This window comes from Agarivorans gilvus (assembly GCF_001420915.1).
Classification (GTDB): Bacteria; Pseudomonadota; Gammaproteobacteria; order Enterobacterales; family Celerinatantimonadaceae; genus Agarivorans; species Agarivorans gilvus.
On the sequence record NZ_CP013021.1, the window covers coordinates 2072672 to 2188014 of the forward strand.

Sequence of the window (115343 nt, forward strand, 5' to 3'; positions counted from 1 at the left end):
CACCTTTTTCTAGAATTAAGTCTGCCCTGCCACGAGTAGGAAGGATATTTTCTATTAAGTTAACATAATTAATTGATGACCAAATTTGCCGAGCAATGTCCACTGCCTTAGTCTCTTCAATTTGGGCATAGTGATGGAAGTAGTTATTGGGATGAGTGAAGGCACTCGAACGCAACTTTAAAAAACGTTCAATATACCAAGTCTCTAATAAATTCGGCTGCGCATCGACAAAAATAGAAAAGTCTAAATAGTCCGAGACAAATACCTGCCTAGATTGATTCGGGTAGTCTCTCGCTGACTGCAGTACGTTCAAACCCTCCAAAATCACAATATCCGGCTGTTCTACCTTTATCTGCCGATCCTGCACAATGTCATAAGATAAGTGCGAGTACATCGGAGCCGTCACCACCGGTTCGCCGCTCTTTAAGCTGGATACAAAATCAACCAAGGCCTTCTGGTCATAGCTTTCCGGAAAACCTTTACGTTGCATCAGCCCTTTTTCTTCCAATACTTTGTTCGGAAATAAAAAGCCATCGGTGGTGACGATGTCGACTTTGGGATGCTCGGGCCAACGCTGGAGCAAGGCCTGTAATATTCGCGAAGTGGTACTCTTACCACCCGCCACACTGCCAGATACCCCAATAATATAAGGAACGTGTTTACGGCTACCGAGGAAATTGGCCAGCACTTCGCGGCGATCTTGGCGGGCTTTCACATATAAGTTGAGTAAACGAGATAAGGGCAGATAAATATCGCAAACTTCAGGTAAGGAGAGTTTTTCGTTTATACCACGAATACGTTCTAAATCATCTTCAGCTAAGGTTAACGGAACTGATTGGCGGAGTGTTGACCAAGCTTCACGTTCAAAGTCTAAATATTTAAACACATGCTGCTTGGCTAATTGAGTTGCTGGCATGGACCCTTCCTATATAATGCGCCCCAACCATATACCAAAAGCTGCAAACTCGCCAGACAAAGCCTAGATTTAGCCTTGTTTCCGGTAGCTATCTTCGTGGAAAGGCACAACTACCGAACTGCGCTCTAATAGATGCACAGCCGGCAAATCATAGTCGTAGGCGCGGCGGTTACGAGCCACCTTATTAAAGACTACGCCAGAAATGTCTAACTCAAAACGGGCTAATTTGGCTAACGCCGTTTCAATAGATTTACCATCAGTACGTTCTGCTTCTACCACCAATAAAGCGGCATCAACAAAAGGCGCGACCATCACGGCATCACTCACTTGAGTTAATGGGCCTGTTTCTATGATGATACGGTCGTAGTGCTGACGCAGCCCCTGCAATAGCAGCTTAAATTTCTTTGAAGCCAAAAGAGACGTCGAGTGGCGGTCAATTAAGCCTGCCGTTAGCACGTCAAAACCTAGCTGATTATCACGGTGAATACACTGCGATACGCTATGGGTTCTAGACAATAGATGAGTTAAACCAGGCTGAGACAAGGAATAATTTAAGTAACTTGATACTGAGGCTCGTCGCAGATCGGCATCAATCAACAAGACCTTTTCCACGTCACAACAAGCTGAAGCAGTTTGTATACTTAAACTGGTTTTGCCTTCACCAGCCAGCGCGGAGGTATACATCACCACTTGGCCATGACTTGGCAGCATTTGTAAGCGAGCACGCAAAGAGCGCAGCGGCTCACCTAACCAAGGGTGTACGCCTTGACGCAACCACTTATGATTACGCACTTTAACCCTAGGGATCTCGGCGACCACTTCTATATCCAAACTCTGTTCCAACTCCTCCACACAAGAAAAAGTGCGTGACATGGCCTGTTTTAGTAATACCAATAGCGTGCTCACCATTGCGGCAAATAAGCCAGCCAACGTCACCATCATCGGCTTTTGAGGTTTACTGGGTTTGTCTGGCAGTTTGGCAGGGTCAACCAATTGAGTGTAACCGCGGTTATAGCCTTCTAAGGCTTCAAGCGCTCGAAACTTTTCTAAAAAGGTATTATACAATCGAGCATTACTCTCTAACTCACGATTGAGCCGCTTGAATTGCTCATCTTGCTCAGTTAAAGCTTGATAGGCTTGTTGAGCTAAACGCAAACGTTTTGACAAGGCCTGCTCTTGTGCTACTGCTAGTTGATATTTATTTTCTAACTCGAGCAGCCAGCTATTGCTACTTGACTGTAAGGCTGACTCTAGCCGAATAATTTCTTCAGCCATGGCTAGACGCCGAGTATCACTAGGCGCTAAGCGCTCTGATATTTCTGCTTGCTGACGCTTCAAAGCAGTTAAACGTAAACCCAGCTCACTCAGCTCTTTTGGCACCGTAATGCCCACTAAAGTAGCGACTTGCTCAGGTTGCTGTTGCAGCGTAGATTTAACCAGCATCAAGGTCGAGCGCGCTTCAGCCTCATCGCGCTGAGCCATCAACTGGGCAGAAATAAGCTGCTGTAAGTCGCTAAGTATGGTGTTGGCACTACCCTCTGCATCGGCTTGCAGGTGTTGTTGTAAGTAGCTTTGTAGCGCTAACTCTGAAGACTGTAAGGCCGATTCCAAGCCTTGTAATTCGTGTAATAGCCAAGCCACAGACTGGCCTGTAGCACGCTCGCTGGTGTGCTGCTGATAATCAATGTAGGCCTCGGCTATCGCCACTGACACTTGCTGAGCTAACAACCTATCCCAGCTTTGAAATCTAATATCCACCAAATGGCTATTAGCTAGCGGAGAGATAGTTAAACGCCGCTTAAATTCCCGTAATAATTGCGTATCGGAGAGTGGTGGCTTAACTTTAAATTGACTGCTGTAACCCAAGTTTAGGGTCTGCCACCAATACTCCCAGGGCTTAAGCGCTTGGCGCAAAAATTCCGGATGATGCTGTAGGTCAAGCTTATTTATCACCGCCTCAGCAATTCGCTCCGAACGCAGTATTTCAATCTCAGTATTAAAATAGCGTTCAGCCTGGGTGCCTGCGGGGGGTTGGCTTGGTGAGAACCTAACTTGGCGGGGCTGTAGGTAATCATCAACCTAGAGGAGGCTTGATAGACCGAAGGAAGTGCAGTGACATACAACATGCTCAACACTAAGGTAAGCATCACCAGCAAGACAATATTTAGTTTCGCTTGCCACAAGCTGATAAAGAGTCGTCGCAAAACGAGCTCTTTGTTTTCTTTGCTACGTACTTGTTGCTGTCCTTGCATGAACCTAGCTGATCATTCCCAACCATTAATACTTGCTTAAGCAAACGATACTGCCAGCTCACTCGGTGACTTGCAATTAGGAAATATAGGAACTGAGCAAAACTACAACAATTTATACTGCCAATCGGTCTAATAATATAATTATTACTAGATATCATAACGAAAAAAGGCCCCTATAAAGGAGCCTTTTTCATCGTTTTTAAAGCTTAGGCTTTAACTACAACGTCTACCAAGGTCCAAGACTTAGTCTTAGAGATTGGAGCACATTCTCTGATGGTTACGATATCGCCTTCAGCGGCAACATTCGCTTCATCATGAGCGTGTAGTTTAGTAGTGCGTTTGGTGTATTTCCCGTAGATAGGGTGTTTAACCTGGCGCTCAACAGCAACAACAATAGACTTGTCCATTTTGTCGCTAACTACTTTACCTTGCAATGTACGGATATCGCTCATTACGCACCTGCCTTCTGATTCAGAATTGTTTTCACACGCGCGATATCGCGACGTACGTTTTTAAGCAAGTGAGTTTGGGCTAATTGACCAGTACTTGCTTGCATACGCAAGTTGAATTGCTCACGAAGCAGGTTTAGTAGCTCAGCTTTAAGCTCTTCAACACTTTTTTCTTTAAGTTCGTTCGCTGTCATTACATCACCGTCCGAGTTACAAAAGTGGTGCTAATAGGTAACTTACGCGCAGCAAGCTCGAAAGCTTCGCGAGCAAGACCTTCTGAAACGCCGTCCATTTCATACAGAACTTTGCCTGGCTGAATTTGGGCTACCCAGTATTCCACGTTACCTTTACCTTTACCCATACGCACTTCAAGAGGCTTTTGAGTAATAGGTTTGTCTGGGAATACACGGATCCAGATTTTACCTTGACGTTTGATGTGACGAGTCATCGCACGACGTGCTGCTTCGATTTGACGAGCAGTAAGACGGCCACGACCAGTCGCTTTCAATCCGAAGTCACCAAAAGACACATTTTGTCCTTTGCCTAAACCACGGTTACGACCAGTGTGTTGCTTACGGAATTTAGTACGTTTTGGTTGTAACATTCCCGGTTCTCCTATTTAGCGTTGCGCTTGTTACCGCGCTTCGGCTTAGCAGGAGCTTCAGGAGCTGCAGCCACTGGCATACCGCCAAGTACTTCGCCTTTAAAGATCCAAACTTTAACGCCGATGATACCGTAAGTAGTCAACGCTTCTGAAGTTGAGTAATCGATATCAGCACGTAAAGTGTGTAGAGGTACACGACCTTCACGGTACCATTCAGCACGGGCAATTTCTGCACCGCCTAAACGACCACTAACTTGAACCTTGATACCTTTAGCGCCTAGACGCATTGCGTTTTGTACTGCGCGCTTCATAGCACGACGGAACATAACACGACGTTCTAGTTGGCTAGAGATAGAGTCTGCTACTAATTGAGCGTCTAACTCAGGCTTACGAACTTCTGAGATGTTAATTTGCGCAGGTACGCCAGCTAGTTTAGCGACGTTCTTACGTAGTTTTTCAACATCTTCACCTTTTTTACCAATAACAACACCTGGACGAGCAGTGTGAATAGTTACACGAATGCTCTTAGCAGGACGCTCAATAGTAATGCGAGATACAGAAGCGCTTTTCAATTCTTTAGTTAAGAATTGACGCACTTTGTGGTCGCTGAAAAGGTTGTCTGCGTATTCACCTTTATCGGCATACCAGGTTGAATTCCATGGTTTTACGATACCTAGGCGAATACCATTAGGATGTACTTTCTGACCCATTGCTTATCTCCTAGTTATCAGATACAACCACAGTAATGTGGCTGGTACGCTTGATAATACGGTCGGCTCGGCCTTTAGCACGAGGACGAATACGCTTTAGAGTTGGACCATCATCAACAAAGATTTTGGCTACTTTCAACTCATCAATATCAGCACCTTCGTTGTGCTCAGCGTTAGCAATGGCAGATTCTAGAACTTTCTTAACAAGTCCTGCTGCTTTTTTGCTGCTGAATTGCAACGTAACAAGCGCTTTTTCAACTGGTAGACCACGTACTTGATCTGCAACCAGGCGAGCCTTCTGCGCAGAACCACGAGCAAAACGATGTTTAGCTAAAGCTTCCATTATTTAGACTCCTACTTCTTCTTCGCTTTCTTATCAGCAGCATGGCCGCGATAAGTACGAGTTGGCGCGAATTCACCCAGTTTATGACCGATCATTTCATCGGTAACAAATACTGGAACGTGCTGACGACCATTATGGACAGCGATGGTCAAACCGATCATTTGTGGAATGATCATTGAGCGACGAGACCAAGTTTTCAATGGTTTCTTGTCCCCGCTTTCCACCGCTTTCTCTACCTTCTTCAACAAGTGTAGGTCAATGAATGGACCCTTCTTGAGAGAACGTGGCATGGCGATTCCCCTTATTTCTTAGAACGACGGCGTACGATATATTGATCCGTACTCTTATTTTTACGAGTTTTGTAACCTTTGGTTGGCACACCCCATGGTGTAACAGGATGACGGCCACCAGATGTACGACCTTCACCACCACCGTGTGGGTGATCAACTGGGTTCATTACCACACCGCGAACGGTAGGACGAACACCACGCCAGCGCGTTGCACCAGCTTTACCAAGTTTACGTAGCATATGTTCAGCATTACCTACTTCGCCCAAAGTTGCGCGACAATCAGATAATACTTTACGCATTTCACCACTACGTAGACGTAAAGTTACGTAAGCACCATCACGCGCAACGATTTGAGCGTAAGCGCCAGCAGAACGTGCCATTTGAGCACCTTTACCAGGCTTCATTTCAATCGCGTGCACAGTAGAACCTACTGGCATGTTGCGCATTGGTAGACAGTTACCCGCTTCGATAGGTGCATCAACACCAGACATTAGCGGAGTACCTGCTTTAACACCCTTAGGTGCTAGGATGTAGCGACGCTCACCATCAGCAAACAATACCAAAGCAATGTTTGCGCTGCGGTTTGGATCGTATTCAATACGCTCTACTTTTGCAGGGATGCCGTCTTTGTCGTTACGTTTGAAGTCGATCAAACGGTAGTGTTGCTTGTGACCACCACCGATGTGACGAACGGTAATAACACCGCGGTTATTACGACCGCCAGACTTAGACTTACTTTCCAATAAAGGAGCGTAAGGCTTGCCTTTGTGCAGGTCAGGGTTAACCACTTTAACAACGTGGCGACGACCAGCAGATGTAGGCTTACATTTTGCAATAGCCATTTAAGATAACTCCTCTTACTCTGCGGCGCCGGTGAAGTCGATGTCTGCACCTTCAGCTAAGGTTACATACGCCTTCTTCACGTCGTTACGGCGACCGAAACGTGCTCCATGACGCTTGGTTTTACCTTTTTGATTCAAGGTAGTAACACCAGTCACTTCAACTTCGAATAGTTTTTCAACTGCAGCTTTGATTTCTGCTTTAGTTGCATCTTTCACAACTTTGAAAACGATAGTGTTATCGGCTTCAGCAGACATAGTGCTCTTCTCAGAGATATGTGGAGCTACTAGAACTTTCAACAAACGTTCTTCGCTGATCATGCTAACCACTCCTCAATTTGTTTAACTGCATCAGCAGTTACCAACACTTTGTCAAAGGCAATCAAGCTAACTGGGTCAATACCAGCTACGTCACGTACATCTACTTTATATAGGTTACGTGCGGCCAAGAATAAGTTTTCGTCAACTTCAGGAGTTACGATTAATACGTCACTCAAATCGAAGTCTTTCAACTTAGCTACTAATTCTTTAGTTTTTGGCGCTTCAACAGCGAATTTTTCAACCACAATCAAACGGTCCTGACGAACCAATTCAGACAAGATGCTGCGGATAGCACCGCGGTACATTTTCTTGTTAACTTTTTGGCTGTGATCTTGAGGCTTAGCAGCAAACGTTACGCCACCGCTACGCCAAATTGGGCTACGAATTGTACCGGCACGAGCACGGCCTGTACCTTTCTGACGCCATGGTTTCTTACCACCACCTGATACTTCAGAACGTGTTTTTTGAGCGCGAGTTCCCTGGCGAGAAGCTGCAGCGTATGCAGTTACCACCTGGTGAATCAAGGCTTCGTTAAAGTCACGTCCGAAGGTAGTTTCGGAAACTTCAAGAGCGCTTTGCGCGTCTTTCAATACCAATTCCATTACTATCTCCTAACGTTACGCTTTAACAGCAGGTTTAATGATCACGTCGCCATTGGTAGCGCCAGGTACGGCACCTTTAACCAAAATTAGGTTACGCTCAACATCAACACGTACAACATCTAGGTTTTGCGTAGTTACACGCTCAGCACCCATATGTCCGGCCATCTTCTTGCCTTTGAATACTTTACCTGGGCTTTGGTTTTGACCAATAGAACCAGGAGCACGGTGGCTCAAAGAGTTACCGTGAGTAAAATCTTGGGTAGCGAAGTTCCAGCGTTTAACACCGCCTTGGAAACCTTTACCTTTAGAAGTACCAGTAACGTCTACTTTTTTAACTTCATTGAACAAGTCAACTTTTAGCTCATCAGCTACGCTAACTTCTTCACCTTCACCGTCTGCTAGACGGAATTCCCACAGGCCGCGACCCGCGTCAACACCAGCTTTAGCGAATTGACCCGCTTCTGGTTTGTTAACACGACTTGCTTTTTTAGTGCCAGTGGTCACTTGTAGAGCACGGTAACCGTCGCTTTCCTCAGTGATTACACGAGTAACGCGGTTTGGCTCACATTCGATTACGGTAACTGGAATTGATACACCATCTTCAGTGAAGATGCGGGTCATTCCAACTTTACGACCGATTAGACCAATCATTGTAAAAACCTCTTATTCAGTCAGACTCAGGCTTAGCCCAAGCTGATTTGCACATCTACACCAGCAGCAAGGTCAAGGCGCATCAAAGCGTCAACTGTTTTATCAGTTGGCTCTACGATGTCTACTAGACGTTTGTGGGTGCGAATTTCATACTGGTCACGCGCGTCTTTGTTAACGTGCGGAGATACTAGTACGGTGTAACGCTCTTTACGAGTAGGAAGTGGAATTGGACCACGAACCTGAGCGCCAGTGCGTTTGGCAGTTTCTACGATTTCCGCAGTAGATTGATCGATCAGACGGTGATCGAATGCTTTCAAGCGGATTCGAATTCTTTGGTTCTGCATTGACAGAGCTCCAAATAAAAAATAAAAGAACCTAACACACACCAACGACATCCGATTCCAATATCTGGGGATGGTAGTGCATGCGACGAGTAACGTTTGCTTCCAAATCGGAAGCACTGTTAGTTCTTAACTACCGAGGTAGTTAAGCAATATAAGCTGCCGAAACAACTTAGCCACTTTATTCAGTGAGCGGCGGTATTATACTTAAGCAATGCTAAAAAACAAGCGATTATACAAAATTTGTTTATTTGCTAAGCAGCCCCGCGAACCTTTAACCAGCTCGCAAAACCTATCTCTAGGTAAGCTTATAATATTTATCGATAAGTGCTAGGCAAGATAGCTATGAATAACCAATCCAGCTTGTTAGTTCTCAGTCGTAAACAATGGGCCCATTCGCTGCAGGATCACCGTTATCCTTGGCAATTGTGTCTGGCCGAGACTATTCCTGCCAAGTCAATTCGCCAACAACACTATTACGCGATGATTATCGTTGAGCTGTCTTGGTTTGCACAGCCGCAGTTTAGAGAAGACTTCCAAGCGCTATTGCAAGATAGCGGTGAGGCAGCAAAGGTCATGTTCTACGCGGATCAAGCAGTGAGTAGTGCTGAGCTGATAGAATTAGTAAACCAATTTTCGCCCATTCACATTCTCAAAGTCGATGACACAGGGCCAACACTCGGTCAACAAATCCAACGCTACTGGCCTACCCAAACTCAGTCTCACCAACAATGGTTAGAACAACAACTCGCCGCCACGGTAGCCCAGTTTAGAGCGCATTTTTTTGACTATACTGCGCTTAGCGACCAGCAGCTTTCCGAGAAAGTGATTTCCGCGCTGTATAGCTTTTTTCAAGATAACGATGAAGACCACCTTTGCCGCACTTACAGTGCCAACCACATTCTCACTCAAGAAGGGCAAGCCAATCGCTTTTTATGGTTTATTGCTAAAGGCGAAGTGGTTCTGCGCAAGCAGCAGGACCAACAAAGTCTTGAAGTTGCGCGGATGAAAGCCGGTTCACTGGTAGGAGGAATGTCTTTTGTCACCGGCGAGTTAGCCTTTACCAGTGCAATTACCACCATGAAAACCGCAGTCATCAAGCTAGATAAAGCGACCTTTGCCAAAGTTTTAGACTCGAGTAATCAATTACTGCCTTTATTTACCAACTTGTTGCTACGCCACTTTAATCGACGCTTGCAAAAAAGCATACAAACTAAACTGACCCTGCAAACTACACTCAGCTCGCTAGATTCCGCCCACCAGCAACTCATCGAGAAAGAAAAAATGGCGGTACTAGGGCAGCTTATTGCAGGCGTGGCCCATGAACTTAATAATCCAGTGGCAGCCATTATTCGTGGCAGCGATACCATCGCCAAGCAGCTTCCACAAGTTCTTAAACATCAACTGAGCGCACCGCAAGAGCAACTCGGCCAACAATTACTTGAAGCCGCATTTACTCTAACACCGATGTCTACCAGCGAAATTCGTCAGCGTAGTAAACAAGCCTGCCAATTATTTGGTAACCCTATCGCCGCCAGAAAGGCGGTGAGCATTGGCTTAGATAGGCCAGACTTACGTCAGCAATATTTGGACTGTTGTGATGATGAGCAAGATCCGCTAATCGATGCCCTCTCCCGCTACCACCAGATTGGCAATTTTTTACGTAATATCCAAGTTTGTGCCAGCCGTATTGCCGAGTTAGTGAAGGGCTTAAAACATTATGCCGGACAAGATCCCGAGCAACCGGTCTTGGCGGACATCAACGACGGCATAGCCGAAACTCTAGTGATACTTGAAAACCGGCTCCGCGGCTTCGATGTGGAATGTCACTATGGAATACTCCCCGTCTATCGCTGCCATCCCATCGCCTTACAACAGGTGTGGACCAATTTAATCGCCAACGCGCTAGACGCCATGGGTACACGCGGCAAGCTGAGTATCACCAGCCGCTATGTTGAGGCCTCGCCCAGTTACATTTCAGTAGAAATCGAAGATAACGGGCCTGGCATTAGCCCCAAGTTAATCAAAAAAATCTTTGAATTAAATTTTACGACTAAGCGAGAAGGTAATTTTGGCTTAGGCATTGGCCTCACTGTGTGCCAACAAATAGTGGCGCAACATTTAGGTAGAATTGAGGTGGAATCAGAGCTAGGACACTATACTCGTTTCACCATTACTTTACCCTTGAACCAACAATAGGACTTAAAGGAGCCTGGTCATGGAGCAATTACTGATTTTGTGTGTGGATGATGAGCGTGAGGTACTCGATAGCGTACTTAGCGATATCGCCTCTTTGAGTCCTCCTTTCACCATCGATGGTGCAGAAAGCGTCGCTGAAGCGCGAGAGGTTATCAGTGAATTTGAAGCGCAGGGCGGTAAACTCGCCTTGATTCTCGCCGACCACATTATGCCCGATGAATTAGGCATCGATTTTCTCATCGACCTCAACCACAGCAGTAACAACGAAGCGGCTCAGAAGATTCTATTAACCGGCCAAGCCGGACTGCACGATACCATCGAAGCGATCAACCGCGGCGGCCTAAACTACTACTTGGCTAAACCCTGGTCGGCCGAGGAGTTGCTAAGCATTATTAAGGAAAAACTTACCGATTACGTACTTAACTACTGTGATAATCCAATGCCTTTTGCTCAGGTATTAGATGGCGAGCGAATTTTTAATCACATGGCTCAACACCGCTTAGAAATGCCCAATACCTAGCTCTGGCAAGAGGGTTTAACAACGCGCCGATACGGCTGTCACACTTAGTCAAGGGCTGGTCTGACAGCCTTAATAGAACAGCTACATGTTTATGGCGTCGCCGCGTTGTCCGCCAAGTGCTTGAGCAATTCAGCGATAATCATCGGCCTACCGAGGTAATAACCTTGCGCCTGTCGACAGCCTATTTTCCTGAGCACCTTTAACTGACTTTCAGTTTCGACCCCTTCGGCAACGATGTTAATTCGAAAGCTATTTGCCATAGCAATCACCGCACAGACAATAGTTTTTGAACGCGCGTCATGTTCCAGCTCCGCCACAAAACTGCGGTCGATTTTAATTTCATCCACGGTCAAATCTTTAAGCATGGCCAAAGAAGTATAGCCAGTACCAAAATCATCAATCGATAAGGTCAAGCCGCGCGCTTGTAGCTGGGATATAACCTCGACACTTTTACGCATATCGGTAAGCGTGGCAGTTTCGGTGATTTCTAAACGGACGTATTGGGCAAAGTCACGATAGCTTTCGATAAAGCTACTTAATGAGTTCATCTCATCGGTACTGTTAAACTCGGTGGCCGAAACATTCACGGCAACATGCTGGAGTACACTCCCCAACAAACCAGAGTCTTGCAGCTCTTCAGCCGCCTTAGCTATCACTAACTTGGAAATAGCAGAACTTAAACCATTATCTTCGGCCAAGGGAATAAATACATCTGGAGCAATAAAACCATGTTGCGGGTGTTTCCAACGCACCAACACTTCTACGCCAATGCAGCTCAACTCTGCTAACTCATATTTGGGTTGATACACCACATATAAATTCTGCTCGGCTATAGCCTCGCGTAAATCCAACACTAACTGGCGGCGCAGCATGGCCTTTTCGCTTAAGGTTTTATCATGATAGATAATCGAATTACGTTGCTGCTTGGCCACGTTCAGCGCTTGCGACGCTGAAATCATCATCTCTTTGGCGTTGCTACCGTCGCTAGGAAACAAGGCCACCCCCACCGAACAGCTTACATCTATGCCAAAACGCTGGCCGCGCAAGGCACATAGACGCTGAACTTCACGCATGCGCGTCTCCACCTCGGAGATATCGTCAAAAGTGGTAAAACAAGCAAATTGATCGGCATGCAAGCGAGAGATAAACGAACCGGGCAAAGCCGACTTAAGCAAAGCCTTGGCAATATCTTGCAAAAATGAATCTGCCCTCTCAAAACCTAAACCTTCATTTACCTGCTTGAAATCGTCTATATCAAGATAAGCAACAAATAGGTGCTCATTGCTATTTAACTTGGAAAGGGTGGCATTGAGAGTGCGAATAAACAAATTTAAGCTATGTAAACCGGTGAGACTGTCCATATCATCGGCCTTTTCTAGAGCTCGGTTATCTCTTAGCACCAAAATGAGCAACAATACAGCGGTAATAACAACGAAGGCTAGGCCTTTATAGGTTTGAGCCAAGGCTCGCAACTGCGCACTATGAAACAGCCATTCAACGGCCATATCTGAAAACAATATCCACAGTGCAGAAAAACTAGCGTACACCAGTGTCACTTTAACGGCGGAAGTTACAGCCCTATTCATCGATAATAGGATCCTCTATAAAGACCAAATAAAATGCGTAATAACTAACTAAACAGTAGCAAACACTGTCTACTTAGCGAATATTGCCAGCGCTCTTTTTAGTTTCGCAGCAGCGCCTGTACCGATTTACTCATACTTGAAACAACTAAGTTATAGGAATTATCGATCAAGCCAAAGACTTGTTGCTCAGCATCACTACCATCAAAATAGAGACTCAGCCAATGGCGTTTATTCATGTGGTAAGCCCGATGAATAGCAGGAAAAATATCCGTCAACGCATCAACTTGCTCTGGCTGACACTTAAGATTGATGAACATTTGCCCTTCTCGCCATCCGACTAAAGCAAACATCTTTCCTCTTACTTTAAACACCGGAACGTCGGGTGCAAAAGGATACTCCAATTTAGCTTCAGTCTTGGCCAATAGGTAAGCTTCTAATTGAGAATAATCCATGCTCTACCCTGATAAATAACAAAGCCAGTGGCTACTGCTACTGGCTTTGTTGTTGTCCATCAAGCGTTGCGCGCTAAAGTTTAAGCCACGCTTTGCTTATGGATCAAATTACTATTGTCCAGAATGAACTCTAAAGCTACCTCATCACAGGCATGCTGGCGCGGACAAATATCACAATCTTTCATTACTTTCTCAGGCAGTAAGCTTTTCGAGGTTGGACTAAAGCCTAGTTTCATGAAGAACTCCGGTACTCGTGTTAATACAAACACTTTCTCGATCTCCATTTTCTTCGCCTTTTTCATGAGATGCTGCACCATGGCGCGCCCTTGACCTAAACGTTGAGAGCCAGGGTAAACACCTAAAGAACGAATTTCCGCCAAACCAGTGTCGTATAAATAGAGCGACGCACAACCGGTCACCTTGCCTGCTTGCTCACTAACGGTAAAGTCACCGATGGCTTGCACTAGCTCAGGACGAGGACGCGGTAAGTTCTCTCCAGCTTGAGACCAGTAATTCACCATTTCTTCAATATTGTCTAAATCAGTCATACGTGCAGAGCGCACATACAGGCCTTTAACATTGCGTTTAGATAAACGCACCTCTGCCTCAGTTAAGGCATGCTCTACTTGTTCTGGCGCTACGCCACCTAAAGCTTGACGCTTAGCCAAGGTAGACTCAAGAGATAGGTTCGGATAAACATCATCTTCAATCTCTGGTGCCAACTCTTTAAACTCGGCCAAACTTAGTTCTTCCAGAGGTACGCCTTTCTCTATCGCTTTGACTACGGCAATACCCACAATGTGGTGAGCTTCGCGGAAAGGAATGCCCTTAGCTACCAAATAATCGGCCAACTCGGTGGCATTAGAGTAACCACCTTTAGCCGCTTCGATGGTTGTCTCTTCATGCACTTGCATATCATCAAGCACTAACTCGGCCATGGCTAAACAATCCCCCAAGTATCCAAAGCGTCAAAGAGACCTTCTTTGTCTTCTTGCATGTCTTTGTTATAGGCCAAAGGGAGTGCTTTAAGGGTCATCATTATGCCCGATAAAGAGCCATATACTCGCCCAGCCTTACCACGGATTAACTCCAAGGCATCGGGGTTTTTCTTTTGCGGCATCAGTGACGAACCAGAAGTCACTTGATCAGATAAATCGAGGAAGGCCGATTCACCCGAATTATAAAAAATTAAATCTTCAGCCATGCGGCTTAGATGGATCATGCTAATCGAGGCGGTAGAAATCAGCTCAACCACATGGTCACGGTCTGACACAGAGTCTAAGCTGTTGCGGGTGGCACGGCGAAAGCCTAGGTCTTTGGCGATTTTCTGACGATCCATGGGGTACGCGGTACCGGCTAAAGCACCACAGCCTAGAGGACACACATCTAAACGGCTTAGCGCATCTTGCAGGCGTGAATAATCCCGTTCAAACATTTCAACATAAGCCATTGCCCAATGAGAAAAAGTGACCGGTTGAGCACGCTGTAAGTGAGTATAACCGGGGAGTACGGTATGTTGCTGCTGACGAGCAAACTTCACTAGCTTTTGCTGTAGCTTGTCTAGGTGCTCTAATAACTCTACACCCTGACCTTTACACCACAGTTTTAAGTCGGTGGCCACTTGGTCATTACGGCTACGGCCGGTGTGTAGCTTTTTACCAAGATCACCCACACGTTGAATTAATTGGGTTTCCACCCATGAGTGAATATCTTCGGCATCGCTGCCAAGAATTTGCTGGGGGTTTTCGGCAACTTGCTTGCCCAGATCTAATAGTGCTTCTTCTAATTTGCTTTGTTCATCTTGATTAAGCACGCCAACACTTAATAAGGCCTTAGACCAAGCAATAGAGCCAGTGATGTCCTGTTCCGCTAAGCGGTAATCAAAACGTAAAGAATCGTTGAACTGCTTAAATCTGGTATCTGCAGCTTGGCTAAAACGCCCACCCCACAATGCCATTTCTCTCTCCATTTATTATTGCAAAGACCTCAGCGCAATTTGCAGCTGAGGCCCTAGTATTTCTTACTTAATTACGTCAGCTAATCTTATTTACTGTTTAGCGCGCGGATCCGACTGGCTAGAGAGTATAAACGAATAAAGCCTTCAGCGTGTTTTTGATCGTAAACCTGATCTTCACCAAAGGTAGCAAACTCTTCAGAGTACAAGCTATTTGGAGAGCGTTTTTGTACCGCCACCGCTTGACCTTTATAAAGTTTAACCACAACTTCACCATTTGCATCGGCAGCCAAAGCTTCAGAAGAGGCTAACAATGACTTACATAGAGGCGTGAACCAACGACCGTCGTACACCAAATGCGCCATCTCTTGGCCTAGTTTTTCACGCCAAATACGTGAAGTTTTATCCAATACCAATTCTTCAATAGCACGCAATGCAGCAACAATAACGGTGCCCCCTGGAGTTTCATAACAACCACGAGACTTCATACCAACGGTACGGTTTTCAGTAATATCGATACGCCCTACACCGTGCGCCGCAGCAATTTCATTTAGCTTCATTACCACTTGGTAAGGGCTAAGCGCTTCATCATTCACCGCCACTACGCGACCTTGTTCAACTTTAAGGCTAACGTATTCTGGTTCATTTGGCGCGTCAACTGGGTCAACGGTTAAAGTCCAAACGCCTTTACTTGGCTCGTTCCAAGGGTCTTCTAGTTCACCGCCTTCATGAGAAATGTGCCAAGCATTAGCATCGCGGCTGTAAATTTTAGTCGCAGAAGCGGTGGTTGGAATATTGCGCTCGGCTAGGTAATCCAATAGATCTTCACGGCTCTCCATATCCCATTCACGCCATGGAGCGATAACGGTAAGCTCTGGTGCTAGCGCGGCAAAGCAGCTTTCAAAACGAATTTGGTCATTACCTTTACCAGTACAACCATGACACACGGCATCGGCGCCCACTTTACGGGCCACTTCTACTTGCGCTTTAGCAATAATTGGACGCGCCATAGAAGTACCTAATAGATAAGTACCTTCGTACACAGCACCGGTTGCAATAGTAGGGTAGATGTAATCCGCAACAAACTCTTCTTTTAGGTCAACAATGTGACACTCAGAAGCACCCGAAGCTAAGGCTTTTTCTTCTAAGCCCACTAGTTCTTCTGCGCCTTGGCCCACATCGGCACAAAAAGCCACAATTTCACAGTTGTTGTAGGTTTCTTTCAACCAAGGGATGATGGCCGAGGTATCTAGGCCGCCGGAGTATGCTAATACAACTTTTTTGATATCTGACATCGTAAAATTCCTTGTTTAACTCAACAAATAGCTGAGCTGCTTTTAACTTAATAAACTAACTAAAACGGCGTTTTGGGCGTGCATGCGGTTTTCAGCTTGATCAAAAATCAGCGACTGCGGACCATCCATCACTTCCGAGGTTATTTCCAACTCGCGGTGCGCAGGTTGGCAATGCAACACATGGTTGATACCACATTGCTGCATTAAATCTTGGTTAATTTGATAAGCGATAAACTTATCTTTCACAGATTGCAAAGGAGTGTCATCCCCCATTGAAACCCAAGTATCTCCATACACTACATCGTAGCCTTTAATATCTTCGATTTTATCGCTAACCACAATCTTGCCGCCATGAATTTTGGCCAGCGCTTGGGCTTTTTGTACTACTTGCGCATCCGGACTTGAGCCTAGTGGGCAGATCGCCGCCACTTCCATACCTAAAATGGCGCCACCAAGCATTAATGAATGGGTAACATTATTGCCATCGCCTACATAGGCCAATTTTACCTTACTCAAATCAGAGTAGTGTTCACTGATGGTTTGAAAATCGGCCAAGCCCTGACACGGGTGGTATAGGTCACACAGTGAATTAATAATCGGCACCGATGAGTGCTCACGCAGGGTTAATAAGGTTTTATGAGAAAACACTCGCGCCACAATGGCATCGGCCCAACGAGTGATGTTGGAAGCGAAGTCTTTAACACTTTCACGCTCGCCCATGGCACCGTTTTGTTGATCTAGGTACACCGCGTGGCCGCCCAAACGATTAATCCCGATATCAAAGGTCACGCGAGTTCGTAATGAGGGTTTTTCAAAAAGGGTCACAACACTTTTTCCAGCCAGTGTTTGACCATAATCTGCGGGCGATGTTTTTATCTTGGCCGCTAATTCTAGCAGGCCCAAAATTTGTTCTTGAGTTAGTTCCTGTAGACTAAGCAGGTGCTTAAAATCACTCATTACTTTTCCTTAAACGCTTACTTGAGTCCCAACCGACTCGCCATTATATGTTTGACCAGCGAGTAAGCTGGCTAATTTTGCTGGGTCTTTCCAAGACGCCAATGCCACCGCACTGTTGAGAAACGCTGCCGCTTCCAGCGCCGCTTTCACCTTAACGCTCATGCCATCGGTAATTACGCCGTCGGCAATCAGTTGCTCGGCCAGAGCACTGTCTAATTGAGCGATTAACTGTTTGTTTTGATCCAATACGCCAGCTACGTCGGATAACAGTACCAACTGCCCTTGCAACAACTTACAAATCGCTAATGCCGCTTGATCGGCGTTCACATTGTACAGCTCGCCATCGTCACCAATACCAATAGAGCTTATCACTGGCACATGGCCCTGCTCAATTAAACTAGTCAATAATGCTGGGTTGCCTTCAGTGGCCTCACCCACATGCCCCAAACGCGGATCCATGGCGCTCACCTTACAGCTGCCCGCATCACTTAAGCACAGGCCCACCGCCGATAGGCCCGACTTTAAGGCTTGCGCTAGCAGCAACTTATTGCTGGTACCCGCCAAAGCGCCTACAACATAGGGAATTTGCTCTTTAGGGGTAACCCGTAAACCATCAAGCTTCTCTGAAACAAAGCCCATCTTGCTGAGAACATCTTCAACTACCACGCCACCACCATGCACTAATACGATGGCCTGTTTAACTTGCTGCAAGGCGACAAATAAATTATTTAAGGCCTCGGCATTATTTAATACCGCCCCGCCTAACTTAATCACTAATGGTTTCATATTCAGCCTTAAATTAGTGCTTCAGTAACGGCAAAACCGTTACGAATGTTGACACATTGAATCGCCTGACTGGCCGCCCCTTTGAGTAAGTTGTCTTCAGCCGATACCACGATTAAATCATCGCCTTGCTGTTGCCACGCCAAATCGATAAATGGAGTATGTTCCACCTTACTGATGGCCGGCCATTGCCCTTCTAGAATGCGCACAATATTTTGATCCGCATAGGCTTGCTGATATGCCTGATTAACTTGCTGCTCGGTGGTGCCGGCTTTTAAGCAAATATTCATGGTCGCCAAGATGCCTCGTTTAAAATTACCCAAGTGCGGAGTAAAAATAACAGGGTGGCCAAGATGGGCCTCAATTTCAGGGTGATGGCGGTGAGTAAATACGCCGTAAGGTGCTAAACTCACTTCATAAAAAGAAGTAGTAAGAGAAGCCTTACGCCCAGCCCCACTAACGCCACTGGTGGCGTTAATCACAACCTTGCTGGCGGAGTCTATTAGCCCAGCTTCCACTAAGGGTTTTAGAGCCGTTAAAGCGGCAGTGGGGTAACAGCCTGCCACCGCCACTAAATCCGTTTGTTTAATTTGCTCGGCATTCCATTCAGCCAAGCCGTATACCGCCTGCGCTAACAGCTCGGGGAATTGGTGAGTAAAACCATAGAACTGTTGATAAAACTCGGCACTATTCACGCGGAACGCACCTGATAAATCAAACACCTGACAACCTGCCTGTAAAAAACTAGCCGCTAAGTCGTGGCTTACTTCATGAGCTGTGGCTAACAGCACCACATCAACATCAGCAAACTGCTGGGCAATATCAGCTACAACTAGCGGTTGTACTGGTAAGTCAACCACACCACGTAACTTACCGTGTAAGCTAGATAGAGGCTTGCCGGCATCTAAACTATTTTCAGATACATATAAACCCGCCAATTGTAAGTGTGAATGACGGCTAACATAACCGGCCAACTCTGCTCCTGTGTAGCCACTTGCGCCAACAATCGCTGTTTTTAACATGCTGTATATTCCTCGATTCCTGCTCTTCGCATGCCGCATATCCCTCGCCTGATATGAATAAAATTGTTGATTTATTCAGCGTTAAAATATGCCACATCTTCACTATATGCGGAGCATAACATAGGTATTAATTTATGCAATAAAAATGAATTTTTATTTAACATTGCTCAAATCTATCATTACAATAGATAAGTTATAAGTAACTAGCGGTTCTATTAGCCGGTTTTAAGACTTATAGTTAAAGGCTGAACTGAAGCAGATATACCTCTTAAAATGTAATTAAATTACATTTTTTGACTATGAGAGCAGTTTTAGGTATGTTTTTGCATCAGAAAAAGGGTGATTTAGTAAAAAAATTTCAAAATCGCTAGCAAACGCAAACAGTGAAGGAAAAACGATGAGCCAGAATATGCCTCAGGAAATCAACGCGTCGTTACGAGGAAACGTTAATTTACTCGGACAGCTGCTTGGCAATACCATTAAAAGCCACATGGGAGAAGCGTTTCTAGAGAAAGTGGAAACCATTCGCCAATTGGCGAAAGCTTCGCGCAATGATGATGATCAAGCCCGTGAACAACTACTCGAGTTGCTACGCAACTTAAGTGACGATGAACTCTTACCGGTAACCCGTGCATTTAGCCAGTTCCTAAACTTGGCTAACATCGCCGAGCAATTCCACACCATTTCACGTAATTGCGAAGGCAGCACCTGTGCTCAAGACCCTATTGATCAAGTATTCAACAAGCTAAAAAGTGAAAAACTCAGTGAGGCTGAAATCCACCATGCAGTGGCCCAGCTCAACATCGAGCTGGTATTAACCGCTCACCCCACCGAAGTGACTCGCCGTACCTTGATTAATAAGCACGTTGCCATAAACAACTGCTTAGACTGGTTAGAGCTTGATTTGCCAGAACAAGAACGCAATCAACTATTGGGCCGCTTAGAACAGCTAATTAACCAAGCCTGGCACACTGATGAAATTCGTAAGCAGCGCCCAACGCCGGTAGACGAAGCCAAGTGGGGTTTTGCGGTTATTGAAAATTCACTCTGGCAGGCGGTTCCCGAATTTGTTCGCCAACTAGATAAAAAGCTCGGCCAGCACTTCGATATGCGTTTAGCACTAGACGCAGCACCAGTGGTGTTCTCATCATGGATGGGCGGCGACCGTGACGGTAACCCCTTCGTGACCGCCAAAGTGACCGAAGAAGTATTACTCTCTAGCCGCTGGGTGGCGGTGGATCTTTACCTAAAAGAAATCCAGACCCTAGTGAGTGAGCTGTCGATGAGTGATGCCAACGAGGCCTTACTCGAACAAACCGGCGAGCAGCGTGAACCTTACCGCGCCTTGTTAAAAATACTGCGCAGCGAGCTACAAGAAACTCACGACTACTTAACCGCCAAGTTAAAAGGCCAATACACCGAAGCACGCGATATTATTACTAATACCGAGCAGCTACGTGAGCCTTTAGAACTTTGTTATTACTCACTACAAGACTGTGGCATGGGCATTATTGCCGATGGCACCTTACTTGATTTGCTACGTCGTATTGCCTGTTTCGGCATTAATCTGCTGCGTTTAGATATTCGCCAAGATAGCGGCCGTCATGAAGAAGTGTTCTCAGAAATTACCCGCTACCTAGGCATGGGTGATTACGCTCACTGGAATGAAACCGATAAACAGCACTTCTTATTGCAAGAGCTAAACTCAAAACGCCCGCTATTCCCACGCGATTGGGAACCTAGTGACGCGGTACAAGAAGTGCTCGATACCTGTGCCATTATTGCCAAACAAGAGCGCGAAGCCTTGGGTATTTACATTATATCCATGGCCAGTGAACCTTCAGACGTATTAGCAGTGCAACTGTTGTTGCAAGAAGCGGGCTGCCCGTTCCGTTTGCCGGTAGCGCCGTTGTTTGAAACCTTAGATGACTTAAATAACGCCCCAGCCACCATGAGCAAATTGCTATCGGTTGACTGGTATCGCGGTTACATTTCGGGTCAACAGCACGTGATGATCGGTTACTCCGATTCTGCTAAAGATGCCGGCGTATTAGCCGCATCATGGGCTCAATACCGCGCCCAAGAGGCCTTGGTAGCGATCTGTGAAAGCCACCAAATTAGCCTGACTCTGTTCCACGGCCGTGGCGGCACAATTGGTCGCGGTGGTGCACCCGCCCATGCTGCGCTACTTTCGCAGCCTCCGGGTTCACTAAAAGGTGGCCTACGGGTAACCGAGCAAGGGGAAATGATCCGCTTTAAGTTCGGTCTACCAAAAGTCGCTCTAGACAGTTTGAACCTTTACGCCAGTGCGGTGCTTGAAGCCAACTTAATTCCGCCCATGGAACCTAAAGACGAGTGGCGTGAGGTGATGGACCAAATAGCAGAAGTCTCGTGTGATGCTTATCGCGGTGTGGTGTGGGGCGAAGAGGACTTCGTGCCCTACTTCCGCGCCGCAACACCAGAACGTGAACTGGCTAAATTACCTTTGGGCAGCCGACCAGCAAAACGTCGTCAAGACGGTGGGGTTGAAAGCTTACGCGCCATTCCTTGGATTTTCTCTTGGAGCCAAAACCGCCTACTACTGCCAGCTTGGTTAGGTAGTGGCGCGGCCTTTGAAGCTCAGCTAGAACAAGGCAAAGAACAACTACTTGCAGAAATGCGGGCTTGGCCGTTCTTTGACAATCGCCTAGCAATGTTGGAAATGGTGTTTTTGAAAGCCGACACTTGGTTATCAAAAATCTATGATGACCGTTTGGTTGAGCCAGAGCTTAGAGCCTTAGGTGAAAAACTACGTAACCAATTGGAACGCGGTAAAGAAGCCTTGATGTCGCTCTCACCAGAGCACCGTTTACTGGCTAATCAAGCTTGGGTGGTTGAGTCGATTAATCTACGTAATCCCTATATCGACCCACTGCATGTACTTCAGGTAGAGTTGCTTAACCGTTCTCGTACCAACGAAGAACTTTGCCCCAACGTCGACCAAGCCTTGATGGTTAGTATTGCCGGTATCGCCGCAGGTATGCGCAACACCGGTTAAACCCTAGCACTAACAACCCCGCATTCTGCGGGGTTGTTGCTTTAAGCGAGTCAGCCGCGACTGCTTGCTGAAACTTGACGGCATGCCCACTCCCATTCTTTATCTTCGACTAGGACGCGACGATGCAGAACTATAAAGGTTGGTTGTTTTTAGCTTCCTTGCTGTTATATCTGCTATTTGCCTTTGGCTTGATTGGCCTTACCCTTCCCACTTTATTTGCTTGGGGAGCTGCACTGCTGCACTGGCCGCAGCTGGGCGCCACCATCAAGCTCCAAGCGGGCAGTTTATTTGGTTTAGGTTTATTGTTACTAGGACTGGCTGCTAGCCAAGATAGCTGGTTGGGGCTAGAGCAAATTATGTCAATTAACTTGCCACTGCTGGCGATGTTTAGTGCGGTGTCATTCCTAGCCTTAACCAATTCAGACAAACCCGACGAACCGCTACCCTTAGGTAAAAGGAGCATTGCTAGTACCGCACTGGGGGTTAACCTGCTGGGTGCCATCATCAATTTATCGGTGATCTTTATCATGGGCGATCGCCTCGCTCAGCGTCGGCCATTAACTAATACTCAGCAGATCATCCTCACGCGCTGCTTTTGTGCCGCGGCCTGGTGGTCGCCCTTCTTTATTGCCACCGCGGTATCCCTTACCTATGCACCCGGTATGCAATGGTTGGATGTATTATTTCCCGGCCTATTAATGACTGGATTAGCGCTGTTACTCAGTAGTGTAGAAGTGATGATAAAAGATAAGGGGGAATTTGCTGGTTATCCAATTAAAGCCGAAAGCTTACGTATTCCACTATTACTGGCTTGTAGCGTTATGGCCCTGCATTTTGCCTATCCGGCTATCAGCATCATCTTAATAATTACCTGTTTAGCGCCTATCGCGGCACTCGGTTTCGCTAAAGGACCGTCCAAATTGGTAATAGCCAGAAATTTTATTCGCCATCGTCTACCTAACGTAGGCAGCCAATTTGTATTGTTTCTGGCTGCGGGAGTCTTCTCTGCGGGCATAAAATCACTGCTTAGCGCTTACCCTGATTTATTAAACTTACAAGACTTAGGCTTTTCCGCGTTGAGCTTTGCTCTGATCCTAGCCATGATGATTATCGCAGGTATGTTAGGTGTGCATCCGGTGGTAAGCATTGCCGTGGCCAGCCCCTTGTTACTCCCCCTTGAACCAGACCCCAGCCAACTCGGCTTCTTATTTCTTAGCTCTTGGGCGATATCAGCAGGCAGTAGTCCACTATCTGGCGTAGGCCTAACCATGATGTCGCGCTACCAATTCTCCAGCCGCCAACTGCTGAAAAACAATTGGCACTACGCGGTACTGATGTGGCTGATATGCTCTGGGATGAACGCGCTGTTTATGTAGCAGGTGCAAGGCACTAAAGTGAGTTTGTTTAAACAAAATCTAAACCTGCTCATTTCAAATTACCCGCTTTAGAGAAACGACCTTGCAATCTTTGCACTCTATTTATAATTTTATTAATATATCGAAGTTTTTTGATAGTAATGGATTTACAATGCCAACGATTCAATTTGCAAACTTATGGAAGAACCACCCTTACCCTAAAAGCCCCTGCAATACTTCTCTATTTGAAAATCAATGTGCAATTAGAATGGGAGTTGCTCTTGAAAAATCAGGTATAGATACAAGTGGTTTTGACAAGAAATTCCCTCAACGCCGATGCTATCCAGGGTTAAAGCATTCTCCAAGACACATTCTAGCAGCTCAAGAACTGGCCAGTTGGTTGGACAGTCCTCCTTACTTCTTTGGCACAAAAGAAATAATAAAAACCAATAGAGCAGCAAAGCTAAAGCATCGTAAAGGGATTATATTTGTCCAAAATGGCTGGGGCAGTACTGACCACATTGATGTTTGGAATGGTACAGATATGAAAGGTGGTGCTCCAGACTGGATTGATTACGGCGATGCTATTTGGTTTTGGGAAATGAAATCATGAAAAAATTCTTTGTCTGCGTAATGCTGTTAACTTCTTATACCAACGCGAATGAACCCATGCTGCCAGATTTATCAGGCGACGATACATGCGTTATCACCTCCATGAAAAAAGTTATTAACACTCCTTTAAAACCCGATTGCACTTGGTCTATTAATATCGACGGTACCCTTAAAACAAAAACGATAAACGGCGCCGAAATAGCAGTGTTAATAGGAAAAGCAATATCTAAAAATGAGCAAGCAGAATGGAATGTTGAAAACTTAAGCCACTGCTCATTGCAGTCTATAGGAGTTAAGCTTGACAAGAATGGCAGTCCCGAGTCCGTCGGTAAACCATTAAATGGTTTACTAATTTGTAGCGAGCTACACATTGATACCAAGGTTTACTTGAGCTACTGGAAGTAAGGTATGTTTCATACAAATTGTTGTTTGTAGCTACATAAAAGCCTAGCATTGCTAGGCTTTTTATCACTTCGCAGCATTAGCAGCTAAGCAGGTACAGCCGCTTCTGGACGCACGCCAAGAGTATGGCAAATGGCATAGGAAAGCTCGGAGCGATTTAAGGTATAGAAATGGAAGTCTTGCACACCTTCACGCGATAATACTTTAACCATCTCTATCGCCACACTGGCCCCGACTAAATTACGGGTGGTTTGATCATTTTCCAAACCAGCAAATTGGCTATGCAGCCACTTAGGCACTTTAACGTTGGCGAAGGAAGCAAATTTCTTCAGGGTATTATAATTCGATACCGGCAAGATACCGGGAACAATTTCACCTTCAATGCCAATGGCCGCACAACGGTCACGAAAACGCAGGTAGCTTTCTACATCAAAAAAGAACTGGGTAATGGCACGATTGGCTCCGGCATCCATTTTACGCTTTAGCGCCAACAGATCCGCTTGAGCACTTTTCGCTTCGGGATGCACCTCCGGATAGGCGGCGACCGAGATGTCAAAATCAGCCTCTTCTTTTAATAAGGCAACTAAGTCGTTGGCATACATTTGCGGTTTTGCCGCACCTTGAGGCAAATCACCACGTAACGCCACAATGTGTTTAATACCACTTTGCCAGTAATCTCGGGCAATTTGGCGCAACTCATCGGGAGTAGAATCAATACAAGTTAAATGCGGTGCAGCTGCCAATCCGGTACGCTCTTTTATCGCCTTAATCACCTTATGGGTGCGGTCACGCGTGCCCGAGTTAGCTCCGTAAGTCACCGAAACAAACTTAGGTTTAAGGGTTTGCAAACGCTCAATCGAGGCCCACAGAGTTTGCTCCATCGTCTCGGTAGTAGGTGGAAAAAACTCAAACGAGACATTAATAGCTCGATTCAGTTCACTGAGACTTTGGTTTAGTGTTTCGATATGTTGTGCGTGCTGGAATCCCATGACCTTCTCCATAAAAGACATTTAGACGTCTATACCGCTAGATAATAAAGAGAAGTTCATCTTAGTCAATCTTGTTCAGCTTCAACTTAGCTTTAGATGAATTTTTTTCAACATCAGATAATTCATCCTTCTCAGCTAAACAAAACCATTAGCTAATCCTCGAACGGCTGGTATTGGATAACATTAACCCACCACTCTTTGACTCCCGAGGGCGTCTTAACCAATACCTCGTCATCCACCTGCTTACCAATTAAGGCGCGCGCCATCGGTGAATCAATAGTGATATATCCTAGCTTGGGGTCAATTTCGTCGGTACCGACGATGCGATAACGGACAATATCGCCAGCTTCGTTTTCCAACTCTACCCAAGCACCAAAAAATACTTTGCCATTTTGCTGGGGGTGATGGTCAACAATCTCCAGTGCATCTAAACGCTTAGTTAAAAAGCGTAAGCGCGAATCTATACGGCGCAGTTCTCGCTTGCCTTCTTTATACTCGGCATTCTCCGAACGGTCGCCCAGAGCAGCCGCTTCCGATACCGCTTGGGTTACTTCAGGACGCTTAACCTTCCAAAGGTATTTGAGTTCTTGGTCAAGTTTATGCCAGCCGGCACGAGTAATAAGATTGGATTTCATGGTGCTCATAGAAAAAGGCCTGAATCGTCAATTATAAACGACTCAGGCCCAACAATAACCAGCTTAATTAACCCACCCTAGCTTGAGTGGTTTCGCGTTTAACCAGCTCAATAGGAGGAATACGGAAGTTATGAGCTTCGCCGCCATTTAACATGTCTAAAATGGTTAATGCCGCCGCATAGCCTGTATCAAAAATTGGCTGACGCACGGTAGTTAGCGGCGGAATAAAGAAAGCCGAGCTGGGAATATCATCAAAGCCAATTACCGACACCCGCTCTGGCACCGCTCGCTTCGCTTGATATAAAGCCTGCATAGCTCCATAAGCAGTTAAATCATTTGCCGCAAAAATAGCAGTAAATGGACGCTTACTGGCTAACAAACGCTGCACTGCGTCGAAGCCCCCCTGTTCGGTAAAGTCCCCTTGCTCAACTAGCTGTAATTTCACTGGCAAGCCTGCATGCTCCATAGCTTGGCAGTAGCCCTCGTAACGCTGCTGAGTATCGGGGTGACCTTTGGCCCCTTTAATGTGCACAATATCTTGATGGCCAAGTTGAATCAGGTGGTTAGTGGCCATGTAAGCGCCCACCGAGTTTTCGATTTTAATCGAACGCAAACGCGGCGATTCTAAAGCCCGCCCTAAGGCAACTATCGGCCGTTTTTTTGAAAATTCAAGCAGTTGTTCATCACTTAACCCACCGGTGACGATGATGATGCCATCCACCGAGCGCGACAAGAGCAACTGCATCGACTCCATCTCTTCTTCACTATTCCAGTGGCCAGTAACAATGATATGAGAATAGCCCTGAGCGAGTAACACCTCTTCGATGCCGTTTAGGATAGATGAATAGAAAGGGCTGTCGGGATCTTGCACCAATACACCAATGGTCATAGTTCGGCTGCTGGAACTTACTCCCGTTTGCTGCCCTGGTTTATAGCCTAACTCGGCCATCGCAGCTTGAATTTGCTTGCGCTTAGCATCTGATACATAGGTAGTCTGGTTCATAAACCGAGATACTGTACTAGGTGATACTCCGGCTAAGGCTGCGACATCGTATACGGTTGAACGCTGTCCTACTTTATTTTTATCTTTCACGTTTATTCTCTGACAACTAACTCGAGTCCGCATTTTATCTCTCTTTTTTTTACATGCCTATAACAGTCGGTAACAGAAGAGATAAAACTTCCTACGACCACTATATACGTGAAATGCTTAAAGCACTTGTTTCAAATAAAATTGAGCGATAGAACACAGTAACAGATCACATTCTTACGCTCTTATTTTTACAACATCTATGATTAAAACTCAAAAAAACAAGCAAGAAAGGCCAGCAATAAGCTGGCCCATATTATTAACTTTTTTCTTAGTAACTACTTCAAACGATGCTCATCTAATACCGTTGTAACCCACACTAAGGGAGCATTCCAGTTAATGGTAATTTCATTTAGCGACCATGCACCAATCTCATCGGCCCAACAGGTTTGACCAATACAATTACCTTTTAAACCTGCCGCAATCGGGTCACTAAAGGACATCGAGTTAGGTCCACCTGATAGAGCACCCGGAGCCGGTTTTGGCGATTTAGCATCGGCTTGATGCGCCCAAAAACGGTGATGAGGATTCTTCAATGGATTGCTACCATAACCAGAGATATAAGACTGGTCGAGTGGGTTGCGTCCTAACAGGTAATCCATAGCATGTACTAAGGTTTGCATGTACTTGCTATCACCGCTGAAGTCACTAGCGTAGGTAAGGAAAATACCACGCTTAGCCAAGTTTGAGTTAGAGCCCCAAGGGTATTGCTCAGCGGTATAAGGAATATGGTAACCCTCATTCGCCAACTGTTTATAATAACCTTCGGCAGCGGCAACAATGTTAGCTCGCACTTTCTCTCTACTCGCCTCATCAAGCGGGCTAGGCACTACGGCCAAGCTTAGGTTACCTGCGGGGCTTAGACCTGCCCACCACAAATCACCATCGGCAGTTTCATTACCAGCAGGAGCCGTTAAGAAGTAAGGTGAAGCTTTGATGTAATCAAAGTATTCAGCTTGCTCGGTAGTAATAAACAGTTCCGCTGCAGCCCAATAAAACTCATCGCTTACATCGACATCATCATAAGGGCCTGAACCGGTAAAGTTATCATAAGCATATACCTCAGGATGCTGATTAGCCGCTTTCCAAGCTCGCTCCGCGGCGCTTAAACATTGTGCAGAAAAGTCGGCATCAATGTCTTTCCAAATCCGCGCACATTGAGCAGCAGTAGCCGCCAAGTTTAAGGTAGCCGCAGTACTAGGCTGCCCTACATAACGTTTCATTGGATCTTTATGTGGAGGCATCGGCATGCCAGTCCAGTTTTCATCCGCCACTTTATGGAAGACCATACCAGAGGCATCAATTTCGCTTAACTTAAGATCACTCAGGTTCTCTCGCTGATTACCCACAGGTACAGAGACTTTGCTTCCGTCTGGAATTTGCATAGCCAACATAAATTCCATGTTCCAGCGTGCTTCGTCGAGTAAGTCGTTCACTCCATTGCCGGCTTCTGGAATGGCTTGGCTACCATCAGGGAAAGGTTCTGTCGCTCCTTCAATAAATTGTGAGCGTTCGAATAGATTCATTAGAGTCCAAGTACTGATGCCACCATTCACCACATACTTACCGTGGTCACCAGCATCGTACCAGCCGCCTGTCACATCCATGGTTAAATCACAACCAGGCCATTTGTTACCTTTGGCATCGGTCTTATCAAAACAACTCACCACGTCAGGAACATGTCCAGCAGGACGTGCCAAATCTGGGCGGCGCACGTAGTCGGCTTTAATCTCTATACCGCTACGGTTGTTATAAAAGTAAGCCAGTGCGTCATGTTTCAACTCGCTGTATATATCGTCTGCAATTCTAAATGGGTGACTAGTTTTGCCATCCACTTCTAACACCAAGTTTTGGTGCTTGCTGGTTAAGGCTGAAAAATCTGCCTGATGAACCAACTCGCCAGAAGCAGCATTTAGGCCAAATACCTTGGTTTTTCCCGCTAATAGATAATTGCCTTGCTCATCTTTAACTCGCCAAACTCGCGGTTGTTTACTGTCATTTTGAATAACCGCTATTTTTTCAGACTTAGGGAAAAAGCCGATTTGGTTTAAGCGAATAGTCGGAATTTTGTTAACAACAACAAAAGACTTACCCTTCAACGAAATGTCGCTAAAGCAAAGCACGGCTGGCTTTTGCGCCCCTAATTGAAACTGAAACTCAGTTTTGGGGTCGCTGGCCATTTCTTGAGTAAATTTGAAACTAAAAGCTTTAGGCTCAGTTCCAATCTTTAACTGCTTATTGAAAAACTGGGTGTAAGGTGCTCCATTGTGCTGAATAAGAGCCGTAAAAGCCGTGTTTTTATCAGCACGGGCGACAAAGTCAATGCTGTAATCTTGGCCTTTCTCTAAACCAAAGCCACGTTGACCCATAATAACGTCCCACGGATTACTTCCGGCACGTTTAATATCCATGCAGGCTTCGCCGTCTTTCACCGTTAATTCAGCACCACTTGACCACCAGCCAGTGGTTCCGTTACTAAAATCAGTGTTGCTGAGCATTTCAGGGGAAGCGACCGCCACCGCAGAGGCGCTCACCAAACTCATCAAAGCAATGCTTTGACTAATGCGGTTTAAACTAAATCGAATAATAGGTGTGCGATTAACGCCCATTTCGGTCTCCTTGAACTGAGGCATTGAAAACTACGTAGCACTCTAAAGCAACGCAGTTGATTTGGGCGAAATTTAGCTCACATATCCATGACTAAACACCTGAAACAGAACAAATCTATGAAGCGCTTATGAAAAAAATTTCATTTCGTGAAACGCTTTTCACAGAATAATATTTGCAGCTAGTGATTTTTCTACTTGATGCCATTTAAGAAGCCTCTAAGATAGGAGCATTTGCTGCCACAACAACTGACTCATCATTAGCAAACCTATGCAAAGTTTAGAACAACAAATCGCCTCAGATATTAATGCGCAAGCCCAACAAGTAAGCGCGGCCATAAAGCTACTCGATGAAGGCGCTACTGTGCCTTTTATTGCCCGCTATCGAAAAGAAGCCACCGGTGGCTTAGATGATGGACAACTTCGCCTGTTAGAACAACGTCTGGTTTACCTGCGTGAGATGCAGCAACGTCGCCTCAGCATACTAAAATCGATTCGTGAGCAAGACCAATTAAGTCCCGAGCTAGAACGCGCGATCAATGCAGCCAGCAGTAAAACCGAGTTAGAAGATCTCTACCTTCCTTACAAACCCAAACGCCGCACTAAAGGACAAATAGCCATTGAAGCGGGCTTAGAGCCGCTAGCCGAATTATTGTTAAGCCAACCAGAACAAGCCCCTGAAACTTTGGCTGAAGCTTATATCAACCAAGAAGCAGGGTTTGCTGATAGCAAAGCGGTACTAGACGGCGCAAAATTCATCTTAATGGAACGTTTTGCCATTCAAGCACCTTTATTGGCGCAATTACGGGCATTTCTGCAAGAGCAGGCCTTAGTTAGCACCACCGTGATTGACGGCCAACAGCAAACCGGCCAAAAGTTTCAAGACTACTTTGACTATCAAGAAGCCTTGAGCAAAATCCCTTCACACCGAACCCTAGCAATATTGCGCGGGCGCAATGAAGGTATATTGAACCTATCGCTAGACGTAGAACAGGCTGATGATGCACTGAGCCATCCGGCCGAACAGATGATCCGCGACTACTTCGACTTGCACCCTAAAGGACTGCCCTGCGATAAATGGCTTAATACTGTAGTGCAGTGGACTTGGCGGGTAAAACTAAAACTACAACTGGAAACAGAGCTACTCAACCAGTTACGCGAAAAAGCCGAAGATGAAGCGATTAGCGTGTTCTCGCGTAACCTAAACGATCTGTTAATGGCTGCGCCTGCTGGCGCCAAACCGACCTTAGGCTTAGACCCAGGCCTGCGTACCGGGGTGAAAGTAGCGGTAGTCGACGCCACCGGTAAGCTAGTGGCTTTCGACACCATTTATCCCCATGCCCCGCGTAATCAATGGCAGCAGTCACTCAATACGCTAGCGTCTTTGGTGCAGCAACATCAGGTAAAACTACTTAGTATCGGTAATGGTACCGCCTCACGAGAAACCGACCAACTCGCCGCCGACTTAATAAGCAAGCTACCTGAGCAAGGTTTACAAAAAGTCATGGTGAGCGAAGCGGGTGCATCAGTCTATTCCGCATCGGGACTCGCCGCCCAAGAATTCCCCGAACTAGATGTATCGATTCGCGGAGCGGTGTCGATAGCTCGCCGCTTACAAGATCCGCTGGCAGAGCTGGTAAAAATTGAAGCTAAAGCCATCGGAGTTGGCCAGTACCAGCACGATGTCAGCCAAAGTAAGTTGTCGCAGCAACTCGATAGCGTTGTAGAAGACTGTGTAAACGCTGTAGGCGTTGACGTTAATATGGCCTCAGCCCCCTTGCTAAGTTTTGTGGCCGGCTTAAATAACACCATCGCGCAAAACATCGTTGCTCACCGTGACCAACATGGCGCGTTTCAGTCTCGAGCGGCGATCAAAAAAGTCGCCCGTTTAGGCCCTAAAGCCTTTGAGCAGGCCGCCGGATTCTTGCGCATACCTCAAGCTAAAAATGCCTTGGATGGCTCAGCGGTTCACCCCGAAGCCTATCCGGTGGTAGAAGCCATAGCCAAACATAGCCAATGTGATGTTAGCCAACTCATTGCCAATAACGAACGGCTAAGTAAACTCGACCCTAAGCAGTTCACCAATGAAAAATTCGGTCTTCCCACCGTAAATGACATCATTAGCGAACTTAAAAAACCAGGGCGAGATCCACGCCCAGAATTTGCCACCGCAAAGTTTAAAGAAGGGGTGAATACCCTTGCCGACTTAAAACCAGCAATGCAACTGGAAGGGGTTGTGACCAATGTCACCAACTTTGGTGCCTTTGTTGATGTAGGTGTTCATCAGGATGGTTTGGTGCATATTTCTTGTTTGGCCAATCACTTTGTTAAAGACCCCCACCAGGTGGTAAAAGCCGGTGATATCGTCAAAGTGAAAGTGATGGAAGTGGATGTGGCGCGCAAGCGGATCGGCTTGAGTATGCGCTTAGACGATGACATCACTAGTGTTTCAACAAGCAAAGACAGCCCTAAAAAAGCCAAAGCGCAACACTCACATCGCCCAGTGAAACAACAAGCGAAACCACTCAATAACGCCTTTGCCGAAGCCTTCGCTAAGGCCAAGCGCTAATGAGCAGCGTGAACTAAGAACTTGGTTGCCCATCTGCCCACTCATCACTTGCTTGAGTGGGCAAGCCGATCAAGCTTGTTAGACCTTAAAGCTATCTACTTGCTGACTCAGAGATAAATACAGTTCGGATATATGTTGGGATTGCTGACGTACCTGCTCTGCCACCAAGTTAACGTTATCGCTTTGCTCCTTCAAGCCCACCAAATTTTCGTTGATATGATTCGCCACCGTAGACTGTTCTTGAGTGGCCTGAGCGGTTTGCGCAGTCATTTCTTGGACTTGCTCAAAAGAATGATTGAGCTCGACAAAGATCCGTTTTACTTCTTCAAAACTACTCACCGTACTATCTACATTGTTACGGCTGCTATGAATCGCCTGATTAGACTCATCAACGCTTTGTTTTAAGCGGCTGATCATGGTTTCAATTTCATTGGTACTATCTTGGGTACGAGTAGCCAAGGTGCGCACTTCATCTGCCACTACCGCAAAGCCTCGCCCTTGCTCGCCAGCTCGAGCCGCCTCAATCGCGGCATTTAAGGCCAGTAAGTTAGTCTGCTCGGCAATTTTTCTGATCACATCCAGTACCGAGGTAATGGCTTGCGAGCTTTGTTCTAATTGTTCCGCGCGACTGAGAGCGGTATCAATATCTCTCACTAAGCCGGCTACCACCACGCTAGAGCTTTCCACCACCGAAACCCCTTGCTGCGTCAGCTTACTGGACTGTAGCGATACTTCTGCCGTGCCTTGAGCAGTATCAGCAACCTGTTGATTCGCCATATTCATTTCACTACTAGCACTAACAATTGATTCCGTGGCTTGTACTAAACCATCGGTAATATCACCGGCCTGTTCAGACACTTGGTTTAGCTCTGTAGTGGTTCCACCTAGCCGACCAGACTGCTGTTGAATGTTTTGAATAATTCCGCGCAAATGCTCCACAAAACTATCAAACTCGTTCGCCAACTTACCCAACTCATCTTTAGATTGCGAATGAATACGCTGGGTTAAATCGCCATCGCCGTCGGCGATTTCTCGAATACGCTGACCAATGTGGTTAACTTGCTGAGTTAAACGCCTAGGCACGATGTACCCCACCAACAAGGCCACCGCGAACGCTAAGGCAATCACCAACTTGGCAATATCTTGGTAGTTAGCAATAGTTTGTTTTGCCTCAGCTTCCATTGCCCGAGCGTGTGCTCGAGTTTGCTCACCTGCTTCATCGAGTATTGTGCGCACCTGAGAAAAAGCCAGATCCATTTCAACAAAGTCTTTATCGGTAGGGTTAGATGCATGACTAGACTGCTCCAACATAGCTTCACAAGCCTGAAACCAACTATTAAACAAAATGTCAAAGCGTTCATAGGCGCTCAATAATTGCGGCTCTCTAATTAAATAAACCCGGTAATTATTAAAACGTCGTAACACTTGCTGAGCATTTTCCTCAAAAAAAGCTTTATTGTTAGCGAAATCGCCCACCCCATGTAATAAACGTTTTAACGCTAAATTAGCCTGGTAGATATCACGATCTGCGTTCATCACTTCCGCCATCGCTTCTACATACTGAGAAACATCGGCATTTTTAGTTTGCTTCACATCAGCAGTATGCGACCGTAATTGTTCTCCAGCCTGGTCTAACATCTGACGAATTGCCTGAAACTGCTGCTCTAGCTCTACTGCTCGCGGGTCTTGTTTTGTTGCTTCCTTTCCTTCACGAACCATTAATTGCTTGCTCACCGCAATCCAAGTATTAAGTCGTTCGTCGAAATGTGAAAATGCCTGTAGTAACTCAGGCTCCTCTGCCAAGTACTCTCGATAGCGCTCAAAGCGGTCCCGAACTTGTTCGGCATTCTCATAAAAATCTTGACGATTCTGCTCTGCTCTACCATCACCATTGAGCAGTCGCTCTAAAGCAATTCGCGCCTGATAGATATCGCGGTCCGCATTAAGAACCACCGTAATGGCTTCAAAATAGGTATCAGTCTGGCGACGTATCGCCTGACTTTGCAAACTATTCATCACTAACATGAATACAACTAAGCCTGCCAAAATGATGCCTAAAAATGCCACTGGCAAAATTAACTGAACTCGAAGTGAATGAATATTAAGCATAATCGACACATCCTCTAAGCAAGATTGCTTTGATTATAGACAACATTATAAACTTAATAGTTAATTACAGGATAAAGCTGTGACAATCAGCCAAGCAGAACCCAATTGGTAAACATCACTAGTGGAAAATTTAGGCTTGTAAACTAAATTGGGATTGCGGGCGAAATGCCGCTGCACTGGCATAACGCTGTTGAATAGAGGCGTTTCTGAGCGCCATTTCTTGAGCTATATCAGGGTAGCGCTGTTGCAGAGCCTGCGCATTTTGCTGCTGCCGAGCTTGCTCGCTTGGGGCTTCTGGTGAAGCAGTTTCACTATTTATCGCAAAAGCAGAAGGCTGTTCATCTGATGCCAACAAGCCCGACACTTGACTATGATTAAGCTCCTGCTGAGCGGCAGCCATTTTTTGTTGCGCACGCGCTGCCACTTGACGATCTTGCGCGGAAGGTTCGGCAGGCGCCAGCGCCGCCCGCTGTACTTGTTGCATTTTAGCAATGGTCGCTTGCGGATCATTAGCCACTTCACTCACATCAATCGACACTTCACCACCGACCGCATAACGCTTGCCGTCGGGACCGCGTTCAAATTCAAAGCTGGCCGCTCGCGCATATTGGCCCCCACGGCTTGGTGCTGCATCTCATGGGTTCTAACTTCTTGATCGCGAGCCGTTAATTCATCAACCTTTTGCTGTTCGCTGTCAGTTAAGTCCTGTTGGCCTTTCTGTCTCGCGCTGGATTGCTCAGAGCCGCGCTGTTGTTCCCCGCTTTCCTGCTGTTGTCCTTGCTGATGTTGTTGCTGATTATCCTGTTGCTGCTGAGCATCACGCTCATTAACTTTAGCTTGATGCTGTTCTTGAACGTGGGGGTACTGAGCACTGACCTGGGGCTTAGCGCGGTCTTTTTCTGTTCCCACCTCTGGCTCTTTTGCAAAGCTAGCAACTTCTTTAGGTTGAGCGATCACCGGACGCAGTTGGTTATCCCTGCGCGCAGCCTCTGTAGGCGGGTGCAAGGTATTGGGAAAAACGTTGGGCAAGCTAACATTAATGTTCATCTTAGGCCTTTACGTCCAACAGCGTACCTAGCATTTTAGATTCTGTGTTGATCACCTTAACCCCAGCCTTAGCATACAACTCGGCTTGGTTAAGGCTAACCATGGCGTTCACCACTTGGTTTTGTTGTGGCTCTCTCTTGCTTGCCACTTCAGCAAGAGTTTGCGCGCTTTGGCTGGCCTGCTGATTGGCATTAGCAATAATTTGAAAACCACTACTGGCAGCTCCCACTTGCATATGACCTCCGCTTAGCGCTGTTACAAGAGACTTATCAATATTGGCAATTTTAGCAAATTGCTCACTTTTAAACCACTATAGCCCGCGCAAAATCGAGCACTTTCTCTGCAAATAGCTGTTTCTCAGAAATAAACGGAGCATGGGAAGACTGATTAAACTGGAATTGCTCGGCCTCGCTATGTAACAACGCATGCTGTTGCATCGCGGCCTTGGGGACTAAGGCATCACTGCGCCCATATAGCTGTAACCAAGGCATAGTAATTTGCGCTAACTCTGCCCGTAAATCCTGATTTTGCAATAAAACCAAACCTTGCTCCAAAGCCGCAAGATTAGGCAGTGGACGGGTGGCTAATAGCTCTCTAAGTTGTCTAATATCTTGTTTTGCCTGCTCGCTCCCCATCGCTTGAATCGCCAAAAACTGCTGCAAAGTTTTTTTAAAGTCTTGCTGTAAACCTTCCGCAAAGCCCTGCAAAACCTGAGGCTGAATTCCCGGCCAATCGGTTTTAGCCATGAAATGAGCCGAACTGGCGACCGTTATCAAACCCGCGACTCGCTGGGGATGATGAATAGCAGCATACTTCGCCACCAACCCGCCTAAAGACCAGCCCAACCAGACAGCACGCTGTACAGGTAGAGTTAATATTGCTTCAACCATACTGGCTAGACTCAACTCTGGCTGCACCGGTGACTGACCAAAACCCGGTAAGTCCACTTGATAAACACAAAAGTGCTCTACCAATAGCTCACTAACCGGGCGCCAAACCGCACCATTTAAGCCCCAGCCATGAACTAAAATTAGGGCCGGCCCTTGGCCATGCGCTTCATAATACAACTTACTCATCTACACTTAAGTACTCGAACAACAAAGGAAACTCATGTTAACCAGTTTTAAGTCCGCTTTAAACTCGGCTTTGGCTTTATCCACTCAGTGCGCTTTTTGCTTGCAGGCCAAGGCCTGTGACGAGATATGTTGTAGCACTTGCCAAGATATGATACTTAGTCCGAGAAAATGCCGTTGTGAACGCTGTTATTTGCCACTGGCCGAACCCGGTATTTGTGGCGAGTGCCAACAAACGCCGCCTCATTTCGACAACATTTATTGTTTAAACGACTATCTCTGGCCTACCGATGCGCTGCTAAAAAATTACAAGTATGCCAAACAGCGCCACCTAGCGCGCCCTCTCAGCCAGCTACTTTGGCAGCATTTACAGCAACTACAAGCGCCTCTACCAGAGGCCTACTGTAGCGTGCCATTGCATTGGCGAAAACGCTGGCAACGCGGCTTTAATCAAAGCGAATTACTCGCCCAAGTGCTAACCAAGCAAAGCCAAATACCGACGCTTAATGTTGTTAGACGGCTTCATTATGGTAGCAGTCAGGCCAGTTTAACGCGTCGCCAGCGGCAACGAGCACTCAATCATAGCTTTCACTGCGATACTTCGTTAGCGTTTAAACACTGGGTAGTGGTGGATGACGTAGTCACCACCGCTAGCACCGCCAACGTGATTGCTGATAAACTGAAGCGAGCAGGGGCAACTCGAGTGGATATCTGGGCAATTGCTCGAACTCCCAAAGCCTAATCCAAAATTCACTTACGGCAACACTAGCAGAGCTTGGCAAAAAGCCGTACAATAAAACCTAGTATTTTAGTCAGGTATCGAGGAAGCAGATGGTATCGATCTCAGAAACGGCTCAACAACATTTTGTTAAGTTGCTAGAACAACAGCCTGAAGGCACCAATATTCGTGTATTTGTGGTCAACCCTGGTACACCTAGCGCCGAATGCGGAGTGTCTTACTGCCCGCCAGAATCCGTTGAAGAAGATGATATTCAGCTTTCTTTTAACGGTTTTAAAGCCATGGTAGATACCGCCAGCGCCCCCTTCTTAGAAGAAGCCGAAATCGACTTTGTTACCGATAAAGTCGGCTCTCAACTTACGCTTAAAGCGCCCAACGCTAAGATGCGCAAGGTAGATGATGATGCACCTCTCATAGAGCGAGTTGAATACGTTATTGAAAGTCAGGTTAATCCAAACCTAGCTTCTCATGGCGGTAAAGTCAGCATTGTTGAACTCACCGACGAAGGTGTGGTGGTACTGCAATTTGGTGGCGGCTGTAATGGCTGCAGCATGGTAGATGTAACCCTTAAGGAAGGCATTGAGAAGCAATTGCTAGAAACCTTCCCAGGCGAACTCACTGGCGTTAAGGATGTGACCGAACACCAAGCAGGTGAACATTCGTACTATTAGTCTGCTAATTTGCTGATACAAAAAAGCCTATCATTCGATAGGCTTTTTAGTCTGTGCGTTAATAAGCTCACTCTTCACGCTGGTCTCGGGCTAACAAATCAATGGCGGCCTGCTTAGGTGATTTGCCTTGATATAACACTTGATACACCTGCTCGACAATCGGCATTTCAACCGCCACTCTTTGCGCCAGCAGATAGACTTCCTTGGTATTACGATAGCCTTCTACTACCTGACCGATTTCCCGCTCAGCTTGTTCAAAAGACTTACCTGCTCCCAAAGCTAAACCAAAACGACGATTGCGGCTTTGATTATCGGTACAAGTTAATACCAAATCACCTAAACCGGCCATGCCTTTAAAGGTCTCAGGATCAGCGCCTAAAGCCTTACCTAAACGGGCCATCTCGCGTAAACCACGAGTAATTAAAGCGGTACGAGCGTTGGCTCCAAAACCTAAGCCATCCGCCAAACCGGCACCAATAGCGATAACATTTTTAACCGCCCCACCCAACTGCACACCAACGATATCGTTGTTAGTGTAGACGCGAAAACTACGTTCGCAGTGCATCACCTGTGCTAAGTAGCGAACAAATTCAGCATCTGAAGAGGACGCTGAAATCGCCGTTGGCAAACCAGCGGCCAGTTCTTTAGCAAAGGTAGGACCGGAGATCACCGCTAAAGAGCGTTGCTCTCCTAGCACCTCAACAGCCACTTCTGACAACAAGTGTCCGGTATCGGCTTCTAAGCCTTTGGTAGCCCATGCGATCCGAGTTGTATCGCTCAACATAGGTTTAATTTGGCGCATCACATCAGCAAAAGCGAAGCTAGGCACCACCACCAATAAGTTATCGCTTTGAGCGACCGCACTAGCTAAATCAGCTTCTAACTCGAGGCTTTCAGGAAACGCAATGCCCGGTAGAAAGTCTTTATTTTCTCGGTCTTTAGCCAGTGCTGCCACATGCTCGGGTTCATGTCCCCATAGCACTGTGCGCTGACCATTACGCGCAATGGCAATGGCCAAAGCAGTACCGTATGAGCCTGCGCCCAATACCGTCATTGTTGCCTTAGATTTGCTCATTAAGCGTCTGCTTGGGCCGCTTTTTGTTGCTCAGCTTGCTGTTGAACATAGTTAGCAAACAAAGCGTCAAAGTTAACTGGCGCTAGGTTGATTTGAGGGAAAGAACCACGGTTGACTAGATTAGATACTGTCTCACGAGCATAAGGGAACAAAATGTTTGGACAGTATGCGTTAATAGCATGAGCTAGTTGAGGCTCTGGCATGTTGCCTAGAGTAAAGATGCCGCCTTGGTGAACTTCACACAAAAATGCAGTTTTATCGGCAACTTTTGCAGTTACGGTTAGCGTTAGCACCACTTCAAAAACATTATCAGCCAGTTTGTTGCTGCTAGTATCTAAGTCAACTTTAACTTCAGGTTTCCACTCTTGTTGAAAAACTTGTGGTGAGTTAGGTGTCTCAAAAGAGATATCTTTGGTGTAGATACGTTGAATAGCAAATTCTACTTGTGGTGCTTCTGTGCTAGCTGCTTCAGCCATGATAATTACCTTAATACAGTGTTTGAAAATTTGTCTCAGTGCCACCTAATGGCACTGTAAACTCGATCTTACTTCTTTTTTGTGACCGGTAGGTTAGCTGATTTCCATTCGGTCATGCCGCCGCGTAAATTGTACACTTTCTCAAAACCTCCTTTTACCAGCGCGTTAGCCGCTGAGCCAGAACGCATCCCTGTTTCACATACAACGATAATGGGGCTGCCCTTTAAATTTTCAATGGGCTTGAAGTTATTCGCCTGTATTTGAGTGAGAGGAATGTGACGTGCGCCCGCAATATAACCTTTTTTGTACTCATCATTAGTTCGTACATCCACCACTACGGCATCTTCTTTATTGATCAACAAAGTAGCTTCATGATTACCTACCGCTTTCACTTTTGAGAACATCGGTTGAATAAAGGTGTACACTACGGCACCTAATAGACCCACCCAAGCCAGTGAAAGAACAGGATTATTTCCGACAAATTCGACAACTTGCTGCATAGTATGACAATTCCAGTTAAGCAAATAGTTAGTGATATTGGGGCGAGAGTATACACCCGAGCGAAAAGAATAGCAGCTCCATCACCTCGCGAAGCTCGCAATTTGCTCTAAGATTTACTTGGCAAGTAAAAAACCAGTTTAAAACGACTAATCTTGCTTGATTTGCGCTCAATCAGGTGACTCACAGCAAAAATGTAGTAATATTTCACTAATTCGTATTTAAACTTACATTTACCGATCGAGGAAATTGCAAATGTCTGCAACTAAAAAGCCTTTAGCGTTAGTCATTATGGATGGATGGGGCTACCGCCAAGATAGTGCAAACAACGCCGTAGCAAATGCCAACACTCCGGTTCTAGACAAACTTTGGGAAACCTCAGCTAGCACTCTAATTTCAGGCTCAGGTTTAGACGTGGGCCTACCCGATGGCCAAATGGGTAACTCAGAAGTAGGCCACACCAACATCGGCGCTGGCCGTATCGTATATCAAGAATTAACTCGCGTGGGTAAATCTATCGACGACGGTGACTTCTTCACTAATGAAGTTTTAGTGGGTGCGGTAGACAAAGCAGTGGCTGCAGGTAAAGCGGTACACATCATGGGTCTACTGTCTCCAGGTGGTGTACACAGCCACGAAGATCACATGTTAGCGGCTGTTGAGTTAGCAGCAAAACAAGGCGCTAAAGAAATTTACCTACACGCTTTCTTAGATGGCCGTGATACTCCACCACGCAGCGCCCAAGGCTCTATCGACAAATTTGATGCTAAATTTGCCGAAGTGGGTGTTGGTCGTATCGCGTCTTTGGTTGGTCGCTACTACGCCATGGACCGCGATAACCGTTGGGAACGTGTTGAAGAAGCTTATCAATTACTTACCGAGGGCAAAGCTGAGTACAGCTACGCCACCGCAACAGAAGCACTTGAAGCCGCTTACGCGCGTGAAGAAAACGACGAATTTGTTAAAGCTTCAGTAGTGGGTGAAAGCCCTGCCGCTATTAACGACGGCGACGCGGTATTGTTCATGAACTTCCGTGCCGACCGTGCTCGTGAAATCAGCCGTTGTTTTGTAGAACAAGACTTCACTGGTTTTGCCCGTGCTAAAGTGCCAGCTTGTAACTTCGTTACATTGACTCAATACGCTGCCGACATCGACGCGCCTTGTGCCTACGGCCCAACTGACTTGGTTAATACCCTAGGTGAGTGGCTAGAGAAACAAGGAAAAACTCAGTTACGTATTTCTGAAACTGAAAAATATGCGCACGTGACCTTCTTCTTCAACGGCGGTAAAGAAGAAGCCTTTATTGGCGAAGATCGCGAATTAATCCCTTCACCTAAAGTGGCCACTTACGATCTACAACCAGAAATGAATTCTGAGTTATTAACTGATAAATTTGTAGCCGCCATCGAAAGCGGTAAATACGATGTCATCATCTGTAACTACCCTAACGGTGACATGGTAGGCCACACTGGCGTATATGACGCGGCAGTGAAAGCTTGTGAAGCTGTAGATAAGAGCATTGGTCGTTTAGTTGAAGCCTTAGATAAAGTGGGCGGCGAGTGTTTAATTACTGCCGACCACGGAAATGCCGAGCAAATGGTTGATCCAGCCACCGGTGGTATTCACACAGCTCACACCAACTTGCCTGTACCGTTCATCTACTACGGCCGCGAAGCTACCCCAGTTGAGGGTGGTCGCTTAAGTGATATCGCGCCAACCATGTTAACTTTGATGGGCCTAGAAACCCCACCAGAAATGACTGGCAAGGTATTGATGAATTTGAAATAATGGCTCGATGAAAGAGCCTAATTCAGTTTCGAAACAAGGCGTAGCAATGCGCCTTATTCGCCTGTTTAACGCCAGCCTTGTTGCTGGCGTTTTGCTATTGCTTGGCCCGATGGCGAACGCCAATGAACAGCAACAACTGCTCGACGTTCAGCAACAACTCAAGCAACAGCAACAGCAGCTGAAACAAAGAAAAGCCGAAATAGACAAGGCCCAGCAGCAGCTGCGTCAATACGAGCTGGCTCTAGCCGACGCGAACCAACAACTGCGCAAACTAAACAACCAATTAGCCCATACCGAACTTGAGCTAAAACAAAACCAACAACAAAAACAGCAAGTACAGCAACAACTCACACAGCAACAGCAAGCGCTCGCCCAGCAACTCAATAGTGCCTATCGTCTCGGCGACAACGATTACTTAAAAATGCTGCTTAATCAGCAAAGCACCGCCAAGCTAGAACGCATGCTGAGTTATTACCAATACCTAGCCAAAGCGCGCCAAAGCGCCTTAGCCGAAGTCAGCCGACAACAATTAGAATTAGCCGCACTAGAACAACAACTCAGTAATAACCAACAGCAACTAAAGAGCCTCGTTGACCAGCAGCAGCAACAACAGCAAAAACTGCAAGCCAGACAAGAGCAGCGCCAACAACAATTGGCCAAACTCAATCAACTACAAAATAGTGAGCAAAGCCGCCTGGAGCAGCTGCAAATAAATGAGCAACACTTGCAGCAAGTGATTAGCCAGCAAATAGAACAACAGCAACAGCAAGCACTGGAACAAAATCGCGATAACCCCCCATTAAACGGTTTAGCCGCGCACAAGGGTAAACTTCCGTGGCCCTTGAAAGGCCGTGTTCTACATAGTTATAACAGCAAGAATCAGGGGCAAACCCGTTGGCAGGGGATCGTCATCGACTCCCATCCCGGCACCCCTGTGCAAGCCATTGCCGCTGGCAACGTGGTATTTGCCGATTGGCTGCGCGGTTATGGCTTAGTAGTCGCTATCGACCATGGCGAACAATACCTTAGCTTCTACGGCTATAACCAAAGCCTGAATGCCGAGGTAGGTGAGCGGGTTAGCGCCGGGCAAACCATCGCCTATGCAGGGAATAGCGGCGGCCAAGACACCAACGCATTGTTCTTCCAACTACGCCACCAAGGGCAAACCCAAGATCCGAGTCAATGGTTAGAGTAAACTGGCTGTTACTCTACTTACTGAGCCCTTGGTGTTTGGCCGCTCAGCTGAGCATTATTATTGATGATGTGGGCAACCATAGAAACGATTTACAGTTACTGCAACTCGACCCCGCCATTACCCTATCGGTGCTGCCCTCTAGTCCTTATGCCAAGCGCATTGCCCAGCAGGCTCAGCAACAGCAGCGCGAAGTAATGTTGCATTTGCCGATGCAAGGCAGCCGCAGTCTCGCTCTAGGCCCTATGGCTTAAGCGAAAATTTAGCAGAAGCGGCTTTTAAACAACGGGTGCTTGCCGCCATTAGCGACTTCCCGGAGGCCAGTGGCCTGAATAATCATATGGGCAGCCAGCTGACCCAGCAGCCACAAGAAATGCATTGGTTAATGCAAACCTTAGCCCAACGCCAGCTATTTTTTGTTGATAGCCGCACTCACCTCGCCAGCGTAGCAGAACACATTGCCGAGCAGCACCAAGTGCCCCATCTACGCCGGCATGTTTTTCTCGACCATGTTGATGAGCCGCAAGCCATCGCTAAACAGTGGCAACAAGCACTAAACTTAGCCAGAAAATACGGTCACGCGGTGTTAATCGCCCACCCAAGAGAGCACTCTATTACTCTTCTCAAGCAACTTAATTTACCGCCGGATATTCAGCTAGTGGGCGCCGCTCAACGGCTAGCGATGCAAGCAGTGAAACAGCCTAAAGAGTTACGCTTAGTGAAAGCAGAAGAAAATCGAGAACAACTTAAGCAAACTTACTAAACCTTAATCATCTAGGGTCTGTTGTTCTAAGTGAATCAAAGTATCTAGCGCTTGTTGGCGGGTGCTACCACACACCCATTCAGCCGCTTTAAAATCTTGGCATACCTTGGGGCGCTCTGGCCGGCCAAACAACTGACATAGGTTGTCTGTACTTAAATGCTTGCAGCGCTCACCGGCAGCTTTATTCAAAGAACTGATTGAGGGGGCAATACAGCAGGCGCCACAGCCGATTCGACATTGCATAAGATGCGCTCCAAACAAGGGGCGGCTAGTGTAGCAAAATGCAACTTGGGGCTAAAGCCTATCACGCGAACAGAGCCTTAAAGAAGGCTCTGTTCGCCACAGTATTAATGCAAGGCTCTTAAACTTAAACGCCCAGTGGGTGACTTATAATCATCGTAACAGAGCATAGAACCATTACTGAGTGTAATGCAATTCCTTACCACTATTGAGTCTTCCTCCGGTGGAACTGGGGGCTCAGGCGGGGATGGGGGCTCAGGCGGGGATGGGGGGACGATAATGACAGTAGGAGATGATGGAATACCATCGTCCACTTTTTTATGCGGAGAACTTTCAGTACCATTATTCCAAGTCAGACCTGAATGGAGATTCACTTCCATATACCAGCCGTCACCACCATCGGAACAAGGATCTTGATTGGGCAGCACGGTGGTAAAACTGAGTTTATTGGCTAATAATAAACTATTCGTCACCTGCCGCTCACCGTAGTTATTGGTATTACCATCTTCGGTGTTCACCAAATCCAAATACCAGCCTTTATGATTATTCCAATTTATTGGATACTCACTCAAACGACGATTAGTCGCGTCTTCTTCAAGGATCTTTTGCGCCAATAATTGGCTATAAAGATGCTCTCCATCCACTCTAGTGCGAGCGTTAGTGAGATAAGTGCCATCGAGTTTATCCCAAATCGCATAAACCGTTTGAGTGGGCTCGCCAAGGTAGTTGTTATCGCCATTCTCAATATATTTACCGGTACCAAAGGCCACTAACACGCCATGACTAAGGCCGTAAGGATGGGGCCCAACAGCAGGTCGAGTCGTAATCGGCTGAGCTATATAATGGTTGCTGGCATCTTTAGTGGGGCTACGTGCGGTAAATAAAGGTTTATTATCGTTAGTCGATAAGCCCCACTCTGTAGAGCTATTACTACTGACGTCAAATACCCACATATTGCCAAATAAATCGCCGGCATAAATGCGGTCGGCAATACCATCGCTGTTAATGTCCACTACCGCGGGGCTGGCTAGAGCATTGGCACGATTTTGTCCGGTTGGGTCATCTGCTCTGGCTACACCTGTTTTAAGGCTGCGGATCAAAGAACCATCGGCTAAGTCGGCAATAAATAACTGACCTTCACCATCAGCGGCATTATAACCGTTGGAGAAAATCACTCCCACCCGGCCATTGGCTAACTTCGCAATAGTAGGCTGCTCTCGAGTATAACCAAGGCCGCTGAAGCCGGTGGTATTGGTATCGATTTCCCACTTAAGTTTGTTTTTATTAGCAGAGCTCATATCACTTACATCAATGGCATATAAACCTGTATAACCCGTACCAAGAGTCCCCACCACCGTTGTTGTGCCATTAGTATCGCTGTAAGCGTTAATGCCGCCATCCACAAAGTATTGATGGTTATAGGTCGTTTTACTCAGGCTGGTTAGCCCCGAGAAAATTTGGCTTGGCACATAGGCCATGATTTCGTTGCCATTTCCGGCATCAATAATGTGTACCATCCCGTCATTAGCGCCATAGACTAATACAGGCTTAGTCACATCATGACCCGTAGCTAAAGCTACATAATAGGGCGTTGAGTTAATCACATCACCATGTGTCGATTCACGCTCACGCATTCTGTAGTCCAAGTCTGGCGCTTCGTAGCTACGCTCACCGCGTAAATAGTTAATCACGGCGCTTAGGTAAGCCAACTTAACATCATCGCTCCCAGCTTGTCCGGCTAACAGAGCAGAAATTTGTGCCGAGCTTAAGCCATCATCGGCGCCATCCAAGGAGTTAGGCGCCACAAAATCTACAAAGCGGTCACTGCTATTATTACGAGTATAAATATGCCGAGCACTAGGGGTCATGGCATCCACACGTGCCGCGGCGCTCCAACTTGGACTAAGGCTAAAGCCACTTTCGGTACTGCTGCTGCGAGCATAGGCCAATACGTCACCATTCCATGGGCCACCGACAAAGTTGGTGCGATATGAGTGAGTATTACTGCTTAAGAAGGTATTGCTGAATACTGGTGCAGCAGATGATTGGTCATCGGTTTGAGTACTGTCAAAGGCCTTACCGATTTGCGATTTTAGCTCACCGGCGTTAGTCACCGGGAAATAATCATCAGGCTGACCAGATTCGATTTTATCCCACTCTTCAGCATCGGGTAGGCCATTAGCGAGTGCGCCCTCTTTACTATCAACAAACCCTCCCCATTTGGCGGCATACCAGAGTGGTGAAGGTAGCAATTCAGCAGATGAACTACCCGGAAAGAAATGTCGAGTACGGCTTAAATCCAAAATGTTGTTATTGGCGGGAGAGCTCCTTCTTGAGTTATTCGGAAATGCATTGTCATCCTCTGCCGGCGTATCAAGGTAATACACCACCTTGTTGCCATCGTCATCTTCCCCATCCCCTTCGCCATCTTTTTTATCACGCACATCCAAGTAGATGCCATCTTTCTCGGTACCGGAAATAACATAACCCGCATGCTGAGCAAGCCCGCCGTAGGCATATTGCGAGTCTAGAGAAAGCTTAACCCCTTTGCGTTTGGTACAGGTATTTGGATCGTCTGAAGGTAGAGGACAGAGCATTGCTACTTCGTAGCTATATTGCACAATCATATCCATATCATGATCGGCGCCTTGCTCTACGTCTTCAAAGTTAATTCGAAATACACCACTGGTACTAGAAAAACTTTCGACGTAATAGTCAACAATGGTATTGGTAGGCTGAAATTGACCTTGATCTTTATTGATACTTGCACCCCTAACCGATTTGGCGAATGGGACTATCTTAATAGTCTTTACTTCATCCCCCACTTCCACATTCACTTTCACCTCGGGTAAGGGAGAAGAAATAGCCACCACCTTAGTGCGAATATTTTGCTTACCCGGCTTATTCGGGAACAAGTCAGTTTTATTTCCGTAGTAAGCCGCTGCAGCCACCGAATAGCTTCCGCCTTTAGTGGGCTCGGCGGGAGATAAACCACGAATATTGGCTAAGCTACGAACTGGCTTCGCGGTGGGCGCACTGGTAGTTTTTTTTAAGGGATCCGGATCATCATTCAAGGACTCACCGATAAAGTAATTTCCATATATTCCTTCATGGGTTGATATTTCATCCAATAAATCGCTCAAATGAAAGCTATCTAAGATGCTACCGCTATATGAAATAGCACGACCATTACTATCTTTTCTCTTAAAGCTCGTTTTAGCCCCCGGCAATTCATCAGCATCGTAAGAGGGATTAATATCACTAATAACTAGATTAAAGGGTGCTGCGCAATAATCACGGGTATCGAAGGGCTTGTCCCAAGTGGCAGAGGGTAAGCCTAACTGCCCATCAACCCTACCACTGCCGTTGGCATAACTACTGCTCGCATAGCCTTCTCCATGAAAGTAACGCAGGCTCTCATAAAGCATTTCCCCTACCGGGTTACCCCAGGAAGGACATTCGCCGTTGACAATTTGCCGAGTGGCTATCCAGCCACAGCCATATTCATGGTTAGAATAATTAAAACCGTAGATCTTTAACCTGTTGATAGTATTAACAATGCCTAGGACCGATGTCTTAAAAGTGCCATTAGAGGCATCGATTTCATCAGAAAAGTCCCCCACAGGGCGACGTAATACCCCACCTGAGGTGTTTTTATCGTAGCTGCCAGTAAGCAGGCCAAACTCGATGCTGCCGTTCTCGCCGTAGTCATGTAGCAGGCCGGTGGGTTTATACTGACCATTGGCATACTGCTTACAGTTAGCCTCTAACTTACCAGTTACACAGACTTGCACGCGAATAGTGTAGGTATGATTGATGGGGCGATTGGCACTACTTAACACCGGACGCTCGGTGCTGGCCCACTCCCAAATATTACCAGTGAGTTCCGTGTCAGTTGGCCCTACATTTAAACGCACCTTCAATTCTGGTTTTCCACCATAACTAAACGAGGCGGTACCAAAGAAATGCTTCTTATCCCAGTTAGGATTAGCAAAGGGGGTATAGTCGGCCAAGCTATAATGGTCTACAGCCTCGGAGGTATAGCTTTTCCCCCAAGAGTGCGCATCTTGTGGAATAAATACCCGCTCAAGCACGGTGGAAGTATTACTATCGACACGGCGGTAGCCCCCATAGAGCACCGCGCGTAATACATCCATACGGGTCATGGTGAGGTAATTTAAAAAGTCACCGCTCCATTGGTCGGTCCCAGTACAAGCCTTAGAGCCTGTAGCCGCTGCAGCCCCCGGAACAAACAATTCATTACTATAGCTATAACAACGTTGGCTATCGAAGTAGCCTGCGTAATTAATATTAATCGGATCATAGTGCAGGTTCAACCTACCATCCCCCGTTAGGTCGGAAGCATCATTATAGGCTTCATAATACAGGGTATGGTCGCGCCCCATCACCAGCATCACCATCGGTGGGGGCTTGCTGGCCACATGCAGCGGTCTGCTCGCTAAATTTAAATCGGCCGCTTTAAGGGGAAGGACGATACTCGTTAACGCAAACAGCGCTAAACCAGCAGCAAGCTTAGAAAAACATTTAAGCATTACCAACACCCTCCGCTGGCAGGAGTCGTTACTCCCGTACTGCTAAAGCTTAAGGCACCACAACTATCGCCAGCCTGTGCTCCTTTAGGACTAGCGGTAAGGGTATAAGCTGAAGCGCTCACTCCACTGGCGCTCAAAGTATAATAATCCGAGAAATCAGGCCCCGGACTATAAATAGAAACAGCCGCCCCACTCACTGCACCACTATATGACATGTTCATGGCGTAATACGCTTCCATGGTTTGCCCCGCTTCCAATAAGGTTCGCTTGGCTTCTTCACGACGGGTGGTTTGCACATGGCTTAAATAGCTGGGATAAGCCACCGCCGCCAAAATGGCCACAATGGCCACCACAATCATTAGCTCAATTAAGGTAAAACCTGCTTGTTTCTTCACCTTGTTACTCCATGAATGCCACATAAGATTGTAAATAGCTGACCGCACCACCCTCGCCCTCGGCCCGCGCGGTAATGCGCACAAAACGCCGCTTAGGAACCTTTAGCCCCATTACTAAGCCAGCATCAACACCGGCATCTTCAATAATGTAACGTGGCTGCCCTTGTAGGTTATTGCCCGCAGCATTCGTCACATTCACCAGTTTATTAGCCGCCACCCATTTGGCATCGTCTTGCCACCAGTTATCACTCGCAAACTGATCGGCCAATAAATTATTGGCGGTATTGGGATTTAATCGGGCAGCAGGAGCATAGGCTTCACGACGCACCACAAACTCAGCTTCGTTAATCCCCGAAGTGGCACGCACGAAACTAGTGGCATGATCTTGATAGACTGCTGAATTTTTTCTGCCACTGATCACTTGCTGCGCAATGGCAACACCAACTAAGGCAATAATAAGCACCATCACCAAAGACATGATTAAGGCCATGCCCTGCTGTTTATTGTTTCGCACTAAGAGACTCCCCGATTCAGCAACATCACCGTTTCACTCACCGCTTGGCGCAATTTTTTATCGTTAACTGTTATGTCTTCGTCTAACACTGAATATTTATGATCGCGGCTTAAACTGCCCATAGCGACGTCTTGCGCAACTAACAAACCGATTTTAACTCGATTAATCTGAGTCCAATCCGTTACCTGGCTGGCTTTAAAATAACGAAAATTATTGTCAGCACTGGCATACAAAAGCTGTAAATTGTCGATATCTTGGTCAAATACCGTATCGCCACTGGGGTCGCGGCAAACTAACTGATCGCTGGCAGAGATGAAAAAGACCATAGTTAATACCGTATCGGCGGCGACTTCAGAGCCATCACAGGCATAAAGACTGGCATTTGGCGCAGCCGCACCATAAAAGCGTAGCGCTACCACATCGGTATCGGCTTTAGCGCCAGGGTAAGTCGTCTGGTTTTCCAAGCCCTGCAGCATCTGCGCCTCATCCCAAGTGAAGCCCAAGGTATCGGCCACCGGTACCACTGGTAATAAGGTATTTTGATAGAGTTGGTTATAATCGCGAAAACCTGCTTGCTGTATATACAAACGCATGGTTTGTATGCTCATGCGATTTTTATTCACCAGCAAATGGCTAGCTCGGGTCAGTTCATAACTTTTTTGGTCGCCAATAAAGGCCGCATACAATCCCGCCACCACCACCAGTGATAGCATAAGGGCAATCATCAACTCAACAAGGCCAAAACCTTGTTGGTTACTTATCTTAGCCATACCGCAACCTCACTACATTGGTGGCTAGCACCGCTGCTATCGCTAGCGCAATTCTCTACTCCCGAGCCCGATAAATTGGCATCCCAAGTCATGGTAACTGTGACCAAATTAGCATTATGGGCAATCGAAAAACGCAGCTGTGGTATGTATTCACTGTGGCTACTAAACCAATCACTAATCTCATATTGTGCTAGCTCAACTCGGCTACAGGCTTGGGTTGCACAATTTGGCACGGAGGTAAACGGAGCAGCCCCATCACTTAAATTACTCGCATCATATTCACCATCTAATGCGGCCTGCGGCATGCTGCTAAAGCGCTGCACGATGTCTAGCATCGCCACATTGGCCGTTTGGGCAAAGCGCGCCTGTTGGGCAGTATTCACCGATTGAATTTGCAGTGCGGCGTGCCCCAACAAACCAATGGAAACAATCACTACCGCAATCAATAACTCAATCAGCGTAAAACCCTGCTGCTTATGGGCAGTAGCTAGTGGATGGCGTTGCATACTCAATCCTCCCCATGCGGGTCACTGAAATTCGTTGGTCTTGGTAGTCATTGGAAGGCGCGCACACCGTTAGCACTCCTGCTAAGGCATGACCTGTAGGAAAAAAACGTAACAAAGGACTAGAGCTACCAGTGGCGCTGAAGTTGATCTTTGCGGCTTTAGATTTAGGGTAGCTAGCAATAATCTGCGAAGGGTCGCTCAAGGTAGCGTTACGGTCGTCATCACGAAATACCAACCAGCCGATATTTGCTCCCCATGCGGCTTCACAACTTGTGCCGCTGGTGGTAGGACAAACATAAGTGGACAAATTACTGCGAATGGCTTCTTGCTGAGCCACCATCAAACTATTCGCTAGCAAGTCACGCGTCACTTTCTGTTTATTGTCTTGAATAAAACCTTGTAATGAAGGCACCGCTATCACTAAGACAATGACTAAAATAGCCACCGCAATCATCAACTCAATTAAAGTAAAACCCTCAACCTTAGCCGCTCGCTTAAGCACTAAAAGAACCCCATGTTATCCATAACTGAGAACGCCTAACTCGCCTGTTCTTTGAATCCAAAAAATCAAGGTTATCGGCGATAAGTTCATAATAAATCAATCAATTAGCGCGACATTATTACAAAGCCAAACTGTATAAACAATAAGCAAGTTATCAATAGTTGACAGGTATCATATTTTGTTCTACTAAAATGAAGATTTTCACTTTTGTACTACAATCAAATACTTAACATCTAAGGGTAAATTAGGCACAAAATTAGTTAACAATATCCCATTATTGAGTGATGAAAAGTATTGGTTTGCCGAGACAAAATGTGTAATCTAAATTTACCTTTTAATCAAACACTTGGTTTATGAAGCTTCAATCCGTTCCCAGCTATGTTGATGACAACTACGTCAATAATGTAGTCAGCGAGTGTATTGCATTTATCAAAGGCACTGCCCCTTGGTGGGTTAGGCAGTCGTGCTTGGATTGTCGAGAGTCACGACAATTAATTCATTTGTTTTTAGTAGCCTTTAGCACTTGGCGAAAACGCCAAACCCAACCGCACCATAAGCGAAATATCCAGCCCAATAACCTGTTTGATTTAAGCCCCTTAATTTATGATTTGAGCTATACCCTAAACCAACTAGCCAACCAAGACTTAGATTTACTCAACGAGCAACTAAAAAATTCACTCAGAGTGATCCATCAAGAGTCACGGGCATTTCTTAAGGATTGGCATAGCTTAGATATTGAACAAATCACCGAGACACCTCTTTCATACGTCTCTTAAACTACGAGCAATAAACCATGCGTTTATCTTTTCAAGCCGCCTCAGCTTGGCCTAAGCATGCGGCCGACCTCAGTAAAATTGCACCCTCGGTGAATGAACAACAATGGCAACAATGGCAGCAGGCAGGCCAGCTATACTACTGTGTATTCAATCAAAGGGTGGTCGCCTATTGTGTGGTAGAAAGTCACTTTCCGCAGTTAACCATTCGGCGCTTTGCAGTACGGGACATCACCCGCCGACGTGGAATTGGCTTATATATGTTTCAGCAACTATTACAATTATCGGCGCAGCGCCAGTTAAGTCGTCTAGCCTTTCCGGCTAGTAATCAAGCCGCCACTCTGAGTTTTTACAATCACTTAGGTTTAAATAACCAACAGGTATTTGAGCTATAAAAAAGGCCAGAGCAAGCTCTGGCCTTTCTCACTAGTAATGACTTATAAAATGATGGCTTTTAGCTCATCATTCTTTCTATCTAAATAATGGGTAGATTGGATTTTACGGATGGTGCGTGTTTTACCACGAACCAACAAGGTTTCGGTGGTGGCTATATTCCCCTGACGGTTTATACCTTCCAGCAAATCACCCTTAGTGATGCCAGTGGCCGAAAAAATAACATTATCATTCTTCGCCAATTCATGTAGTTGCAGCACACTATTTACCTGAATGCTTTGCTCTTCACAACGACGAATTTCATCTGCCGCTATGCGCTGGTTCTCGGCGTTATCTTCTTTCACTTGATTACGAGGAATCAACCGGCCTTGCATATCGCCACCTAAGGCTCGAATCACCGCCGCAGAAATCACCCCTTCAGGAGCTCCGCCAACACAATACATCATGTCAACTTCAGATAAAGGCATACAAGCGAGAACAGAGGCTGCCACATCACCATCAGGAATAGCAAATACTCGAACGCCTAGCTTTTGCATTTCAGCAATTACCGCGTCATGACGGGGCTTAGCTAAGGTAATCACGGTCATATCGCGAAGATCTTTACCTAAAGCGGCAGCCGTTTGTTTGATGTTGTGCTCAAGTGACAGATTTAAGTCGATACAGCCTTTAGCATTTGGCCCTACCACTAACTTTTCCATGTACATATCTGGCGCACGCAGGAATGCGCCTTTTTCACCTACGGCCAACACAGCTACAGCGTTGTTCTGGCCCATTGCGGTCATTCGAGTACCTTCGATGGGATCAACCGCAATATCAACAGCCTCGCCACCAGTACCCACATGCTCACCAATATATAGCATCGGCGCATCATCAATTTCGCCTTCGCCAATCACGACTTCGCCATCGATATCCATGTCATTCAGCATAATACGCATGGCTTCTACTGCTGCGTTGTCCGCTACATTTTTATCGCCACGGCCCAACCACTTATAACCAGCTAAAGCAGCGGCTTCAGTAACACGGGAAAAACGAAATGCTAGATCTCTTCTCATTAGATACGCCTAATTAACTAAAAAAACGTGGCGAATTCTAACACACTATTATGTTTTGTTCAGCTTACTCGCTTAAGCCAGCGCCTGTTGCACTAAACGCAATGCCGGTGACGGTAATTCCAGCGCTAAAGCGGCTTTCTGCCCTTCGGCTGACATCTTTGCCCAAGTTTTTTGCACGATGCTAATCACCTTTGCTTGCTCATGTTTATTGGCGAACTCAAGAAAGTAATACTTAAGAAAAACCAAGCAAATCACATCTTCTAAAGCTTGGGTAAGCGGATTTTGTTTCAGTTTCTCTTTACGCAGCAAACTGCAAGTGGCTTCTATCTGCGCTTCATCGAGCTGGTATTTACGCATGATATCGGCGCAAAGTTCGGCATGTTTACTGCCTAAATCCTTACGCCATTTCAAATAGCCGGCGCGCCCCTCGGGGTAATCCGAACGTGGCGATAACCAACGCCCAATGTGCTGTGCCCGCGCGGCAATTTGCAGCTGAGCAGGCGGCGACAACATGAAATCATGCAGGCAATTCGACATCCGTTTCCCATACAAAAACTCTTTAGGGTGGATATTTCCCAACTCATCAAACTGTCGATTAGGGTCATTAAGGTTAAATTGGTCGATATCGTTTAAAACCTGATTCAGAATATTTTGCTGCATGATTTGCGCTTTTCCCATAACTTTGTTTTAACTCTTAACAAGAGCACAACATATCCTACCGAAACGCCAAAAACAACACAGACTCTTACGCTAAAAAACTGTTGCGGACTTAGTTAATTTGACTATACATTAAACTTAAGAGCGGCATATATGACCAACACATATAGTATAAAGGGAGTTAATCGCTATGTTGATCGGTGTACCAAAGGAAATAAAAAATCACGAATACCGTGTGGGAATGACCCCAGCCAGTGTCAATGAACTCGTACAACTTGGCCATAAAGTCATGGTTGAAACCCAAGCTGGTGCCGGCATTGGCTTCAGTGACCAAGACTATCAAGCCGTTGGCGCAAGCATTGCCAATAACGCAGACGAGGTATTTGCCAGCGCAGATATGATCGTGAAAGTGAAAGAGCCTCAAGCGGCAGAGCGCGCCATGTTGCGTGAAGACCAACTACTGTTTACCTACCTCCACCTTGCTCCCGACCCAGAACAAACCCAAGACTTACTTAAGTCCGGCGCAGTATGTGTGGCTTATGAAACCGTCACTAGCCCACGCGGTGGCTTACCCTTGTTAGCCCCAATGTCGGAAGTGGCCGGTCGAATGGCAATTCAAGCTGGTGCATTAGCGCTTGAGAAATCCAAAGGTGGTCGGGGCTTATTATTAGGTGGAGTACCGGGGGTAGAGCCCGCTAAAGTGACCATTGTTGGTGGCGGCATGGTAGGTCGCAACGCTGCGCAAATGGCTGTAGGCATGGGCGCCGATGTGGTGATTCTAGACCGCAATATCGATGTATTACGTAGCATCGATGCCGAGTTCCACGGCCAGTTAAAAACGGTGTATTCAACCGCTAGCAGTATCGAACAACACGTTCTCGATGCCGACCTAGTGATTGGAGGGGTACTGTTACCCGGTGCCGCAGCACCCAAACTGATCACCAAAGAAATGGTTAAAAAAATGAAGAGCGGCAGTGCCATCGTTGACGTCGCTATCGACCAAGGCGGCTGTGCAGAAACCTCGAAGGCCACCACTCACCAAGATCCGATTTACATTGTGGATGATGTGGTTCACTACTGCGTGGCCAACATGCCTGGAGGGGTCGCGCGCACTTCAACTATGGCACTAAACAACGCCACTCTGCCTTACATCATTACCCTAGCCAATAAAGGTTATAAACAGGCCTTGTTAGACGATGAGCACCTACGTAATGGCTTAAACGTCATGCATGGCAAGTTAACTCGTCCGGAAGTGGCTGAAGCCTTGGGCCTTGAAGCCGTTGACCCAATGAGCTTATTGGCTTAAGTGGAAGCTAACAGCAAAAAAAGAGCGCCAAGCGCTCTTTTTTATTTGCATGCTAAGGCTAGCGCTTTTTGCCGTAACCTCTATCTTTCAAGCTTCTGCCCCATTTATCCAACCAAGCATCTAAACCACTACGTGCATTACCGGCAATTAAGCAGGCAGCAGAGCTGGGGCTAGAAAACTGATAGTCACGCATAAATTCATACTCATCGCCCTGGCGGCACAATACATGTTCTGCTAGTAGCTGTTCACGAAGCGCGAGCACCGCAGGACGTAACGATTCTGCGCCGCCACCATTAGCGGTGGAGCCTTTTACCACCATAAAACCCGGCTTATTTTTGGCGCCAGTAGGGTAGCCATGAGCCACCGCTTGTTTCACGCTAAACGTATATTCGGCAGAAATGCTTTGTGAGCCGCTTTCGAGCACTAATTCACGCAAGGACAACAATTGTTGATAGAGCTCTATGGGCAGAATAGCAGCGGTTTTATGTCCGTCACCATCAATGACAAAGTTAACTTTAGAGAGTTCGAAAGGACCGTCCATGTCAGACCACAAGTTACTAAGTTTGTGCAAATTTAACACAAGCAAGAGGCAAATTTGAATATAAAAAAACCTCGCTAGGCGAGGTTTTTAAGATGTTTTATTCCATGGCCGCTTTTAGCTTCTTCATGGCATTTTTTTCTAACTGCCTGATGCGTTCCGCAGACACTTGGTAATGATCGGCCAACTCTTGCAAGGTGGCCTTATCTTCATCCAACCAGCGACGTTGCACAATATAGGCATTACGCTCGTCTAAAGTAGCCAGTGCTGCGCGTAAACGATTAGCAGCCGCCACTTCCCAGTTTTCTTTTTCAACATACTGAGCGACATCAGAAGACTTATCTTCTAAGTACTGGATTGGCGCAAAGCTGCCTTCGCGCTCGTCGTCATCAGAAGCCAGATCAAAAGCTTGATCCTGAGCACTCATACGTGATTCCATTTCCATCACGTCTTTAGTGCTTACGCCAAGATTCTCTGCCACCATGTTGACTTCATCTTGACTAAACCAGCCCAAACGCTTTTTCGACTTACGTAAATTAAAGAACAATTTACGTTGTGCTTTAGTGGTAGCAATTTTCACCATGCGCCAGTTACGTAATACGTATTCGTGGATCTCAGCTTTGATCCAATGCACAGCAAAAGAAACCAAACGCACACCCACACTGGGGTCGAAGCGTTTAACGGCTTTCATCAAGCCAACATTGCCTTCTTGAATTAAATCGGCCTGAGGTAAGCCATAACCGGCATAGTTTTTCGCCACGTGCACAACAAAACGCAGATGTGACATAACGAGTTCACGAGCTGCAGTTAAGTCTCCTTCGTCGTGCAAACGAGTGGCAAGCTCTTTCTCACGCTCAGGGGTAAGCATCTCAACCCGATTAACTGATTGAATATAGGCTTCAATGCTCCCTTGCGGGACTAACGCCATAGATGCATTTACTTGATCCATATCAACCTCTAAAAATAACCTAGTCGCTGAGTCTAGCATAGCCAATGGCCAAGATCTAACCCCTATATCGCTGATAGTAAGCCATCCAAGCTAGTTCACAGCAACCCATATAATATGAACCCATAAACCAAATATAGTTCACAGTTTTTAGCACATTCAAGGTGCGTGTTTTTACCAAACAGGTGCAATTTAACCCTTTAGGAGTAACTGAGCGAGGCTCACTTAAAAACCAGCAAAAAATCCTAACCCATTGATAAAAAATGATTTAAATCAAGTTTATCGAGTTTTTCGGCTACTGGCACCATGATTGCGTGAGACTTGGCATAAGTTACTGCGAGAGTTTCAAATGAGCATACAAAGAATTAGCCAAGCACCGCAAAACCATAACATACAGCCTACAAATGCTGCGGTGGTGGATCTAGTAGGTGCTGGCCCTGGTGACCCAGAACTCCTCACCTTAAAAGCACTGCGCAGCATCGAACAGGCTGATTTAGTGCTATACGACCGCTTGGTGAGCCAAGAGATCTTGGCCTTGATCCCAGCGGGAACTAAGTCGATTTATGTCGGTAAAGCCAAGGCTAATCACTGTATTCCACAACAGCAACTCAACTTATTCATGGTAGATAAGGCCAAACAAGGTTTACGTATCTGCCGCCTTAAAGGCGGAGACCCTTTTGTATTTGGCCGCGGTAGTGAAGAGTTACAGGTGCTGCATCAACATAATGTACCGGCTCGTGTGATTCCCGGTATTACCGCAGCATCAGGCTGTACCAGCTATGCAGGGATCCCCCTCACCCACCGAGGACTCGCTACCGGCTGCAGCTTTATCACCGGACATAAACAAGACGGCAAACTCGATATTGACTGGGCTCAGTTAGCACAACTTGACCATACCTTGGTGTTTTACATGGGCTTAAGCAGTTTGCCGGAGATTAGCCAGCAACTTCAACATTTTGGAAAGAGTGGCCATACCCCAGCCGCACTCATTGAGAATGGTTGCCACAGCCAACAACGCGTGGTGAGTGGCCAGCTACACCAGTTACCTACGCTCGCCAGTGAGCATCAATTGCAGTCCCCTACATTAATTGTAATTGGTGAAGTTGTCTCACTGCGCGAGCAACTCGACTGGTTAAGCAACTTAGCTCACCAGCAGAATCAAATTGAATTAGAAAATAGTGCCGCGTTAAGCGCATAGGAGAGAGTACATGGAACGTATTATTGTTATTGGCAACGGCATGGTAGGCCACCACTTTATTGAGCAACTAATACAGCAAGATAAGTTAAGCCAAGTGCAAGTTACCACCTTCAGTGAAGAGTCTCGTTTAGCCTACGACCGAGTGCAACTCTCTAGCTACTTTTCGGGAAAAAGCGCCGATGATTTGATGATGACCTCACCGGAGTATTACGACGAACACGGTGTGCAGTATTTTGTTAATGACAAGGTAGTAGAGATCCTCACTCAAAAAAAACTGATCGTGACTGCAAGTGGACGACGTGAGCATTACGACAAACTGGTATTAGCCACCGGTTCTTATCCCTTTGTGCCACCCATCCCACGCCCAGATGACCAAAGCGCTAAAGAAAATATTCTGGTTTATCGGACCATTGAAGACTTAGAAGCCATGACCAAGTCTGCTGAAAATTCCAAAATCGGCGTCGTTGTGGGTGGAGGTTTACTTGGTCTAGAAGCCGCTAAAGCGCTGAAAGATTTAGGCATGCAAACCCATGTAGTGGAATTTGCCCCGCGTTTAATGGCGGTACAAGTCTGTGATGGCGGCGGAGCAATCCTTCGCACCAAGATTGAAGAGCTAGGGGTACAAGTACATACCGAGAAAAATACCCAAGAAATTGTGGCCGGAGACACCACTCGCTACCGGATGAACTTCGCCGACGGCAGCAGCTTAGATACCGATATGATTTTGTTCTCTGCCGGCATTCGACCGCAGGATCAACTCGCCAGAGAAACCGGTCTAGAGCTAGGACCTAGAGGAGGCATTGTCATCAATGATCAGTGCCAAACCTCTGATCCCGACATCTATGCGATTGGTGAATGTGCGCTATGGCAGGGCAAAATCTTCGGCTTGGTGGCACCGGGTTATAGCATGGCCAAGGTCGCGGTAGACCACATCGCTGGTGAACAAAGCAAACTCTTCACCGGCGCCGACATGAGCACCAAACTCAAACTGATGGGCGTAGACGTAGCCAGTATTGGTGATGCCCATGCCAGCAGCGAAGGGGCATTAAGTTACAGTTTGAGCGACGAAGCGCGTCAGGTATACAAAAAAGTGGTGACCAACGCCGCCGGTGACCGTTTGCTCGGTGCGGTACTAGTAGGTGATGCCGAGGATTACGGCGCTTGGCTACAGCTGTTCTTAAATGACATGCCACTGCCAGTAGCCCCTGAATACTTATTAGTCCCCTCTAGTGAAGAGGGCGCAGCTAGCGCCATGGGAGTGGATGCGCTTCCCGACAGTGCACAAATCTGTTCTTGTTATGACGTGACCAAAGGGCAAATTTGCCAAGCAGTGCGTGACGGTGCTACCAGCATGGCCGATATTAAAGCCACCACTGGTGCCGCCACGGGTTGTGGTGGTTGTAGCGCCCTCGCGGTGCAGGTAATGAATGCCGAGTTAGCCAACCTCGGGGTTGAAGTCAGCAATGATATCTGTGAACACTTCGCCTATTCTCGTGCCGAACTCGCCGACATCGTGCGGGTGAAGAAAATCAAAACCTTTGAGCAGCTCATAAAAGAACACGGAAAGGGGCACGGCTGCGAAATTTGTAAGCCCGCTATTGGCTCTATTCTAGCCACCTTCTGGAATGACTACATCCTTAAAGATGAGCATATCGCCCTGCAAGATACCAACGATATCTTCCTAGGAAACATGCAAAAAGACGGCACTTACTCGGTAGTACCACGGATTGCTGGGGGCGAAATTACCCCTGACAAACTGATTGTATTAGGCCAAGTAGCAAAAGAGTTCGATCTCTACACCAAAATTACCGGTGGTCAGCGGGTTGACCTATTTGGCGCCCAGCTACACGAACTACCACAAATATGGGCCAAGTTAATTGATGCCGGCTTTGAAACCGGACATGCCTATGGCAAATCCTTACGTACCGTTAAATCCTGCGTGGGGTCCACTTGGTGTCGCTATGGTGTGCAAGACAGCGTCGGCATGGCCATTCTCTTAGAAAATCGTTACAAGGGGCTACGAGCTCCACACAAAATTAAGTTTGGTGTGTCAGGGTGTACTCGTGAGTGCGCCGAAGCACAGAGTAAAGATATTGGTGTTATTGCAACAGAGGGCGGTTGGGGTCTGTATGTTTGTGGTAACGGTGGTATGCGCCCTCGACACGCCGATTTATTCGCTACCGACCTAGACGACGTCACCCTAATGCGCTACATCGACCGAGTATTAATGTTCTATGTGCGCACAGCCGACCGCTTACAACGCACCTCGGTGTGGTTAGAAAATCTAGAAGGCGGTTTAGCCTACCTTAAACAGGTGGTGATTGAAGACAAACTGGGGATCTGCGAAGAACTCGAGGCCGGCATGAATCACGTGGTTGAAAGTTATCAATGTGAATGGAAAGCCACCATTAACGACCAAAAGAAACTACAGCGCTTCCGCCAGTTTATTAATGCTGCCGAACCAGACAGCAACCTTCAGTACGTTCGAGAGCGAGGCCAGCGCCGTCCCGCCACCGAAGAAGAACGTATTAACAGCATTGAAATCGTAGCAGCTCGCTAACAAGGAGAGTGATGATGAGTGAACTAGCAACTGAAACCTGGACCGAAGTCTGTCGCAAATCGCAGCTTAGCCCTGGCACCGGCGTCTGCGCCTTAGTCAAAGGCCAACAAATTGCCATTTTTTGGGAAGGCCTAAGTGATCAGATCTTTGCCTTAAGTAACTATTGCCCCTTTGGCAAAGTCAACATGTTATCACGCGGCATCATTGGCGATTACCAAGGCGAGTTAATGGTGGCCTCACCGCTTTACAAGCAGCGCTTTAGCCTAGCTACCGGACGCTGCCTTGATGACGAGAGCGTCAGCATTCCTACCTATAAGGTAAAAGTAGAAGGTGACAGCATCAAAGTCGCCGCTTAGCGCAAACTTCAACCAATAATAACAAACTGACCACGTCGGCTTCCGGCGTGGTCTACACCTCTTTACTGTTTTTGAGACATCATTATGAGTGCAGAACGCTTTAACTTATTTTCCTTTAGCGGGAAAATGAAGATACTCCACATGAGCTGGATGGCTTTTTTCATCACCTTTTTGGTCTGGTTCAACCATGCGCCATTAATGGCCAGCATAGCGACTAGCCTAGGCTTAACACCCAGCCAAATAAAAACCTTATTGATACTCAATGTGGCTTTAACCATTCCAGCCCGAATTGTAATTGGCATGTTCACCGATAGGTTTGGTCCTCGCCTTACTTATTCATGTTTGCTGGCTGTTTGTTCCCTCCCCTGTTTCATGTTCGCTTTTGCCAATAGTTTTGAGCAGGCGGCAATAGCACGCTTTCTACTAGGCTTTATTGGCGCGGGTTTCGTCATCGGCATTCGCATGGTATCGGAATGGTTTCCGGCCAAAGAGCTTGGCACGGCAGAAGGTATTTATGGCGGCTGGGGCAACTTTGGTAGCGCCGCTGCCGCCATATTACTGCCCAGCCTTGCATTGATCTTTGGTGGCGAAGATGGCTGGCGCTATGCGGTTGCCGCAACGGGCGTACTCAGCCTGCTATTTAGTATTATTTACTACAAAAACAGCAGCGATACGCCTAAGGGTTCTACCTATTTTAAACCCCAAAATGTCGGAGCAATGGAAGTCACCAGCAAAGCCGATTTGGCGTTATTGCTGATCATGAAACTGCCGATGTACGCGACCTTGGCCTTATTAGCCTGGAAACTCTCTCCTGCTGGGGTAAAAATGCTTAGCCAAGAACTGGTTTACTCCTGTTACCTTGCTTTGATTGCCCTTTACGCTTTGGATTTTTGGAAAACTTATCAAGTTAATAAAAACCTGTTTGTAAAGCCGGTCGCTGACATCGAAAAGTATAAATTTAAACAAGTTGCGGTTCTCAACGTCTTGTACTTTGCCACGTTTGGCTCAGAACTCGCGGTAGTGTCAATGTTGCCGCTGTTTTTTAGTGAGGTATTTAAACTCGACATGGTGTATGCCGGTTTGCTCGCTTCGGCTTACGCATTTATGAATTTAGCTTCGCGCCCTGGTGGCGGCTGGATTTCCGACCGTTTTGGTCGCAAAAAAACCTTGTTAATACTCACTGCAGGGCTAGCCTTGGGTTACTTTGGCATGGGTCAGATTGACGGTACTTGGCCACTGTTTTTGGCGGTAGCAATGGCAATGGCCTGCTCCTTTTTTGTACAAGCAGGTGAAGGCGCTGTGTTTGCGGCCGTACCGCTAATCAAACGTCGTTTAACCGGACAAATCGCCGGGATGACAGGGGCATACGGAAACGTTGGTGCGGTCTTTTACCTCACCGTACTCAGCCTGGTCAGCTACCAAAGCTTTTTTTATGTGATTGGCGCAACAGCCATACTTGGCTTTGTTACCCTACTGTTACTAGAAGAGCCTAAAGGAAGCATCGCTGAAGTAGGCCCTGATGGCGAAGTTACGCTAATCAGTGTTAGCTAACTAACTCAGCTTGAACCCAGTTTAAGGAAAGAAACCGAGTGTTAGAACCAGCAACATCCGCCGCAATAGCTGCGGATAGCAAGCAAGTTAGCCACAGCGAAAAAGCACCCTCTGTCGCTAGCAGCAAATTGGAGGCGTCCTTTGGGGGCGCCTCCATTTGTGGTCCCAAAGCAGAAAATCAAGACGCTTGTGTTGCCAAAGTGCCTACATCTTGGGCTCGTTATTACAAGGGGATTGTGGCGGTATTAGCCGATGGTTTGAGCAGTGCCGAGCACGCTAAAATGGCCGCCCATATCTCTGTAACTCAATTCGTAGAGGACTATTACGCCACACCAGAGAGTTGGTCTGTTAATAAATCGGCGGCTCAAGTCGCTAAGTCCTTGAACAATTGGTTATTTCAACAAGGCCAGCAAACTGGCTCCTATGCCTGCACCTTGTCAGCTTTAATTGTTAAATCTCGGCAAGCTCACTTATTCCATGTTGGTGATAGTCGAATTTACCGCTTACGCGGCGATACTCTGCGCCAGCTCACTCGCGATCATGTGCAAATTCGCGGTAACCAAAAAAACCACCTCACCCGAGCGATGGGCGTCGATTCGAGTCTAGAGCTCGACTATTCAAGCTGTGACATTGAACCAGGGGATTTGTATCTACTGAGTAGTGATGGCCTACACGACGCTCTCAGCGAGCAACAGTTAAAAACCCTGTTACAAGGCAACTTTACTAGCTTAGAGCAGCAAGCCCAGACCATGGTTAAGGCTGCCGAGCTAGCGGGAAGCGACGATAACATCAGCGCCATGTTGGTCAGCATTGATAATGTAGCGCTAGCCGAGTTAGATGAAAGCCGTGCCCAGTTACTCAATTTGCCCATTCCCCCGGTCATGTCGGTGGGTAATAAGATTGACCATTATCGGGTTTGTGAAGTTATTCATAGTAGTCCGCGCAGCCATGTCTACTTAGTGGAAGAGCTGAATCAACTTGCTCAACAACAAGGCCGGGTTAAAATCCTTAAAGCGCCAGATGCCAACATGGCAGATGACCAAGATTATATGACCGGTTTCGCCCGAGAAGAATGGGTGGGTCGAGTCGTGAATAGTCCTTATATCATGCGAACCTTTGAGCCTCAGCAGCATCGTCGTTTTCGCTACATAGTTGCAGAATATGTTCCGGGTATTACCCTACGCCAATGGATGGAGCAGCACCCCCATCCTCCACTAACTCAGGTATTAAGGCTGCTACAAAAGCTGGCCAAAGCCCTACGCACCTTGCGCCGTTATGAAATGGTGCACCGAGATCTAAAACCGGAAAACATCATTATCAGCGCCAATGAACAGCTAAAACTGGTGGATTTTGGAACCGTACTGTCTGCCGAACAACTGGAGCAAAGCCAAACCAATACGGCTCCCGTTGGCTCCGTGCAATATATCGCACCCGAGTACCTACTGGGTGAAACCGGCCATCACCGCAGCGACATATTTTCCTTTGCCGTTATCGCCTATGAAATGCTATCTGGGAAGCTGCCTTTTAAGCAGGCCAACCGCCAACAAATAGCTCGACGCCATTATGCAGACTGGCATTACCAAACCATTCAACAGTTCCGCAACGATTTACCAGACTGGTTAGACGCAGCTCTAGAGCATGGCTGCCAAGCCAAGCCACAACAGCGCTATCAAAGCCTGTCGGAGCTGCTACATGACATGCAGCATGCCAATCCAAAACTACGCCTTAATCACCAAGGCAAACCTTTAATTGAGCGCAACCCAGTACGTTTTTGGCAGTCAAGCTGCGTAATATTGTTGTTAATAATACTGTGGCTGAGTTATCGACAATTTAGCTAATTTTCATTAATTAAAAACCAACTTACGTAAAAGCCTGAACTCCCCTAAGTGCCTACTATAAGCGCACTTTTCTGCTAGTTTGTGGTTAGCATGTCGTCAACCCCCAAAAGTAAAACCTTAGAAAAAGGCCTGTTCGGTATGGCCTTACCGATATTTGGTGAATTCTCCTTGAACATGTCGGTGCCGGTGCTAGACGCCTTATTTCTGAGTCAGGTGTCTGATCAAGCCGCCGCATCGGTGGGTGCAGTGATGCCGTGGTTTTCTATGGCCATCGTTTTTTTTGCCGCCACTGGCATTGCCGGAGCGAGTCTCGCCTCGCAATACATGGGCAAACAGAATTACTCACGCGCCAATCTGATACTGGCCGGTTTAGTCATATTAAGCCTAATTACCGGGCTGCTTTGTGGGCTATTTTTCCTTAGCCAAGCCGGCAATATTGGTCGCTGGATGAGCCTGCCCAACAACATGCATGCAATGGCGACTGAATATTTGATTATCGCCGGCTCCGCCATTGGCTTCATGGGCTTAAGAATGACCCTCGCCAATATCTGCAACAGCTATGGACAGTCGCATTGGAATACCATATCGGCGGCGGTGATGTTGGTTAGCAATGTCATCGGTAATGGCGTATTGGTGCTGGGCTGGTTTGGTGCAACACCACTAGGGGTCACTGGGGTAGCCATCGCGAGCCTAATTGCTTGGGTACTCAGCTTAAGCTTTAATTTATTCGTCGTAATACTACTGATAAAAGTACGTTTGCCATTGCTAGAGGCAATAAAACAGCCGAGCAAAACCTTAACGCCCATTCTTAAAATTGCCGTGCCTTCAGCCCTCGAACCCTTTTCTTATCAGAGCTTTGTCATGGTGATGAATCTAATGATAGTGCAGTTGGGTGAGGCGGCCATCACCATTCGTATTTATGCCTTAAATATTTACGTTTATTGCACCATGTTATTGATTGCCTTAGGGGTGGCCAATACCATGCTAGTTACCCAATTAGCCGGAGCCGGCAAATTTGAAGAATGCCATCAACAGATGCGCCAAGGGCTACGATGGGGCTTAAGTGCAGTAGCGGTAGTAGCTAGCCTCATTTATCTATTTCACCAAGCGCTATTGGAGATCTTCACCGACAACCCTGAAGTACTGGGTTTGGGGGTAATAGTGTGCCTGATTCATAGCATCAACGAGCCCTGCCGAGCAGTCAACATCATTAGCGGTAATGTATTACGTGGCTGCGGTGATGCCATTTATGTTACTGGCAACGCAATCGCCGTGACTTGGCTATTTTCGGTACCCTTGGCTTACTTGTTGGGCATTTACTGGGGACTAGGTCTTTACGCAATTTTATTAGCAGGGGTGCTGGATGAATTCATTCGCAGCCAAATTAACTGGCGTCGCTGGAAGAGTGATAAATGGAAGCGAAAACTCGCTCCCGACTAACTCACTAACTGGGTTCAATTTCTTTGATATGGCGATGCACCGAAAACCAAGAGGCAATTAAGCCCAGTAAGGTGGCAAATAGCATCAGCAAAGCAAATTCACGGAAATCCAAACCAGATAGGTAAATATCCTGCTGATACAACAAGCCCACTTGTTGTAAGGCATATTCAGTCCAGATCAGCAGGATATTGCCCAATACCCAAGCCATTAGCCCGCCAACAATACCAAACCAAAAACCGGTATAAAGAAACGGCCGCTGAATAAAAGCATCGGTAGCGCCAACCAACTTCATCACTTCAATTTCATTACGGCGGTTAAGAATATTTAAACGCAGCGTATTACTAATGATTAAGGCTACCGCGCTCAAGAGTAGTAAAATCAGCAACCATGCAGCCTGCTGAAACATCGACACCATGGTATCTAAGCGCTCTAGCCATTCTATGTCTAAACGGCCTTCATCTACCAAACTGTGCTGCTGCAAACTTTCCAGCAGAATTTTAGCCGCGCCGGCACTGTTAAAGTCGGCGCTGGGTTGTACCAATAAAACATCAGGTAAGGGATTCTCTGGCAATAGGGTGAGCACATCTTCAAAGCCGCTGGTTTGTTGAAACTCTTCCAAACCCTGTTGCTTGGTCACTAGCTCAACACTGGCTACCTGCTCCATGCTAGCAATATTTTGCTGCAAAGCATCACGCTGCTGCGGACTAATGTCTTGACGAAGAAACAGGCTGATTTGGCTATCGCTCTTCCAATAATTGGTGAGCTGCTGAATATTTTTGGTCGCCAGATAGAAGCTCGACGGCAAGGCTAAACACACACCAATTACCGCTATGGTTAATAGGGAGCTCGCTGGCGTGCGCCATAACTCGCCAAGGCTGGCAATACACTGCTGTAGATGGCGCACCCAAAACATCATAAAACGTACCGGAAAACTCACCTTCACTTGCGGCTTTGCTCCCACCATTATCGCGCCTCCTGAGCCTGAACCGCGCTGTCTAACAGCTGGCCGTTGCTTAATACCAAGCGTTGATAATGCATTTTGGCAATCAAACTCAAGTCGTGGCTGGCAATGAGCACCGCCACTCCCACTCGGTTAAACTCTTCAAACAAACGAAAGATTTCTAAGGACAAGGCCGGGTCAAGATTACCGGTGGGCTCGTCGGCAATCAAAATAGAGGGTTTATTCACCACCGCTCGAGCAATACCCACCCGCTGCTGTTCACCGCCAGAGAGAATCACTGGGGTACATTTGGCTTTGTCGAGCAAACCCACCTTATCTAAGGCTGCCGCCACGCGACGTTTAATGTTGTGCATGCTGTAACCTTCAATCACCAAGGGAAGCGCTACGTTATCAAATACCGTACGATCCATGAGCAATTTGTGGTCTTGAAAGATCACGCCCATTTGGCGGCGTAAGTAAGGTATTTTGCGATGGCTAATTCGGCTGATGTCGTCACCATTCACCCATACCTTGCCGTCACTAGGGCGTTCCATAGCAGTAATCAGTTTAAGCAAGGTACTCTTGCCAGCGCCAGAATGGCCGGTTAAAAATGCCATTTTTCCATGGGCAAGTTGAAACGATACTTTTTGTAAGGCGCGTTGGCTACCAGGATACACCTTACTCACTTGTTCAAAACGGATCATTCATCGACCTTTTCTGGCTAGTGCATTTACTTAATTAGGCTTCGTCACTCTCTTCCTGACTGAATAAGGCATCAACGAAGGCTTGGGCTTCAAATTCACGTAAATCATCGATCCCTCACCCACACCAATATAACGGATCGGCAAGGCAAACTTATCCGCCAAGGCAAAAATCACTCCACCCTTAGCCGTGCCGTCAAGCTTGGTGAGAGTTAAGCCACTTAGCCCCACCGCCTGATTAAACAAGTTTGCCTGACTAATCGCATTTTGGCCGGTGCTGGCGTCAATGGTTAACATAATTTCATGGGGAGCAGCATCGTCCAACTTCTTCATTACTCGAACAATTTTCTTTAGCTCTTCCATTAAGTGCGCTTTATTCTGCAAGCGTCCAGCGGTGTCGGCAATCAATACATCGATATTTCGTGACTTAGCTGCTTGAAAGGCATCAAAAATTACCGAAGCGCTATCGGCGCCGGTATGCTGTGCAATCACCGGGATTTGATTTCGTTCGCCCCATACTTGCAACTGCTCTACTGCCGCGGCTCTAAAGGTATCACCCGCCGCCAACATCACCGACTTGCCTTGGCTTTGGTATTGCTTGGCCAGCTTGCCAATGGTGGTGGTTTTACCCACGCCATTTACGCCCACCATTAAAATCACAAACGGCCCTTCACTACGGCTAACATCCAAGGGCGCTTCAACCTGTTTAAGTAGGCTGCCCATATCTGACTTAAGCTGCTGATAGAGTGCTTCGCCATCTTTGAGCTCGCTGCGTTTCACGTGACTTTCCAAGTTTTGGATAATTTTCAGCGTAGTGTCCACCCCAACATCGGCCACCAGCAGTTGTTCTTCTAACTCTTCAAAAAGCTCATCATCGATTTTGCGCCCCTTGAATAGCGAGAAAAAGCCCCAGCCTAGATTTTGTCGCGTGCGGCGTAAGCCAGCTCGCAAACGGGCGAATAGGCCCATTTTTTTCACGGGCTCTGCAGCCTCAGAACTGACTCGCTTTTCTGACTCAGCTTCGGCTTCACTTTCGGCTTGGGCTTCACGCTCGGCTTGAGCTTCACGTTCGGCTTGCGCTGCAAGTTCGGCTTGGGCTGCAAGCTCGGCTTGCGCTTCAAGCTCGGTTTGGGCTGCAAGCTCGGCTTGGGCTGCAAGCTCGGCTTGGGCTGCAAGCTCGGCTTGGGCTGCAAGCTCGGCTTGGGCTGCAAGCTCGGCTTGGGCTGCAAGTTCGGCTTGGGCTTCACGCTCGGCTTGGGCTGCAAGTTCGGCTTGGGCTGCAAGTTCGGCTTGCGCTTCACGTTCGGCTTGCGCTTCAAGCTCGGCTTGCGCTGCAAGTTCGGCTTGCGCTTCACGTTCGGCTTGCGCTTCAAGCTCGGCTTGCGCTTCACGTTCGGCTTGCGCTTCAAGCTCGGCTTGTTGCTGCTGAGCTAAATCAAGTGCTTCTTGCTCAGTGGATGCTTGCTCGGAAGGATCGTTAGATTGTTGTTCGTTGTTTTTATTTCGGCCAAACCAAGAAAATAGGCCCTTCTTTTTTGCCATTACTGCAAAACCTTTTTACCAGTAAACGACGTTGGCTGTTACAATGCCCACGTCCAATCAATATTGCTCGAATATTAACATAGTTTCTCAATGGTCTAAGTAAATGGCACGGCTTTCCGCAAGAAAACATACAAATCAAACTAACAATCCCCGTAAAGGCAGTGGTCAGATAAGGATTATTGCCGGCCAATGGCGTGGTAGAAAACTCAAGGTATTGAATAGTGAAGGCTTACGCCCCACCACTGACCGAGTCAAAGAAACCGTATTTAACTGGTTGAGCCCCTACCTTCACCAAAGCCATTGCCTCGATTTATTCGCCGGCAGTGGCGGCTTAGGTTTTGAAGCCTTATCACGTTATGCGGCCTTTAGCACTTTTGTTGAAAAAGATGCCGCGGCCGCCAAACAGTTAAAAGCTAACCTACAACTATTGGAGCTTTCAAGCGAGCAGGCCAAGCTAGTCAACCAAGACGCTTTGCAGTTTTTAAATCAGCGTCCTAGCGAACCCTACGACGTGGTATTTATCGACCCACCGTTTCGCAAGAACTTACTGCAGCCCAGCTGTGAGTTATTACACCTCAACGGTTGGCTTAAGCCAGATGCCTTGGTTTATCTAGAATTTGAAAACGAAGGTAGCGAGCCCAACTTACCCAACAACTGGCAGTGCATTAAACAAAAGCAAGCCGGTCAAGTGAATTACCGTTTATATCAAGTTGAATAAGAGTTAAGCACGATGTTTATTAAAATAGGAAAAGCCTTCATGGCCGCCATGTGGCTAGCCATGTTACTCAGCCCGGTTATTTTTGTGGCGCCGTATAACTGGATCTTACCGCTAGTAGGCGGCTTTCTTCTGCTATTACATGCAGTACAACTCTTTGCCATTGTTGGCACCCTGCAACAAGCAGGCGTATTAAGAAAAGGCGACAAATTACAAATTTTAATTTTTGGCTTTTTTGCGATGTGGCAAATCCATAAGCGCATGTCGGAACAGCAAAAGTGAAGCTAATTCAGCTTGCTTGTGCCAGCATGGGATGTGTAAGTCTGGCCAGTACAGCAATGAATGTCACTATTTTAGAAGATGCCCAGCACCAACGCAGCGGCTCATGGACTCAAATTTTACCTTATGCCTACTACACCGAAAACCTACAATGGGGAGTAGGTGTTGGAGTCGGCGCAGCTGGATATATTCAATCAAGCGCAAGCATGGTGGCAACAGCGACCGTCACCAGCAACAATAGCTGGATGGGCTTTCTTTACAGCGGTGACTACCAACTGCCTTTTGCCGATAGGCTGTTTTTTGATACCACCCTATACCGCACCAACTTCACCCACAATCCACAGTATGTGAATGGTAATCCAGACTATTCCGACCAAGCAGCGGGTAGCAACGATTCCAGCATCAATAATCGTGTTTTTAGCCATACTCAAGGCCAAGAATACCGCTTTCGCTTTCGTTACTTACTGCCAATCGGCCACGCTAAAGATTCACCAATTCATACCTTTAGAGTACGCAAGGGTGAAGTGCTCGAAGGCTATCAGGCCGGAGGTGATAGTTGGAATCCGCTCAGCAGTGGCCGAACCATCGTTCAGTTAGAGCCGTATTTTTGGCAGCAAGATATTGGCGAATACAATGCTTACCAATACGCGACGAAATCTGCTGGACTGCGTTTAGAACTGGAATACGACAACCGAAATTACCATCAAAACCCTACTCGTGGCAGCCGCCAGCGTTTTAGTATCACTCGAGATTGGGGAGGCAATAGTCGTCCGTCTTGGTCGCTTTGGGAGTTTTCGGCCGCTAAATATATTAGCTTACCGCGTCGCTCTTGGGCTCAAAATCAAGTAATAGCACTGGGTTTTGCTACCTCAGATACACCAACTTGGAATAGTAGCAGCCAACACGATGGACAAACCCGTTATCACCGCCCGGCATGGTTTGCTGGCTCGCGCTTAGGAGGCATGGATAGGTTAAAGGGCTACGAAGCAGCGCGTTTTCACGACCGCTCAATGATTTATTACTCTGCGGAATACCGTTTTACCCCAAATTGGAATCCTTTGCCTAAAGTGCCAGTGATGAACTGGTTCAACGTACCCGCTTGGTACTGGGTAGCCTTTGCCGAAGCCGGCCGAGTGGCCGACCAATACAATCTAGCCACCTTGCATCGCGATATGAAATACAGCCTAGGCCTAAGCCTAAGAATCATGATGGAAGGCGTAGTACTGCGCGGTGATATAGCCAGCAGCGGTGATGACAATGTATTTCGTCTGGGGATCAACCACCCCTACTAGCCTGCTTGCGGATTACAGGGATAACCAGTAGTCCGCAATCCCATCTAGGAACATTTGTACCGACAACATAATCAGCAACATGCCCATCAAGCGCTCCATTGCCTTGAGGCCTTTTTCTCCCAGCAAGCGCAATAAAATACCGCTGAAAAGGAAAATCACCACGCTGATCCCCCAAGCGATTAACAGGGCTAACGACCAGTCCAGCATTCGACTACCATCTTGATTAGCTAGCAGCATTAACGAAGCTAATACCGATGGTCCAGCAATCATCGGGATCGCCATCGGCACCAAGAAGGGCTCTTCCCCTGCGGCGAGGCCCGCCACCCCACCAGGCTTAGGGAAGATCATTCTTAAAGCAATCAAGAATAAAATCACGCCACCCGCAATACTAACGGCTTCCTGACGCAAATTTAAAAAGCCGAGGATTTGTTCACCAGCAAACAAGAAGGAGAACATCACAACCAAGGCAAATACCAGTTCACGTAATAATACGATGCGTCGGCGTTTAGGATCGAGGTGCTTCACCATACTGAGGAATACTGGCAAATTGCCTAGCGGATCCATGATTAAAAACAACATCACAGCTGCCGATAACATATCCATTAACTGACTCTCTTACTCGTGGTTATTACAAGATATAAAAAAGCCAGAGCATAACACTCTGGCTTGTTCGACGCTCAGCATAATTTCATTTCAATAGTCATGGTTTAGCCAAGCAATAGGTTTTAAAGGATAAAACAAACAACTATCAAATGGCGGTGTTATTCATCGTTTAAACCCTAGGCAACCGCTCGCTATAACTCGCGAAGGAAACGGCTAAAAAGCACCGTCTTTAGACATTAATGGTGCGAACAGATCTTTGATTCACTAGTAGTAAAGCCGTGCTCAGCTTCAACAAACTTACCGCGCTCTTTCAATAACGCGATCAATTGCTTGGCATTCATATCCTTGTGGCTACAGGTATGATAGCGACTAGCTTCACCAAAGGTATCATTCATTAACTGCTCTAAAGATTCAGCGGTGTAGCTTCCACCCTGCGCTAACATCAGTTCCATGACTTTGTGTCCATGAATAGATTGACTCATTGCGATCTCCCAAAAAAAAGCGGTGGTCACTATATCAGCAGACCACCGCGTCTTTTTTGCGTTAAAACAAGCTAGATAAGTCTATCGATATTTTTTGCTGCCAATTGCTGCTGGTAAGACTGAATAGAACTCTGTAACAAGGCATCATTTTGCGCCTGCTGAGAGGTAGACTGAGCATAATTGGTGTCGAGAATGCGTGAACGCGCAGCACTTTGTGCCTCTATCGCGGCTTGAGTTGAGCGAAAGGCCGACTCTGCGGCATTACTTGAAGCGCCTAACTCAGCTTGCGTGCCATCAGTGGTTTGCTGGGCGCCTTGTAAAGCAGCTTGAGCGGTGGCGGGATCGTTCAAGTCGATACTATCAACGCCTAAGTCAGTGGCATTAGGAATGGCAGCTGTATTGGCGTCGACTTGCGCTTGTAAGGCCGCTATGTCGTCGGCATTATAAATACCGTTGCCACTTTGCACCACCAAGGCCTGATTTTGCTGTAATAGCTCGGTAGTACCCTGTAGTTGAGCTGACTGGATATTGTTTAAGCTCACTTGGTTTTGGTAGATATTACTATAAGCTTCATCGGCATTAATCCCACTGGTTAAACGCCCCGATATTTGCAAACCTGCCGGATCATCAGCTGCGGAATTAATCCGCTTACCGGAAGCTAATTTTTCAGCTTGTTCTTCCTGCCGCTTCTTCGCCTGCTCCATATAAAAGTCAGACGGAGCGGTCGTGGTTGAAACTTGCGAAATAGCCATAACACACCTTCTATAAAACTGTTTCTAGGGGAAAACCTAGCTGTACACTATTTAAGCATACCATTAATCTATAAATAGCGCAGCTTTTACACGCCTATTTGGGGGCATTTTCGCACTGGCAAGACCAGCAATATTCAAAGCTACCGGGGTTAATTTCACCGCATTCAAAACAAGTCCATTCAAGCTTTTGATTACGCTGATAATCTTTCAAGGCTAACTTGGCTCGCTCCCAGGCATATAAATTCACCTTCAAACTCACTTGAATAACTTCCATAGGAAGTTCACCGGCAGCTCCCGCGCAATATTGCCCATCGATGTGAGTTTCAATGCCAATATTGCCCAACATACCTTGCAACAACGCCGCTTCTAGTAAATTTTCAGCCCGATATAGCTCATGCCATTGCTCCATGAAGCTCTCCTTTTTAATCCTTGTTGTAACTATAGACCCGCATATTACTCTGCGTCGCGAAAAGCACTCTAATACGAATCAGCAAGCTCTAGCGCATAATTTAGGCTCTTCGTCCACTTAGCCACGCAACAAGACTAAGCACCAAAACAACACAACCGCGCACCAAAATGGACAAATCCACAAATTAATCACGCTTAAAGACGCACCAAACTAGTACTAAATTATGTAAAAACCACGTTAACATCGCGTTAAACGCCTTATATTGCATCAACTTAGTGCCGTAGTGAGAACTTATGGTGCAACATAGGCATAGTCCTTGCTTACTTTTGGCGCATTAAAAATCAATAGAAAACACTTAGGGAGTATTTTTAATGGAGAATATTAGTGAAGCGATCGACGTTTTGTCGCAAAGCGCGAACACTTTATTTATTCTGCTGGGCGCAATCATGGTTCTGGCAATGCATGCGGGCTTTGCTTTTTTAGAAGTCGGAACGGTTCGCCACAAAAACCAAGTTAACGCCTTAGTAAAGATCATTACCGACTTTGCGTTTTCTGGCTTGGCTTACTTTATTGTGGGTTACTATCTCGCTTACGGTAGCCACTTTTTTAATAGCGCCGAAATTCTTAGCCAAGGCAATGGCTACGAGTTGGTGAAATTTTTCTTCTTATTGACCTTTGCCGCAGCTATTCCTGCCATTGTCTCTGGTGGTATTGCTGAGCGAGGAAAATTTTATCCCTTCCTGATCGCTTCATCACTAATTGTAGGACTGGTTTACCCGATCTTTGAAGGCATCATTTGGAACGGCAATTACGGCTTTCAAGCTTGGTTAGAAGCTCAATTTGGTGCTGCCTTTCACGATTTTGCTGGTTCTGTGGTGGTGCATGCCATGGGTGGCTGGTTAGCGTTAGTGGCAATAAAAATATTGGGCGCACGTAAAGGCCGTAAACCCGGTGTTGCCTTTGCTCCTTCCAACATTCCCTTCCTCGCTTTAGGCGCATGGGTACTCACTGTGGGTTGGTTCGGCTTCAACGTTATGTCTGCCCAAACCATGGATGGAATCAGTGGCTTAGTGGCGGTAAACACACTCATGGCCATGGTAGGCGGAACCATAGTGGCCTTGCTAATTGGCCGCAACGACCCCGGTTTCGTGCACAATGGTCCCTTAGCGGGATTAGTTGCAGTGTGTGCCGGTTCCGACTTGATGCATCCACTCGGCGCATTGGTCACCGGAGGCATTGCCGGAGCCTTATTCGTATGGGTATTTACTTGGTTACAGCAACACTCCAAGCTTGATGACGTATTAGGCGTATGGCCACTGCACGGCCTCTGTGGAGTATGGGGTGGTATTGCTGCTGGTATCTTTGGCAGCCAAGCTTTAGGTGGCTTAGGCGGCGTCTCTTTCGCTAGCCAGTTAATTGGTAGCTTGTTAGGTGTAGCAATTGCCTTAATTGGCGGTGTGATTGTCTATGGTGCAGTGAATGCGGTAGCTGGGCTGCGTTTGTCTGAAGAAGATGAATTCCACGGAGCTGACTTAGCCATTCACAAAATTAGCGCGACCAATAACGACCGCTAAAACTCAAGGCGCTCACCACAAGGGTGAGCGCCTTATTCTTGCAACCTTCAAATCGCTTGAGCTACAACTCGATAATGTCCAAGTTATAATCGATTTGGCTTAAATACTGTTGCTCATTCTCTAAATCAGCTCGAGTGAGTGGGTTGTTTTGCAGCCACTGCTGCTCCAGCAACAAACTCATTTGCTGTTCAGCCGCTCTAAACTGTATTTCAGGCAAGGCCTGACGACGCTTACCTCGATTAAAGATCACCGCCAAACGTAATACTAAACAAGCCTTGAGCAAGGCGCTATTGTCTAATGGAAACTGCTTACTAGGGAAACGCTTACGGTGAGCCAATACCAAGGCCGCAAGGTGCTGTTGCTCAATACGAGAGAAACCGGCAAGGTCGACATTCTCTACTATGTAAGCGCCATGCTTGTGATAGTCATTATGCGCTACATCCAAGCCCACCAAAAACAACAGCGAAGCCCAAGTGAGCAATTTACTGGTTTCTAACTCATCTAAGTCCCAAGTTTCAGCTACCTGCTTAAGCAACAATTGGCAAGTATTATCGACTCGCTCACTCAATTGGCTATCTACATGATAACGCTCAGCTAATCGCTGCACGCTGCTAGGCCGAATATCGGTATGCTCTAGGCGTCCTTTCAATTCATACAACAAACCTTCACGCAAGGCCGATTCGGCAGCGTGCATGGTGTCGATATTTAGGGCTTGGAAAATCGCGTGTAATACCACAACCCCACCCAAGAACACCGGCTGGCGCTCTTCAGAAAGGCCTTTAAGTGGCAAGTTACACTCACCGGCTTCAAGGTAGCAATTAAGAATGGCTTCTAGGCCTGCTAGCTGAATATCAGCATCACAGAACTGGTTTTCAGCACAGACTTTAGCCACCGCTTTTATGGTTCCGGAGGCACCAAGGCACTCCTGCCAACCATGATCAAGATAATCTTCTACCGCTGGAAATAACTGTTGGGAGCAGTACACATTGGCTTTTTCTAGGCGGTTTTTACTAACCCGTCCATTCTTAAAAAATAACTTGGTAATCGCCACACAGCCCATGTCTAAGCTTTCTTTAAGCTTAAGCTCCATGCCCTCACCTAAGGCGAGTTCAGTGCTGCCACCACCGATATCCACCACTAAACGCGGCCCATTGGTAGGCGCTTGATAATGAGCAACACCAAGATAGATTAGGCGAGCTTCTTCTTCACCGGAAATGACCTCGACCGGATGACCCAAGCGCTGCTGGGCGGCCTGCAGAAACACCTCTGAATCGATAATGCTACGTAGGGTCTTAGTGCCCACCACTCGAACACTGCCGGGCTTAAACTCTCTGAGCCGCTCGCCAAAGCGATCTAAGCAGGCTTGGGCTCGATTCCAAGCGGCGGCGTCTAAACTGCCGTCATCTTGCAAGCCCCAGCCTAAGCGCACCATCTCTTTAACTTTATCGCGGATTTTTAGCTCACCATCTTGCCAATCAGCAATAATTAAATGGAAGCTATTACTGCCTAAATCCAATGCAGCCAACTGCTCGGTTTTCGGACTCAATAAACGCGACAAATTAAACATATTTCAACCCTAGTGAAACACCAACAAGAACAACATAAAGTCTAGCTAATTTACTTTAATATAAAGCGTTTTAACATAGCTTCGATATCAATTACCTGTTGCTGCAAGGCCTCGCTAGATTGCGCCACCCGCTCAATTTGCTCAAAGTTATCCTCTGCTACCTCGGCAATTACGTTTACGTTGCGGGTCACATCACTAGCGACATGATGTTGCTCTTGAGCGGCGACGCTGATCTGATCGGTCATTTCACGCATCTGCGTCATGTTGTTACGAATGGTTAAGATGGCCTCACGAGATTTCTCAGCCAACTCTTTTGATTGACTCATTTGTTGGCGACTTGCCGCCATGGCCTCAAACACTTGGCTAGATTCACGTTGTAAGGTAGTAATCATTTCTCTCACCGACTCCGTGCTCTTGGTTGTTTGACTGGCTAAGCTACGTACTTCATCGGCCACCACCGCAAAGCCTCGCCCTTGCTCGCCGGCCCGAGCCGCCTCAATAGCCGCATTTAGAGCCAATAAATTGGTTTTTTCGGCGATGCCATCAATTACCTCAATAATTGAACCAATTTGCTTGCTCGCCTCGGCCAACTTATCCACCTGGCCAGAGGTACTCTGCAGCGCATCATCCAAACTATCAATCATGTCGATATTTTGGTTCATCACCTGTTGGCCTTGATCAATATTATCTTCCACCGCTAACGAGAGTTCTCTGCTGCTTTCTGTATTTGCAGCGACCTCTTTAATGGCCGACTCCATTTCGGTAACAGCCGTAGCCACACTGCTTAACTCTGCTGTTTGTTTATCTAACTTACTTTTCACCACGCTAGACGCCTGGTTGTTACGCTCAGATACTTCACTCAAATGATGAGCCGCAGTCTGAATTTGGCTAAATACATCTCGAGCTTGTTCAATCATACGATTAATCGCCGCCACCAAAATCGCAAACTCACCCGAATACTTGCCTTGCATGGTTTTGCTATAATCCCCTCGGCCAGTTTCAGGATCTGCGACTGGGTATGCTCCAAAGGCTTACGAATTAAACTAGCCAACCAATAAGCCACCGCTATGGCAAATAGAATCACCAAAGGAACCACCACCACAGTGATGGAGCGAGCTTGAGATATTAGTGACTTACCTTGGGCACTCGCCTCTGCACTCTGGCTATTAGCCAACTGAACAATATCGGTCACAATCACGTCTAATCCCGCCAATTGCTGGTTAATTTGCGAGGTTTGTAAAAAGATGTTTTCAATAGTCTGTTGGCTAGCAATATAACGCGCCACAATGCCCGTTGGCTGATTAAGCTGGCGGTTAAATTCAGCTAACAGTTCTTGTATTTGCGGATCAGAGAGAGCTTCTACTTCATCTACTAAAGATGAAAAATCATCATTAAAAACACTATTGTTGTATTGAATTTTTTGTACTAAATCGGCGATTTTGTCCGGTTCGCGAGTATTCACCATATTAGACAGCAAAAACTCCATTAAACCAAAACGCTCCATGACCAAAGCCAAAATGTCTTCAATGTAAGAGTCTTCGGCAGCAGCCGACGCAACAACCTTGGTCACACTGCGCTTCATATCTGATAGTTGGAATAAAAACTGGCTTAAATCGTCTCTTACCTTTTGGTCCTGTTCTAAATAAAGGCTTTGCTGCTGAGCCAATTCGCGGCCCTGAGAGCTAAGGGTATTTTTGACTCGCTCAACGTCATCAAGCTGTGTTTTTAAACCTTGAATATCAAAGGCCTGAGCATGAGCTCCTAGCTCTCTTACTAAGCTGTCGAGTGAACTCAAAGCCTGTTCGGCTTGGCCATTTATGCGTTGCAACTCTTCTAGATTTGCCGCATTTTCCAAACCCAACAGTTGGATCCCCGCGCGTAAGGCTTGGCTGCCAATCTGGTTGGCCAAGAGCTGAGTTTTTGCACTATTCTCTGTTAGCGTATTAAAGCTGGAATTCACCGTTTGAGCGAGTAAAAAAGCGCCGCCTCCCCCTGCTGCAATCACTAAGGTTAAAATGGCAAAGCCAATATACAATCGGTGAACAACTGAAATATCATTAATTTTTTTCCCCAACATACCCGCTACCTTCACTATAACTCTCTAATTTACCTGTTTTTAAGCCTAGTCAGGTTTCCTTTAATTATCTTTTTTAAAGTCTTGAGAGTGCGAGTTCACGCACATCCTCACAAGGTCTTTTTAACGCTTAAAGCGAAGCAAAAACGGCTGGAGAAACAAGCTGGAAACCTAATGAAAACTTATATTATTTTTTTCTAAACTATTGTAGCAAACAACCCTGCTAGAGGCAGTGATTTCGGGGCTTAGTGGCACATTTTTATAGATTTATCACTGAGTAAAAACTCTAATTATCATGCTTAAACAAGGCTCCGTGGGGAGTTAAATGTTGTATCACCGCAATAGGCATCTACACTGTTGATATAAACCAAGGGAACGCAATTTGATGGTAGTTGATGAGCTAACCTACTTTGTCCTGACCGTGTTACTAACTGTGGTTTCTGCCGCAGTGCTCACCCTCATTCGCATTTTTCACGGTCAGCGCCCCTGTTTAGACTGTTGGATTGTTGCCTCTTACGCACAAATTGTGGCGTTATTAATTTTGTTACTTCAAGCCACACCTTCCAATAGCAGTTTATTTCTAATGAACAGCTTATTTTGGGCTTCCTTTATATTAATCGTGGTGGGCCATCACAACTATTTACAGCTTAAACTTAATCGACGCTTCATTAGCCTAGTGATAGTCAGTTATCTAATATTGAACCTATACTCAACTCTATTTATTAACGATACAGTTCAAAGAGTTAGTATATTTTCCGCAGCAATTGCACTGTGCTGTTTTTATTGTGCCGTATTGTATTTTCGCTACTTCCTCAATAACCACAAACCAGCGTTATGGTTGGTCATTGGTTTATATCTATTCTTGGGAATCTGCCTGCTATTACGCATCTACTTTGCTAGGCAGCAGCAAGATGAATCCCAGCAGCTATTGCTAGGCGCACCAGCACTTTTATCACTGGCTTTGTTTACCGCTAACGCCCTACAAAGTTATGTATTCTACTTCTTAATGCACTGGCGACAGATAATTCAACTAGAACAATTGGCCAATTACGATGTCACTGGCGCCATGAGACGCAACTACTTCATAAAGCTCCTCGACAAAATGACTCGTCGTGCGCAATTTCGCGGCGCAGAGGTCGCGCTAATCTTCATCGACTTAGATCGTTTTAAGCTAATCAACGATAACTATGGCCATCATAGTGGTGACTTAGCTTTACAGCACTTTGCTCAAATAGTGATGAACAACCTGCGTGTTGGTGATATCTTTGGCCGCTTTGGCGGCGAAGAATTTGTTATTGCACTAAACAATTCCAACACTCAACAAGCCTACGCGCTGGCCAACCGGATCCGCATTCAACTTCACCAACAAGCCTTAGTCACCAATAAAGGAAAAGTGTACCTGAGCGCGAGCTTTGGCTTAGCCAGCTACCAACATGAAGGTGACTGCACAGAGTTAATTAAACAAGCCGACTTAGCGATGTATCAGGCTAAATCTCAAGGCGGAAACAAAGTGATTATTTACACAGCAGAATTAAACCAACAATAGGCTCTAAAGCCGCCTAAACTGACAAAAATTTTTCCTTTACCTAATAGCGTTTTATTCTTAATCTTCATGTTCTTCTAGATAGTTACCCTATCCCCGTCGCTGAGAATAAAGGAATAAACATGACTATAGGTGTCGGTGGCAGCAACGCCAGTGAACAGCTCGCTCTACTCAGTAATATGTGTAGCGACATTGCCAATATCAGCCTAAGTGAATATCAGCAGCGCCAGCATGATGTTTGCCAAATGATGCAACAGCAAGGCATAGCCGCGCTCTACCTCAATGCTGGCACCAATCTCTATTACTTTACAGGCTTAAGCTGGAGCGCCAGCGAACGACTGGTGGGCGCCTTACTCTGTGCTGATGGACAATTACACTACCTAGCACCTTGCTTTGAACAAGATTCAATTAATGACTTCATGTTAATCGACGCCCCCTTTCATGGTTGGCACGAACACCAAAGCCCCTATCTCTTATTCAAGCAACTATGCCAACAATTAGACATTAACGGCACCATCGCCTTAGATGCCAGCGCCGCCTACTTCTTAGTGGATGGCTTAATTAAAGCCAACCCTGAACAACAGTTTATTAGCGCCGAGCCCTTAACCCAAGCGTGCAGAATGCAAAAATCGGCTAATGAAATAGCTCTAATGCAGCGAGCCAAAGACATGACCATGGCGGTACAAAAAGCGGCCGCGAAAATCCTACGACCGGGTATCACCACTACTGAAGTAACAGAGTTTATCAATCTGGCCCACCAAAAAGTAGGAGCCAGCGGCTCATCTTTTTGCATTGTGTTATTTGGCATTGCTAGCTCTTTTCCTCATGGCGTCAAAGAGGCGCAAACACTAAAAGCCAACGACTGGGTATTGATAGATACCGGCTGTCTGCTCCATGGCTATAACTCTGATATTACTCGTAGTTATGCTTTTGGTGAGCCAAGTGAGCAACAGCGCAGAGCTTGGTGCAGTGAACAAAAAGCCCAGCTGGCTGCATTTCGGGCTGCTCAAATCGGCCGTCCTTGCGCCGAAGTAGATAAGGCAGCACGCTTATCCTTAGCAGAAGATGGCTATGGGCCAGACTACCAACTACCCGGCCTGCCCCATCGCACCGGACACGGTTGTGGCTTAGATATTCACGAAGGGCCCTACTTAGTTGCCAGCGACCAAACGCCTCTGGCTGAAGGCATGGTATTTAGTAACGAGCCCATGCTGGTACTGCCTGGGCATTTTGGCGTACGCCTAGAAGATCATTTTTACATGAGCGCCAATGGCCCGGTTTGGTTCACCCAACCTAGCCCAAGTATCGACGACCCCTTTGGCTATCAACAAGCCTAAGCCTTGGCGAGCACGAGTTAAGCGAATGCTAGCTCGTGCTCTGGCTATAAGCGCGGCGCAACTCGGGCTCTAGCGCATTAAAAGCCTGCACTAAATTAGGGTCAAAAGCCTTGCCACTTTGCTCATTAATAATTGCGTAACAGGTATCAAAAGAAAGCTGGGGCGAATCAAATTGCTGCGCCATCAAACTCTCGAAGTGATGCACTAAACTGACAATTCTCGCCTCTATTGGAATCGCATTACCAGCCAAGCGTTTCGGATAACCTTCACCATCCCAACGCTCATGCTGAGCTACCACAATATTTTTAGCCACCGAGCCCAATTTAAAGTTACGTAATAATTGGTAACCATTAGTCATAGTGCGTTGCTCAGTAAGCTGTTGCTCGGCGACATTGCTCTCTTCTGTCTTGGAGGGAATACTGCAAAAATTGCCTATATCGTGCAGAAAAGCAAACTGATAAATGTCCTCTACTACCTGTTCGTCTAGCTCCATATGTTCGGCGAGCAAACGGGAGAAATAGGCTAAGCGTTTAAAGTGTTCATGGGACCAGTTCTGACCACTTTGGTGAAAGTTGTCCATCAATTGGCTCAAACTCTCCAGCAACTTATGGGTTTTGTGCTGCTGGCGCTGCAAATATAGTTTGCGGCTTATTCGAGCATGTAGCACACAGACTGAGCTGCTTAACAAAACGCTTAGCACCAACATGAGCCACCAAAGCTTGCTTTCTACTAATACCTTACTGGGCGATAAGTGTTGGGTTAAATAAGGTAAGTAGTCTTGTTTATAAGCCACCAACAAATGAGAGCCACTATGGACAGACAGCGCCGCGCTATCTAAATTAATTAACGCGGCTAAATGCTGATTAAAATACAAGCGTTGATGCGCTTGATGATGCAACTGCGACTCATCAAAGTAACTATCACAGGGGAGCTCTGCACAATAACGCCGAGCAGAATTAGGATGAAATAAGTACTGCTGCTTGGCGTCAACCACAAACAAGCGTAGTTCCTCAGGTAAACTGGCTGCTAAGTTTTCAAGCTCTTGCCGCATATCATAGTTAAACATCAGCGCCCCCAGCATTTGCTGGGTCTTAGGGTCGACAATTTGTTTGGCAATGCGTAATACCGGACGATGGGGTAGTTCGAGTACGCCGTAATCAACGTTAAGATCCACCTGAGAAAAATAGGTTTGACTTGGCGGCGCAGCAAATAACTCACTCACGTAATAACGATGTGCTTTATTTTGCAATTCGATACTATTTAAGCGAATTGGACGACCTCCGCGACTCACTAGCTTGAATAGCTCAAGGCCTTCACTATCAAGTAAACGGCTCTGCACAACGTTACTATCACTGAGCATTAACTTAGTCAGTAACTCCTCTAATTCCGTATAATCGCCACTCTCTAGACCCTGCCTTACCATTGATAAGCCAGCAAAATATTCTAGTTTACGTTGGTCTTCTTGCTCATTAACGGCCAGAGTCGCCGCCAGCGACGCAGCTTGCTGAGCGGCGTTAGAAGACAAATCATTAACCTGTTGATTTCGATAAGTAATTAGACCTAAACTGGTAAAACCCATCACCACTAAGATAAGGCCTAAACAAAACAGTAAATAATAAAATAAGCGAGACATCGACCCTGCTCCCTCCCACAGTCCTTGCCTGCAGCATACTTACAATATGTGTCAAGCTAAGCCGACTCGTCAATAATTGATTATTTTATTTATAATTTTTGCTGGGCTTGCTAAGTGTCAATCCTGAGTTACAGTAGCATTAGAATAAGCCACGCTAAGGAAGCTTAATGATGCAACGCTCTCTCTACCAATGGCATCGATTTGAACTGGTTGAAGAAACTCAAACCCTGCCAGATAATCGCCAGTTGCCAGTAACAACACTACTCCACCCAGGGGCTGTAATAATTTTAGCGCAAGATACTCAAGGCCGTATTATTGTTGAACGGCAATACCGCACGGCAATTAAAGACTGGCTACTAGAACTGCCCGCAGGCACCCTTGAAGCCGATGAACAATCCCCAGAGGGGATCTTGGCCTGCGCCAAACGCGAGTTGCAAGAAGAAGTCAATTTAGTCGCCGCAGAATGGCATAGCTTGGGTAAACTTTATCCAGCACCGGGCTTTTGTGATGAAATCCAATATTTGTTTGTCGCTAAACAATTAACGACCGAGCAGGGCCAAGCCGATGAAGATGAATTTATTGAGACGCTGTACATGAGCTGCCAGCAATTTGAACAAGCCATCGTTGAGGGAACAATCAACGATGGCAAATCCATTGCCTGTTATACCCGCGCCAAGTTACAAGGCCTACTGGATTAACTAACGCTAGGCCCGCTCGTTTAACGAGACTTGGCCCTGCTCCAAGGGAAATAACTTATCGTAGGCCACGTTATAAGCGTAAGCGAAAAACAGATAATAAATGATCATTGCAAGATCCATCACTAATGCATCAAGCAGCGTTAAATCTAACCACCATGCTAAGATTGGAATGGTCAGTACCAATAAGCCAGCCTCAAAACCCACAGCATGCAGTAGCCGCTGAACAAATGTTTTAGAGCTGTGGCCGTGGCGAGCAGCTAAGCAGCGATCAAACCAAGCGCTATAGAAATAATTCCACAGGGTTGCGAGCAACGAAAATAATAAGCCAATTGGCCCAGAATGGCTCGCCGACACTCCAAACAGCAAGCCCATCAAAGGCATTGCTCCTAATAAACCCACTAACTCAAAGCCAATGGCATGACGAATTCTATCACTGGTCTGACGCATAACATTTCCTCGCACTTAAAGATGTGGCTATATTACCGACAGACAATTCCTTATACTGGAACATATTAATCATAAAATTCCTAATTAAAGGAAATGCATGAATAACACCAAGCCTAATAATCTACCCGTAGGCAGTTTTGAATTCGCCGACATCAGTGAACGCGAGTACCGCAGCATGCAAATTGACAGAATAGAAGGCATCATGGCCTATTGCTCTCTCAATCGCCACCAATTGGCCAAGCTAAGCGGGATCTCTAAGACAGCCCTTTACAATAAACTCGACAGAGATGGCAACGCCGGTTTTAGCCAACTAGAACTATTTAGGATCGCCAAGGCGCTAGATTTAAGCGTGGTATATCTGCTGCCACTTAGCCAAACCGAACGCGACCGAGTAAAAGGCCCACCCGTGCCCGCCAGTAGCATCCGCTTTGTTGACGAGATGCTTGGGGCAGAAGCGGCTGATATCGAATTTTTACATGGCATTCATAAGCTATTTCAGCAATACATGAAACAGCGTAAAAGCTAAGGCTGTTGTAGGCTCTCCACCAAACCAGAGCGGCGCTGGGTTTTATTACGACAGGCCATGATAATACTGTCGGCATCGGCATAAAGGCTAAACGCCGATTTGGCTCGGGTAATAGCGGTATACAATAATTCACGGTTAACCAAACCTTGGGCTGTCGGCGGCAATAACATCGCCACCTGTTTAAACTCACTGCCCTGGCTCTTGTGCACCGTCATCGCATACACACTCTGGTGGGCTGGCAAGCGGCTGGGCAAGAGCCAACGCAGGCCATCGGCCGACTCAAATACCACCATCAGCTGACCTTGTTGATCAATGGCACAGATCCCAATATCACCGTTATATAACTGCTGCTCATGATCATTTTGTTCAATCATTACCGGCCGCCCAGCATACCAAAGGCTAGTATCTTGGGAAGGTCGATTAATCAGCCCTTGAGCATGTAAGAGCGCTTCAATACGCTGATTAAGCCCGCTTACCCCGAGCTCTCCTTGGCGCAACGCCAACAACAACTGAAAATTATGAAAGTGAGCAAAGACTTGCTCCATGGCTAAGCCTTGCTTAAGTGCCTCGAGGTAGGGTCGGTAGGCTTGCACCGCCTCGCTAATTAAATCTTGGTAAGATTGCTGATTGAGCGGCTGATGGCGAAGATCGCTGTATTCACCATCAAGTAGTTGTAAGGCTTGTTCGGAACGTCCCTGATTGACCGCCTGTGCCAATTGGCCAATACCCGAGTGCGCAGCAAAACGGTAGCTCTTGCGCAATAAACACAGCTTATCGGCAATCGCCAAGGGCTGGTCACTGGTATAGGCGGCTAAGGCAAAGCCACTGCTTCGCTGTAAATATTCCACCAGCTGGGCACTGTAGCCATGGTCGATAAAACGACATAAATCACCCAATACCGCGCCCGCCTCCACCGAAGCCAACTGGTCTTTATCGCCCAATAAAATTAGCCGCGCCTGTTTAGGCAGGGCCTGCAATAACTTAAACATGAGCGGCATGTCGATCATCGACGCCTCGTCTACCACCAACATATCTAGGTTGAGTGGATTGTCGGCATGGTGACGAAACTCGGCTCGCCCAGGGATCACGCCTAACAGTCGATGTATGGTAGAAGCCTGCTCTGGAATACTGGCGCGCGCCTGCTCACTACAATGTAGTTGCCCCTTAGCACCAATGATCGATTCACTTAAACGCGCCGCCGCCTTACCGGTGGGTGCCACCAAACGGATGGTCAGTAAGGGTTTACTCACTGCCAACTGTAATTCCTGAAGTAAAGCCAGTAAGCGAGTCACGGTGGTGGTTTTACCGGTACCGGGGCCACCACTAATCACTAAGCGTGGCTGATAACAGGCTTGAATCGCTGCCAACTGTTGCCAGTTAATTCGCAAACTCGGTGGCAAATCCGCCACCCAAGCAGCCAGGCTTTGCGGTTGGTCAATCTCTAACAAGTGTTGCAAGCTTTGCTCACTCAAGCTGTTGGCATCAACCACATCCAAATACTGCTGGGCATACTGGCCGATCTGAGCAGGAGCATAGCTTTGCTTTAGCGAAAGCAAACTCTGCCAGTCAGGTTTAAATAGCTGTTGAATATAGTGCGCCACCTGCTCCACGGGATAGGCTTCCAATGGCTGAGTTTGCGCAAAGTAATGGGCAATTTGGCGCTCATAAAACCAATATCGATGCAGGTATAAACGGCCATACTGTAATACCAAGGGTTTAGCACTCGCCTCCATAGGAGCTTGCGGCTCTGCATCTGCTTGTTGCACCTCGGCAAAGTGCTGCAACAGCGCTAACCAATAATCGGCCTGCTGATACTCCGCCCGTGGGCAGAGCGGCCACTGCTGACAGCGGCGTGCCAAACTTGGCATGTCGATACAGATATGACCGGCATTCAGCTCGGCGCTCAGCAAGGCCGCAGCAACCATTAAGGCTTCGGCCTGCTCGCTATCAGCAAAACTGGCGGCAAAGTGATAATCCAAGGCAGAAATTAAACCGCGCTGCTTAAGCTGCGCCAACCACGCCAAACTAGGGCTAGCCTTAGGCTTTAGGCTATTCATGCTCCCCCTCCTCAGCAGTATTTTCCAACAAGTGTTCAAACTCCGCCTGACCGGCAAACAGCCCATCCAGCGCCTCAATAAACTCGGCCTCGGGACGACTGAAATAAACCCCGAACGGGTTCTGCTGCTTTGGCGTTTGGGGGCCACTCATGCCGCGCAGAAACAGGTAATACACGCCACCAAAATGTTGCTCATAATCATAATTTGCCAAGCGTTGCCCCAACCAGCGGTGCAAGGCCAGGCTGTAGAGCTGGTATTGAAAATCATAACGGTGCGCTACCATCGCTTCGCGCATCGCCTCTTGCTGATAGTCTTCCACCTCGTCACCTAAATAATTCGACTTATAGTCCAGCACGTAATAGCGCCCTTGATGTTGGAATACCAAATCAATGAAACCCTTTAACATGCCCTTCACCATGGCAAAATCTAAGGCCCGAGCCTGTCGACTCAGCGGGTCATAATGGCGAATCAAGCGATTAAGCGGAGCGGCTTCCAGCTGGCTAATTGGCAGTAAAAACTCCATCTCTACCAAGCACTGCTGAGCGCTTAAGTGCTGCAAGCTATACTCGCTAACTCGCCCACCATCGCTCAGCGGGCAAGCACAAACTTGCTGAAACATCCGGGTTAAGGGCTGCAGCCACAGCAACTCTCCGGCCTCGTTTAACTGGGCATAACTGGAAGCCTGTAATAAGGGCGCTAAGCGCTGATGAATTTGCGACTCGCTGGCTTGAAAATCAATTTCTTCAAATAAGCGGTGTAAGAAGGTGCCCGCTTCCGCACCGCGTGGAAAATCAAAAATGCTCAGCGCTTGCGGCTCAAGCAGCGCCTCACTCGGCGCTTGGCCCACTTCGGCTTCATCCAGCCAGACCATGTCGCGACTGGCATCAAACCCTTGTTGGTGAGCTTGGTGACGACTCAAGGCCGAATAACTAGTTAACCACCAATTGCGTTGTAAAGAAGCCCCAAAACTCCGGGCTTTATACTCTTGCTGCTCTTGGCTGCCTGCTTGATAAGGGGCTAACGTTTGCTCGCTAAGCGCTCGCCAACTAATCGCCGGGTGCTCACTCAAGTCGTCTAAAATCTTGGCCAAGCCGCCAGCCGGTTGCGGCTGATTTTTTTGCAGCAGGTAACCTAAGGCGCTTTGGTGTACATCGGTATCGCCCTTTTTTGCATTGCCTTTTTTCAAATCGGCCACGCCGATATAACAACAATAAACTGCTCGAGTTAAGGCCACATACAGCAAACGTAAATCTTCGGCTAGCCGCTCTTGACGAGCCGCTTCCATGGCCGCCTCACTACCATCTAGGTCAAATACCAAACGTTCATCCTGATGATATAAGGCTTCGCTAGCTTCGCGATGCGCCACCATAAAAGGCAGCATCACTATCGGATATTCCAAGCCCTTACTCTTATGAATGGTAATAATTTGTACCAAGTTGGCATCACTTTCTAAACGCAACTGCTGCTCTTCGGCATTGCCGTCTGGCTCAAGTAGTTGCTCGGCTAACCAACGCATCAAAGCAGCTTCACCGTCTAGCTCGGCGCTTTGGTTTTGCAGTAATTCCGCGAGGTGCATCAGGTTGGTCAGTAAGCGCTCACCATAATTATCGGCTTGGCTTAGCCAGCGCTCGCTAATGCCACGCTGGCTCATCCACGCATAAAACATCGCCAATACACCTTGGCTACGCCACAACTTTTGATAGCCGCTGTATTCCATGGAATAACGCTGCCAACAGCGCTCATCAGTATTCAGCTGCTCTAACTCCGCTAAACTTAAACCCAATAACTTACAGGCTAGCGCCGCCCGCAGCTTACGGTCATTCTGCGGCTCCTGACAGGCCAATAACTGCAAGTAAAACTGATAGGCTTCGCCGCTGGCAAAGACGCTGTCACGATTAGATAAACTGACGCTAGCAATGTTTTGCTTGGCTAAGGCCGCGGCCACCTTATCCCCTTCGCGGCGGGTGCGCACCAATACCGCGATATCCCCCGCTTGCACCGGCTTGGCCTTATCCCCTAAAGTGGCCTCACCCCGCTCGCCTGCTTCCAGCAAGCGTTGGATCTGCTGAGCGCACTCGCCCGCTTGACCATTCAGGTAATCTTCTGAACGTACAAAGCCATCATCTTGCTGATAGATAAATTGCATGGCTGGCTGAACTTCACCGCGCAATTGTAAGCCTTTCATCTGCTGCTTGGCGGCGCTTACCGGAATAAACTGTATTGCTTGGTCGAAAATAAACGGCCGAGCATGCCACTGGAACAGATGATTACAGGCCGCCACCATGGCGCCACTAGAGCGCCAGTTTGTCGGCAAATTGTAGCGAGCACTCACTCGCTGGCGCGCCTGCATATAGGTAAAGATGTCGGCGCCACGAAAGCCGTAAATCGCCTGCTTAGGGTCACCAATCAGAAACAGCGCCGTATCGGGACGCTCTAAGTACAAGGTAGAAAATATTTGATATTGCTGAGGATCGGTATCTTGAAATTCATCGATCATCGCCACCGGATATAAATCGGTAATTTGCGCCGCTAAGTTTTCTCCCTGAGGCGCGGCCAAGGCTTGCGCCAAGCCGCTGAGCAAGTCATCAAAACTGAGTAGCTGTTGTTGCTGTTTTAATTGGGCGAAACGCTCTCGGATCTGCGGCAAGAGCTGAGCCAACAACAAGCTTTTAATGTTTTGCTGGCCGTCCAACAACTGCTCAATCGCGTCAAAAGCACCATGCTGCGGCGGCTGCGCCTTGGCTTTCACTCCTTGGGCCAAATTTTCTGGAGTAAATTTTTGCAGGGCCTCCAGCAAATCTTTGGCCAGATAATCGCTGTCGGTGGGGCTCTTGGCAAACTGATCGATTAAGCCTAACCATTTGGCCACCGAGGCCTTACGGAATTTATTACCATTTAAGGGGGCCTGAGCAATCAGCTCGGCAACTTCAGTAGAAGCTACGCGCCAGCATTGCTTAAACTCGTCAATGCGGGCGATTTGCTGAGCAAAAAAGCTTTCTAGATCGGTTTCGCTTGGCACGCCTTGTAAATCGAAATCACTTTGATTAAGCAAAGCACTCAGTTCTTGATGCAAGAGCTGAGGACTGGTCCAGCATTGCACTACGCGGCTAATCAAGGGCACCGACAAAGGATAAAAACGTTGCCGCCAGCAGTCTTGCACCGCCTGTAAGCGCAAATGGATTTCGTTGCTCAAAAACTCCATTTCAAAGGCTTGGCCGCTTTCAAAGGCGTGCTGTTTTAGCATGCGCTGGCAAAAACCATGAATGGTGAATACCGCCGCCTGATCCATGTTTTGCTCAGCTAGCAGCAAGCGCTGCGCAGCCAGTGAGTGATCGCTCACCTCAACAAGTAACTGAGCGATAAACTCATCGTCGCTTTGGCCGCGTAAAAAAGCCACCCGCGCCTGATGAATACGCTGACGAATGCGTCCGCGCAGCTCCTGCGTCGCCGCCTCGGTAAAGGTCACCACTAAGATTTGCTCTATGCTCAGAGGCTGCAACAGCCCAGCCACCGCAAAGCCCTGTTCAAACTGGCGCTGATGGCCAAGCAGTAAGCGTAATACCAAGGCGCTAATGGTATAGGTTTTGCCAGTGCCAGCGCTGGCCTCGATGAGTCTGGCACCATTAAGCGGAAACGCTAAGGGCTCCAGTTGCTCCACTTGGCTTTGAGTTAACTCAGTCATCACTATAGGCCTCCAAGTGTACCAACATTGGCTCTAGCAAGACCTTGGCGGCTTGCTCAAACTCCGGCCAAGTGTTTTCTAAATCACTAAGCTGAGCCTGAATATAGGGGTCATCACCTTCGGCTCGGGTAAAAGGCCCACCAGCAAACTGTAAGCGCGCGGCGCGGCGCGCCTTAGCTAGATTATCCTCGTCAAAGCTGATTTCACCGCTCTTTTTATCCTTGCATTGGCTAATCCATTGCCAAGCACTCTCTACCGGTAATAACAGCGGCTGTTGGGCCGCTTGTTGCATATACATCAACCAATCACTCAAGCAAGCTTGCGCATCTGTAGCGGCCATAGGTGGCCATTGCCAAGCCTCTTTCAGGCCCAATAAATAGGAGCGAGAGCTAGCCCCGGTGGCATGCAACATCAAGTGCCATAACCAACTGGCTAGCAAGTCTTGGCCACGCAAACGCCCCGGTCGATAACTGACTAAACCCGCTGCATAACGATGCTTAAGCCAAGCCGACAAACGGCAGTCTAAGCGTTGCTGCTCATGGACATACTGCAGCTGGCAGTTCAGCGCCTGCGCCTCCATCGCTCCGCTGGCCAACAGTGGCTGTAACTGCTGAGCTAAACCACTGAGTTCTTGCCACTGCTGCTCAAACCACACTTGGCCAAAGCCACCGTGGGGCAAGGCGCCCGCAGCATGTAAATGCTCAAACTGTTGCTGTTTATCGGCCTCCGCCAATTGCTGTTGCAGTAAATACTGCTTCATGGAATAGGCCGATAGCCCTTCTACTAAAAAGGGCTCGGTCTCTTCGAGTTGTTCACTCAAGCGCGGAAAGTTCACTTTAAGCCGCCGCTGATAGAAATACGCAATGGGCGAGCGGCTAAAGGCTAGTAATTCCTCCATGCTCAACTCAGTTAAATCACTTTGTTGCTCTAGGCTTTGCCGAACATCGGGCGCAAGCGCACTCTGCTGCTGCGCTAATACCGCAGGCAACCAGCGCTGAGCATAACTAAATAGCGCCTCATTAGACTGGTAATACAAGGGTGAGAAGGGCTGCAAGGGATGCTGATGACTTAAGTGGGCTAACAAACGCTGACCGGAGCTGTCCACATCAAGCGCCTCATCGCCAGCTAATACACAACTTTGCGCAATATAGTCACACAGTTCAGCCAATAATACCGAAGGCGTTTGCTCGCTATTATCCTTGGCGCTATGGGCAATATAAGACAGATACAGGCGTTGCTGCGCTGCCAATAAGGCTTCTAAAAACAAATAACGGTCATCATCACGGCGGCTTCTATCACCGCGTTTAGCCGGATTTTGCGCCATTAAATCAAAACCCATGCTAGGCACACTACGCGGATAGTCGCTGTCGTTCATGCCTAATAAACACACCACCTTAAAGGGAATGGCGCGCATCGGTAGCAGCGTACAAAAGTTAATTTGTCCGGCTAAGAAGCGTTGGCTGCCACGCTGGGCGTTGAGTTGCATGGAGCAATAATCAAGCACCAATTCGGGCTCTATATCATCAACAAAACCGCTGTTACTTGACTGCTCCTGCAGCTCTTCAAACAGCGTTAACAAGCGCAGGTATTCGGCTTCATCCTCACTGGAAAACTGATACATGTTGTCCAATAGGCTCTGCAGGTTCAAGCGCCATTGTGCAGCACTAGCAGGCTGCAAAATATCTTGCTCTAGCTGTAACAATTGCTCGATAAAATCCGCCAGCTTACCCACCGCCAAGGCCATTTGCCCCTGCACTTCATCATAAGCCAGCACGCCTTGATACAAACCCTGCTGGCTAGACATGGCGTAACCCAGCAACATTCGTTTTAAGCCAAATAACCAAGAGTGCGTTTCTTCATCGGGAGCTAGCCAGCGACTGCGATCTGCCCCATCTAAGCCCCAACGCACACCCGCTTCTTTAACCCATTGGCGTAATACTTTCAGCTCAGCATCACTTAGCTCAAAGCGGCGCATAATCGCCGGCACCTCTAACAGGGCTAAAATTTCTGCCGCCGATTTACGTTTTTGCGGCAAGGCCAAAAGCTCGAGAAAACTCAACAGTACCGGATTCTCTTGAGTCACCGAGCGATCGGAAATGGCAAAGGGCAAGTAGGTTTCTGCGCTAGCACTGCCAAACACCGCCTGAATCATCGGCCCATAACGGTTCACATCCGGCACCATTACAATCACATCACGCGGACTCAAGCTGCTGTCTTGCTCAAACATCGCCAACAGTTGGTCGTGCAATACTTCTAATTCTCGCCGTGGGCTATGGCACAAGTGCAGCTGCACACTTTGATCGGCTGCTGAGATCACCCGCTTGTGCTCGCTGGAATCGTAACGCTGGTAATCAACCGGGTCGCGCAGCTCTAAGATGTCATCTTGAATCAAGCCCAACAGCCTTGAAGGCTTATCATCGGCATCGCAATTGGAAACAAAAACGTCGGTTTCTTGCTTATTCAGCGGCTGCAGCATTTCAATATAATCACGGCCCAGTTTACCCATGGAGGCTAACAGCGGGTTGCCTACTTGGTGTAATTCTGCCTGCTGGCTAAGCAAGGTGGTCACATCACGCAGGTCGCCCCAGTAATACTTGGAGGGATTGGTTAAGAATAAATGCACATCGCAATGTTTAGCCATGGCATCCAAGGCTTGCAGATAGGCCGGAGGTAGCGCCGAAATGCCAAACACAAAAATGTTTTCGGGCAGCCCTTCCGGTGCTTGCTTAGCTAGTGCCAATTGTTCAATAAAGTCGATGTATAAATTGCCACGGTGGTAGGCCGAGTCCATGGTGCTAACCGTATCATCAACCAAATCGCGCCATAATATGGGTTGCCAAGGCTGGCTAGCACTCACCTCGCTAAGGTCATCACCAGCTTCCCAAGCGCTGGTCCACTCGCTGCGATATACTAAATATTGGTCATAAATATCGGCAATTTTTTGCGCCAACTGCCAGAGCTTACGGCTTTCAATTGCTTGCTGCTCACCCTGTAAATAATCTTGTAAACCTTTAAATTCTGCTTGCAGCAGACGCTGCGGTAATAAGCGCATTAAACGCCAAGTCATCGCTTGTTTATTAAAGGGGCTTTGCTCGGGCACATCCTGTAGCACCAAGTGAAACATTTGCCAGATGAAACTGGCAGGCAATGGGAAACTGACATTAGCCACAATGCCCTGCTGTTCGGCAAGTTGCAGTTTTAGCCACTGGGCCATGCCGGGGCTTTGTACCAGAACCTGTTGTTCAACGAAGGGATCGGCGGGAGCTTGTAAAGCCATAACCCGACTCAGCAAGACTTGCAGGGTATCGAGATGGTTACTTTGATATAAATATAACAAGAAGGCTGTTCCTTACACCTGAGCAGCCTAGTATTGTGCCAGAAAAAACCGCTTTAAAAAGTGCTGCTTATGGGTTTTAAGCAAGCCTTACCGATTTCTTCTGGCCAAGATGAGCGTTTATTGGAAAATAATTCGACGCAGCGCCGAGTAATCAAAACTGGTGTAACCACCATAGCCATTGCGCGCCACAAACATGCCTGCCCCCTCTTCTCGACTTGGCAGCTTAAACTTGGCTCCACTGTGGGTCACCGCAACGTATTCAGTAGAAACATAATAATATTTATTGTCGGCTTGAATAAAAGCCAGCTCGCTCAGCGGCATAAACAAAGGTTTGCCTTCGCTATCGAGGGCCACAATGCGTTCTTGTAGGCTACCATCGGAATTTTGAATTTGCAGATCGCTTAATTGCATCCATTGCGACTCAGTCCCTGATTGGAACCAAATTCTTACATCCTTAGCGCTAGCATTGCTGGCAGCTAATAATAAAGAAATGCCTATCATCATCCATTTCATCATCGTTCTTTCCTTCCTGTTTTGGTTAACCCAATCCCTTACAGAAATGGGCTAACGTCACTCTTTAAGTAGCAGCGTCATAGAGCATTTACACTAGCGTTTTTGTTAGCGAACCCCCTGACAGCCATGTCTCTGGCCTTACTGCTTAATTGTTATTGTTATCGCTCTAGCGAGCATTAATTTGCGCCGTACCTAAATTTGTCTAATTAGCATACCGTTTTTAGGGCTTGCATTGTATTGCAAAAACAGCAGCTTATGAAAACGTTATCGTTGTAAATATTGTATGTATCTGTCAATAAATTGAACATGACTAGCTATACAATTATTGCGCCATCTTGTTGTACTTGATTGTTTACAATAAAACTTAGCGTTTCAAGCTCGGTTCTCAGCCTTTTTGTCCTGTAATAAAACGCTAAAAGTCAAACAGGAGAGCACAGAAACTAATGGCTAATTCGCTTCATTAGACGGTCCATTGCTCGGTAACTCAAAGCCTCCACTAACTCGGCGCGCTGTATATGAGAAAGCTGTTTTAAATCGGCAATGGTTCTGGCTAAGCGCCAGACTCGATGATAGGCCCGCGCAGACAGGCCCAAGTGATGAATAGAGTTTTCCAGAAACTCACTGTCCGCCGCGCTGAGTGGCGCAAACTGATGTAGCTCCTTACCGCTTAGTTGGCTATTCAGCTTGCCGCTGCGCTGCACTTGCAACTGACGCGCCGCCGTCACACGCTGGCGGATCAACTGGCTCGACTCACCCTGACTATGTTGGCTTAAACTGCCCTTGGGTAATTCGGCAACCTCCACACTAAGGTCGAAGCGATCTAAGAAGGGGCCTGACAATTTCCCCAGATATTTTAAAATTTGGTCTGGATTACTGCGTAACTGCGAGCCTTGATAATAACCACAAGGAGAAGGATTCATCGCCGCCACCAACTGGAATCGAGCCGGGAATTTAAGCTGCATCGCCGCCCGCGAAATATGTACCTCGCCCGACTCTAAGGGCTGGCGCAAGGCATCTAAGCTAGTACGCGCAAATTCGGGAAGCTCATCTAGAAACAACACCCCATGATGAGCCAAACTGATCTCTCCCGGCTTGGGCGAAGAGCCGCCTCCCACCAAGGCCACCATGGATGCACTATGGTGAGGGCTACGAAACGGCGGAACATGCCATTGTGCAAGCTCTCGCTGTTGGCTGCTCACCGAATTAATCGCCGCCACCTCAATCGCCTGTTGTTCATTTAAGGCCGGTAAAATGCCCGGCAAGCGGCTCGCTAACATGGTTTTTCCGGTGCCAGGAGGCCCCAGCATCAATAAATTATGCGCCCCTGCTGCGGCTAACTCTAAAGCCCGCTTAGCGAGATGCTGGCCCTGTACATCGGCCATGTCCAACAATGCCTCCGGCTGCTGATAATCAAAGGCTTCAGGCTCAAGCAGTTCAAACTGAGTTTGACCATTTAAACTAGCGGTTAACTGCTGCAGGCTGGCACAGGCGTGTACTTTAACGTCAGGAACTCGCACTGCCGCTTGGGCGTCTTGCTCGCTGGTGACCAAGGTGAAACCGAGGCGACTGATAGAAAGCGCGGTAGCAATAGCACCACTTACCGGGCGTAGTGCCCCCGATAGGGCTAGCTCCCCGCAAAATGCGGTTTCCGCTAAACAAGCCAGCGGTAGGTCGCCGGCTGCCGCTAAAATTCCCACCGCAATCGGCAAGTCAAAGCGGCCGCCACTTTTGGGTAGATCGGCGGGAGCAAGATTAACGGTAATACGCTTGGCGGGGAAAGAAAAACCACTATTAATAATGGCGCTACGTACCCGGTCTTTGGCTTCTTTGACCGAGGTTTCAGGCAGGCCAACAATATTAAAAGCGGGCAAACCGTTGGCAAGGTGCACTTCTACTGTCACCCCCAAGGCTTCCATGCCCACTAGGGTACAGGTATTGACAATGGCTAAACCCATAAGCGCCTCAATAGTTAATAACACTTCTGATAATAGTCAATTATTTGACAAAAGCATCACTAAATATCTCAGCAGCTTGATTTACTTCAAGTTAAAACACTGTTGTTGCTGTTGATAGAGGGCCGCTAATACCGATTTACGTTCGATTAGCCCCACTAATTTACCGTTTTCTACCACTGGGTAGCTTTTCGGTTTGTTATCCGACATTTTCTTTGCCAAGTCGAACACGTTTTCATCGGGTCCTACGGTTAGCACCTGTTGGCGCATTAGATCTTTTACCAAGGCGCTTTGATCACAGTAATAACCTGACTGCAGAAGCTGACTAACACAATCCAACTCCGACAACCAACCTATCAACTTCCCCTGGGCGTCTACCACGGGAGCACCCAATTGATGCGACTGGCTTAGTGCCACACTGGCTTCGTTGATGCTCTGTTGCTCGGTTAGTTTTAAAAACTGCTTACTCATATAATGACGAACATTGAGTTGCTGCATACGGCCTCCTTCAAGCACGGTTTAGCTTACCGTTTCAGACTACGCTCACCAGCGAGGATGTAAAAGCGCTTATATCTATTGGATTGATAGGCGCGGTTCAGCCCCAATTTACAGAGACTTGACTAAGCACTTTCCTCGTCTTCTGGCACATCGCGCACATACTGGGCGGGGACGCCCGCCACTACCGTATTAGCTGCTACATCCTTTACTACTACCGCTCCGGCCGCTACTACCGCATTATCGCCAATGGTCACGCCGGGTAAAATTTTCGCCCCCATACCAATCCACACTCGGTCGCCAATGCTAACTGGCAAGGCGCGTTCTAAGCCATCGGTACGCTGCTTGGCGTTTAAGGGATGGGTGGCAGTGGAGATATGTACCGCTGGGGCGAACATTACATCATCACCAATGGTCACTGGTGCGCCGTCTAAAATCACACAACCGTGATTAGCATAGAAGTTTTTACCAGTGGTAATGTTGTAGCCGTAATCGCAGAAGAAACTCGGTTCTATCCAAGGATCTAAGCTGTTGGGCAATAACTCGGCCAGCACCTCGGCGCGGAGATCTTCTTCAGGATGCAGCAGGTTTAATTCATAACATAATGATTTGGCTTGATTTCGCTCTTCAACTAACTCACCGTCAAAGGCTAGATACAAATCTCCAGCTAACATTTTTTCTTTCTCGGTCATGGTGGCCTCTCTGGGTATATGACTCAAATTTTGGTACTAGCCTAAAGCTATTCTAGCGGCTTTAGTCGAATACTATCTCCAACCTTGATAGCATTTCTGGCAAACCATCCGGCGTGCATCTCCCAGGCATACATGGTTTTTCGCTGAGCTCGTACGCTAGTCTCATCATGGGCCTGCATACTGCGGATCTCGCGAATCACCCCACTGGGGCTAATAAAGGCGATATCTAAATCTATGGGAGTGTTTTTCATCCACATGCTGACTTTGCTGGCAAAAGAAAATCTAAAAAGCATGCCGCAGTTTTCACACAATTGCTCACGATACATAAGGCCTCTACTACGTTGCTTACTGGTATGCGCATACTCCACTACATAGCGCTGCTGGTTAACTTCCACCGCTACCTTAGAAAAGTTCACCGCCGCGCTTAAGGTCAGCGGCGTTAACAACAGCAAAACAGCCAGCGAAACTGGCCACAAAGATAGCTTAAGCCTTAACATTATGGTCCTTCTTTAAGCCCGATATAGGCATTGACACAGCCTAACAAAAAAACCGATACGACCCACGACAACAGCATCAAAATTGCGATAAAGCAAAAATAAAAGAAAAAATGTGCCTTTTTACTAATAAATAAAATTCTGTAAATGCAGTAGATATCACCAAATAACCATCGCTCACAGCACACAACTCCAAGCAAAACACAAAAATCAACACCAAAAACCAAGAACTGTACAAATAACAAACAAAAAGCAGAGCTTTTACAAGGTTTTAATGACTTGAATCACATTTTCTACTGTGATACTTGTTAGCCATTGCTTTAGGAAAGAATTAATTATGTCTGTTTCAGTTGCTCTACTTATTAGCGTCGTCCTTGTGGTGATTATCGTATCACCTCGCGGGGATGGCTTGTTGTAACTGAAACCAGCAAACAACAAAAAAGCCCCCGCGCTGCAAAGCTCGGGGGCTTTTTGTTAACGGCAGAAAGGAACTAACGATGAATGGTGCTCAACAAATTGTCGCGACACTCAAACAACAGGGCGTAGAACAAGTTTTTGGTTACCCCGGCGGTGCAATTATGCCGCTCTACGATGCGCTCTATGATGGTGGTGTGAAACACATGCTAACTCGCCATGAACAAGGTGCTGCTATGGCTGCCGTAGGTTATGCTCGCGCTGGCGCCAATCAAGGGATTAAGGTGGGTGTTTGTATCGCCACTTCAGGCCCAGGTGCCACCAACCTCGTCACTGGTTTAGCCGAAGCCCAACTCGACTCGATTCCCCTCATCGCCATCACCGGCCAAGTTGCTCAATCGGTTATCGGCACCGATGCCTTTCAAGAAGTCGACGTATTAGGCATGTCTCTATCGGTGACCAAACACAGCTTCATGGTCACCGATGTAAAAGAGCTAAAACGCACCATCGAGCAGGCTTTTGAGATTGCTACCTCTGGCCGTCCTGGCCCAGTGTTGATTGATGTTCCTAAAGATGTGCAACTGGCGGAAATAAGCGAAAACCTCACTTATGTTCCCAACCTTAAAGCGGCAAATACCCCCGACCCCGTTTTAATTGCCGAAGCCAAACAACTGATCGCCAGTTCCACACAACCCACTGTTTATGTGGGCGGGGGCGTCGGCATGGCCAATGCGGTTGAAGAATTACGCGAGTTTTTAGAGTGCAGCCAAATTCCAAGTGTTTGCACCCTAAAGGGAATAGGTGCCATCACCGAGCAACAGCCCTATTACTTGGGCATGCTAGGCATGCACGGCACCAAAGCCGCCAACTTAAGCATTCAGGAAACCGATTTACTGATCGTAGTAGGCGCTCGCTTCGATGACCGCGTCACCGGTAAGCTAGAAGCCTTTGCCCCCAATGCCAAGGTCATTCACCTAGACGCCGACGCCAGTGAGTTTGGCAAACGTCGCGCGCCCGATGTCGCCATCGACAGCGACTTAAAACAAGTCTTGCCACTGCTTAAATGCAGCACCGACATCGCCCCATGGCAAGCCGCGGTTGCCCAGCGCAAGCAAGACTTCGCTTGGCGCTACGACCATCCCGGCGAGCATATTTTTGCGCCGGCCATGCTCAACCAGCTTAGCCAAATGATCGACAGTGATACCGTGATTGCCTGTGATGTAGGCCAACATCAAATGTGGGTAGCCCAACATATGCAGTTTGATGGGCCACATAACCATTTATCTAGTGCCGGCTTAGGTACCATGGGCTTTGGCCTTCCCGCGGCGATTGGCGCACAGTTTGCTCGCCCCAACGATACCGTAATCGCGGTATCGGGTGACGGCTCTTTCATGATGAATGTGCAAGAGCTTACCACCATTAAACGAGCTAAATTGCCAGTTAAAATCTTACTGGTAGATAACAACCGACTCGGCATGGTGAGACAATGGCAAAATCTCTTCTTCGATGGGCGTTTTAGCGAAACCATCCTCGACGATAATCCAGATTTTGTCACCATGGCTTCTGCCTTTGATATTCCCGGCGAAACCATTAGTAATAAAATAGATGTTCACGCTGCCCTGCAACGGATGCTCGACAGCGATGGCCCCTACCTACTGCATGTACTAATTGATGCTGAAGAAAACGTGTGGCCACTTGTGCCACCGGGTGTGGCCAATGACAAAATGATGGAGGACTGCTAATGCAACATTCAATGACCCTAACTACACGTAATCAGGCCGATGTATTAGAACGTGTATTACGAGTGACACGTCACCGTGGTTTTTTAGTACAATCTATGCAAATTGAGCAGTTCGGCAGTCCCGAGTTTAAGGGCTATACCATTGAGCTTAAGGTGCAAAGCCAGCGTCCCATTGCCCATCTCACCAGCCAATTGGTGAAACTGTTCGATGTTGAGCAAGTCAGTTTAAAACAATTACAAGCAGTGGCGACCCCCGACGTTGCCCTTGCCTAAACAATTAGCAAATACAGATTAATGGAGTAAACCGCAATGCCTAAACTGCGAAGTGCCACCACCACCGAAGGCCGTAACATGGCTGGAGCGCGCGCCCTATGGCGAGCAACAGGAACCAAAGAAGAAGATTTCGGCAAACCCATTATTGCCGTGGTGAACTCATTCACCCAGTTTGTACCGGGCCACGTTCACCTAAAAGATCTTGGTCAGTTGGTAGCTGGCGCCATTGAAGAAGCAGGCGGCGTTGCTAAAGAATTTAATACCATCGCGGTAGATGATGGTATCGCCATGGGCCACGGCGGTATGTTGTACAGCCTGCCTTCGCGTGATTTAATCGCCGATTCGGTAGAATACATGGTGAACGCGCACTGTGCTGACGCCATGGTGTGTATTTCTAACTGTGACAAAATCACCCCAGGAATGTTAATGGCTTCAATGCGCCTCAATATTCCGGTTATTTTTGTTTCTGGTGGCCCCATGGAAGCGGGTAAAACCAAGCTCAGTGACCAGTTGATTAAACTCGATTTGGTTGATGCCATGGTCATGGGCGCCGATAAAAACGTCACCGATGAAGACAGCGATAAAGTTGAACGCAGCGCCTGTCCAACCTGTGGCTCTTGCTCAGGCATGTTCACCGCTAACTCGATGAACTGTTTAACTGAAGCGCTTGGCCTTGCTCAACCGGGTAACGGCTCAATGCTTGCCACTCACGCTGACCGTAAACAACTGTTCTTAAATGCCGGTAAACGCATTGTTGACCTATGTAATCGCTACTACCAACAAGATGATGCCAGCGTATTACCACGCTCTATCGCGACCCAACAAGCCTTTGAAAACGCCATGACCCTAGACATTGCCATGGGCGGCTCAACCAATACCGTATTACACCTATTAGCGGCAGCCCAAGAGGCTGGCGTTGATTACAACATGGATCACATGGACGCACTGTCACGCAAAGTGCCTCAACTATGTAAAGTGGCGCCTTCAACCAATAAATATCACATGGAAGACGTACACCGCGCTGGTGGCATCATGGGCATATTGGGTGAACTAGACCGCGCCGGATTAATCAACCGCAATGAACCCAATGTCATGGGTGAAACCCTGGCCGATACCCTAGCCAAGTGGGACATTATGCAAACCCAAGACCCAGCAGTGAAGGAGTTTTACCGCGCAGGTCCTGCGGGCATTCGCACCACTCAAGCTTTCAGCCAAGATTGTCGTTGGGAAGAACTAGACGACGACCGTGCCGAAGGTTGTATTCGCAGCATCGACAACGCCTTTAGCCTAGAAGGTGGTTTAGCGGTGCTAAAAGGTAACTTGGCCAAAGACGGCTGTATTGTAAAAACCGCCGGTGTGGATGATGACAACTTGGTATTTAAAGGCCCTGCACGTATTTTTGAAAGCCAAGACGACGCGGTAAGCGGCATTCTTAACGGCACGGTTAAGGCTGGTGAAGTGGTATTAATTCGCTACGAAGGCCCCAAAGGCGGCCCCGGCATGCAAGAAATGCTCTACCCCACCTCTTACCTGAAATCCATGGGCCTAGGGAAGAAATGTGCTTTGATCACCGACGGTCGTTTCTCCGGTGGTACTTCTGGTTTATCCATCGGCCATATCTCACCAGAGGCGGCCAGTGGCGGTGTAGTGGGTTTGGTTGAACCTGGCGACATCATTGATATTAACATTCCCCAGCGTAGCATCGTGCTGGATGTGAGTGATGAAGAGCTCGCCAAACGCCGCGCCGCCATGGAAGCCAAGGGCAGCGACGCTTGGACACCAATTGGCCGCGAGCGTGAAGTCAGCACCTCATTAAAAATGTACGCTCACTTCGCCACTAGCGCCGACAAAGGTGCAGTACGCGATAAGAGCAAACTTGATTAATTTAGTCACAGTTCGCTTAGCCCGGTTCGCCGGGCTTATTTTTTGTAATACCCGCGAGTATCCGGCAACGACTAAACTAGTTGCCTAGCTAAGTAAGTGGCGTAACATAGCCCAGCAGCGCTAGCCTAGGGCTTATCCCACTTGCATCAGTCTTATTTGGCTGCGCCGTTTACTGATGCTCGCAATTATTCGTTCCGCTTGAGGTAACACTATGACGCAACAGCACCCCACCGCGAATGACTATCTTCGCCGCATTCTGCTTTCACCAGTGTATGAGGTCGCCCAAGTCACTCCCCTGCAAGACATGAACAAGCTGTCACAACGACTGGATAACCATATTTTACTCAAGCGCGAAGATCGCCAAAGTGTGCATTCATTTAAACTGCGCGGTGCCTATAACAAAATAGCCCAGCTCAACCAAGAACAACGCCAGCGCGGTGTGGTGGCGGCCTCGGCAGGTAACCATGCACAAGGGGTAGCCATGTCAGCTCAGCGCCTTGGCATCGCCGCCGTTATCGTGATGCCCACCACCACTCCCGACATTAAAGTCGACTCGGTTCGCGCCATGGGTGCCGATGTGCGCTTAGTTGGCGACAGCTTTGATGAGGCCTATCAATACTGTAAACAGTTAGAAGAGCAACATGGTTATACCCTGATCCCGCCCTTCGATGACGTAGACGTTATCGCCGGCCAAGGCACCATTGGTAAAGAGCTGCTTGAACAAGACATGCACCTCGACGCGATTTTTGTGCCGGTGGGCGGCGGTGGTATTGCTGCTGGTATCGCGGTGTACATCAAACAGCTAATGCCACAAATTAAAGTGATAGGCGTAGAAGCCGAAGACTCGGCCTGCTTAGTGGCTGCCTTAGCTGCTGGTAAGCCCACCCCACTGGAAAAAGTTGGCCTATTTGCCGACGGTGTAGCGGTAAAACTGATTGGAAGCGAAACCTTCCGCTTATGCCAGCAGTATCTCGATGAGGTTATCACCGTTAATTCCGACGAGATCTGCGCGGCGGTGAAAGATATTTTCGAAGATACTCGCGCCATCTCTGAACCTTCTGGGGCGCTGGCTCTTGCTGGCTTAAAGGCCTATGCCCAGCAACACCAACTGAAGAACAAACGCCTCGCAGCGGTACTCTCGGGCGCCAATGTTAACTTCCACAACCTGCGTTACGTTTCTGAGCGCACCGAATTGGGTGAGAAAAAAGAAGCGGTATTGGCGGTCACCATTCCCGAGCGCCAAGGCGCTTACCTGGAGTTTGTGGAACACCTAGGCGGACGCGCCATCACCGAATTTAACTACCGTTATGCCAGTGATGAGCAAGCCAATATCTTTGTTGGCATTCGGGTGAGCAATAGCGACCAAGAGCTGCCAGAGCTGGTTAATAGACTAGAGCAACACGGCTATCAGGTAGCCAACTTAATCGACGACGAGCTGGCCAAGCAGCATGTGCGTTACATGGTGGGAGGTCGCCCCGGCAAAGCGCTGAACGAGCGACTGTATAGTTTTGAGTTCCCCGAGCAGCCCGGCGCCCTGCTGCGCTTTTTACGCACCCTTGGGCCACATTGGAATATCACCCTATTTCACTACCGCAACCACGGCTCAGCCTACGGCCGCGTATTGGCAGGTTTTGAGCTAGAAACCAGTGATCAACGGGCCTTTACTCAGCACCTGGCGCAACTGGGTTTTGATTATAAAGATGAAACCGACAACGTCGCCTACCAGTTTTTCCTGGCCAAGGCTAAGTAGCAGCCAACCAAGCCGCTTGCTGCGCTGGTGTTTGAAACGTCCATGCCACAAAGCGGCTTTGCTTATTACCTTGGCCCATTTTAATGGTTTTATAGTCGACTATTGGCAACTGCTTTAGCGCCTTATAAATGGCCGGTAAACTGGCTTCTTTGGATACCAAGCTACTAAACCACAATACTTGCGCGGCATAGTCTTGGCTTTCTTTGAGCATGTTACTAATAAAACGCAGCTCACCACCGGGGCACCATAACTCGTTACTTTGGCCACCAAAGTTCAGGGTGTTTTTGTGTTTGGCCGCAGCCTTTAAATTACGTTGTTTACGCTGACTGCCCGCTCTAGCTTCTGCCGCCGAGCGATGAAAAGGCGGATTACATAGGGTTAAGGCAAAAGATTCATCAGGCTGAATAATGCCTTTAAAAATCGAACGCTTATCGGCTTGCAAACGCAAGGTAATTTGCTCGTCCAAGTCAGGGTTGGCTTGCAGAATGGCTTGCGCCGAGCGCAGCGAGGCGGCTTCTATATCGCTCCCCACAAAACACCAGCCATATTCACGCGCCCCTACCAAGGGGTAAACACAGTTCGCCCCCACGCCCACATCCAAGCAGCGAATCGCCGCACCTTTAGCGCTTACTTCTGGCGAGCTGGCGGCTAACAGATCCGCCAAATAGTGAATATAATCGACTCGTCCGGGGATCGGCGGACACAGGTTATGCGCGGGAATCTGCCAGTCTTTCACCGCATAAAAATGCTGCAACAGCGCCTTGTTTAAACAACGCACCGCAGCAGGGTCAAAAAAGTTTATCGAAGCATCACCATAAGGGTTAGGCGCTACAAAGCATTTTAATTCGGGGCAGGAAGCAATTAAAGCGGCAAAATCATAACGCTGACGATGCTTATTACGCGGATGTAATTGGCTTTTGCTATCTACAGGGGTGTTTTTTGACTGAGGCATAAGGCACTGAAACTCAACAGACAGTTATCAGCGCCTAAGTATACGGTGAAGCAAACTAAAAATCCCGCACTCAAACCAGAAAGCCCAAGCTCAAGGCCCCAGTAATGGGGCCTGGTCTCCCCCCGCTAAGGAGTACTGTTATCAAGGTTGAGCACTAAACCGCTAAAGTCATCACTGGCAACGGCAGAATAAACGCCACCATTTTCCAGCGTGGCCATGCTTTCTATGGCAGGAGTATAGCTGTCGTCCGAGCTTAATATGACTGCGAAATAATAAGTGCCTTCGGCCACATTGAGCAGCGCATTGTCTTTGAAATCAAGCCCTGATAGCACTACCGTGTCGGCGCTGTAGTTACCGTCAACCGAGGCGTGAATATCAACTAAGCCAAGGGCTGCGGCACTAGGGCTGGCATGCACTACACGTAACTTCGAATATAAGGCTACTGAGCGCAAATCTTCGCTAATCACCAGCGGCTCGATAGTATTATCAGTCACCGCGTTAAGTTTACCCACCGCATAAATGCTGGTTTCGGCTCCCGCATCTAACTGCGTATTGGGCGCGTCGATCACCACTAAACTGTTGTCGGCACTGGCTGCCACACTGATGTCGTAACTGCCGGCTGCCAGCTCACCAGAACGAAACTGTTTAAAGGCGATGTCGGTAAATCCAGCGGCAGGGTTAGACCCCAACAATACATCCACCAGCGGAGCATCATCAACGGCATGCACAACCCGTAAATGGCTGGTTTCATTGGCATCGGCGATCACCGATACGCCATCACCGTCGGCCAACAATAAACTCACCGGCGATTGAGCGCCAGCATCAGTGTTTGGCACCGCGCTTAACATTAAGTCACTACCGCCGGCTAAAGCCACTTCCCCGCTATCAAAGACCACGGTTTTGTCGCCACTGGCAGTAATTCTAACTCGATAGTTTGCCGCCGGAACGGTAACCGGTAAGGCGTCGCTATCCATTTTGAAGGCCAAATTGCTAATGGCTGGGGTTTCAGCGGCGAGATCGGCGGCGGTAGTTAAGTAAATATCCACTGCTCCCACATCCGGATGAGCGTGCAGAACATCCAGCCGCACACTGTTTTCATCCACCGTCTGGTTGCTGCGGCTTAATACTAAGGGTTCAATTGACGCGGCATAGTTAAGTGCAACAATGTCATATTGCATATCCGGCGAAAACTCCAAGTTAGCAGCAATCACCTCAAGCCCACCACTGGGTAATAATGCGTCCACGCTAATGTCGTAGCTGCCAGAGGCCACCGACTGCCAAGCGCTGGCTTGGCGGTAGTCAACCATGTTCAAACCAGCAAAGGTTTCGCCGTTAGCTTTTACTTCAACTAGAGGCGCATCGGCACTAGCATGAGTAATCCTAACGGCAGACATAGGGGTATTGGGGTGCTCGTCGTCACTATTACAGCCAACAACTAATACAGCAGAGCTTAGTAATAGAATTGATTTTGCAAATCTCATCTTCTTTTCCTTAAGTATCTCTGTGGGTATCAGCTGTAAAACGGCCGCTAAACCCAAGCCGATCACTCTTGGTTTTGGCTGATACTGTTCAATTAGCTCACTCCTTGCCATGGAAGTGACACAAAATTGCCACATAAAAGTCATAAGCTGCTTTTTTTCTTAGCAGTGAGATAAACATGGAACGTCAAGCCTCAACCCTAGCCTTAACAGCGCTTAGCCTGTTATTCGCCAGTAGCATACCCTCGGTGCACGCCGCGCCTATTCAAGCGGTAAAACAGCTACAAATTAGCTGCATTGCCAAAACAGCCAGCCCCGCTAAAGACAGCTTCAAGGGCTTAAAAATGAACTGGGTGGCTAGTCATTTCTCTGGCAGTGAATTTGATAGTTCTTCGGCGGAAATTGTCTCCTATGACAGTTGTAGCGATAAGCTGTACGTGGTGAATGCTAAGGCACAGAGCGTGGAAGTACTTAAGCTGGGTAATAACAATAGTGAGCCCAGCAAGGTCGGCCAATTGGATCTACAAGCAGCCGCTAAAAACGCCGGCATCAGCATCGGTGACGCCAACAGCGTAGTCGCCAAAAATGGCTTAGTGGCAGTGGCGATTCAACATGCCAATAAGCAACAAAATGGCATCATTGCGCTGTACCGCTCCGACGATTTAAGTCTGGTTAACAGCTACCCTGCTGGAGCGCTACCCGACATGGTCACCATGAGCGATGATAGCCGCTACCTACTTAGCGCCAATGAAGGCGAACCCAATGGTGACTACTCGCACGACCCCGAAGGCTCGGTGACCATCGTCGACTTGCAGGGCGGCTTTGCCGATGGCCAAGCCAAAGTCAAACAGGTGGATTTTCGCGCCTTTAACCAAGGCCAAGCCCGCCATAGCGAGTTAAAAGACGTACGCTTGCCGGCACCCATGGGCGCCACAGTAGCGCAAGACTTAGAGCCGGAATACCTAGCCTTAACCAGCAAGGGTAAGGTGATTGTGGCGCTGCAAGAAAACAACGCTATCGCGCGCATCAACATCGCCAACGGCTATATTGAAGCTATTCAAGGCTTGGGCAGCAAAAGTTGGGCCTCAGTTGAAGAGGGCGGCGACGGCGCAATGCTCGATCTCACCAACAAAGACGGCAAATTTATTCAAGCCAGCTACCCGCAGCTAGCCGGTTACTACATGCCCGACTCCATCGCCAGCTTCAGGGTGAACGGTAAAGACTATTTGCTGACTGCCAACGAAGGTGACGGCCGCGAATATGTTTACCAAAGCAGCCAAGCCCAGTGCGAGCAAGCAGGCCATAAGTGGGACGGAAAAGAATACCAAGTGGGTGGCGAAGATGAAGATGCGGCGAAATACCAAAGCGAGCAAGACGACTGTATTTCTTACAGCGATGAAACCCGCGCCTATAAACTCAAAATAGACCCAGCCCACCCGCTAATGGACCAGCAGCGTTACGGCAAAAAAGGCACCATCGCCAATAAAAAAGCCATTGGCCGACTCAAAGTAGTGGCCGACCAAAAACAACTCGGACCTAAAGACACGGTATACAGCTTTGGTGCTCGCTCCTTTTCCATTTTTGACTTAGATGGACAGCGGATTTTTGATAGCGGTAACCAGCTATCAGATCTGGCCAACAATGAACAACATTGGAATGCCAGCAACGACAACCAAGCCAGCGATGACCGCTCCGACGATAAAGGCGTAGAGCCCGAAGCCATTACCGTCGCCGAAATTAACGGCGCTCATATCGCCTTTATCGGCCTAGAACGCCAAGGCGGCATTGCTGCCTACGACGTCTCGCAGCCTGATTCACCCAAACTATTAGATTTTGTTAATCGCCGCGACTTTAGCCAAGACGTATGCACTGAAGTGGATGAAGATGGCGATTGCACCAATGGCCAATACAACCCTAAGTCCGGTGATTTAGGTCCCGAGTCCATCACCTACTTCTCTCGCTTAGGACGCCACTACATTGCAGTGGGCAATGAAGTATCAGGCACCACCAGCATCTATCAGTTAGAATTGAACTAAACCGTTAACTCTGGCCGTTGCTCTCGAGCAGCGGCTTTAGCAAGCATCATCACCCAAAAGCCGTCGGCAAATTCAATGTCTAAATTTGACAAGGCTTTAGCTTTTTTCGGTGAATGTTAGCTAGCCCCCAAAAGCGGCAGCAACCTCTATGAAACCGCTTACTTTTAAGTGTTTCATACCCAAACTTATCTAAGATAAGTCCTAAGCCAAGACCTTAGCCATCGCTATAAAGGCGAAAATCGACTAAGCCTAAACCATTATTCACACTTTTCGAGAGGAACTGTTAATGTCGCAGCCCTATACTAATCCATCACTCAGTATTGCTGAGCGTGTCGAAAACCTAATGTCATTGATGACCTTAGAAGAAAAAGTCGGGCAAATGCTGCAGCTTCCAGCCAATATGTCAGACAACGTGGATAAACTAGAGCAATGGAACGTTGGCAGTTACCTGCATTGCACCGGCGACATGGTGGAAGAACTGCAACAGCGTGCCGCCAAAACCCGCCTAGGGATCCCAATTATTTTTGGCATTGATGCGATTCACGGTCACTGTTTTGAAAACGACAGCACGGTATTTCCCACCCAGCTAGCACTGTCTTGTGCGTGGAGTAAGCAGTTAAGCCAAAGCATGGCCCATGTAACGGCAGTAGAAACCCGTGCTTGTGGTCTACATTGGACCTTCTCTCCGGTATTGTGTGTTGGTCGTGATAGCCGTTGGGGACGGATTAACGAAACCTTCGGTGAAGACCCTTGGTTGATTGGCGAGCTGGCCGCCGCCGCTATTCAAGGCTATCAAGGTGAAAACCTTGCCGCCAAAGACAGCATTTTAGCCTGTGCCAAACACTACGTAGCCTATGGCGAAACCACTGGCGGCCGTGATGCCTATGAAGCCGAAGTCTCACCACGTAAATTGCTATCAGTATTTCTGCCTCCTTTTGAGAAAGCAGTAAAACAAGCCAAAGTAGCCACTCTGATGGCTGGCTATCAGGCCATCGATGGCCTACCTTGTAGCGCCAGTAGTTGGATATTACGCGACATTCCTAAAACCCAATGGGGCATGGACGGCTTCATCGTTACCGACTGGGATAATGTTGGCTCTTTGCATGACAAACAACGGGTTGCCGAAGACTTACGCCACGCCGCCAAACTGGGGCTGGAAGCGGGTAACGATATGATCATGACCACACCCTCGTTCTATCAACATACCATTGATTTAGTGAATCAAGGTGAAGTGGACGTGGCATTGGTGGATGACGCCGTGGCCAGAATTTTAAGCTACAAGTTTAAACTAGGCTTATTCGATGACTTCCGTTATACCGACCTTAGTAAAAAACCACAAATACTGGGTAACCCGGTGCACTGGCATGCTTCATTAGAAGCCAGCCGCCAATCGCTAACCCTGTTAAAAAATGAGCAAGTACTACCACTAGACGAAGCCAACAAACCTAAAATACTACTGTGTGGCGCCAACGCCGATGATGTAGTAGCCCAGTTAGGTGACTGGTCTTTTGGTTCGATGCAAGCAGGCGCCTCCGACGATAGCTTCCATCGTAGAGACTGCGTCACCCTGCGCCAAGGCTTGCAAGCCGCCGCAGACGCAGGCCGCTGTGAACTAAGCTATGTTCGCGGTGCCGCCCCTGCTGAAGCCGATTTTGAAGAGATCTTAGCCGCCGTTGATGCCGCCAAGAACAGCGATGTGATCGTGGCCTGTGTGGGCGACATACTCAGCCAACACGGTGAATTCCACGACCGTGCCAATCTCGACCTAACGGGCCACCAGCAAGCCATGCTAGAAGCACTAAAAGCCACTGGTAAACCTTTAGTGGTGGTATTTATGGCTTCTAAACCGCTGACTATTCCCTGGGTGAAACAACATGCCGACGCCATCGTTTGTGCCTTTAACCCCGGAGCCAAAGGCGGTATAGCCTTAACTGAATTGCTATTGGGTGACCTAAACCCAAGCGGCAAACTCACCATTAGCTTCCCGGTGCACGTAGGGCAATTGCCCGTGTATTACAACAAGTACCAAGGTTGGCACGCCCTTATATCGGGTAGAACAAACCATCAAGAGCGTTACATCGACATGCCTGAACAGCCCTTATTTAGCTTTGGTGAAGGGCAGAGTTACAGCGAGTTTGAATACAGTGATCTACAAGTCGCTAATCCTACCCTGAGCGCCTCACAAGATTTAGCCGCAGGCGAAGCCTTGAAGGTATCGGTACAGATTAAAAATACTAGCCAACGTGCTGGCATTGAAATCGCTCAACTGTATATACGTGATTGTGTGGCTTCGGTCACCATACCGGTTATGCAATTACGCGGCTTTGAGCGGGTTGAACTGGCCGCTGGCGAAAGCCGCCAAGTTGACTTTAGCGTGCCCTACGAAGATCTAGCTCTAATTAACGCGCAACTAGAAAAAGTGGTAGAACCGGGTGCCTTTAAGGTCTTGGTGGGGGCTTCATCAAAAGCGGAAGATTTACTCAGTGCTGACTTTACGGTTGCCTAACACTAAAGCCCTTAACACCATCAAGCGCCTCTTGGCGGCTTGATGGTGTTAAGCAGGGGGAGCAGCATCCGCCTTTCGAGACTGATTAATTGCCGCCACCAGGCGTTGCTGCTCTTGCTCTGCCTGTTGGTAATAGCTCCTGATTAAAGCAAAATCACACTCGGCTTGCTCTCGAATGTGCTGCTCAATATTCGCCATAAGCGTCGCTAGTTGCTCTGCACCAATCTCACTGCAAAAGCCTTTTATTTTATGGCTCCATTCACCGATGGCGGGTGCATCTTGCTGCTCTATAACCAAAGCCAACGACTGCATATAGTCAGCCGATGAATCGAGGTAAATATCTAATACCTTATTAAGCAGCGCTTCTGCACCACGCATCCGGCTTAAAGCCGCCGCTCTGTTCCAGCCTAGATATTCGCTCTCATCAGCCGCAGCGGAACTAGTGTGACTTCTGGCATCGCGCACATCAGCCGTCCACTGCTCAACTTTCTCTAAAAGAATTTTCGGGTCAATCGGTTTGGTAAGGTAATCACTCATACCATAGGAAAGGCATTTTTCTTTTTCCCCAGCGAAAGCATTTGCGGTCATGGCGATGATGGGTATGCTGACACTGCCATAATCTTTGCCGTTATATCGCAGCTCGCTAGCGCATTCATAACCGTTCATCACCGGCATCTGGCAATCCAGCAAAATACAATCAAATGGTTTTGCCTCTAAATAGGCCTGCTTGACTAAGGTTAAACATTCTCGGCCATCACCCGCGCAACTAATTTGGGCATGGCGGGGTTCTAAATAACCGCGAGCCACTTCCAGGTTTATCTGATTATCGTCAACCAATAAAATACGCAAACCAGAAAGGTCAACATGGTGTAACTGCTCTTGATGGCTGGCCTCTAAGCTCATTAGGCTATCTTGTATTCGCCCCTGCAGTGCATCTAACAAGTCCTTACTAATTAAAGGCTTGGCCAGTTTAATCAGCGCAGGATCCCCCTCTACGAGGTGCGGCCCTACGGTGTTGTGATAGCTTAAACTAATGATAATAGTCGGCAAAGAGGCGCTAGCGGCTAGGTAGCCCTCCAGCAAAGCCTGCTCATCAAAGGCATCATTGTCGAGAATAAGTGCATCTAAATCATCAGCTAACATCTCTAACTCGTTATCGAGCAATTGGCAGTTCGCTCCCCACGCGCCAAGGGTTTTGCTTAATACTGAGGCTAAGCTTTGGTCTGGGGTAACAACGCCAACCCGCAAGCTCTGCAAGCTTGTCGATAAATCATTTGGCTGGCATAACGACGCGTCCATGTCGATATAAAAATAGAATCGACTGCCCTCGCCCAAACTGGATTCAAAGTCGATTTTGCCGTTCATTAATTCACACAGCTCACGACAAATAGATAAACCCAAGCCGGTGCCACCAAATTTAACCGCGGTATCAGCGCCTTCCTGAGAAAAGCGCTGGAATAAGCGATGGTGATTAGCTTCGGCAATGCCAATACCGCTATCAATCACCTCAATACTTAAACGCACTGTGGTAGGGTCTAGCTCTTGGGTGACAGCGATAATCTTAATCTCTCCCTGCTGGGTAAATTTAATCGCATTACTCATCAAATTATTAAGAATTTGTTTGATTCGGTTAGGATCGGAATAAAGTGTACTGTAGCCAAGCTCACTGGTATCTAAGACCACATTCACGCCTTTTTCGTAAGCCTTAAGCGCACAAGTTTGAATTAATGACTCAATCAGCAGACGCGGTGAGAAACGCTGCAGGTTGATTTCTAATTTACCCGACTCAATTTTTGATAAATCCAAAATATCGTTAATCAACACCGCTAGCGTATCGACGCTACTTTCAGCCATGCTCAGGTATTTTTGCTGTTTCGGACTTAGCGTATCTTGTCTCATCAAGCCTAAAGAGCCCATCATTCCATTTAAGGGCGTGCGCATTTCATGGCTAATGGTGGCAATAAAGTTGCTTTTGGCGTCACTGGCTTCCATGGCCTGCTGATGAGCAATTTTGAGTTGATGGCTATACTCTTGTAGCGTTTGAGTACGCTCTTCCACCTTCTCTTCTAGCTCGGCGTTATATTGCTCTAAAGCCTCTTTAGTTTGCACACTCTCGGTTACATCACGCAGATTAATCACTAAAGAATCTATCCCGCTACCGGCGTTATACCGGATTGGCGCAATGCTGAGTTCAACATAACTGGTCGCTTGGTTTGGTCGAGTAATGGAATCCGCACATACATAGCTGGACTGGCTAGCAGTCGTTTTTTCAATTAACTCCGACAGCGAATGCTGATCAAGCGCGACCAGCTGTTCAATCGGCTTATTTAAGGCAAGATACTTAGGCGTACTAAACAAAGAAACTGCGGCGTTATTCCAAGTTTTAACCATGCCTTGAGGAGTAATACAAATTACCACATCAGAAGCACCTGCAACAATCGCTTCAAAGGTGGAGTTGGCTTTATTTAGCTTCTTACTGGTAGAGTAAGAGCGAAAAAACATAGCCAACACCAGCAATACGAACCCCATGGCTCCGCCAAAAAAGTACAAGACCTCGTTGCGCCTCTCTTCGGCCAACTGATTAACCTTGGCATAGTTCATCACTGCATAAACATATAAGCGCCGCTCAGTATCCGCCCCCTGAAAAATAGTTTTTTCATCGGCTATCCACTGCTGGTCGCCTTGTTTATCTGAGAGCAACAAGCCCTTAAACTTATTACGCTCTATTTGATAGAGGTTTTGCAGTGTCACATTGGGATCTAACTGCTGAGTAAAGCGCTTAGCCGCATGAGGCGCGCTAATAAAATAGCCCTCGTTATCCACCAACCATAGTTCATCAGCCAAACCTTTAGCTTCGAGGAAGGGAGCAAGTAAACTACTGGCGTCAACGTTCATGATCAAAAAGCCAAAGCGCGTCCCATCGTCATAAAAAATCGCCAACGCAATGCGGTAAGTGGGCTGGAATGGATAAACTATTTTGCCGTACTCTTTATTTAAGTTTATTGGAGAAACATAAACCTCTCCGGCCTTAAGTGAGGAGGCTAAGGTGTAGTAAGGCTCTGATTGCTTATTTTGCAAACGCGTTGGCGGCATCACCCGCACTCGGCCTGCTTCACGGTCCACCCGCAGAAATTCTTGCCCCGCTTGCTCCACAGAAATAAGCCGAAGTTGTCTGATATCAGAATTGTTTTCAATCAAGGACTGAAAAATGGTTTCTAAACGCTCGCGCCACTGCTCAAGGGTGGTGCCGTCATAAGGGTCCACTTGCTGATGTTGTAGGGCGCGGGTAATTCCGGCAATCGGAGGGGTAGTATGTAAAAACCTAATGATGTCGATATTGGTTTCTATATTTTGGCGCATCCTAGCGGCCTGCTGCTCAACCTCGGCACGCAAGGTGGCTACGGTTTCAACAAAAATCTCTTTTCTTAGGCTCTGGGTATACTGGTAAGTGAGCATGCCACAGAGCAATACCAAGCCAAGCGAAATCACCCATCCCAAAAACCGCAGCTGCATAGCGTACCCTTACTTTGGCCATTAAATTTGTTTAATTACGCCGATATTTCGCCCCATGGCTTTAGCTTCATATAACGCTTCATCGGCTAAGCTCAGCGAGCTACGTAACTCAGTAGTAATAGCGCCCTTGGGATAAACAATGCCTCCAATACTGCAAGTCACCCGCTGATGTGGTGAGTAGGCATGAGCAATGGCCAAACGACTTAGCTGATTGTTAATTTTATCGATAACCACCTGGCAGCCTTGCTCATCGGTGTCGGCCAACAGCAATACAAACTCTTCACCGCCATAACGATAAACCTTATCAGAAGCTCGCTGTAAGGCTTGCTGTAGAACCTGCGCCACTGCTATCAACACGTCATCACCGGCTAAGTGCCCATAAGCATCGTTGTATTTTTTGAAATAATCTAAATCAAGCATCAGCACCGCCATAGACGAATGCTTACGCCGGCAATAACCGGCTATCCAAGTGTAGTCCTTGTCTAATGCGGGGCGATTGGCGATGCCGGTGAGCCCATCGCGCATCGACATCGAAATCAGAAACTCCGTCTTTAGCTTCA

The 115343-nt window shown here is 47.5% G+C and carries 98 protein-coding genes and 5 pseudogenes (2 of these 103 running past the window's edge); 35 read left to right on the top strand and 68 right to left on the bottom strand.

Features of this window, described 5'->3' with window-relative positions; all coding sequences use genetic code 11:
* The 14 genes from coaA to rpsJ form a co-directional block, all read right to left on the bottom strand.
* A protein-coding gene (gene coaA / locus AR383_RS09790) for a type I pantothenate kinase (RefSeq protein WP_055732962.1) crosses the window boundary here: on the bottom strand, positions 1-916 show its 5' portion. 38 nt of this gene lie to the left of the window's left edge; 916 of the gene's 954 nt are visible here — the first part of the coding sequence; it begins with the start codon at positions 914-916; its stop codon lies off the left edge, out of view.
* A gap of 69 nt (positions 917-985) precedes the next feature.
* A complete protein-coding gene (locus tag AR383_RS09795; protein WP_055732963.1) occupies positions 986-2869 on the bottom strand; it encodes a GumC family protein in 1884 nt (627 codons plus the stop codon).
* Complete coding sequence (locus AR383_RS22655; protein WP_055732964.1) at positions 2866-3168, bottom strand: Wzz/FepE/Etk N-terminal domain-containing protein; 303 nt, start codon at positions 3166-3168, stop codon at positions 2866-2868. The genes AR383_RS09795 and AR383_RS22655 overlap by 4 nt, the downstream gene beginning before the upstream one ends.
* Positions 3169-3374: 206 nt before the next feature.
* Positions 3375-3620, bottom strand: coding sequence for a 30S ribosomal protein S17 (gene rpsQ, locus AR383_RS09805; protein ID WP_055732965.1), 246 nt, complete (start codon positions 3618-3620; stop codon positions 3375-3377).
* A complete protein-coding gene (rpmC, locus tag AR383_RS09810; RefSeq protein WP_055732966.1) occupies positions 3620-3811 on the bottom strand; it encodes a 50S ribosomal protein L29 in 192 nt (63 codons plus the stop codon). The genes rpsQ and rpmC overlap by 1 nt, the downstream gene beginning before the upstream one ends.
* Positions 3811-4221: a 50S ribosomal protein L16 gene (rplP, locus tag AR383_RS09815; RefSeq protein WP_016403501.1), complete on the bottom strand. Its 411-nt coding sequence runs from the start codon at positions 4219-4221 to the stop codon at positions 3811-3813. Before rplP ends, rpmC begins: the two co-directional genes overlap by 1 nt.
* Positions 4222-4232: 11 nt before the next feature.
* Positions 4233-4931: a 30S ribosomal protein S3 gene (gene rpsC / locus AR383_RS09820; RefSeq protein ID WP_055732967.1), complete on the bottom strand. Its 699-nt coding sequence runs from the start codon at positions 4929-4931 to the stop codon at positions 4233-4235.
* A gap of 10 nt (positions 4932-4941) precedes the next feature.
* Positions 4942-5274 carry a 50S ribosomal protein L22 gene (gene rplV / locus AR383_RS09825; RefSeq protein WP_055732968.1) on the bottom strand — a complete coding sequence of 111 codons (333 nt, stop codon included), beginning with the start codon at positions 5272-5274 and terminating at the stop codon, positions 4942-4944.
* Positions 5275-5285: 11 nt separating this feature from the next.
* A complete protein-coding gene (gene rpsS / locus AR383_RS09830; RefSeq protein WP_026959667.1) occupies positions 5286-5564 on the bottom strand; it encodes a 30S ribosomal protein S19 in 279 nt (92 codons plus the stop codon).
* An 11-nt stretch (positions 5565-5575) separates the two neighbouring features.
* Positions 5576-6406, bottom strand: a complete 831-nt coding sequence (gene rplB / locus AR383_RS09835; protein ID WP_055732969.1) for a 50S ribosomal protein L2 — start codon at positions 6404-6406, stop codon at positions 5576-5578.
* Positions 6407-6421: 15 nt separating this feature from the next.
* On the bottom strand, positions 6422-6724 hold the full coding sequence (gene rplW, locus AR383_RS09840) for a 50S ribosomal protein L23 (RefSeq protein ID WP_055732970.1): 303 nt from the start codon (positions 6722-6724) through the stop codon (positions 6422-6424).
* Complete coding sequence (rplD, locus tag AR383_RS09845) at positions 6721-7326, bottom strand: 50S ribosomal protein L4 (RefSeq protein WP_055732971.1); 606 nt, start codon at positions 7324-7326, stop codon at positions 6721-6723. Before rplD ends, rplW begins: the two co-directional genes overlap by 4 nt.
* A 15-nt stretch (positions 7327-7341) precedes the next feature.
* Complete coding sequence (gene rplC, locus AR383_RS09850; protein ID WP_055732972.1) at positions 7342-7977, bottom strand: 50S ribosomal protein L3; 636 nt, start codon at positions 7975-7977, stop codon at positions 7342-7344.
* Positions 7978-8009: 32 nt separating this feature from the next.
* Positions 8010-8321, bottom strand: a complete 312-nt coding sequence (gene rpsJ, locus AR383_RS09855) for a 30S ribosomal protein S10 (RefSeq protein ID WP_014290685.1) — start codon at positions 8319-8321, stop codon at positions 8010-8012.
* Between the two features lie 342 nt (positions 8322-8663).
* Here rpsJ and AR383_RS09860 point away from each other — a divergent pair, with 342 nt between their 5' ends.
* Positions 8664-10517 (top strand): ATP-binding protein, encoded by a 1854-nt coding sequence (locus tag AR383_RS09860; protein ID WP_055732973.1) that lies wholly within the window; start codon positions 8664-8666, stop codon positions 10515-10517.
* Between the two features lie 19 nt (positions 10518-10536).
* Entirely contained in the window at positions 10537-11037 is a 501-nt protein-coding gene (locus AR383_RS09865) for a response regulator (RefSeq protein WP_055732974.1), read from the top strand.
* Between the two features lie 89 nt (positions 11038-11126).
* On the opposite strand, the gene AR383_RS09870 is transcribed toward AR383_RS09865, so the two are convergent.
* The 7 genes and pseudogenes from AR383_RS09870 to argC all read right to left on the bottom strand — a co-directional run bounded on the left by AR383_RS09870 (position 11127) and on the right by argC (position 19086).
* Complete coding sequence (locus tag AR383_RS09870) at positions 11127-12623, bottom strand: putative bifunctional diguanylate cyclase/phosphodiesterase (RefSeq protein ID WP_055732975.1); 1497 nt, start codon at positions 12621-12623, stop codon at positions 11127-11129.
* 98 nt (positions 12624-12721) lie between these two features.
* Positions 12722-13075, bottom strand: a complete 354-nt coding sequence (locus tag AR383_RS09875) for an MmcQ/YjbR family DNA-binding protein (RefSeq protein ID WP_055732976.1) — start codon at positions 13073-13075, stop codon at positions 12722-12724.
* A gap of 80 nt (positions 13076-13155) precedes the next feature.
* Positions 13156-15032 (bottom strand): annotated as a pseudogene (gene argH / locus AR383_RS09880) (argininosuccinate lyase).
* A gap of 86 nt (positions 15033-15118) precedes the next feature.
* Positions 15119-16324, bottom strand: a complete 1206-nt coding sequence (locus AR383_RS09885) for an argininosuccinate synthase (RefSeq protein WP_055732977.1) — start codon at positions 16322-16324, stop codon at positions 15119-15121.
* A 42-nt stretch (positions 16325-16366) separates the two neighbouring features.
* Positions 16367-17281, bottom strand: coding sequence for an ornithine carbamoyltransferase (locus tag AR383_RS09890; RefSeq protein ID WP_055732978.1), 915 nt, complete (start codon positions 17279-17281; stop codon positions 16367-16369).
* A 9-nt stretch (positions 17282-17290) separates the two neighbouring features.
* Complete coding sequence (gene argB, locus AR383_RS09895; protein WP_055732979.1) at positions 17291-18067, bottom strand: acetylglutamate kinase; 777 nt, start codon at positions 18065-18067, stop codon at positions 17291-17293.
* Between the two features lie 8 nt (positions 18068-18075).
* A complete protein-coding gene (gene argC / locus AR383_RS09900; RefSeq protein ID WP_055732980.1) occupies positions 18076-19086 on the bottom strand; it encodes an N-acetyl-gamma-glutamyl-phosphate reductase in 1011 nt (336 codons plus the stop codon).
* Positions 19087-19483: 397 nt separating this feature from the next.
* On the opposite strand from argC, the gene ppc reads away from it, so the two are divergent.
* The 4 genes from ppc (at position 19484) to AR383_RS09920 (ending at position 24495) form a co-directional block, all read left to right on the top strand.
* Positions 19484-22123, top strand: coding sequence for a phosphoenolpyruvate carboxylase (ppc, locus tag AR383_RS09905; RefSeq protein ID WP_229711183.1), 2640 nt, complete (start codon positions 19484-19486; stop codon positions 22121-22123).
* A 122-nt stretch (positions 22124-22245) separates the two neighbouring features.
* Complete coding sequence (locus AR383_RS09910; protein WP_055732981.1) at positions 22246-23499, top strand: hypothetical protein; 1254 nt, start codon at positions 22246-22248, stop codon at positions 23497-23499.
* 151 nt (positions 23500-23650) lie between these two features.
* Positions 23651-24091, top strand: a complete 441-nt coding sequence (locus AR383_RS09915) for a T6SS effector amidase Tae4 family protein (RefSeq protein ID WP_083481565.1) — start codon at positions 23651-23653, stop codon at positions 24089-24091.
* Complete coding sequence (locus tag AR383_RS09920; protein ID WP_055732982.1) at positions 24088-24495, top strand: hypothetical protein; 408 nt, start codon at positions 24088-24090, stop codon at positions 24493-24495. The genes AR383_RS09915 and AR383_RS09920 overlap by 4 nt, the downstream gene beginning before the upstream one ends.
* An 83-nt stretch (positions 24496-24578) precedes the next feature.
* Here AR383_RS09920 and metF read toward each other — a convergent pair whose 3' ends face one another.
* The 4 genes from metF to AR383_RS09940 form a co-directional block, all read right to left on the bottom strand.
* Positions 24579-25481 carry a methylenetetrahydrofolate reductase gene (gene metF, locus AR383_RS09925; protein WP_055732983.1) on the bottom strand — a complete coding sequence of 301 codons (903 nt, stop codon included), beginning with the start codon at positions 25479-25481 and terminating at the stop codon, positions 24579-24581.
* Between the two features lie 152 nt (positions 25482-25633).
* Complete coding sequence (gene greB / locus AR383_RS09930; protein ID WP_055735014.1) at positions 25634-26116, bottom strand: transcription elongation factor GreB; 483 nt, start codon at positions 26114-26116, stop codon at positions 25634-25636.
* A gap of 67 nt (positions 26117-26183) precedes the next feature.
* Positions 26184-27209 carry a substrate-binding domain-containing protein gene (locus tag AR383_RS09935; RefSeq protein WP_055732984.1) on the bottom strand — a complete coding sequence of 342 codons (1026 nt, stop codon included), beginning with the start codon at positions 27207-27209 and terminating at the stop codon, positions 26184-26186.
* 275 nt (positions 27210-27484) lie between these two features.
* Entirely contained in the window at positions 27485-29815 is a 2331-nt protein-coding gene (locus AR383_RS09940; protein WP_055732985.1) for a glycoside hydrolase family 9 protein, read from the bottom strand.
* A 268-nt stretch (positions 29816-30083) separates the two neighbouring features.
* Between AR383_RS09940 and AR383_RS09945 the strand changes: the two genes are divergently transcribed.
* Entirely contained in the window at positions 30084-32381 is a 2298-nt protein-coding gene (locus AR383_RS09945) for a Tex family protein (protein ID WP_055732986.1), read from the top strand.
* 78 nt (positions 32382-32459) lie between these two features.
* On the opposite strand, the gene AR383_RS09950 is transcribed toward AR383_RS09945, so the two are convergent.
* The 5 genes and pseudogenes from AR383_RS09950 to bioH all read right to left on the bottom strand — a co-directional run bounded on the left by AR383_RS09950 (position 32460) and on the right by bioH (position 36613).
* On the bottom strand, positions 32460-34490 hold the full coding sequence (locus tag AR383_RS09950; protein ID WP_055732987.1) for a methyl-accepting chemotaxis protein: 2031 nt from the start codon (positions 34488-34490) through the stop codon (positions 32460-32462).
* A 130-nt stretch (positions 34491-34620) separates the two neighbouring features.
* Positions 34621-35052 (bottom strand): annotated as a pseudogene (locus AR383_RS09955) (putative metalloprotease CJM1_0395 family protein); the annotation flags it as partial.
* Positions 35013-35537: a hypothetical protein gene (locus AR383_RS09960; protein ID WP_055732989.1), complete on the bottom strand. Its 525-nt coding sequence runs from the start codon at positions 35535-35537 to the stop codon at positions 35013-35015. The pseudogene AR383_RS09955 and the gene AR383_RS09960, both read right to left, overlap by 40 nt.
* A 1-nt stretch (position 35538) precedes the next feature.
* Positions 35539-35772 (bottom strand): hypothetical protein, encoded by a 234-nt coding sequence (locus tag AR383_RS09965; protein ID WP_055732990.1) that lies wholly within the window; start codon positions 35770-35772, stop codon positions 35539-35541.
* A gap of 67 nt (positions 35773-35839) precedes the next feature.
* Complete coding sequence (bioH, locus tag AR383_RS09970) at positions 35840-36613, bottom strand: pimeloyl-ACP methyl ester esterase BioH (RefSeq protein WP_055732991.1); 774 nt, start codon at positions 36611-36613, stop codon at positions 35840-35842.
* A 34-nt stretch (positions 36614-36647) separates the two neighbouring features.
* Here bioH and AR383_RS09975 point away from each other — a divergent pair, with 34 nt between their 5' ends.
* On the top strand, positions 36648-37352 hold the full coding sequence (locus AR383_RS09975) for a ComF family protein (RefSeq protein ID WP_055732992.1): 705 nt from the start codon (positions 36648-36650) through the stop codon (positions 37350-37352).
* 89 nt (positions 37353-37441) lie between these two features.
* Positions 37442-38020 (top strand): Fe-S biogenesis protein NfuA, encoded by a 579-nt coding sequence (gene nfuA, locus AR383_RS09980; protein ID WP_055732993.1) that lies wholly within the window; start codon positions 37442-37444, stop codon positions 38018-38020.
* A gap of 67 nt (positions 38021-38087) precedes the next feature.
* Here the strand turns inward: nfuA and gpsA are convergent, their stop codons facing one another.
* The 3 genes from gpsA to AR383_RS09995 form a co-directional block, all read right to left on the bottom strand.
* Complete coding sequence (gene gpsA / locus AR383_RS09985) at positions 38088-39095, bottom strand: NAD(P)H-dependent glycerol-3-phosphate dehydrogenase (RefSeq protein ID WP_083481566.1); 1008 nt, start codon at positions 39093-39095, stop codon at positions 38088-38090.
* Positions 39095-39571 carry a protein-export chaperone SecB gene (gene secB / locus AR383_RS09990; protein ID WP_055732994.1) on the bottom strand — a complete coding sequence of 159 codons (477 nt, stop codon included), beginning with the start codon at positions 39569-39571 and terminating at the stop codon, positions 39095-39097. Before secB ends, gpsA begins: the two co-directional genes overlap by 1 nt.
* Before the next feature lie 68 nt (positions 39572-39639).
* The gene (locus AR383_RS09995) at positions 39640-40071 is read right to left on the bottom strand and encodes a rhodanese-like domain-containing protein (protein ID WP_055732995.1); all 432 of its coding nucleotides are present in this window, start codon (positions 40069-40071) and stop codon (positions 39640-39642) included.
* Positions 40072-40324: 253 nt separating this feature from the next.
* Here AR383_RS09995 and gpmM point away from each other — a divergent pair, with 253 nt between their 5' ends.
* The 3 genes and pseudogenes from gpmM (at position 40325) to AR383_RS10015 (ending at position 43812) form a co-directional block, all read left to right on the top strand.
* The gene (gene gpmM, locus AR383_RS10000) at positions 40325-41857 is read left to right on the top strand and encodes a 2,3-bisphosphoglycerate-independent phosphoglycerate mutase (RefSeq protein ID WP_055732996.1); all 1533 of its coding nucleotides are present in this window, start codon (positions 40325-40327) and stop codon (positions 41855-41857) included.
* Between the two features lie 46 nt (positions 41858-41903).
* The gene (locus tag AR383_RS10005) at positions 41904-43052 is read left to right on the top strand and encodes a murein hydrolase activator EnvC family protein (protein ID WP_055735016.1); all 1149 of its coding nucleotides are present in this window, start codon (positions 41904-41906) and stop codon (positions 43050-43052) included.
* A pseudogene (locus tag AR383_RS10015) lies at positions 43040-43812 on the top strand (divergent polysaccharide deacetylase family protein). The gene AR383_RS10005 and the pseudogene AR383_RS10015 overlap by 13 nt, the downstream one beginning before the upstream one ends.
* A gap of 3 nt (positions 43813-43815) precedes the next feature.
* On the opposite strand, the gene AR383_RS10020 reads toward AR383_RS10015, so the two are convergent.
* The 7 genes from AR383_RS10020 to AR383_RS10050 form a co-directional block, all read right to left on the bottom strand.
* Entirely contained in the window at positions 43816-44055 is a 240-nt protein-coding gene (locus tag AR383_RS10020; protein ID WP_055732999.1) for a hypothetical protein, read from the bottom strand.
* 104 nt (positions 44056-44159) lie between these two features.
* Entirely contained in the window at positions 44160-48605 is a 4446-nt protein-coding gene (locus AR383_RS10025) for a pilus assembly protein (protein WP_055733000.1), read from the bottom strand.
* A complete protein-coding gene (locus tag AR383_RS10030) occupies positions 48605-49000 on the bottom strand; it encodes a type IV pilin protein (RefSeq protein WP_055733001.1) in 396 nt (131 codons plus the stop codon). The genes AR383_RS10025 and AR383_RS10030 overlap by 1 nt, the downstream gene beginning before the upstream one ends.
* Before the next feature lie 4 nt (positions 49001-49004).
* The gene (locus AR383_RS10035) at positions 49005-49514 is read right to left on the bottom strand and encodes a pilus assembly PilX family protein (protein ID WP_055733002.1); all 510 of its coding nucleotides are present in this window, start codon (positions 49512-49514) and stop codon (positions 49005-49007) included.
* Entirely contained in the window at positions 49514-50284 is a 771-nt protein-coding gene (locus tag AR383_RS10040) for a PilW family protein (RefSeq protein WP_055733003.1), read from the bottom strand. The genes AR383_RS10035 and AR383_RS10040 overlap by 1 nt, the downstream gene beginning before the upstream one ends.
* Positions 50272-50790 carry a type IV pilus modification protein PilV gene (pilV, locus tag AR383_RS10045; protein WP_055733004.1) on the bottom strand — a complete coding sequence of 173 codons (519 nt, stop codon included), beginning with the start codon at positions 50788-50790 and terminating at the stop codon, positions 50272-50274. The genes AR383_RS10040 and pilV overlap by 13 nt, the downstream gene beginning before the upstream one ends.
* Complete coding sequence (locus AR383_RS10050; RefSeq protein ID WP_055733005.1) at positions 50759-51292, bottom strand: GspH/FimT family pseudopilin; 534 nt, start codon at positions 51290-51292, stop codon at positions 50759-50761. The genes pilV and AR383_RS10050 overlap by 32 nt, the downstream gene beginning before the upstream one ends.
* Before the next feature lie 353 nt (positions 51293-51645).
* Between AR383_RS10050 and AR383_RS10055 the strand changes: the two genes are divergently transcribed.
* Both AR383_RS10055 and AR383_RS10060 read left to right on the top strand, forming a co-directional pair.
* A complete protein-coding gene (locus tag AR383_RS10055; RefSeq protein ID WP_157051694.1) occupies positions 51646-52068 on the top strand; it encodes a hypothetical protein in 423 nt (140 codons plus the stop codon).
* A gap of 17 nt (positions 52069-52085) precedes the next feature.
* Positions 52086-52460, top strand: coding sequence for an acetyl-CoA sensor PanZ family protein (locus tag AR383_RS10060; protein ID WP_055733007.1), 375 nt, complete (start codon positions 52086-52088; stop codon positions 52458-52460).
* Positions 52461-52502: 42 nt separating this feature from the next.
* Here the strand turns inward: AR383_RS10060 and glpX are convergent, their stop codons facing one another.
* The gene (gene glpX / locus AR383_RS10065; protein ID WP_055733008.1) at positions 52503-53510 is read right to left on the bottom strand and encodes a class II fructose-bisphosphatase; all 1008 of its coding nucleotides are present in this window, start codon (positions 53508-53510) and stop codon (positions 52503-52505) included.
* 72 nt (positions 53511-53582) lie between these two features.
* Positions 53583-54188: a DUF4202 domain-containing protein gene (locus AR383_RS10070; protein WP_229711184.1), complete on the bottom strand. Its 606-nt coding sequence runs from the start codon at positions 54186-54188 to the stop codon at positions 53583-53585.
* 169 nt (positions 54189-54357) lie between these two features.
* On the opposite strand from AR383_RS10070, the gene ald reads away from it, so the two are divergent.
* The gene (gene ald, locus AR383_RS10075; RefSeq protein ID WP_055733009.1) at positions 54358-55473 is read left to right on the top strand and encodes an alanine dehydrogenase; all 1116 of its coding nucleotides are present in this window, start codon (positions 54358-54360) and stop codon (positions 55471-55473) included.
* 58 nt (positions 55474-55531) lie between these two features.
* On the opposite strand, the gene AR383_RS10080 is transcribed toward ald, so the two are convergent.
* A complete protein-coding gene (locus tag AR383_RS10080; RefSeq protein ID WP_055735018.1) occupies positions 55532-56014 on the bottom strand; it encodes a DUF4357 domain-containing protein in 483 nt (160 codons plus the stop codon).
* A gap of 97 nt (positions 56015-56111) precedes the next feature.
* Positions 56112-56960, bottom strand: a complete 849-nt coding sequence (gene rpoH, locus AR383_RS10085) for an RNA polymerase sigma factor RpoH (protein ID WP_055733010.1) — start codon at positions 56958-56960, stop codon at positions 56112-56114.
* A 346-nt stretch (positions 56961-57306) separates the two neighbouring features.
* On the opposite strand from rpoH, the gene cobA reads away from it, so the two are divergent.
* The 6 genes from cobA (at position 57307) to AR383_RS10115 (ending at position 65900) form a co-directional block, all read left to right on the top strand.
* On the top strand, positions 57307-58155 hold the full coding sequence (cobA, locus tag AR383_RS10090; protein ID WP_055735019.1) for a uroporphyrinogen-III C-methyltransferase: 849 nt from the start codon (positions 57307-57309) through the stop codon (positions 58153-58155).
* 10 nt (positions 58156-58165) lie between these two features.
* Positions 58166-60715 (top strand): nitrite reductase large subunit NirB, encoded by a 2550-nt coding sequence (nirB, locus tag AR383_RS10095; protein WP_055733011.1) that lies wholly within the window; start codon positions 58166-58168, stop codon positions 60713-60715.
* An 11-nt stretch (positions 60716-60726) separates the two neighbouring features.
* Positions 60727-61071: a nitrite reductase small subunit NirD gene (gene nirD, locus AR383_RS10100; RefSeq protein ID WP_055733012.1), complete on the top strand. Its 345-nt coding sequence runs from the start codon at positions 60727-60729 to the stop codon at positions 61069-61071.
* A gap of 84 nt (positions 61072-61155) precedes the next feature.
* Positions 61156-62622, top strand: coding sequence for a NarK family nitrate/nitrite MFS transporter (locus AR383_RS10105; protein ID WP_055733013.1), 1467 nt, complete (start codon positions 61156-61158; stop codon positions 62620-62622).
* A 38-nt stretch (positions 62623-62660) separates the two neighbouring features.
* A complete protein-coding gene (locus AR383_RS10110) occupies positions 62661-64460 on the top strand; it encodes a bifunctional protein-serine/threonine kinase/phosphatase (RefSeq protein WP_055733014.1) in 1800 nt (599 codons plus the stop codon).
* A 90-nt stretch (positions 64461-64550) separates the two neighbouring features.
* Positions 64551-65900, top strand: coding sequence for an MATE family efflux transporter (locus AR383_RS10115; protein ID WP_055733015.1), 1350 nt, complete (start codon positions 64551-64553; stop codon positions 65898-65900).
* Positions 65901-65904: 4 nt separating this feature from the next.
* Here the strand turns inward: AR383_RS10115 and ftsX are convergent, their stop codons facing one another.
* The 3 genes and pseudogenes from ftsX to ftsY form a co-directional block, all read right to left on the bottom strand.
* Positions 65905-66864 carry a permease-like cell division protein FtsX gene (gene ftsX, locus AR383_RS10120; RefSeq protein WP_055733016.1) on the bottom strand — a complete coding sequence of 320 codons (960 nt, stop codon included), beginning with the start codon at positions 66862-66864 and terminating at the stop codon, positions 65905-65907.
* Positions 66864-67544: a cell division ATP-binding protein FtsE gene (gene ftsE / locus AR383_RS10125; RefSeq protein ID WP_055733017.1), complete on the bottom strand. Its 681-nt coding sequence runs from the start codon at positions 67542-67544 to the stop codon at positions 66864-66866. Before ftsE ends, ftsX begins: the two co-directional genes overlap by 1 nt.
* A gap of 34 nt (positions 67545-67578) precedes the next feature.
* Positions 67579-69083: pseudogene (gene ftsY, locus AR383_RS10130) on the bottom strand (signal recognition particle-docking protein FtsY).
* A 103-nt stretch (positions 69084-69186) separates the two neighbouring features.
* On the opposite strand from ftsY, the gene rsmD reads away from it, so the two are divergent.
* Genes rsmD through AR383_RS10145 form a run of 3 tightly spaced genes read left to right on the top strand, consistent with a single transcriptional unit; the run spans position 69187 to position 71369 of the window.
* The gene (gene rsmD / locus AR383_RS10135) at positions 69187-69801 is read left to right on the top strand and encodes a 16S rRNA (guanine(966)-N(2))-methyltransferase RsmD (RefSeq protein ID WP_055733018.1); all 615 of its coding nucleotides are present in this window, start codon (positions 69187-69189) and stop codon (positions 69799-69801) included.
* Between the two features lie 12 nt (positions 69802-69813).
* The gene (locus AR383_RS10140) at positions 69814-70080 is read left to right on the top strand and encodes a DUF1145 domain-containing protein (RefSeq protein WP_083481569.1); all 267 of its coding nucleotides are present in this window, start codon (positions 69814-69816) and stop codon (positions 70078-70080) included.
* The gene (locus AR383_RS10145; protein WP_055733020.1) at positions 70077-71369 is read left to right on the top strand and encodes a BamA/TamA family outer membrane protein; all 1293 of its coding nucleotides are present in this window, start codon (positions 70077-70079) and stop codon (positions 71367-71369) included. The genes AR383_RS10140 and AR383_RS10145 overlap by 4 nt, the downstream gene beginning before the upstream one ends.
* Before the next feature lie 12 nt (positions 71370-71381).
* On the opposite strand, the gene AR383_RS10150 is transcribed toward AR383_RS10145, so the two are convergent.
* The 4 genes and pseudogenes from AR383_RS10150 to AR383_RS10165 all read right to left on the bottom strand — a co-directional run bounded on the left by AR383_RS10150 (position 71382) and on the right by AR383_RS10165 (position 73615).
* A complete protein-coding gene (locus tag AR383_RS10150) occupies positions 71382-71972 on the bottom strand; it encodes a YhgN family NAAT transporter (protein ID WP_055733021.1) in 591 nt (196 codons plus the stop codon).
* Between the two features lie 236 nt (positions 71973-72208).
* Complete coding sequence (locus AR383_RS10155) at positions 72209-72454, bottom strand: YecH family metal-binding protein (protein ID WP_055733022.1); 246 nt, start codon at positions 72452-72454, stop codon at positions 72209-72211.
* Positions 72455-72525: 71 nt separating this feature from the next.
* Positions 72526-73119 (bottom strand): annotated as a pseudogene (locus AR383_RS10160) (flagellin); the annotation flags it as partial.
* Positions 73120-73300: 181 nt separating this feature from the next.
* Complete coding sequence (locus tag AR383_RS10165) at positions 73301-73615, bottom strand: putative signal transducing protein (protein WP_055733024.1); 315 nt, start codon at positions 73613-73615, stop codon at positions 73301-73303.
* Between the two features lie 371 nt (positions 73616-73986).
* Here AR383_RS10165 and AR383_RS10170 point away from each other — a divergent pair, with 371 nt between their 5' ends.
* Entirely contained in the window at positions 73987-75189 is a 1203-nt protein-coding gene (locus AR383_RS10170) for an ammonium transporter (RefSeq protein WP_055733025.1), read from the top strand.
* A 61-nt stretch (positions 75190-75250) separates the two neighbouring features.
* Here the strand turns inward: AR383_RS10170 and AR383_RS10175 are convergent, their stop codons facing one another.
* Genes AR383_RS10175 through AR383_RS10185 form a run of 3 tightly spaced genes read right to left on the bottom strand, consistent with a single transcriptional unit; the run spans position 75251 to position 78833 of the window.
* Positions 75251-76756, bottom strand: a complete 1506-nt coding sequence (locus tag AR383_RS10175) for a Ppx/GppA phosphatase family protein (protein ID WP_055733026.1) — start codon at positions 76754-76756, stop codon at positions 75251-75253.
* 50 nt (positions 76757-76806) lie between these two features.
* Positions 76807-77727 carry a methyl-accepting chemotaxis protein gene (locus AR383_RS10180; RefSeq protein ID WP_055733027.1) on the bottom strand — a complete coding sequence of 307 codons (921 nt, stop codon included), beginning with the start codon at positions 77725-77727 and terminating at the stop codon, positions 76807-76809.
* Positions 77670-78833, bottom strand: a complete 1164-nt coding sequence (locus tag AR383_RS10185; RefSeq protein ID WP_055733028.1) for a hypothetical protein — start codon at positions 78831-78833, stop codon at positions 77670-77672. Before AR383_RS10185 ends, AR383_RS10180 begins: the two co-directional genes overlap by 58 nt.
* A gap of 382 nt (positions 78834-79215) precedes the next feature.
* On the opposite strand from AR383_RS10185, the gene AR383_RS10190 reads away from it, so the two are divergent.
* Positions 79216-80376, top strand: a complete 1161-nt coding sequence (locus AR383_RS10190) for a GGDEF domain-containing protein (RefSeq protein WP_055733029.1) — start codon at positions 79216-79218, stop codon at positions 80374-80376.
* A 119-nt stretch (positions 80377-80495) separates the two neighbouring features.
* The gene (locus tag AR383_RS10195; RefSeq protein WP_055733030.1) at positions 80496-81710 is read left to right on the top strand and encodes a M24 family metallopeptidase; all 1215 of its coding nucleotides are present in this window, start codon (positions 80496-80498) and stop codon (positions 81708-81710) included.
* A 28-nt stretch (positions 81711-81738) separates the two neighbouring features.
* On the opposite strand, the gene AR383_RS10200 is transcribed toward AR383_RS10195, so the two are convergent.
* Positions 81739-83343: an HD-GYP domain-containing protein gene (locus AR383_RS10200; protein WP_055733031.1), complete on the bottom strand. Its 1605-nt coding sequence runs from the start codon at positions 83341-83343 to the stop codon at positions 81739-81741.
* A 167-nt stretch (positions 83344-83510) separates the two neighbouring features.
* Here AR383_RS10200 and AR383_RS10205 point away from each other — a divergent pair, with 167 nt between their 5' ends.
* Positions 83511-84041 carry an NUDIX hydrolase gene (locus tag AR383_RS10205; protein WP_055733032.1) on the top strand — a complete coding sequence of 177 codons (531 nt, stop codon included), beginning with the start codon at positions 83511-83513 and terminating at the stop codon, positions 84039-84041.
* Between the two features lie 6 nt (positions 84042-84047).
* On the opposite strand, the gene AR383_RS10210 is transcribed toward AR383_RS10205, so the two are convergent.
* Complete coding sequence (locus tag AR383_RS10210; RefSeq protein WP_055733033.1) at positions 84048-84488, bottom strand: PACE efflux transporter; 441 nt, start codon at positions 84486-84488, stop codon at positions 84048-84050.
* A 97-nt stretch (positions 84489-84585) separates the two neighbouring features.
* Between AR383_RS10210 and AR383_RS10215 the strand changes: the two genes are divergently transcribed.
* Positions 84586-85014, top strand: coding sequence for a helix-turn-helix domain-containing protein (locus tag AR383_RS10215; protein ID WP_055733034.1), 429 nt, complete (start codon positions 84586-84588; stop codon positions 85012-85014).
* On the opposite strand, the gene recD is transcribed toward AR383_RS10215, so the two are convergent.
* The 8 genes from recD to AR383_RS10255 form a co-directional block, all read right to left on the bottom strand.
* Positions 85011-87071, bottom strand: coding sequence for an exodeoxyribonuclease V subunit alpha (gene recD, locus AR383_RS10220; protein WP_055733035.1), 2061 nt, complete (start codon positions 87069-87071; stop codon positions 85011-85013). The two genes, AR383_RS10215 and recD, sit on opposite strands and share 4 nt — an antisense overlap.
* Positions 87064-90753: an exodeoxyribonuclease V subunit beta gene (recB, locus tag AR383_RS10225; RefSeq protein ID WP_055733036.1), complete on the bottom strand. Its 3690-nt coding sequence runs from the start codon at positions 90751-90753 to the stop codon at positions 87064-87066. The genes recD and recB overlap by 8 nt, the downstream gene beginning before the upstream one ends.
* On the bottom strand, positions 90746-94090 hold the full coding sequence (recC, locus tag AR383_RS10230) for an exodeoxyribonuclease V subunit gamma (protein ID WP_055733037.1): 3345 nt from the start codon (positions 94088-94090) through the stop codon (positions 90746-90748). Before recC ends, recB begins: the two co-directional genes overlap by 8 nt.
* Positions 94091-94207: 117 nt before the next feature.
* Positions 94208-94606: a hypothetical protein gene (locus AR383_RS10235; protein WP_055733038.1), complete on the bottom strand. Its 399-nt coding sequence runs from the start codon at positions 94604-94606 to the stop codon at positions 94208-94210.
* Positions 94607-95043: 437 nt separating this feature from the next.
* Complete coding sequence (locus tag AR383_RS10240; RefSeq protein ID WP_055733039.1) at positions 95044-96558, bottom strand: YifB family Mg chelatase-like AAA ATPase; 1515 nt, start codon at positions 96556-96558, stop codon at positions 95044-95046.
* Between the two features lie 81 nt (positions 96559-96639).
* Positions 96640-97053, bottom strand: a complete 414-nt coding sequence (locus AR383_RS10245; protein WP_055733040.1) for a CBS domain-containing protein — start codon at positions 97051-97053, stop codon at positions 96640-96642.
* A gap of 122 nt (positions 97054-97175) precedes the next feature.
* A complete protein-coding gene (locus AR383_RS10250; RefSeq protein WP_055733041.1) occupies positions 97176-97742 on the bottom strand; it encodes a maltose acetyltransferase domain-containing protein in 567 nt (188 codons plus the stop codon).
* Positions 97743-97789: 47 nt separating this feature from the next.
* Positions 97790-98239 carry a DUF192 domain-containing protein gene (locus AR383_RS10255; protein WP_083481571.1) on the bottom strand — a complete coding sequence of 150 codons (450 nt, stop codon included), beginning with the start codon at positions 98237-98239 and terminating at the stop codon, positions 97790-97792.
* A 494-nt stretch (positions 98240-98733) separates the two neighbouring features.
* Between AR383_RS10255 and ilvG the strand changes: the two genes are divergently transcribed.
* From ilvG to ilvA, 4 genes are all read left to right on the top strand, one after another.
* Positions 98734-100392: an acetolactate synthase 2 catalytic subunit gene (ilvG, locus tag AR383_RS10260; protein ID WP_055733042.1), complete on the top strand. Its 1659-nt coding sequence runs from the start codon at positions 98734-98736 to the stop codon at positions 100390-100392.
* Positions 100392-100664, top strand: a complete 273-nt coding sequence (gene ilvM / locus AR383_RS10265) for an acetolactate synthase 2 small subunit (protein ID WP_055733043.1) — start codon at positions 100392-100394, stop codon at positions 100662-100664. Before ilvG ends, ilvM begins: the two co-directional genes overlap by 1 nt.
* Before the next feature lie 36 nt (positions 100665-100700).
* Complete coding sequence (gene ilvD / locus AR383_RS10270) at positions 100701-102548, top strand: dihydroxy-acid dehydratase (RefSeq protein ID WP_055733044.1); 1848 nt, start codon at positions 100701-100703, stop codon at positions 102546-102548.
* Between the two features lie 211 nt (positions 102549-102759).
* Positions 102760-104298: a threonine ammonia-lyase, biosynthetic gene (gene ilvA / locus AR383_RS10275; RefSeq protein ID WP_055733045.1), complete on the top strand. Its 1539-nt coding sequence runs from the start codon at positions 102760-102762 to the stop codon at positions 104296-104298.
* Here the strand turns inward: ilvA and rlmF are convergent.
* Positions 104291-105250, bottom strand: a complete 960-nt coding sequence (gene rlmF, locus AR383_RS10280; RefSeq protein WP_055733046.1) for a 23S rRNA (adenine(1618)-N(6))-methyltransferase RlmF — start codon at positions 105248-105250, stop codon at positions 104291-104293. The genes ilvA and rlmF overlap by 8 nt on opposite strands.
* Positions 105251-105375: 125 nt before the next feature.
* A complete protein-coding gene (locus AR383_RS10285) occupies positions 105376-106731 on the bottom strand; it encodes a DUF4397 domain-containing protein (protein ID WP_055733047.1) in 1356 nt (451 codons plus the stop codon).
* 176 nt (positions 106732-106907) lie between these two features.
* Between AR383_RS10285 and AR383_RS10290 the strand changes: the two genes are divergently transcribed.
* Both AR383_RS10290 and AR383_RS10295 read left to right on the top strand, forming a co-directional pair.
* Positions 106908-108764 carry a choice-of-anchor I family protein gene (locus tag AR383_RS10290; RefSeq protein ID WP_055733048.1) on the top strand — a complete coding sequence of 619 codons (1857 nt, stop codon included), beginning with the start codon at positions 106908-106910 and terminating at the stop codon, positions 108762-108764.
* Between the two features lie 286 nt (positions 108765-109050).
* A complete protein-coding gene (locus AR383_RS10295; protein ID WP_055733049.1) occupies positions 109051-111270 on the top strand; it encodes a glycoside hydrolase family 3 N-terminal domain-containing protein in 2220 nt (739 codons plus the stop codon).
* A gap of 48 nt (positions 111271-111318) precedes the next feature.
* Here AR383_RS10295 and AR383_RS10300 read toward each other — a convergent pair whose 3' ends face one another.
* Together AR383_RS10300 and AR383_RS10305 are read right to left on the bottom strand one after the other, a co-directional pair.
* Positions 111319-114783: an ATP-binding protein gene (locus tag AR383_RS10300; protein ID WP_055733050.1), complete on the bottom strand. Its 3465-nt coding sequence runs from the start codon at positions 114781-114783 to the stop codon at positions 111319-111321.
* Between the two features lie 21 nt (positions 114784-114804).
* Positions 114805-115343, bottom strand: partial view of a GGDEF domain-containing response regulator gene (locus AR383_RS10305; protein WP_055733051.1) — the 3' portion only. The gene runs 388 nt beyond the window's last position; the window shows 539 of its 927 coding nt (coding positions 389-927); its start codon lies beyond the right edge, outside the window; its stop codon occupies positions 114805-114807.

What these genes read in the sequence shown, in the direction of transcription:
- bioH (WP_055732991.1), bottom strand. Translation starts at nt 36,613, where the DNA reads ATGAGTAAGTTGTATTATGAAGCGCATGGCCAAGGGCCGGCCCTAATT.
- AR383_RS22655 (WP_055732964.1), bottom strand. Translation starts at nt 3,168, where the DNA reads ATGCAAGGACAGCAACAAGTACGTAGCAAAGAAAACAAAGAGCTCGTT.
- AR383_RS10175 (WP_055733026.1), bottom strand. Translation starts at nt 76,756, where the DNA reads ATGTTTAATTTGTCGCGTTTATTGAGTCCGAAAACCGAGCAGTTGGCT.
- AR383_RS10210 (WP_055733033.1), bottom strand. Translation starts at nt 84,488, where the DNA reads ATGCGTCAGACCAGTGATAGAATTCGTCATGCCATTGGCTTTGAGTTA.
- AR383_RS10195 (WP_055733030.1), top strand. Translation starts at nt 80,496, where the DNA reads ATGACTATAGGTGTCGGTGGCAGCAACGCCAGTGAACAGCTCGCTCTA.
- nirD (WP_055733012.1), top strand. Translation starts at nt 60,727, where the DNA reads ATGATGAGTGAACTAGCAACTGAAACCTGGACCGAAGTCTGTCGCAAA.
- AR383_RS10070 (WP_229711184.1), bottom strand. Translation starts at nt 54,188, where the DNA reads ATGGGAAAAGCGCAAATCATGCAGCAAAATATTCTGAATCAGGTTTTA.
- AR383_RS10215 (WP_055733034.1), top strand. Translation starts at nt 84,586, where the DNA reads ATGAATAACACCAAGCCTAATAATCTACCCGTAGGCAGTTTTGAATTC.
- argC (WP_055732980.1), bottom strand. Translation starts at nt 19,086, where the DNA reads ATGTTAAAAACAGCGATTGTTGGCGCAAGTGGCTACACAGGAGCAGAG.
- AR383_RS09890 (WP_055732978.1), bottom strand. Translation starts at nt 17,281, where the DNA reads ATGAGTGATTTTAAGCACCTGCTTAGTCTACAGGAACTAACTCAAGAA.
- AR383_RS10055 (WP_157051694.1), top strand. Translation starts at nt 51,646, where the DNA reads ATGAAGCTTCAATCCGTTCCCAGCTATGTTGATGACAACTACGTCAAT.
- ilvG (WP_055733042.1), top strand. Translation starts at nt 98,734, where the DNA reads ATGAATGGTGCTCAACAAATTGTCGCGACACTCAAACAACAGGGCGTA.
- nirB (WP_055733011.1), top strand. Translation starts at nt 58,166, where the DNA reads ATGGAACGTATTATTGTTATTGGCAACGGCATGGTAGGCCACCACTTT.
- AR383_RS10200 (WP_055733031.1), bottom strand. Translation starts at nt 83,343, where the DNA reads ATGTCTCGCTTATTTTATTATTTACTGTTTTGTTTAGGCCTTATCTTA.
- rplD (WP_055732971.1), bottom strand. Translation starts at nt 7,326, where the DNA reads ATGGAATTGGTATTGAAAGACGCGCAAAGCGCTCTTGAAGTTTCCGAA.
- AR383_RS09865 (WP_055732974.1), top strand. Translation starts at nt 10,537, where the DNA reads ATGGAGCAATTACTGATTTTGTGTGTGGATGATGAGCGTGAGGTACTC.
- AR383_RS09870 (WP_055732975.1), bottom strand. Translation starts at nt 12,623, where the DNA reads ATGAATAGGGCTGTAACTTCCGCCGTTAAAGTGACACTGGTGTACGCT.
- AR383_RS09860 (WP_055732973.1), top strand. Translation starts at nt 8,664, where the DNA reads ATGAATAACCAATCCAGCTTGTTAGTTCTCAGTCGTAAACAATGGGCC.
- AR383_RS10190 (WP_055733029.1), top strand. Translation starts at nt 79,216, where the DNA reads ATGGTAGTTGATGAGCTAACCTACTTTGTCCTGACCGTGTTACTAACT.
- rlmF (WP_055733046.1), bottom strand. Translation starts at nt 105,250, where the DNA reads ATGCCTCAGTCAAAAAACACCCCTGTAGATAGCAAAAGCCAATTACAT.
- AR383_RS10205 (WP_055733032.1), top strand. Translation starts at nt 83,511, where the DNA reads ATGATGCAACGCTCTCTCTACCAATGGCATCGATTTGAACTGGTTGAA.
- AR383_RS10300 (WP_055733050.1), bottom strand. Translation starts at nt 114,783, where the DNA reads ATGCAGCTGCGGTTTTTGGGATGGGTGATTTCGCTTGGCTTGGTATTG.
- AR383_RS10140 (WP_083481569.1), top strand. Translation starts at nt 69,814, where the DNA reads ATGTTTATTAAAATAGGAAAAGCCTTCATGGCCGCCATGTGGCTAGCC.
- AR383_RS10245 (WP_055733040.1), bottom strand. Translation starts at nt 97,053, where the DNA reads ATGCAGCAACTCAATGTTCGTCATTATATGAGTAAGCAGTTTTTAAAA.
- AR383_RS10155 (WP_055733022.1), bottom strand. Translation starts at nt 72,454, where the DNA reads ATGAGTCAATCTATTCATGGACACAAAGTCATGGAACTGATGTTAGCG.
- greB (WP_055735014.1), bottom strand. Translation starts at nt 26,116, where the DNA reads ATGAAATCCAATCTTATTACTCGTGCCGGCTGGCATAAACTTGACCAA.
- pilV (WP_055733004.1), bottom strand. Translation starts at nt 50,790, where the DNA reads ATGCAACGCCATCCACTAGCTACTGCCCATAAGCAGCAGGGTTTTACG.
- rpsC (WP_055732967.1), bottom strand. Translation starts at nt 4,931, where the DNA reads ATGGGTCAGAAAGTACATCCTAATGGTATTCGCCTAGGTATCGTAAAA.
- AR383_RS10115 (WP_055733015.1), top strand. Translation starts at nt 64,551, where the DNA reads ATGTCGTCAACCCCCAAAAGTAAAACCTTAGAAAAAGGCCTGTTCGGT.
- AR383_RS09945 (WP_055732986.1), top strand. Translation starts at nt 30,084, where the DNA reads ATGCAAAGTTTAGAACAACAAATCGCCTCAGATATTAATGCGCAAGCC.
- AR383_RS10290 (WP_055733048.1), top strand. Translation starts at nt 106,908, where the DNA reads ATGGAACGTCAAGCCTCAACCCTAGCCTTAACAGCGCTTAGCCTGTTA.
- AR383_RS10235 (WP_055733038.1), bottom strand. Translation starts at nt 94,606, where the DNA reads ATGATGAAATGGATGATGATAGGCATTTCTTTATTATTAGCTGCCAGC.
- rpoH (WP_055733010.1), bottom strand. Translation starts at nt 56,960, where the DNA reads ATGGATCAAGTAAATGCATCTATGGCGTTAGTCCCGCAAGGGAGCATT.
- AR383_RS10185 (WP_055733028.1), bottom strand. Translation starts at nt 78,833, where the DNA reads ATGTTGGGGAAAAAAATTAATGATATTTCAGTTGTTCACCGATTGTAT.
- rpsS (WP_026959667.1), bottom strand. Translation starts at nt 5,564, where the DNA reads ATGCCACGTTCTCTCAAGAAGGGTCCATTCATTGACCTACACTTGTTG.
- gpsA (WP_083481566.1), bottom strand. Translation starts at nt 39,095, where the DNA reads ATGAGCAAATCTAAGGCAACAATGACGGTATTGGGCGCAGGCTCATAC.
- rpmC (WP_055732966.1), bottom strand. Translation starts at nt 3,811, where the DNA reads ATGACAGCGAACGAACTTAAAGAAAAAAGTGTTGAAGAGCTTAAAGCT.
- AR383_RS09995 (WP_055732995.1), bottom strand. Translation starts at nt 40,071, where the DNA reads ATGCAGCAAGTTGTCGAATTTGTCGGAAATAATCCTGTTCTTTCACTG.
- AR383_RS10250 (WP_055733041.1), bottom strand. Translation starts at nt 97,742, where the DNA reads ATGACCGAGAAAGAAAAAATGTTAGCTGGAGATTTGTATCTAGCCTTT.
- AR383_RS10150 (WP_055733021.1), bottom strand. Translation starts at nt 71,972, where the DNA reads ATGGATATGTTATCGGCAGCTGTGATGTTGTTTTTAATCATGGATCCG.
- ilvD (WP_055733044.1), top strand. Translation starts at nt 100,701, where the DNA reads ATGCCTAAACTGCGAAGTGCCACCACCACCGAAGGCCGTAACATGGCT.
- AR383_RS09950 (WP_055732987.1), bottom strand. Translation starts at nt 34,490, where the DNA reads ATGCTTAATATTCATTCACTTCGAGTTCAGTTAATTTTGCCAGTGGCA.
- AR383_RS10165 (WP_055733024.1), bottom strand. Translation starts at nt 73,615, where the DNA reads ATGGAGCAATGGCATGAGCTATATCGGGCTGAAAATTTACTAGAAGCG.
- gpmM (WP_055732996.1), top strand. Translation starts at nt 40,325, where the DNA reads ATGTCTGCAACTAAAAAGCCTTTAGCGTTAGTCATTATGGATGGATGG.
- AR383_RS10025 (WP_055733000.1), bottom strand. Translation starts at nt 48,605, where the DNA reads ATGCTTAAATGTTTTTCTAAGCTTGCTGCTGGTTTAGCGCTGTTTGCG.
- argB (WP_055732979.1), bottom strand. Translation starts at nt 18,067, where the DNA reads ATGAAACCATTAGTGATTAAGTTAGGCGGGGCGGTATTAAATAATGCC.
- AR383_RS09960 (WP_055732989.1), bottom strand. Translation starts at nt 35,537, where the DNA reads ATGAACATTAATGTTAGCTTGCCCAACGTTTTTCCCAATACCTTGCAC.
- rplC (WP_055732972.1), bottom strand. Translation starts at nt 7,977, where the DNA reads ATGATTGGTCTAATCGGTCGTAAAGTTGGAATGACCCGCATCTTCACT.
- rplV (WP_055732968.1), bottom strand. Translation starts at nt 5,274, where the DNA reads ATGGAAGCTTTAGCTAAACATCGTTTTGCTCGTGGTTCTGCGCAGAAG.
- rplP (WP_016403501.1), bottom strand. Translation starts at nt 4,221, where the DNA reads ATGTTACAACCAAAACGTACTAAATTCCGTAAGCAACACACTGGTCGT.
- ftsX (WP_055733016.1), bottom strand. Translation starts at nt 66,864, where the DNA reads ATGGTGGGAGCAAAGCCGCAAGTGAAGGTGAGTTTTCCGGTACGTTTT.
- AR383_RS09915 (WP_083481565.1), top strand. Translation starts at nt 23,651, where the DNA reads ATGCCAACGATTCAATTTGCAAACTTATGGAAGAACCACCCTTACCCT.
- AR383_RS10040 (WP_055733003.1), bottom strand. Translation starts at nt 50,284, where the DNA reads ATGGCTAAGATAAGTAACCAACAAGGTTTTGGCCTTGTTGAGTTGATG.
- AR383_RS10295 (WP_055733049.1), top strand. Translation starts at nt 109,051, where the DNA reads ATGTCGCAGCCCTATACTAATCCATCACTCAGTATTGCTGAGCGTGTC.
- AR383_RS09910 (WP_055732981.1), top strand. Translation starts at nt 22,246, where the DNA reads ATGCAGAACTATAAAGGTTGGTTGTTTTTAGCTTCCTTGCTGTTATAT.
- AR383_RS10080 (WP_055735018.1), bottom strand. Translation starts at nt 56,014, where the DNA reads ATGGACGGTCCTTTCGAACTCTCTAAAGTTAACTTTGTCATTGATGGT.
- metF (WP_055732983.1), bottom strand. Translation starts at nt 25,481, where the DNA reads ATGGGATTCCAGCACGCACAACATATCGAAACACTAAACCAAAGTCTC.
- rpsQ (WP_055732965.1), bottom strand. Translation starts at nt 3,620, where the DNA reads ATGAGCGATATCCGTACATTGCAAGGTAAAGTAGTTAGCGACAAAATG.
- nfuA (WP_055732993.1), top strand. Translation starts at nt 37,442, where the DNA reads ATGGTATCGATCTCAGAAACGGCTCAACAACATTTTGTTAAGTTGCTA.
- glpX (WP_055733008.1), bottom strand. Translation starts at nt 53,510, where the DNA reads ATGAGAAGAGATCTAGCATTTCGTTTTTCCCGTGTTACTGAAGCCGCT.
- AR383_RS10020 (WP_055732999.1), bottom strand. Translation starts at nt 44,055, where the DNA reads ATGCAATGTCGAATCGGCTGTGGCGCCTGCTGTATTGCCCCCTCAATC.
- rsmD (WP_055733018.1), top strand. Translation starts at nt 69,187, where the DNA reads ATGGCACGGCTTTCCGCAAGAAAACATACAAATCAAACTAACAATCCC.
- AR383_RS10105 (WP_055733013.1), top strand. Translation starts at nt 61,156, where the DNA reads ATGAGTGCAGAACGCTTTAACTTATTTTCCTTTAGCGGGAAAATGAAG.
- AR383_RS09920 (WP_055732982.1), top strand. Translation starts at nt 24,088, where the DNA reads ATGAAAAAATTCTTTGTCTGCGTAATGCTGTTAACTTCTTATACCAAC.
- ppc (WP_229711183.1), top strand. Translation starts at nt 19,484, where the DNA reads ATGAGCCAGAATATGCCTCAGGAAATCAACGCGTCGTTACGAGGAAAC.
- ftsE (WP_055733017.1), bottom strand. Translation starts at nt 67,544, where the DNA reads ATGATCCGTTTTGAACAAGTGAGTAAGGTGTATCCTGGTAGCCAACGC.
- AR383_RS10255 (WP_083481571.1), bottom strand. Translation starts at nt 98,239, where the DNA reads ATGTTAAGGCTTAAGCTATCTTTGTGGCCAGTTTCGCTGGCTGTTTTG.
- recD (WP_055733035.1), bottom strand. Translation starts at nt 87,071, where the DNA reads ATGAATAGCCTAAAGCCTAAGGCTAGCCCTAGTTTGGCGTGGTTGGCG.
- ilvM (WP_055733043.1), top strand. Translation starts at nt 100,392, where the DNA reads ATGCAACATTCAATGACCCTAACTACACGTAATCAGGCCGATGTATTA.
- rpsJ (WP_014290685.1), bottom strand. Translation starts at nt 8,321, where the DNA reads ATGCAGAACCAAAGAATTCGAATCCGCTTGAAAGCATTCGATCACCGT.
- AR383_RS10170 (WP_055733025.1), top strand. Translation starts at nt 73,987, where the DNA reads ATGGAGAATATTAGTGAAGCGATCGACGTTTTGTCGCAAAGCGCGAAC.
- AR383_RS09885 (WP_055732977.1), bottom strand. Translation starts at nt 16,324, where the DNA reads ATGTCAGATATCAAAAAAGTTGTATTAGCATACTCCGGCGGCCTAGAT.
- ilvA (WP_055733045.1), top strand. Translation starts at nt 102,760, where the DNA reads ATGACGCAACAGCACCCCACCGCGAATGACTATCTTCGCCGCATTCTG.
- AR383_RS10005 (WP_055735016.1), top strand. Translation starts at nt 41,904, where the DNA reads ATGCGCCTTATTCGCCTGTTTAACGCCAGCCTTGTTGCTGGCGTTTTG.
- ald (WP_055733009.1), top strand. Translation starts at nt 54,358, where the DNA reads ATGTTGATCGGTGTACCAAAGGAAATAAAAAATCACGAATACCGTGTG.
- AR383_RS10240 (WP_055733039.1), bottom strand. Translation starts at nt 96,558, where the DNA reads ATGGGTTTAGCCATTGTCAATACCTGTACCCTAGTGGGCATGGAAGCC.
- AR383_RS09875 (WP_055732976.1), bottom strand. Translation starts at nt 13,075, where the DNA reads ATGGATTATTCTCAATTAGAAGCTTACCTATTGGCCAAGACTGAAGCT.
- secB (WP_055732994.1), bottom strand. Translation starts at nt 39,571, where the DNA reads ATGGCTGAAGCAGCTAGCACAGAAGCACCACAAGTAGAATTTGCTATT.
- AR383_RS09940 (WP_055732985.1), bottom strand. Translation starts at nt 29,815, where the DNA reads ATGGGCGTTAATCGCACACCTATTATTCGATTTAGTTTAAACCGCATT.
- AR383_RS10285 (WP_055733047.1), bottom strand. Translation starts at nt 106,731, where the DNA reads ATGAGATTTGCAAAATCAATTCTATTACTAAGCTCTGCTGTATTAGTT.
- AR383_RS10060 (WP_055733007.1), top strand. Translation starts at nt 52,086, where the DNA reads ATGCGTTTATCTTTTCAAGCCGCCTCAGCTTGGCCTAAGCATGCGGCC.
- AR383_RS09965 (WP_055732990.1), bottom strand. Translation starts at nt 35,772, where the DNA reads ATGCAAGTGGGAGCTGCCAGTAGTGGTTTTCAAATTATTGCTAATGCC.
- AR383_RS10180 (WP_055733027.1), bottom strand. Translation starts at nt 77,727, where the DNA reads ATGCAAGGCAAGTATTCGGGTGAGTTTGCGATTTTGGTGGCGGCGATT.
- cobA (WP_055735019.1), top strand. Translation starts at nt 57,307, where the DNA reads ATGAGCATACAAAGAATTAGCCAAGCACCGCAAAACCATAACATACAG.
- rplB (WP_055732969.1), bottom strand. Translation starts at nt 6,406, where the DNA reads ATGGCTATTGCAAAATGTAAGCCTACATCTGCTGGTCGTCGCCACGTT.
- rplW (WP_055732970.1), bottom strand. Translation starts at nt 6,724, where the DNA reads ATGATCAGCGAAGAACGTTTGTTGAAAGTTCTAGTAGCTCCACATATC.
- recB (WP_055733036.1), bottom strand. Translation starts at nt 90,753, where the DNA reads ATGACTGAGTTAACTCAAAGCCAAGTGGAGCAACTGGAGCCCTTAGCG.
- AR383_RS09975 (WP_055732992.1), top strand. Translation starts at nt 36,648, where the DNA reads ATGTTAACCAGTTTTAAGTCCGCTTTAAACTCGGCTTTGGCTTTATCC.